Genomic DNA, 89,733 nt, shown 5'->3' on the forward strand with positions numbered 1-89,733 from the left:
CTTCCGGGTCGAGGTAACCGAGGTGCCAGCCGGGTTCGGTTTCCATGTAGGAAACGCCCTTGCCCTTGACGGTCTTGGCGATGATGCAGACGGGTTTGTCGCGGGTTTCATCGGCTTTTACGCGGCGCAGGGTTTCGGTGACTTCGGCGATGTCGTGTCCGTCGATCACGTGCACTTCCCAGCCGAATGCGCGCCATTTCTCGTCCAGCGGTTCGATACCAATCACGTCGTCGACCGAACCGTCGAGCTGGAAGCCGTTGCGGTCGACAATCGCGATCAGGTGCTTGGCCTTGTGGTGGGCGGCGCCCATGGCGGCTTCCCAGACCTGGCCTTCCTGCATTTCGCCGTCGCCGAGCATGACGAACACGTCATAGGTTTCGCCGGTGAAGCGTTGGGCCAGGCACATGCCCAGGCCACCGGAAAGGGCGTGGCCGATGGAGCCGGAAGAGAAGTCGATGCCGGGTACTTTGCGCATGTCAGGGTGATCGCCCAGAGGGCTGCCCAGGCGGGTGTATTCATCGAGCCACTCCTTGGGGAACACGCCCAGGTCGGCCAGGATCGGGAACTGGCCCACGGCGGCGTGGCCCTTGCCCATCAGGAAGCGGTCGCGGCCCGGCCACTTGGGCTCTGCCGGGCGAATGGTCATCACGTCGTAGTACAGCGCGGCGAACAATTCGGCGGCGGAGAACACCGAGGTGTAGTGGCCGGTCTTGGCGATTTCGATCAGGCGAATGGTTTCCAGGCGGACAAATTTCGCCCGGTCCTTGAGCTGTGCAATGGTCTCGGCGCTGGGGACAAAATCGCTGGCGCGCCACGCTTCGAGGGTTTTTCGGGGTGCAGACATCTCTACCTCCAATCACAGGCATGAATTTGTTGAAGTCGAATCTCGGTTGCGGGGCTAGAACTTCAACGGGGGGGTGGGTTCAGGGGTGGATGGTTCAGTGGGTCAATCCCTCGAGCGCGAGCATCGCCGCGATCAAGTCGTCACACGTCAGCGGGTCGCCCGAAACAGGGGCAAAGTTGCGGGCGTGGGGGGCTTTCAAGGTGGGCTCGGCGACCTGCATCAACACCGTGCGGTCGATGCTTGTCACGCCCAGTTCGGCCAGGTTGCGCGGCAGGCCGATGCGTTGGTAGAAGCCCAACATGTCGCCCAGCAACTCGGCGTCGCGGTCTTCCAGTACCAGTTGCACCAGCAAGCCATAGGCGACTTGCCAGCCATGCACCTGCTGCTGTGCGCCGGGGATTTTCGACAGGCCGCGCGTCATCGCATGGGCGATGGACAAGCCACCGCTTTCAAACCCCAGGCCGCTCATGAGCAGCACGGCCTCGATCAGATGATCGAAGGCCACCGTCACTTCACCGCTACCGGCCTGGGCCAGCGCCGGTTCGGCGTATTGACGGATCACGCGGTAGCACTCCTGCGCCAGCACCAGTCCGGACAGCGCCGGGCGGGCACCGAACATGTTGACGCCGCCCGAGTTGAAGCACTGCTCGGCTTCGAATTTCTTGGTCAGTGCATCGGCAATCCCCGCCAGCAAAAACGCGCGCGGTGCCTGGGCGATCAACCCGGTGTCCACCAGTACATAGCGCGGGCTGACCAGCAAGTGGCCGACTTCGCTGAGCTGGTGATGGGCGTCGTAGACCACGTAGTTTTTCGAGGTGGGCGCATCGTTGGAGGCCACGGTGGGCATGGTTACCAGGGCACGGCCCGAGCTGTGGGCGAGGGCTTTGCCGGCGTCGATGCACTTGCCGCCGCCGACCGCCAGGATCAGGTCGAACTCCACGCTTGCGGCTGCCGCACGCAAGCTAGCAATGCCGTCGGCGGTGATTTCGCCGTCGAAGGTGAGGTAGTGCAACGCCACGTTGGCCTGCGCGCAGGTAGCATCGAGCCGCTCGCTGATCAGGCCCAGCACGTAGCTGTCGATGACCACCACGGCTGTGCGCCCGCAGTGCGCCAGGTAGGTGCCCGCCTGGGCGAGTACTTCAGTGCCCTGGACGTAACGTCCGGGCGAGCCGAAAACCAGATTCATTCAGCACCTCTCACTGTATTGCTCATTGTTATTTGAGGCCCGACGACAAGTCGTCGCGGCCTCGATCTTATAGTGATGCATGATATATCATGTTTTTGGACGGTCAAGCACTCAAATCGCCAGGTCGAACTCAGGCGACGGAATACCCGCCATCGACCGGCAGGGTGGTCCCGGTCACATAGCGCGCGTTGTCGGATACCAGGAACGCAATCACATTGGCCACGTCTTCCGGCGCGCCCCAGCTCTTCATGGGGATGCGCGCCATGATCCCGGCCGAACGCGTCGGGTCTTCGAAGGCGCGGCGCGACAGGTTGGTCAGTATCCAGCCGGGTGCCACGGCATTCGCGCGCACACCGTCAGTCGCCCAGGCGACCGCCATGCAACGCGTCAGCTCGGAGATTGCCGCCTTGCTCGAGGCATAGGCCGGGGTTTTCGCCGAACCGAAAATCCCCCACATCGAGGCGAAATTCACCACGGCACCGCGCGCGGCTTTCAAGCCGGGCAGGGCGGCATTGGTGATGCGCAGGACGGCGTTGAGGTTGACGTCCATCACCCGGCCGAAGCCTTCCAGCTCCCACTCGCGGTTGTGGTCGATGATCCCGGCCGCATTGACGATCGCGTCAACGCGCTCGAACGGTGCGAAGAAGCGGTTCACCGCGTCGTCGTCGGTCACGTCCAGTTCCTGATAATGAATGCCGGGGATGCGTAGCTCGGGTTCGCCCAGGCCCACGGTGAATACCTCATAGCCGTCCGCATGCAGGCGCTGTGCGGTGGCCAGGCCGATACCGGAACCACCGCCGGTGACGATTGCTGTTTTTTTCATGGTTTTTCCTTGGGAGTGGGGCGGGCGTTCAAACGCCCGCTTGGGAAAACAGAAACTCGGCGAGCAGGTCCACCTGGCCGGTGATCATGTGCGCGCCTTTATGAATGATGCAGCCACGTTCGGCCGCCGCACTCAGCAACGGCGTGACGTCCGGGTTCATCACCACTTCGCCGACAATCGTGCCGGCGGCCAGGGTCTCGACGGGCACTGGCAGCGGGTCGCCGGCACTGAGGCCCAGGGCGGTGCCGTTGATCACCACATCAAAGCCGCTGGCGTCGGCAGCGCCGGCATTGATCTGCCGGCCGGGGAACATCAGCCGCAGTTCCAGGACCAGCGCTTCGGCTTTGGCCGGCGTGCGGTTGCTGATCACCAGTTCCTGGATCTCTTCGGCCAGCAATGCGTGGGCGATGCCGGTGGCCGCGCCGCCGGCGCCCAACAGCAACACGCGTTTGCGGCCCAGGTCATGGCCCTGTTTTTTCAGGCCGGCGACAAAGCCGTCGCCATCGAACATGCGCCCGGTGAAGCGTCCGTCCGCCAGGCGCTTGGCGACGTTGCACACCTTCAGCAGCAGGGCGGTGCCTTTGAGTTCATCGCACAAGGTTGCCACCTCCAGCTTGTGCGGCACGGTGACGATCACCCCCGCGAGGTTTTCAATGCCGCGCAAACCTTCCCACGCAGTGGCCAGGTTGGCCGGTGAGACTTCCCACGGCACCAGTACGCCGTCGTAACCGAGACGTTCCAGCAACGGGTTGAAGAATTCGGGCGTGCGCAGGTGTTTGGCGGGGTAGGTCAGGTGCACGACGACGCGTGTTTTACCGCTGATGGGCATGGCTGGATTCCTGTGTGCTAGAAGTGGGCTGCAGGCAATGCGCTGCGCCCCAGGATCAGGTCGGCGGCTTTTTCGCCGATCATGATGGACGGTGCGTTGGTATTGCCGGAGATCAGGTTGGGCATGATCGACGCATCCACCACCCGCAGGTTACGCAGGCCATGCACGCGCAATTCCGGGTCGACCACGGCCATGGCGTCAGAGCCCATCTTGCAGGTGCCGACCGGGTGGTAGACGGTCTTCGCCCGCTGGTTGATGTAACTCAACAGGGCTTCATCGCTGCGCACACTCAAGCCTGGGAACACCTCTTCGCCGGTGTACGCACGCATCGCCGGTTGCGCGAGGATTTCCCGCGACAGGTTCAGGCCCTTGATGGCGACACGGCGGTCTTCCGGGTGTGCGAAGTAGCGGGGATCGATCAGTGGCGGCGTGTCGGCTTGCTTGTCGGCGAGGCGGATTTCACCACGGCTCATCGGGCGCAGGACGCAGGTGTTGAGGGTGGCGCCGGGTTTCTTGATCACTTCCTGGTCGAGGTCGAAAAACACGATGGGCACAAAATGCATCTGTGCGTTTGGCCGTTCCTGCGGGTTGTCGGTGTTGACGAACGCGCAGGCTTCAGTGACGTTCGAACTCACCGGCCCGCTGCCGAACAGCAGGTACTGCAGACCGTTTTTAACGGTATTGAAGGCGTTGTCCTGGCCGTAGTAACCGTACTTGCCGTGGCAATAGGCGATGCTGCCGACTTCGGCGTGGTCCTGCAGGTTCTGCCCGACGCCAGGCAACGCGTGTTGCACGCCAATGCCATGGCGCTCGAGCTCGGCGGCCGGGCCGATACCGGACAGCATCAACAGCTTGGGCGACTGGATGGCACCGGCACTGAGCACCACTTCCTTACCGCAACGAGCCTGCACCACCTGGCCCTTGTGACGGTATTCAACCCCCACCGCCTGGTTGCCCTCGAGCAGCACACGTTGCACGGTGGCGTCGGTGATGACGGTCAGACGCTCGGACTTTTCGGCGGTACGCAGGTAGGCGACGGCCGCACTGCAGCGGCGATTGTTGCGCGCGGTGATCTGGTTGAACCCGACACCATTCTGGCGCTCACCGTTGAAGTCTGGTGTAAACGCAATGCCGGCCTGCTGCGCGGCACGCACGAAGCCACGGGACAGTTCACACACTTGCTTGAGGTCCGACACCCCCAACGGACCGCCCGTGGCATGGAAGCCGTTAGCGAAACGTTCATTGTCTTCGGCCCGCTTGAAGTACGGCAGTACCTCGCGAAACGACCAGCCGTTGCAGCCCGTGGCGGCCCAGTCATCGTAGTCCTCGTGCTGCCCGCGAATATAGATCAGTGCGTTCACCGAACTGCCGCCGCCCAGCACCCGGCCTTGGGGAAGAATGCGCTTGCGTCCGTCCATGGCGGTTTGCGCCTGGGTTTCATGGCGAGACAGCAGGGGGCTGGAGAGCAAACGGGTAAAACCGGCAGGAATATGAATCAGCGGATGGGTGTCCCGAGGGCCCGCTTCAATCAGCAGGACCGAGGCGCCGGCCTCGATCAAGCGACCCGTCAGCGCACAACCCGCAGACCCGCCGCCAATGACAATGTAATCGTGCATGTCGTCTCCGAATAACGTTGTTATTGTTTTCATGCATCATATATCTTCGATGCCCCCGAACGTCAATCCCTGTCTTTTTGCGCGTGCCTTCCTGCAAAAAAGCGGTTGGCAGTTAAAAATTAAATATGATATATCATCGATCCGTCAGAGCTGCTGCACCTCGACCACGTCCTCAAAGCAATAACAAAAAGCCTCCTTGACGGGGCCAGGATGAACACAGAGATGACCCAGATATTTGCCGCACCTGGTCGCTACATCCAGGGCTACAAAGAACTCGACCGTCTGGCCCGGCATGTGGCCTGGTTCGGTCGCCGACTGATGGTGATCACCACCCAGGGCCGCCTGGACAGCCTGAAGCAAACCCTGGGTACCAGCTTCGACGGCACTCACATCGAGTTGCACTACGGAATTTTTTCCGGAGAAGTGACCCGCCAGGAAATCCAGCGCCTGGCCGAAACCATGCAGGGCCTTGGTTGTGACGGTGTGATCGGCGTCGGCGGCGGCAAGGTGCTCGACGCGGCCAAGGCCGTGGCCAATCAGGCACGCGTACCGCTGTGCATCGTGCCCACCATTGTCTCCAACGATGCCCCCACCAGTTCGCTGTCGGTGCTCTACACCGAGGCCGGCGCATTTGACGACGTCATGTTTTTCCAGCGCAGCCCGGATGTGGTGGTGGTCGACACCTGGGTCATCGTCCAGGCGCCGGTGCGCTTGCTGGTGGCCGGCATGGGCGATGCCCTGTCGACGTATTTCGAAGCCCGCACCTGTGTCGAAGGCTACCGCGACAACTTCCTCGGCAACGCCGGCGGCGGCATGAAGGAGGGTGGCGGCGGTGCCAAGGCCACCCTGACCTCCATGGCGATTGCCGAGTTGTGCTACCGCGTCCTGCTCGAAGACGGCGTACAAGCCAGGCGCGCCGCCGACCAGCGTTGCGTGACCAAAGCCTTCAACCGCGTGGTGGAAGCCAACGCGCTGATGAGCGGTATCGGCTTCGAGAGCAATGGCGTCGCCACCGCCCACGCGGTGTATTGCGGCTTCAGTGAGTTGGGCCGGCGCGCCACGATGTACCACGGCGAATACGTGGCGTTCGGCACGCTGGTGATGCTGGTGCTGGAAGGCAAATCCAGCGCTGAGCTGGACACCGTGTTGCGTTTTTGCCTGAGCATCGGTCTGCCCGTGACCTTCGGCGACCTCGGCCTGGCCGACATCACCGCCGAGGAACTCGATGCAGTGGCGCACACCGCCGCCGACCCCAACCAGACCAGCAGCGTCGAGCCCTTCACTGTGACCGTCGATGAGATGAAAGCCGCGCTGATCGCCGCCAGCGACCTGGGTGAGTTGTACAAATCGGGCGGCTCGTTGCGCCAGGGCTGAGTCCGATCCACATTCCAATAAGAAAAGGTGAACTGATGAAAGCATTTCAGGCAAGTCTGCCCCTGACCCTGGATTTTGAAGTCGGCGCAGTCCGGCGCATGGGTGAAAAGGTCGCGCCATTCGGCTCCAAGGTGTTCCTGATGGTCGACCCGTTTCTGCAGGGCAGCGAGTTGGTGGCGCAGGTCACCGGCAGTTTCATCGAGCGCGGCATCGAGTTCATTGAGTTCTACGACATTGTGCCCAACCCCCGGCACACCACGATCGACCGCGCGGTCGAGCAGGTGCGCAGTGCCGGGTGCGAGGTGGTGGTCGCCATCGGCGGCGGCAGCGCCATCGACTCGGCCAAAGCCGTGGCATTCGTCGCCGTGCACGGCGGCCGTTGCTGGGACTACACCGAACGCCTCGGCGAAGTGGTGACTCGCCCGCAAAGCCGCGGCCTGCCGTTGCTGGTGGTGCCGACCACATCCGGTACCGGCACCGAGGCCACGCCGTTTGCGGTGATCAATAACCCCGAACTGGGCCTCAAGTGCGCCATCGTCAACCCATTCATCTACCCCGACGTGGCGTTGATCGACCCGCAGATCCTGGTGTCGAAACCGCCCAGGCTCACCGCGCTGACGGCGGTGGACACCTTCTGTCACGCGTTGGAAGCCTACATCAGCATTCACTGCACACCGTGGGTGGAAATGGTCGCCCTCCAAGCCATCCGCCTGTTTGCGGCGAATGCCCAGCGCTGTGTCGAACACGGCACCGACCTGGACGCGCGCGCGAACATGGCGTTTGCCTCGACCCTGGGCGGCATGGCCATCGCCGGGGCTGGCGTCACCGTGTCCCATGCCTTGGGCCAACCCCTGGGCGCAATGACCGATGCGCCCCATGGCGGCACGGTGGCGGCGAGCACCCCGCATGTCATCCGCTGGACCTTGCCGGTCGCCGCCGAAAAATTCGCCACCGTGGCCGGGATCCTGCGCCCGGAAACCCTGGGGCTGTCGATCAGCGAGCGCGCCGAGCGCCTGCCCGTGATCCTCGAACAGCTGTTCACCACCCTGGGCGTTACCGACACCTTCCACAGCTACGGTTTGCGCCCTGAGCAGGTTGATGAATTTGCCCACACCGTCTGGACCAGTTTCAACCAGGACCTGGCCTGCCATCCCAAGCAGATCAATAACCAGGAGGAGGTCGCCGCCATCGTGAGGATGTGCTTCTAACCGACGTTTCAGTCACACCGCGTTAACGCTGTTGCTTCACCGACCCGTCAGTTGGGTTGGCGGGATTCTGCATGCTCGAAAAACACTAAAACCAACAATAAAAACAGTTTCGGGAACACTGACAATGACCAATAAGACCATCGTTGCCGCAGGACTTCTGAGTGCGTGTGTTTGCCCTGGCGTGTTTGCCGCCAGTTATTCGCCGAACAACTTTCTGCTCGGCGACTGGAACGGCGAACGCACGCGCTTGCATGAACAGGGCGTGGACTTCCAGCTGACGTACGTCAACGAGCTGGCCTACAACACTCAGGGCGGCGACGCGCACAAAGGCACGTACAGCGATCAGTTGATGATCGACAGCAACTTCGACCTGCAAAAGCTGCTCGGCTGGCAGGGCGCGAGTTTTCGCATGACCTTCAGCAACCGCAACGGCGAAAACCTGACGGCCGAGGCGGGCACCAACACCTTGCTCGCCGCCCAGGAAATCTACGGCTACGGCAGCGTCACGCGGCTGGTGCAGTTCTATTACCAGCAGAAACTGCTCGACGACCGATTGGTGGTCAAGCTTGGCCGCTTGCCCATGAGCGGCGATGTGTTCCCGTTTTCCTGCAAGTTCCAGAACCTGACGTTCTGCGGCACGGTGCCGGGCTACATCACCCCCAACTGGTTCACCTGGCCCGTCAGCCAATGGGGCGCGGCGGTGGCGGGCAAGTTGACGGATGAGCTGACCGTCAACGCCTCGCTGTATCAGGTTAACCCGCGCTTTACCGAGAACAGCCAGGGCCTGAATTTCGGCAGCCCCTCGGGCACCACCGGCTACCTCGCCGTCGGCGAACTGGCCTGGACACCGACGTTCAACGGCCTGCCTGGCACCTACCGCGTGGGCCTCTGGCGCAACACCGGTGACTTCAACGACGTGTACCGCGACCTCGATGGCCAACCCATCGGCCTGACCGGCAATGCGCCCGACCAGCACGATTCGGCCAGTGGCTTCTACGCCCTGGTCGACCAGCGTGTGTACCAGGACCCGGACAACAGCGCCCGCGGCCTCAACCTGTTTGCCAACTTCATTCAGTCGGACCGCGACGTGTCCTACGTGGAGAACGTCTGGCACGCCGGCGCCTTTATCAGCGGCCCGTTTGCCGCACGTCCCCAGGACGAAATCGGCCTGGCGCTGGGCCGCCTGGAAGTGAATGAGAAATCCGCCAGGCGCATCCGCCAGTCCAGTGGCTACACCGTGGCCGCACCGTACACCGAATACCCGATGGAACTGTACTACGGCGTCAGCGTGACCCCGGCCCTGACACTGCGGCCCAACGTGCAATACGTGGTCAACCCCGGCGGGTTGAGCGGGGACAAGAGCGTGGTGGTGTTCGGCCTGAAAACTGAAGTCAGCTTCTAACCCCTTGAACCAAAACAGGAGACGCAACACATGAATACGCTCATCGATATCGCTGCGGTCCAGCAGCGTGTCGCTGCCCTGGACCTGCCAGGCCAGGCCTTTATCAATGGCCGCTTTGTCGACGCACTGAGCGGCGAAACCTTCGCTAATATCTCCCCGCGCAACGGCCAGGTGCTCAATCGCGTCGCATCCTGCCAGGCCGAGGATGTCGACCTTGCCGTCGAAGTGGCACGCCAGGCCTTCGACAGTGGCGTGTGGTCGCAGCGTGCGCCCAAGGAACGCAAGAAAGTCATGCTGCGCTTTGCCGCGCTGTTCGAGCAGCACATGACCGAACTGGCCTTGCTCGAAACCCTGGACATGGGCAAGCCGGTCTCGGAAAGCAGCGGCTTCGACGTGCACGCGGTGCTGGAATGCCTGCAGTGGTACGCCGAATGCTGTGACAAGGTCTACGACGAAATCGCGCCGTCCGGGCCCGGCGCGCTGGGCATGATCACCCGTGAAGCCATCGGCGTGGTCGCGGCGGTCACACCGTGGAATTTCCCGATGCTGATGGCCATGTGGAAGGTCGCCCCGGCGCTGGCGATGGGCAACTCGGTGATCCTCAAGCCCGCCGAGCAATCGCCACTCACGGCGCTGCGCATCGCCGCGCTGGCTGCCGAGGCGGGCATTCCGCCGGGCGTGTTCAACGTGCTGCCAGGCTTCGGCCCTACTGCCGGACGTGCCCTGGGCTTGCACATGGATGTCGACACCCTGGTGTTCACCGGTTCCGGCGAAGTCGGCAAATTGTTCCTGCAGTATTCCGGGCAATCGAACATGAAACGGGTCTGGCTGGAGTGCGGCGGCAAGACCCCGAACATCATTCTCAATGACTGCCACGACCTGGAAAAAGCCGCGACCACCGCAGCCAAATCGATGTTCTTCAACCAGGGCGAAGTCTGCGTGGCGCCGTCGCGGCTGATTGTCGAGGAAGGCATCCGCCACGAGTTCGTCGCCGAGGTGCTGAAGGTGGCGCGCGGCATCAGCGTGGGTGACCCCCTCGACCCGCGCACGCAGCTGGGCGCCATGGTCGACAAGGCGCAACTGGACCGCGTGCTCGGCTACATCCACAAAGGTACGCAGGAGGGCGCACGCATCATCCTCGGCGGTGAACGGGCCGGTGGTGCCCTGGCCGACGGGTTCTTCATCCCGCCGACGATCTTCGACAACGTCACCAACGACATGACCATCGCCCGCGAAGAGATCTTCGGGCCGGTGCTGTCGGTGATCAGCGCCAAGGACCACTTGCACGCGGTGCGCATTGCCAATGACTCGCCCTATGGCCTGGCCGCCAGCCTGTGGACCAGCAACCTCAGTCGCGCTCATTCGATGATCCGTGCCCTGCGGGCCGGCAGTGTGTGGGTCAACTGCTTCGACGGTGGCGACATCACCATGCCGTTTGGTGGCTACAAGCAGTCGGGCAACGGTCGCGACCGCTCGCTGCATGCGTTGGACAAGTACTCGGAACTCAAGTCGGCCTGGATCGATTTGCAGGCCTGAACCCCTACAACGGCGCTGTCGAGGACGGCGCCGGCATCACCGACTCAATCAGCGCACTGGAGAACAATAATGATGAAGAAGCGTTTGATCACCACCTTCGCCCTCACGGCCCTTATCGGCAGCCAGGCCTGGGCCGCCGGCAAGCATGAAATCTACAGCCTGATGCCCAATACCGCGCTGTCGGGCGTGATCGACCCCGACATGCCGGACCGCACCGCCATCAACAAGGCCTTGCCCCTGAAGAAAAAGGGCGAGCGCCTGCGCATCGGCTGGACCGAGATCACCTTGGGCAACCCTTGGTTCGTGTCGATGCTCGACGACGCGAAAACCATCGCCAAAAAGTACAACTACGACATCGAGCTGCAAGTGGCGGACAGTGACGTTGCCAAGCAAAGCGCCCAGGTCGACAACTTCATCACGCTGGGCGTCGACCTGATCGTGATCGACCCCACGGATGTGCTCGGCTCGGTGTCGGACGTGGAGCGCGCCGTGGCAGCCGGGATTCCGGTGATCACCGTGGGCACCGCGCCGGACGCACGCGCACCGGTGATCACCACCAGCACCGGCAACCCCTACGGCAGCGGTTTCGAGGCGGGGCGCTATGTGATCGCCAAGGCCGATCCGGCCAAGGTGATCAACGCCGCCATGGTCATCGGCGTGATGGGCAACTCCACATCCGAAAGCCGCCTCAACGGCATGATCTCCGGGATTGTCTATGCGCGTTCCGAGGAGCGGAAGCTGGGGCTGTCCAAGGAAGACGCGATGCTCAAGGGCTTCAAGCTGTTCCAGCAGATCAAGGCCAAAGGCAGCTTCAGCTGGCCCGAAGGTGGCTTCAACGTGTTGGCCTGGGGCCGTGGCGACTGGACCGAAGAAGGCGGGCTCGCGGCCACCGAGGACATCCTCGCGTCCCAGGGTGACAAGCTGAACCTGGTGCTGGCAGAGAACGACTTCATCGCCATCGGCGCGATCAATGCCCTGGAAAATGCCGGCAAGAAAGACAAGGTGATGGTCGCCTCCGGCGCGGGCAATTTCCGCGTGGCGCTGGACCTGATCAAGCAAGGCAAGTTGCTGGTGAGCGCGACCAACAGCGGCTCCGAAACCGGTGTGGCGGCCATCGAGCTGATCCACCAGATCCTCGACAAGGGCCTGGATGCCAACAACCTGCCGCTGGCGTCCTACTTCCCGGTCACGCTGATTACCCCGGACAACGTCGACACCTACATCAAGGCCGACAGCCTGCCGCCTTCCACCGACAACGTGCCGGCGTTCCGCTCCATCGAGCAGATCAAGGCGGCCCTTAAGTAACGGCACGTCGAAACGGCCTGCGACGCCTGTCGCAGGCCGGTCGGCGAGCGTCCACAGACGGTGAAGAAACATGAATGCGATGCACAAACCTGCCGTAGAGATGCTCGACATCTCGAAGAAGTTCGGCGGCATCAGCGCGCTGAGCCATGCCGGCTTTTCGGCGCGTGCCGGCGAGATCCATGCACTGATGGGCGAGAACGGCGCGGGCAAGTCGACCCTGATGAAAATCCTTGCCGGTGCCTACGTGCGCGATACCGGCACGGTCAGCCTCAATGGCGAACCGGTGGAGATTCGCAAGCCGGGTGACGCGCTCAAGCTGGGTATCTCGATCATCTACCAGGAGTTTGCCCTGGCCGCGCACCTGTCCGTGGCCGAAAACATTTGCATCGACGATCTGGGCAAGAGCCGCGGCTTCGTACAGTGGGCCGCCATGCGCAAAAAGGCCCGGGCGATCCTGGATGAGCTGGGCTTCAGCGACATCGACGTGCGCCAATCGGTCGGCAGCCTGCCGGTGGCGTATCAGCAAGCAGTGGAAATCTGCAAGGCGCTGTCGCGCAACTCCTCGGTGCTGGTGTTCGATGAACCCACCGCCGTACTGACCTCCCATGAAGCGGAAAAGCTGTTCAAGATCCTCGAAGAACTGCGCCGCAAGGGTGTGTGCATCGTGTATGTGTCGCATCGCATGGATGAGATTTTCCGCATCTGTGACCGCGCCACGGTGCTCAAGGACGGCAAGACCGTCGGCACCCTGGCGCTGGCGGATATCACCGAGCGCGGGCTGATCGAGATGATGATCGGCCGCGAACTCAGCGATCTGTTCCCGCCGCGCAACGCCCGGATCGGCGAGGTGCTGCTGGAGGTTGAACAGCTGTGTGCCGGGCGCCTGGTGCGCAATGTGAGTTTCAACCTGCGGGCGGGTGAAGTGCTGGGCTTCTGCGGCCTCGTCGGCGCCGGACGCACGGAGACCATGCGGGCGATTTTCGGCGCCGACCGCAAGACCTCCGGCACCGTGCGCCTCAAGGGTCGCGAACTGCACAACCGCACGCCCCGCGAGGCCATCGCCAATGGCATCGGCCTGCTGCCCGAGGACCGCAAGCAGCAAGGCGTGCTGCTGGAAATGTCGATTCGCGTCAACGGTGCGCTGCGTCCCGCCAGCCCCTACAGCGGGCGCATGGGCTGGATCGCCAGCCGCCGTGAAACCCAAGGCATCGAGGCATTGCGCAAGCAACTGTCGGTGAAGACGCGTTCGATCGAGCAATTGGTCGGCGACCTTTCTGGTGGCAATCAACAGAAAGTCGCGCTGATGAAGTGGGTCGATGCGGGCTGCCGCGTGCTGATTCTCGATGAGCCCACACGCGGTGTGGATGTGGGGGCGAAAACCGAAATCTACCGGGTGATCAACGACCTGGCCGAACAAGGGGTCGCGATCATCATGGTGTCTTCGGAAATGATGGAAGTGATCGGCATGTGTGACCGCGTCGTGGTCATGCGCGAGGGTGCGATCGCCGGCGAACTGGCGGGCGAGCGCATCAAAGAACAAGAGATGATTTGCCTGGCGATGGGAGTCGAGCACCATGAATAACCCTGATTACAAGCTGGCCGCGGCCAATCCGCTGCAACCCAACAGCCACGCCGATGAAGGGCGGGCGCACCGGCGTTCACTGCAACGCGTGTTCCTGGAACACAACGCGCTGGTGATGCTGGTGTTGCTGGCGATTGTCGCCAGCGTGCTGTCCCCCGACTTTTTCACCTATCAGAACCTGGGCAACCTGCTGCGCCAACTGACGCCGTTGTTACTGGTGAGCATCGGCATGCTGATCGTGATCCTCACGGCGGGCATCGATCTGTCCGTGGCCTCTGTCGCCGCCGTGGGCGGTATCGTGGTGGCCATGACCCTGAACGTGATGCCCGTCGAAGGCGGCTTTGGCTTGCTGCTGGCGGTGACGGTCGCCGTCGCGTCCGGGGTGTTGATGGGCTTGGTGACCGGCACCTTTATCGCCTACTTCCGCATGGCGCCGTTTATCGCGACGCTGGCGATGATGACGGTAGGGCGCGGCCTGGCTTTCATCCTGTCGAACGGCCAGCCGCAGCGTCTGGATGACAAGTTGACCAGCGCCCAATGGCTGCGCGATTTCGGTCGCCTGGCCGATGGCGTGCTGGGTATTCCGTGGCCGGTGTGGCTGGCGATCCTGGTCACGATCATCTTTGCGCTGATCCTGCGTTACAACACCTACGGGCGCCTGACCATTGCCAGCGGCAGCAACGAAACCGCCGTGCGCCTGGCCGGGATCCCGGTGGAGCGCTACAAGCTGGCGGCGTATGGCATCTGCGGCGGGTTGGCAGCGTTGGCCGGGGTGGTGATTGCCTCGCGCTCGGGTGTCGCGGCGCCCAGCGCCGGCATGGCGCTGGAGCTCGATGCGATCGCCGCGTGTGTCATCGGTGGAGCGTTGCTGACCGGCGGCAAAGGCACGATTTTCTACACAGTGGTCGGTGTGCTGGTACTGGGGCTGATCGGCAATATCATGAACCTGCTGAGTGTGCCGGCGTATCCACAGCAGATTATCAAGGGCGCGATTATCGTGATTGCCGTGCTGTTGCAGGGCGTTGGACGGCGCGACGCGCGGATTTGAAGGACGCGCCTGCCGGAGTGGCAGGCGCAAATTGATGATGTATGATGCGTGATCTGCGCTTTGCGCCGCAGGCGTCAACGCCGGCGGCGCAACGTCATCGACCATGGAGATCGAGTAACTGTGACCGTGCATAAGCCCATTGATAAAGGCAACTTGAGTGAGCGGGTGTATTCCATTATTCGCACGGCGTTGATGGACGGCCAATACCAGCCCGGTGATCGCCTGCGCATCAGCACCCTGGCCGAAGAGTTCGGGGTGTCGATCACGCCGGTGCGCGAAGCGATTTTCCGTCTGGTCAGCGACCATGCGCTGGACATGAAGGCCGCGACGTCGATCTACGTGCCGGAGCTGTCAGTCAGCCAACTGCGTGAAATCCAGTTGATCCGTCATTTGCTCGAAGGCGAAGCCGCCGGCACCGCCGCCCAGCGCATCACCGCGCCGGAACTGGCGAAGCTCGAAGGCATCCAGGATGCGTTTCAGAAGGCGGTCTCTGTCGACTATCGGCAAGCGGCGCTGCTCAACCGCGAGTTTCACTTCGGCTTGATCAGCGCGGCGCGCATGCCGGTGGTGTCCAAGACCCTGGAGAACATGTGGGTCATCATGGGCCCGCTGCTCAGCCGCTTCCACGCCGAAGTGCCGAAGCTGGAACTGGCCAGCGCCCAGCACAAGCATTTTGAAGTGCTCGAAGGCCTGCGCACCCGCGACTCTGGCAAAGCCAAGGCCGCGCTGCAGGCCGATATCGCCTGGGGCGAGCTGATGATCGAGTGGCTGGAGAAGAAGGAAAACCTGGCCGAAGTCTAGTCGGCCAGGCGTGCGACCCATTTTCCACTGCCGGTGCCTTGCTTGAGCGCGTGCAATGCCTGGGGCAATGCATCGAAGTCGAAGGCCTGGTGCCGGGAGGTCAACAGGCTGCCGTCCAATACGCTGTGGAGCAGCCGCTCGCCCTGTTGGCGCAACGCTTGGCGATCACTCAGGCCGGCGTGCGCGTGGAAACTGTTGAGCGCGACTTCGTGCAGTGAAATGGCGGTGCTGAAGGCCGGCAATGGCGCGCTTTCCTGGCGGTCCTGGATGCACACCAGATGCCCGTTGTAGCCCACCATCGGCGCGAGTGAGGCGGCATGGGTGCCACTGACGGTGTCGAACACGGCGTGCAGGCGTCGCTCGCCCAGGGCCGCTTGAAGCGCTGGCTGCCAGTGGGCATCACGGTAATCAAATACGCCGACGACGCCCAGGGCCTTCAGCTGTGCATGATGCGCTGCGCCTGCCGTGGCCCACACGCGCAGCCCGCGCTGTACCGCCAGTTGCGCCAGCAGCAGGCCGACCGCGCCGCCTGCGCCAACGACCAGCACATCGCGGGAAGTGCCCGGGACCTTTTCCAATGCCTGCCACGCCGTCAAGCCGGGGCAGGGGAGTGCCGCTGCCGCTGCATCATCCAGGCCTGACGGCACCTGCATCACCGTCGCCGCATCGAGCACACAGAACTCGGCAAAACTGCCCGCGCGGTCCAGTGCCTGGTGATACGCCACGCGTGTGCCGGGTTTGATCGTCACCCCGGTGCCGGCTGCGACCACCACACCCATGCCATCCACGCCCGGCACATGCCCGGTTTTCCACGCAGCATGGCCCCACTCAATGATCTTCCAGTCCACCGGGTTCAAGGCGATGGCGCGATTGGCGACCAACACTTCCCCCGGCCCGGGCTGTTGCAGCGGCTTGCGAACCAGCTGCAAACCGTCGATACCTGCGCCTGCGGTCCAGGACCAGGCGGCGAAATCAGTCTTCGTCATGAGCGTTTATCCGGAAGGCGACAATTAGGCAGTATCCCTGCCGGTGCAGAGCGGATAAATACGCCGAGTGGAAATACTGTTGTGAGGCGAAATCATCAATGTGCACGGGGAATGTACGTTGATGTACATTCCCTGTGCGCTGCACGTCTTGGGGTGTAGAGTGGCGTGCAATTCCCAGGCAAAGGTAACCCCCGGATGTCACACACCGCAAAACCGCGAGGCAAGGCCCAGGACACGGGCTGGCGAGGCTCGGTCGACGTGTGGCTGGACGCCGCTTATGCAGCCTTGAAAGCGTCCGGCATCGACGCCGTGCGCGTCATGCCGTTGGCCAAGCAACTGGGCTTGTCGCGTACCAGTTTCTATTGGTTCTATGAGGACCGCGAACAACTGCTCGCCGCCTTGCTGGCCCGTTGGCGCGACAAAAACACCGGCAATCTGGTGCGCCAGTGCGAGAGTTATGCCGAGAGTATTTCCGAGGCGATTCTGAACGTCTTCGAATGCTGGCTGAACCCGGAACTGTTCGACTCGCAGTTCGAATTCGCCGTACGCAGTTGGGCCATGCAATCGGCGGACGTCAGCGCCGAAATCGCCTTGGCCGACGACACCCGTATCAACGCCTTGGCCGGCATGTTCCGGCGCTTTGGCTACGATGACGAAGCCGCCGATGTGCGCGCGCGAACCATCTACCTCACACAGATCGGCTACATCTCGATGAAAACCACCGAAGACGTGGTGGTGCGGTTCCGGCGAATTCCCCAGTACGTCAGCGTATTCACTGGCAAGGCCTTGAAGCGGCGCGAACTGGACCGCTTCTATGGGGCGTTTGGCTACGCCGAAACCTCGTCGGGGGTGTTTGTGCCGTTGACTGGCACCTTTGACGAACCGACAGCAGGCGCCGAGTAAAAGAGTCGGGCGCAGTGTCAGCCGCGACAAGGATCTAAGTGTGGGAGCTGTCGAGCCCCGGCGAGGCTGCGTAGGCGGCGGTACTGCTGGCATTTTATCGACTGACCCACCGCTTTCGCAGCCTCGCTAAAGCTCGACAGCTCCCACAGGGGATCGGCTGTGTTGATGGAGTTTGTGCCACGACGAAGCTCCAGGGGGCTTGGTGTTCTTTATAGGTCTTTAACCAACCGCAACGCATCGTAGATCGCCGCATGAGTATTGCGCGCGGCCACTGCATCGCCGATCCGAAACAGTTGGAAGCGGCCCTTGGGGTTGGTCACGATGTTCTGCGGGTTCCCCGCAATCAAGTCGTGCTGCTCCACGGCTCCCCCATTGCTGGAATGCGCGCGCAAGTCGAAGTACAGGTCGTCCAGGGGGAGGGTGCCGTGGTTGACCACCACCTGATCGACCACCCGTTGCTTGTGCACCTTGCCGTAGTCGCTGCCAAAGCTGACGAGCAGCCGACCGTCGCGTTTCTCCACGGTCTCGACCCGATACGTCACGGTGAAGGTCACGTCCAGGTCCTGCAGGCTGCGCATGTAGGGCACCAGGTTCATGGCCATGACTTCCGGGGCGAACGCGCGGTCCGGGGTGACGATTTCGACGCTGGCGCCACTCTGTGCAATCACCTCGGCGGCTTGCAGGGCGGCATGGTCGCCGGCGTCGTCGAATATCAGCACGTGGCGGCCCGGTTTGACGTCGCCGGAAATGATGTCCCACGTCGAGACCACCAGCTCATTGCCCTGGGCCAGCACCTCGGTGTGCGGCATGCCGCCAGTGGCGACGATCACCACGTCCGGCTCATGGGCCAGCACCGTCTCGGCTTCGGCCCAGGTGTTGAAGTGGAAGCGGACCCCGAGGCGCTCGCACTGGCTCATGCGCCAGTCGATGATGCCGATCATCTCGCGACGCCGCTCACTCAGTGCCGTCAGGCGGATCTGCCCGCCGGGCCGGTCGGCGGCCTCCAGCACGGTGACGTCGTGACCACGCTCCCCGGCCACCCGCGCCGCTTCCAGCCCGGCCGGGCCGGCGCCGATAACCAGCACCTTGCGTTTCACCGCCGCCTTGGGAATGTCATGGGGCATGCTGGTTTCGCGGCCGGTCGCCGGGTTGTGGATGCAATACGCCGCGCCGCCCTGGTAGATGCGGTCCAGGCAGTAGTTGGCGCCGACGCAGGGGCGAATGTCTTCTTCACGCCGCTCGATGATCTTGCGCACGATATGCGGGTCGGTCATGTGGGCGCGGGTCATGCCGACCATATCCACCTTGCCCGAGGCGATGGCGTAGCGTGCGGTGGCGACGTCCGGGATTTTCGCCGCGTGGAAGGTGGGGAAGCCGGTGGCGGCGCGAATCTCGCCGGCAAAATCCAGGTGCGGTGAGTTGCGCATGCCCTGGATCGGAATCACATCGGTCAGGCCCGCGTCCGTATCGATATGCCCGCGCACCACGTTGAGGAAGTCCACCAGCCCGCTGTTCTTGAGCATGTGCGACACCTGCAGGCCCTCGTCGGCGCTGAACCCGCCCGGTAAGGCCTCGTCGCCGGTGTAGCGCACCCCCAGCAGGAAGTCTTCGCCGACGCGCTGGCGAATACCGCGCAGGATGTCGAAGGAAAACCGCATGCGGTTTTCCAGTGAACCGCCGTACGGGCCGTCGAGGTCGTTAGTGAGCGGCGACCAGAACTGGTCCATCAAATGCCCGTAGGCTTGCAGTTCCAGGCCATCCAGGCCGGCCGCCCGCATGCGCTCGGCGGCGTCGACGTAGTCCTTGATGATCCGCTCGATGTCCCAGTCTTCCATCTTCTTCGGGAACGAGCGGTGCGACGCTTCGCGGCGGTGCGACGGCGAGACCACCGGCAGCCAGTCCGCCTTGTCCCAGCGTGTGCGCCGGCCCAGGTGCGTCAACTGGATCATCACGGCCGCGCCGTGTTCATGGCATTCATCCGTCAGGTCCTTCAACCAGCCGACCACCTCGTCCTTGTACGCCAGCACGTTATTGAACACCGGCGGGCTGTCCCGTGACACCGCGGCAGAACCTGCAGTCATGGTCAAGGCCACGCCGGCCTTGGCACGTTCGACGTGGTACGCGCGGTACAACGCCTGCGGCATGCCGTCCACCGGGTAGGCCGGTTCGTGGGCCGTGGTCATGATCCGATTGCGCAGGGTCAGGTGCTTGATCTTGAAAGGCTGCAGCAGGGGATCGCTGGACATCGGGGTGTGCTCCGTCGTGGGCATCATCAGGCTTGGCGATTTGAAATTAGGGTAAATGTACATAGGTGTCAATAATCGATGACATTCATGTACATTTTTATTGCGGGGCCCGGAAGTCGTCGCTAAGATCGCCTTCACCCCCTAGGAGGACGCCTGATGAATACTCAAGTGCGCTATCGGAAAAAAGCCTGTGCCTACCTGCTCGGCCTCGCGTTGGGTGCCAGCGCGGCACTGACCCATGCAGAGGAAAAACCCCCGGTGCGTATCGGCTGGGTGAATTGGTCGGACACGGAAATCACCGTCAAGCTCGCTACTACCGCCTTGCAGGAACACCTCAAGCAACCGGTCAAACTGGTGATGGCCGACATCGGCATTCAGTTCCAGGCGCTGGCCAACGGCAATATCGACCTGATCCCGATGGTCTGGCTGCCCAGCACCCACAAGGCGTTCTACGACAAGTACAAGGACCGCCTCGAAGACCTCGGCGTGTTGTATGAGGGGCGCATCGGCATGGCCGTGCCCACGTCGGTGCCGGTCGCAGAAGTGGCCAGCGTGGAAGACCTGAACAAGCCCGGCATCCGCGAGAAGTTCGACGGCAAGATCTTTACCTCCGAAGTCGGCAACGGCCAGTACAAACTCACCGTCAAGGCTATCGAAGACTACAAGCTGGCCGGCTACAAACTGGTGGGGTCTTCGGAGAGCGGCATGCTCAACGAGCTGGACCGCAACCTCAAGCGCGACAAGTGGTCATTGGTCAACGCCTGGAGCCCGCACTGGATGTTCTCCAAATGGTCGCTGCGCTACCTCGACGACCCCAGGCAGATCTTCGGCGGCGCCGAGCAGATTCACGCCATGGCCCGCAAAGGCTTCAGCCAGGAACATCCCGAGGTGGCGTACTTCTTTGCACATTTCTCCATCCCCCAGGCCGACCTGGAGGCGCTGATGATGCAGGCACGGGAGAGCACGGCGGACAAGGCGGTGGCGGCGTATTACGCGGCGAACAAGGCGCGGTTTGAGGGGATGTTCAATCCGGGAGTGGTTTCCCGATAGGCACAGATGTGCAAATCCCGGGAGCCCGTGGAAACCTGTGGTGAGCAGGACTAGCCCGCTCACCACAGGTTTGTTTCGCTTCAGCGCATATGCAAAATAATCGGGCTGCTGCTCGCCGGGTCGGTGTGCCCGCGCAGCTTGCCCACTGCCTTCGCATCGACCGCGCCACCGTTATTGCCCCAGGTGCCGCGCACGTAGCTCAGTACCTCGGCAATTTCCTGGTCGGTCAGTTGCTCGCGAAACGCTGGCATGCGGTAGGCGTCCGGTACACCGGCGGCCACTACACGCTGCGAGCCGTTGAGGGTGATGTTGATCGCGGAGGCGTTTTCCTTGGCCAGTGCCGAGGTGGCGCCGGCCAGGGGCGGCATCCATTCGGGCTGGCCTTTGCCGTCGAGGCCGTGGCAGGAGGCGCAGCGGGTCGCGTAGGTATGGGCGCCGGGGGCGTCTTGAACCGCCGCCATCGCCTGATATTGCCAGGGTGTGCCGTCGCGCTGCGGGTCGCCGGGCAGTGACTTGAGGTAGCGGGCGATCGCGGCCAGGTCGTCGTCCTGCATGAACTGCGTGGAGTTGTTGAAGGCCTCGGTCATCGAGCCATAGACCACCGCATGGGCGTTGCGCCCGGTCTTGAGGAACTGCACGATCTGCGCCTCGTTCCAGCGTCCCAGCCCGGTATTCGGGTCCTGGCGCAGGCTCGGTGCGTACCAGCCGTCGAGGAGGGCGCCGGCGAGGAACGGCGCGCCGGATTCGTCCAGGGCTTTCTCGTTGAACGCCAGGCCGCGTGGCGTGTGGCAACTGCCGCAGTGGCCGGGGCCTTGGACGATATAGGCGCCGCGGTTCCACAGCGCGTCCTGATCCGGTTTGGCCGCGTAGGGGGCGGTGGGGGCGAACACGCCGTTCCACAGCGCAATGGGCCAGCGCAGGTTGAGCGGCCACGGAATATCGCTGGGGATATTCGCTTGGTTGGCCGGCTGCACGCCTTGCATGAAGAACGCATACAGCGCTTTCACATCGTCGTCGCTGAGTTTCACGTAGGACGGGTAGGGCATGGCCGGGTACAGCCGTCGGCCCCCCGGCGCTACGCCGTGGCGCACGGCGCGGTCGAAGTCGGCCAGGGTGTAGGCACCGATGCCGTGTTGCTTGTCCGGCGTGATGTTGGTGGCGTGGATCGCGCCCAGCGGCGTGGCCATTTCCAGGCCGCCGGCGAACGGCGCCTTGCCCGGCAAACTGTGGCAGGCCACGCAGTCGCTGAGGCGGGCGACATATTCGCCGCGGCTGACCAGGGCGGGCTCGAAGGCGGTGGCGGCCTGCGCCGGTTCCAACGGGGTAGCAGGCTCACGGGTGACGTACCAGGCCAGCAGGCCTGCGGCGACCAGGCAGGGCAGCGCCAGCCAGCCTGCGGTTCTTGCGAATCGACGGTTGTTCATGGGCGTTTCCTGAGGGTCAGCTGAAGGTGTGTCGGCTCATGGGCAGGCTGCGAATGCGCTGGCCGGTCAACTGCGCCACCGCATTGGCCACGGCCGGTGCCACGGCGGGCAGCGGAGGCTCACCGATACCCCCCATCTTTTCGCCACTCTCGACAATCCGCACATGCACCCGTGCCATGTGCGCGGGTGCCAGGATCGGATACAGGTCGTAGTTGCGCGCCCGTGGCTTGCCATCCACGTACACCGCTTCTTCCACCAGCGTCTGGGACAAACCCAAGGCCACGGCGCCATTGACCTGCGCCTCGACGATCGCCGGGTTGACGATGCTGCCTGGGTCGATGGCTTGCCAGATATCGTGCACCTTGACCTTCCCACCCTCGATGGACACCTCGGCGATCGCCGCAGTATGAGAACCGAACGGTGAGGCCATGGCCACGCCGCGCGCACGTCGGGTACCGTCTTCGGCCGTGAAGGGGCCACGCTTCCAGCCTCCGGACAGTTCACCCGCCGCCTGCAGCAGGGTGGTCAGCCGCGGGTTGTCGCGCAGCAGGTGCAGGCGCAACTCGTAGGGGTCATGACCGCCTTTGTCCGCCAGTTCGTCGAGAAACGACTCATAGAAAAAGTCGTTGAGCGAATTGCCCACCGAACGCCAGTAGCCGAGCATGGGCGCGCCTTTGACGTAGATCTGTGCGATGCGTTTGTTGGGAATGGCGTAAGACTTGCCCGATAGCCCTTCCAGGGCCGTGGGGTCGATTTTATCGCCCTGTTTGCCGGCAAGGGATTCGGTTGGGCCTTCGGTGGCGCTCACCGCTTCGATCGCCAGCGGCAGGCCTTTGTCATCCAGCGCGGCGCGGAACTTGACCACCGCCAGCGGGCGCAGGACATCGCGCAGGAACTCTTCCTCGCGGCTCCAGATCAGCTTGATCGGACGGCCCACCGCCTTGGCCAACGCAATCGCCTGTGGGTAGGGGTTGGCCGAGTCATACAGGAAATGCCGGCCAAAAAAGCCGCCCAGCAATGGCGAGTGCAGGGTGATGTTTGCTGTGTCCAAACCGGTGCGCTTGGCGATATCGGCGCGGAACATGTCCGGTGCCTGGTTGGGCAGCCAGATGTCCAGGGTGCCATCGGGATTGAAGCGCGCCAGGGCCGATGGCGGCTCCAGTTGGGCATGGTTGAGGTATTGGTTGTGATACGTTGCTTCGATGTTGGTCTTGGCGCCTGACAGCGCGGCGGCCACGTCACCTTCGTTCTCGTCGTCACGGGCCGGGCCTTGCTGGGCGGCCAGGAAGTCGCGGTACTTGTCGCTGGAAAAGTCTGCCGGCATGACGCGCAGTGTCGAGTTGGCGGCCGCTTCCTGCCAGTCGACCTGGATCGCCTCTACCGCGCGTTTTGCATGCCACCAGCGCTCAGCCACCACGGCCACCGCACCGGGCAGTACGTGCACCGAATGCACGCCTTTCATGGCTTCGACCTGCGACTGGTTGCGCAGGCTGCCAACGGTCATGCCCAGGCGTGGCGCATGCTGCACCGCGGCGTGGAGCATGCCGTCGACTTTCAGGTCGATGCTGTATTGTGCCTTGCCGGTGGATTTGTCGTAGGCGTCCAGGCGCTTGACCGGCTTGCCGATCCAGCGGAACTGGCTCGGGTCGCGCAGCGTGACGCTGGCCGGGTCGGGCACCGGCATGTCCAGGGCGCGACCGGCCAGCTCGCCGTAGCCCAACGAACGGCCGGAGGCCGCGTGCACCACGCGCCCTGGCTGCGTGGTCAGTTCGCTCACCGGCACGCCCAACTGCTCGGCGCCGGCCTGCAGCAGCATCGCGCGGGCGAGGGCGCCCAGGCGGCGCATGGTTGGGTAGCTCAAGCGCACCGACATGCTGCCGCCGGTGATGCGCAAGCCGTTCTCCATCACCACATAGGCTTCGCCGGGTGGGGCGGCCTCGACGATGAAGGTCGCGGGATCGGCATCCAGTTCTTCGCCGACAATCTGCGCCATGGCGGTGTGGGTGCCTTGCCCGCCCTCCATGAAGGGGCTGAGCAGGCGCACGCTGCCGTCCGGGCGAATCTCGAGAAACGCCGGCACCTGGGTGCCGCGTTCTGCGGCATTGGCCGTGGCGGCCTGCACCCTGGACGAACCGAGCGGCAGGCCGAAACCAATCACCAGCGCGCCCACCGCCGTACTCGCTAGAAAACGGCGACGCGACAGGTTGACCGGCTCATCCAATACAAGGTCGGGCAGTTCGGTGCGCGTGTTCATCAGGCGCGCTCCTGCTTGGCCAGGTCGTGCACGGCCGTGCGAATGGCGTTATAGGTGCCGCAACGGCACAGGTTGATCATCGCTGCTTCGATCTGCGCATCCGTTGGCGCGGGGGTGTGCTTGAGCAGCGCCGTGGCGGCCATCACCTGTCCGGACTGGCAGTACCCGCACTGTGCCACCTGATGCTCGACCCAGGTCGCGACCACACGCTTGCCCACCTCATCGGCTTCGATCGCCTCGATGGTGGTGATCTCACGCCCGACCACTCCCGCCACGGGCGTGACGCAGGAACGCACCACGTTGCCATCCACCAACACCGAACAGGCCCCGCACTGGGCCAGGCCGCAGCCGTACTTGGTGCCGGTCAGGCCGAGGTCGTCGCGGATCACCCACAGCAATGGCGTGTCCGCGTCGGCATCGACCTGATAGGCCTTTTGGTTGATTCGTAGTTCCATGGCTCACCTGCTGATCGACGGTAGGTGCGGCCTGTTTTAGTGATGAACGCAGTGGCCGCTTATTGTCGAACTCTAGACCAGCGCGCAAGGGCTATCGATCCATTAGTCGATAAGTCGGAGAATCAGGCAAGAATTCAACAGGATTGTGCGACTACGACTCAACCGTTGGCCGCACGAAGTCCTCCTCGAAGTGCTCGTGCTCACCCCGCGTCTCGCTTTGGCGCCGCAGCACCTCCATCTGCCGCAGTTCCACCCGACGGATCTTGCCGGAGATGGTCTTGGGCAGTTCGCTGACGAACTCGATACGCCGCACGCGCTTGTAGGGCGCCAGGTGTTCGCGGGCAAAGTCGAGGATATGCCGGGCCAGCTCCGCGCTGCCCGGGGCGTCATGGGCCAGGATCAGGAATGCCTTGGGCACGGCCAGGCGCAAAGGATCGGGGCTCGGCACCACAGCCACTTCCATGACCGCCGGGTGTTCGATCAAGGCGCTTTCCAGCTCGAACGGGCTGATGCGGTAGTCGGAGGCCTTGAACACATCGTCGGCGCGACCGACAAACGTGATGTAGCCCTCGGCGTCGATCTGCGCGGTGTCGCCGGTGCGGTAGTAGCCGTCACGCATGACCTCGGCGGTTTTCTCCGGGCTGTCTTCGTAGCCCAGCATCAGGCCGAGCGGGCGCACGTCCAGGGGCAGGGCGACTTCGCCTTCATTGCCGGGGTTGCCATCAGGATCGAGCAAGGCCACTCGGTAGCCCGGCAAGGGTCGACCCATGGATCCGGGCTTGAGCACCTGGCCGGGGGTGTTGCCCACCAGGGCAGTGGTTTCCGACTGGCCGAAACCATCACGCAACGGCAGGCCCCAGGCGTGCTGGATCTGTTCGATGATTTCCGGGTTCAACGGCTCACCGGCGCCGACCAGTTCACGCAGGCTCAGGCGCGATTTGTAGCTGGCCAAGTCTTCCTGGATAAGCATGCGCCACACGGTGGGCGGCGCGCACAGGCTGGTCACACCGTAGCGTTCCAAGGCACGCAGCAGGGCGGGAGCACTGAACCGCGCGACGTTATGAATAAAGATGCACGCCCCGGCGTTCCATGGTGCGAACAGGCAACTCCACGCATGCTTGGCCCAGCCCGGTGACGAAATATTCAGGTGCAGGTCGCCCGGCTGCAGGCCGATCCAGTACAGGGTCGACAAGTGGCCCACCGGGTAGCTCTGGTGGCTGTGCAGCACCATCTTCGGCTTGGACGTGGTGCCGGACGTGAAGTAGAGCAGCATCGGGTCGGTGGCCCGGGTGCTGCCTTGCGCCTCGAAGTGCTCGGGGTATTCAAAGGCGGCGCTGTGCGCGACCCAGCCGGAAGGCGCCGAACCCACGCAGATGCGGCTGCAACCGTCTGCCAAGCCGTCGAATTTGCTGACATGTGCCTCGCCGACCACCAAGTGGCGAACCTGTCCGCGCTCGATGCGGTCGCGCAAATCATCGGCGTTCAGCAGGGCGGTGGCGGGGATGACCACGGCGCCGAGCTTGAACGCCGCGAGCATGGTCTCCCACAGCGCCACATCATTGCCGAGCATCAGCAGCACGCGCTCACCACGACGTACCCCGAGGACGCGCAGGTGGTTGGCGACCTGGTTGGAGCGCGCGGCCAGTTGCTGGAAGCTGTAGCGCTGCTCGCTGCCATCTTCCTCGACGATCCACAGCGCATTCGCCGGATTGCCCTCGGCCATGGCATCGAAATAGTCCAGGGCCCAGTTGAACTCGTCCAGTTGCGGCCAACGGAAATCCCGTACGGCGGTGGCGTAGTCGGTGCGGTGAGCGAGCAGAAAATCCCGAGCGGCCAGGAAGGGCTGGGTCATGGTGGCTGTCCTTAATTATTGTTGTGGGACTTTCCCCCCGGCTGAACCGAGAGGCTGGACCGAGTATAGGCACGCATAAATCAGAGCAGAACGCTCAAAAACACCGGTGCGTTGTGCAAAAAAGTCATGGGTGTCGATCTCTGGGCGCTGTCGTCCATGACCGTTACCAGGGATCGTTATGCCACCGAGGTGTTTGAACCCAAGGGCTTCAATTTCAAAAAAATCTAATGAACTGTCAGGTTTGACAGGTTTCGGCACTTTTTCGGTTCGTTAACCTCAGTGGCGTCCGGGATGGCCCGCAAGGCATCAGCAGGGATGTCCTTTGGTTCTTGAATTAGAGAAAATACTGTGAGCTATTTAATCTGTCGGCTACCTGTCGTCCTTATGTTCGCACTCCTTGCACCGTTCAACCTTCCCATTGCGTACGCGTCCCCACCGGGCTCCAACGACTGGAGTTGCCAGCCAAGTACCAGTCATCCACGACCTGTCGTGTTGGTTCACGGAACGTTTGAAAATATGGATAACAATTGGACACTGCTGTCCGCAGAACTGAAAAGTAACGGTTATTGCGTATATGCGCTGAATTACGGCGGTACCCCACTCAGCCTGGGGGTTTTCTATGGATTGGCCGCGGTTAAAGATTCGGCTCAAGAACTGTCGCATTTCATTGAAAAGGTAAGAACAAACACGGGCGCGGACAAAGTCGATATTGTCGGCCACTCGCAAGGCGGGATGATGCCGCGCTACTACATAAAGTCCCTGAATGGCGCGGGTAAAGTTGGCACGTTGGTCGGTATAGCCTCAAGCAACCATGGCACCACCTGGAGCGGCCTTGCTTCGTTGGCTGATAACTTTCCTGACATACTGAACATCGCAAAATGGCTCGCCGCAAGTGTCTCGATAACGCTCCAGCAAGCCTTTGGGATCATTGCCCCGTCCACAACCGACCAAACCGTGGGATCTGCTTTTTTAGCTGATCTCAATGGAGGTGGAGATACGTTCCCCGGTGTCGTTTATAGGGTCATCGCCACTCGACTGGACGAAGTCGTCACCCCTTATCAGTCAGCGTTCCTGACGGGCCCAGCAGTAACGAACATCCTGCTGCAGGACCAGTGTGCAGCGGATATCAGTGGACATATTGCCGCTGCGACAGTAGATGGCATCACCAGGCGGAATGTTCTAAACGCCTTGGACCCAGCCCATGCTGTGCCACCGACGTGCGCGGACTTGTGACGTTGCTTATGGGTGAGTCGCCGGCTGTGAATCAAACCTGAATCCACCCGATAATTTCTCCTTCAGAAAGCCCACCAATGCCGTCACCGACTTCGGCACATGCGGCGAATACGGCCGGATCAGGTAGATCTCATCGGCGAACGCGCCCTTGAGCGTCCAGTCGGAGAGCACCTGCACCAGCTTGCCGCTGGCGAGGGCGGCATGGGCGCTGAAGTCCGGGAGCAGGGCGATGCCCAGGTGGTTGAGCGCCGAGTCGCGCAAGGCTTCGCTGTTGTTGGTGGCGAAGCTGCCGGCGATGGGCACAGTGAGGCGCTCGACGTTTTTAGTGCCGCGCTCGAAGGTCCAGGCGGGCTGGTCGGTGCCGCGCGGGTAGAACAGGCAGTTGTGCGCGGACAGATCGCTGGGTTCGCGGGGTTCGCCGTGGCGTTGCAGGTAATCGCGGCTGGCGACCAGTACCGAGCCGGTGTCGCAGAGCTTCCATGCCACATGGGTTTCCGGCACCTGGAAACCATGGCGTGCAGCCAGGTCGTAGCCTTCGGCGGCCAGTGAACTCAGGGCGTCCGATACGTCCAGCTGGATGCGCACCTGCGGGTACTGCTGCAGGAACTCGGACAAGTGCGGCACCAGTTGCTGCCGGGCGAACGCCACCGGCGCGGTAAGGCGCACCAGCCCGCGAATCTCCCCGGCCGAGTCGCGCACCGAGGAGAAACTGCGGGCGATTTGCTCATAGGCGCTGCGTACTTCACGGGTCAACGACAGCCCCGCATCGGTTAGCCTCACGCTGCGTGTGGTTCGGGTGACCAGCCGCGTGCCGGTGGCTTTTTCCAGGTCGCAAATGCGCTGGCTCACCGCCGACTTGCTCACGCCCAGGCGCGCAGCAGCGGCGGTGTAGGTGCCTTGTTCCTCCAGCACCGACAGCCAGTGGATGTGGGTCCACAGCCCTTCGATCTCGGATTTTTCCATGGGTATATTGTTCGCTATGGTGGACAATAAGTTCTGGATTCTGCTCTGGTTTGGAACAAAGCGAAAGCCTATCGTGTGTCGCAACGCTACCCACCTGGGATCTACTGCCATGACCACGACCATCGAGCACTACATCAACGACCAGCGCGTGTCCCGCGATGATCGCTATCAGGACGTCTACAACCCGGCCACCGGCGAAAAGACCGGCCGCGTCGCCCTGGCCAGCCGCCAGACCGTCGGCGAAGCCGTTGCCGCGGCCCAGGCCGCCTTCGCCGGCTGGGCCGACACCCCGCCAATCCGCCGCGCCCGCGTGCTGTTCGAGTACCTGCACCTGCTGCGTGAGCGCAAGGACGACCTGGCGCGCATCATCGTCGCCGAACACGGCAAGGTCTTCACCGACGCCCAGGGCGAAGTCGACCGTGGCATCGACATCCTCGAATTTGCCTGCGGCATCCCCAACCTGCTCAAGGGCGAGCATTCCGACCAGGTCTCCCGTGGCATGGACAACTGGACAATGCGTCAGCCCCTGGGCGTGGTGGCCGGCGTCACGCCGTTCAACTTCCCGGTGATGGTGCCGATGTGGATGTACCCGATCGCCATCGCGGCGGGCAATACCTTCATCCTCAAGCCAAGCCCGACCGACCCGAGCGCCTCGCTGTTCATGGCCGAACTGCTGCGTGAAGCCGGCCTGCCCAAGGGGGTGTTCAACGTGGTGCAGGGCGACAAGGAATCGGTGGACGCGCTGATCGAACACCCGGACGTCAAGGCCGTGAGCTTTGTCGGCTCCACGCCGATCGCGCAATACATCTACGAAACCGGCGCCCGCAACGGCAAGCGCGTACAAGGCCTGGGCGGCGCGAAGAACCACATGGTGGTGATGCCCGACGCGGATATCGAAAAAACCGTCGACGCCCTGATGGGCGCCGCCTACGGCAGTGCCGGCGAACGCTGCATGGCCATTTCGGTGGCGGTGCTGGTGGGCGATGTGGGTGACAAAGTCATCGCCGCCCTGACCGAACGTGCCAAGCACCTGCGCATCACCGACGGCCGCGACCTCAAGGCAGAAATGGGCCCGATCGTGTCCCGTGCGGCGCTGGAACGCATCAGCGGCTATATCGAACAAGGCGTGCAGGCTGGCGCACAATTGCTGTTGGATGGGCGTGACTATGTGCCCACTGAAGCGGGCCTGGAGAACGGCTTCTGGCTCGGCGCGACGCTGTTCGACCACGTGACCAAAGAAATGAGCATCTACCGCGAAGAAATCTTCGGCCCGGTGCTGGCCTGCGTGCGTGTGAATGACTTCGCCGAGGCGATTAAGCTGGTCAACGATCACGAGTTCGGCAACGGCGTGAGCTGCTTTACCCGCGACGGCAACATCGCCCGTGAATTTGCGCGGCGCATCGAAGTGGGCATGGTCGGCATCAACGTGCCGATCCCGGTGCCGATGGCGTGGCACGGGTTTGGTGGCTGGAAGAAGAGCCTGTTTGGCGACATGCATGCCTATGGCACCGAGGGCGTACGCTTCTACACCAAGCAGAAGTCGATCATGCAGCGCTGGTCGGAAAGCATCGAGCAGGGCGCCGAATTCGCCATGCCAGTCTCCAAATAACCAAACACCTTGCCGGCGATAGCGGCCTCAAGATATTCAGTGATATCAAGGGCCTCATCGCCGGCAAGCCGGCTTCTACAGGAGTTAAGCGGTGATTGGCTTCAGGCAGTCGATAGAGCGATCTACCGTGGTTTTGGCAATCTCCAGCAAATGCCACACTGTCAGCATTTTCGCCCGCTCGGGGCTCTCCAACTGCTCACCACAATCCAACGTCGACATGCTGGCCGTTTACAAACCGTGTCGAAAGGCCACTTAGCGCCGACCCGCTCGGGTGCTCACATCCACCCACACCGCCAGCACCAGAATGCTGCCCTTCACGATCATCTGCCAATAGCTGTCCACATCCAGCATCGACATGCCGTTGTCCAGACTGGTAATCACCAACGCCCCGAGCAACGCGCCATACACCGTGCCCGACCCGCCGCGCATCGAGGTGCCGCCGATAAAACACGCGGCGATGGCATCCAGCTCGCCCATGTTCCCCGCCGACGGTGAGCCGGCAGCCAGGCGCGCGGTGTTGACCAACCCTGCGAGCGCGCACATCACGCCCATGATGCCGAAGATCCACAACTTCACCGCCTGTACGTTGATGCCGGACAGGCGCGTGGCCTCCATATTGCTACCCACCGCGTACACCCGGCGGCCGAACACGGTCTGGCTGGTGACGTAGCTGAACACGCCGAGCAGCACCAGCAACAGCAGCACCGGCACGGGAATGCCGTCGTAGCTGTTGAGGGTGGTGACGAACCCGGCCAGTACCGCGCCGATCACCACTACCCGCAGCACATCGCGCACCAATGAATGCGCCGCCAGCCCATGCAGTGCGCGGTTGCGTCGCTGTTTCCAGGTCAGGAACAAGGTCAGGACAAACAGCAGGACTCCAAGGCCAATGCCCACCGAATGCGGCAGATACCCCTGGCCCACATACACCAGCGACGGCGACACCGGCGCAATGGTGGTGCCGCCGGTGATGCCCAGCAGAATTCCGCGAAACGCCAGCATCCCACCCAGACCGACGATGAACGACGGGATGCGTAGATAGGCTGTCATGTAACCGTTAGCCAGGCCGATCATCAAGCCGCACAACGCCACCAGGCTGAGGTTGGCCAGCAGCGGCACGTGATAGACCACATCCAGAATCGCCGCCAGCCCGCCGAGCAGGCCGAGCAATGAACCCACTGACAAATCGATCTCGCCGCTGATGATCACCAGCACCATGCCGCACGCCAGGATCCCGGTGATCGACATTTGCCGCAGCAGGTTGGACAGGTTGCGTGGCGTGAGGAACCCGCCCTCGGTCTGCCAGCTGAAAAACAGCCAGATCACCGCCACCGCGATCACCAGGGCGAGCATTTTGTAGCGGGTAAAAAGGTGTTTGACCTGATTCATCTACGCGGTCTTCCGATCGTTATTGTTATGGCTGAGCGCAGCGGCGAGCACCTGTTCCTGGGTGAGCCCTTCGTTGATGAAGTCGCCGCGCAGCTGGCCGTCGCCAATCACCAGCACGCGGTTGGAGACGCCGAGCACTTCGGCCAGCTCCGATGAGACCATGATGATCGCCACGCCTTCGGCCGCCAGCGCGCCCATCAACTTGTAGATCTCGTATTTGGCGCCCACGTCGACGCCGCGCGTGGGTTCGTCGAGGATCAGTACCTTGGGCTTGGCCATCAGCATTTTCGCCAGCACGGCCTTTTGCTGGTTGCCGCCGGACAGGCTGGTGATCGGCAGGAACGGGCTGGCGGTCTTGAGGTGCAGGCGCGCGATCTGCTGGTCGATGCTGCCCAACTCGGCTTCGGCGTCGATGCGGGTCAGGTGCGCATAGGTGTCGAGCACCGCCAGGGTAATGTTGTGGCCCACGCCCAGGTCGGGAATGATGCCCTGGCGCTTGCGGTCCTCGGGCACCATGCACAGGCCGGCGCGGATCGATTTGAGCGGCGTGCGCGTGTCGATCACCTTGCCGTCCAGCCACACCTCGCAGCTGTAGCGGCCGGGGTAGGCGCCAAACAGCGCCGACACCAGTTCCGTGCGCCCGGCGCCGACCAGCCCGGCGATGCCGAGGATTTCCCCGCGCTTGAGCACAAAGGACACATCGTCCACGCGTTTGCGCCTGGGGTTGTCGACGTCGTAGCAGGTGACGTTGCGCGCCTCGAAGATCACCTCGCCCACCGCATGCGGTTCGGTGGGGTAGAGGTTGCTCATCTCGCGGCCGACCATCTGGGTGATGATCCGGGCGATGTCCATGTCGGCCATGGCGGTGGTCGCGATGTGCTTGCCATCGCAGATCACCGCGATGGTGTCGCACACCGCTGCCACTTCATCGAGCTTGTGGGAGATGTACACGCAGGCCACGCCCTTGGCCTTGAGGCCGCGGATGATGTCCAGCAGCACCTCGATTTCCGCGCGGGTCAGGGCCGAGGAGGGCTCGTCGAGAATCAGCAGGCGAGCCTGCTTGTTCAGGGCCTTGGCGATTTCCACCAGTTGCTGGTAGCCACCGCCATACTGCGACACCGGCAGCGCCACGTTCATGTCCGGCACCTTGAGCTCGCGCATCAGGGCTTCGGCACGGTGGATCATTGCCGGGTAGTTCATGCGCCCACCCGGCAAGGTCAGTTCATGGCCCATGAAGATATTTTCGGCCACCGACAGGTCGGGCACCAGGGTCAGTTCCTGGTGGATGATGACGATACCGGCGGCCTCGGTTTCGCTGATTGACTGGGCCTTGAGCGGCTGCCCGTCCCAGAGGATTTCACCGTCCCAGGTGCCATACGGGTAGACCGCCGACAGCACCTTCATCAAGGTGGATTTACCGGCACCGTTCTCGCCGCACAGGCCGACGCATTCCCCCGGCCGTACCTTGATGTCGATGCCGTCCAGCGCGTTGACTCCGCCAAAGGTTTTGACGATGCCGTTCATTTGCAGCAGATAGTCGGCCATGGCGGTCACTGCCCGGCAATCTGCTCTTTGGTATAGAACCCGTCTTTCTCCAACAGGTCGATATTGGCTTTGGTCAGCGGCGTCGGGGTGAGCAGGATAGTGTCGACCTTTTTGCTGCCGTTGTCGTATTGCGAGCTGTAGGTGGGTTTTTCACTGCGTGCCAACTGCACCGAGAGCTTGGCCGCTTCCGAGGCGATCAGCTTGAGCGGCTTGTACACCGTCATGGTCTGGGTGCCGTCGATCACGCGCTTGATGGCCGCGAGGTCGGCGTCCTGGCCGGAGATCGGTACCTTGCCCGCCAGCTTCTGCGCCGCCAGGGCCTGGATCGCGCCGCCGGCGGTGGCGTCGTTGGAGGCGACAATGGCATCGATCTTGTTGTCGTTCCGGGTCAGGGCGTTTTCGACGATGCTCAGGGCTTCGGTCGGGTTCCATTCCTTCACCCACTGCTGGCCGACAATCTTGATATCGCCCTTGTCGATGGCCGGTTGCAGCACCTTCATCTGGCCTTCGCGCAGCACCTTGGCGTTGTTGTCGGTGGGCGCGCCGCCGAGCAGAAAGTAATTGCCCTTGGGCGCCGCCTGCAACACGCCGCTGGCCTGCATCTCCCCGACTTTTTCGTTATCGAAGGAGATGTAGGCGTCGATATCGGCGTTGAGGATCAGGCGGTCATAGGACACCACCTTGATCCCGGCCTTCTTGGCTTCGGCGACGGCGTTGGTGAGCACCGTGGCGTTGAACGGCACGATCACGATCACATCGACGCCACGGGAAATCAGGTTTTCGATCTGGGAGATCTGTTTTTGCTCGTTGGCGTCGGCCGATTGCACGAACACCTTGGCGTCGAGCTTTTCCGCCGCCGCCACGAAGTAATCACGGTCCCGCGACCAACGCTCCAGGCGCAGGTCGTCGATGGAAAAACCGATCTTCGGGTGGGCTGAGTCGGCCATGACAGGCAGGGCGAGCAGGGCCAGGGCAGTGGCGATGAGGGTGCGTTTCATGGTTATGCGTCCTTTTATTGTTGTTGGAAAGACTGTGGTGAAACGGGCTTCTTGTGGTAAGCCCGCTTGTTGTGGTGAGCGGGCTTCTTGTGGTGAGCGGGCTTGCCCCGCGCTGGGGCGCGAAGCGGCCCCAAAACCAGGCACCTCCGTATGTCAGGTAAAAACACATTCAGGTAAAAACACATCGCCTGTAATGGGGCCGCTTCGCGCCCCAGCGCGGGGCAAGCCCGCTCACTACAAAAAAGCCTGCTCACCACAGGTGCCCGTATTCGCCCCCCATCAGGTGTAGATAAAGCGGTTGACGATACCTTCCAGCATCTCCTGCCGACCACTCACCGCCTGCGGGTTCAACGCCTGCGCAAAGGCATGCTCGGCCAGCGATTCCAGGCTGAATTCCCCCGCCAGCACCGCCTGGCCCAGCGGCTGTTGCCAGCCGGCGTAACGCTGGTCCTTGAACTGCTGCAACCGGTCGTTTTCAACCATGGCCGCCGCCCGCTCCAGCGCCAGCGCCAACACATCCATCGCCGCCACATGCCCGTGGAACAGGTCTACATCGTCGAGACTCTGGCGGCGTACCTTGGAATCGAAATTGTAGCCGCCATTTTTGAACCCCCCGGCCTTGAGGATTTCATACGTGGCCAGGGTCATTTCCTCGACGCTGTTGGGGAACTGGTCCGTGTCCCAGCCGTTCTGTGGGTCGCCGCGGTTGGCGTCGATGCTGCCGAAGATGCCCAGGGACACCGCCGTGGCGATCTCATGATGAAAACTGTGCCCGGCCAGGGTCGCGTGGTTGGCCTCGATGTTCACCTTGATCTCATGCTCAAGCCCGTACTCATGCAGGAAGCCGAACACCGTGGCGCTGTCGTAATCGTATTGGTGCTTGGTCGGCTCCTGGGGCTTGGGCTCGATCAGCAGGTCGCCCTTGAAACCGATCTTGTGCTTGTGCTCCACCACCATGCGCATAAAGCGCCCGAGCTGCTCGCGCTCGCGCTTGAGGTCGGTATTGAGCAGGGTTTCATAGCCTTCACGGCCGCCCCACAGCACATAGTTGGAACCCTTGAGCCGCAGGGTCGCGTTCATGGCGCTGAACACCTGGGCGGCCGCGTAGGCGAACACTTCCGGGTCCGGGTTACTGGCGGCGCCGGCGGCAAAGCGCGGGTTGCTGAAGCAGTTGGCGGTGCCCCACAGCAGCTTGATCCCGGTCTGTTCCTGATGGCGTTCGAGGTGATCGACCATCTGTGCAAAATGGTAGCGGTACTCTTTGAGCGAGCTGCCTTCGGGGGCGACGTCCGTGTCGTGAAAGCTGTAGTAGTCGATGCCCAGCTTGGAGAAAAACTCGAACGCCGCGTCCGCCTTGCCGATCGCCAGCTCCAGTGGATCGCCGCTGCGCTGCCACGGCCGCTTGAAGGTGCCGACGCCAAACATATCCGCCCCCGGCCACACGAAGGTATGCCAATAGCAGGCCGCCATGCGCAGGTGTTCGCGCATGGGTTTGCCGAGGATGATCTTGTCAGCGTCGTAATGGCGAAAGGCGAGGGGAGAGTCGCTGCTGGGGCCTTCGAAGCGAACCTTCTCGACACCGGGGAAGTACGGCATGGCGTTTTCCTTATTGTTCTTGGCGGTGTCTCGATACTAGCAACGGCATTGGCCCTGCCGATTATGAAAATCACCAAGGGATGGTGCGATTTTGAGTGGCAGGGTCTAGTCTGTGGCGACCGGCCCCAGGATAAAAACAATGAAAACCCTACCGCCCGTGCACCGCATTGCCTTGCTCTTCAACGGCAGCAAAATCTACGACCGCGGCATCATCGCCGGCATCGGCAATTACCTGAGCAGTACCCGCGCGTCCTGGGACTTGTTCCTCGAAGAGGACTTCCTCTGCCGTCTCAAAGGCATCGAGCGCTGGCAGGGCGACGGCATCATTGCCGACTTCGACGACCCGCTGATCGGCGAAGCGCTGGCCGAGAGCAAGCTGCCGGTGGTGGCGGTGGGGGGATCCTATGCGGATGCGCGCGCCTACCCCAAGGGCATTCCCTATGTGGCCACCGATAACCATGCGCTGATGAAGTTGGCCTACGAGCATTTGATCGAAGCCGGCCTGACGCGCTTCGCCTGTTTCAGCCTGCCCGAAGCCCAGGCCAATCGCTGGGCCCAGGAGCGCGAAAAAGCCTTTCGCCGCCTGCTGCAGCGCGATGGCCTGCACGTCGAGGTGTATCGCGGCCTGGGCACCAGCGCGCCGCTGTGGGACAGCGCGGTGGAACAGCAGATTGCCTGGCTGCACAGCCTGCCCAAGCCCATCGGCATCATCGCGGTCACCGACGCCCGCGCGCGGCAGTTGCTGCAAGCCTGCCTCACCGCCGGCATCGCCGTGCCGGAGCAGGTGGCGCTGATCGGCATCGACAACGACCCGCTGACCCGCACCCTCACGCGGGTGCCCCTGAGTTCAGTGATCCAGGGCACCGAAACCATGGGCCGCACCGCCGCGGCGCTGCTGCACCAGATGCTGCACGGCAAACCCTGCGCCGGGACGCAGATCCTGGTGCCGCCGGACGCGATCAACGTGCAGGCCTCCAGTTTGCATCAACCCCTGGGCAATCCGTATGTGATGCAGGCTCTGCTGTTTATCCGCCAGTACGCCTGCCAGGGCATCAAGACCGCCCAGGTGGCGGCCTATGTCGGCGTGTCGCGTTCCTCCCTGGAAGCGCACTTTCGTAAAGTGCGCGGCTGCAGCGTGCATGACGAGATCCTGCGCTTCAAACTCGCGGCCGCCGCCAAGGGCCTGGCCGACCACAACCTGGCCATCGCCGACATCGCGTCGAGCTGCGGCTTCACCTCCGCGCAGTACTTGCATACGGTGTTTCGCCGTGAATTCGGCTGTACGCCCCGGGAGTATCAGCAGGGCGCGACAGCTGCAGTGCCTGCTCCATGCTTGCCAGCTTGATCTGCGTTTCCTCGTACTCGTTGGCGGGCAGCGAGCCCTCGACAATTCCGCAACCGGCGAACGCGTGACAGTGCGTCGGTGCAAGCAGTGCCGAGCGCAGCGCCACCAGGAAGTCACCGTTGCCGTTGGCATCCAGCCAGCCCACCGGCGCGGCATACCAGCCACGGTCAAAGCCCTCGTGCTCACGGATGAACGCCAGCGCGGGCGCCCTCGGCAAGCCACCGACCGCTGGCGTGGGATGCAGCGCCTGCACACCGTCCAGCAGGTGCTTGCCGGTGTTGAGCCGCGCGACGATGGGCGTGCTCAAGTGCTGCACCGTGGCCAGTTTCAGCAGGTCGGGGCGCGGCGCGGCCTGCAATTCACTGACCTTGCCGGCCAGGGCCTGGGTGATGGTCTGCACGACTAACTGGTGTTCGTGCTGCTCCTTGGGGTCGGCGAGCAAGCGTTTACCGATGGCGTAATCCTCGTCGGCGTTGATGCCGCGTCGAGCACTGCCCGCCAGGGCGTGTGTGGTCAGGCAGGCGTCATGGCAACCGAGCAGTCGCTCGGGGGTGGCGCCCATGAAGCAGTGCTCGCCGCGGTGCAGGGCGAACAGGTGGGCCGCGTTGCGACGGGCGTGCAACCGACGCATCACTGCGCCGCTGTCGAGAGGCGTGTCCAACTGGTAGTCGACATGCCGCGCCAGCACCACCTTGCTCAGCTCGCCACGGGCGATGGCCTGCAACGCCAGGTCCACCTTGGCTTGCCACTGCGGTGAAGGCAGCGCGGTGCATTCGAGTACTTCGGGTGAGGTGGCGGTCAAGGCGGGAGGGTTGAGCAGTTGTGCGTAGGCCGCGAGGCTGTCGCGGGTCAATGCCGCCGGGTCGCTGCCGGGCTCGACCACCCGCTGGCAGCGCAGCCAGCGGCCGTCGGCGTCTTCGCTGAACAGCCAATGGGCCAGATGAAAACTGGCGTCAGCGAAGGCGGCCCAATGTGGCGCGCCTGGCTGCTGTTCATCGAAGCGCATACCGCCCAGCAGCAAGGGCGCCTTGGGCCCATCGATCACCGCGTCGGCGCACAGTGCGAACCATTGGCGGTTTACGTCGAGCATGCGCTGGGCGCCGCTGGCCTCAATCTGCCAGGCGCAGCCCAGGCCGAACAACGTCAGGTCCGGCGAGTGTGCGCACCAGAAAAAACCCTGCCGGTGGGCTTCGTAAAGGGCCAGGGCCTCCAGCGTCGGTGCGGCGTGCGAAGAAACCGCGATGACTGGCCGTTGGTACGCCACCGCACGCTGGTGCGCGGTCTGGAACACCTTGAGCAACGCTGCCGCGTTCATACGACCTTGCTCTTTTTCTGCAGCCAGAAGGCGGTCTGCTCGGCGATGTACCAGTGGATGATCTGGTTGAACAGCCCTTCGATAAATTCACCGTCCAGCCCGGCCGCCTGCGCCCATTGCCGGCGCTGCGGCAGCATCGCCGCGACGCGCTCCGGGGCGGCAATACTGGCCTGGTCGGGCTTGAACGCGGAGGCGGCCTTGACGTACTGCATGCGCAGGCCGAGGGCGTCGATGATCTGCTGGTCGAGGTTGTCGATGGCATGACGAATGTCCGAAAGGCCAGTGCAGTGTTCCGGGGTTTTCATACCGAGTCTCCCTGATGGTAGGCGGTGCGTTGCAACAGGTGATGGATCACCGGTCGCGGCTGATGCTTGAGGTAAAAGTGGTCGCCGTCGAACAGGCGGATATCCGGGGTGTGGTCGCTGAGGTCGGCCCAGGCACGGGCCTGCTCAAGGCTGACTTGCGCGTCATCGCGGGCCAGCAGCACGTCGAGTGGCGCCGACAAGCGGGTAAGCTGCTGGGGGCGCCAGGTTTCGATGGCCTGGTAGTCGCTGCGCAGGGTTGGCAGGAACAACGCACGCAGTTGCGGGTTGGCCCACAGGCCGGCGGCGTCGGCGTCCTGGCGCAGGATGTCGGCGATCAGCGCGGCGTCGTCCTGGCGGTGCAGGTCACTGTCTGGTTGCCGGTGTGGTGGCGCGTGACCAGAGACGAACACATGGGCGGCTCCAGAACCTGCCGTTTGCAGACTCACCCCCACGGCATAGGCGAGCGCCGCGCCCATGCTGTGTCCGAACAGCAGCAAGGGCCGGACGGGCAGCGTTTGCAGCGCTTCGGCAATGTGACCGGCGAGGCTGTCCAGGCACGGGATATGCGCTTCGTTGAAACGCTCTTCACGCCCCGGATACTGCACGGCCAACAGGTCGATGTCCCCCGGCAGGTGTGCCAGCCACGGACGGAAAAAACTCGCGCTGCCCCCGGCGTGGGCCAGGCACACCAGGCGTGCCCGCGCCTGTTCGCTTTCTCGCAGCACGCGCAGCCAGGGCGATGCAACGCCGCTCATAGCCCCAGCACCTGTTCCGCCAGGGCCTTGCGGTTGACCTTGCCCAGGCGTGTCAGCGGGAACTCGCGCAGCACCTGCAAGCGATCCGGCAATTTGTAGGCGGCCAGCCCGCGTTCGCGCAACCAGGCATTGATCGAGGCCAGGTCGACCCGCTCGCCGTGGGCCAGCACGCAGGCGCAACTGCGCTCCCCGAGCAACTCGTCGGCCAGGGCCACCAGCGCCACATCGCGAATCAGCGGATGGCCGAGCAGCAGGTTCTCGATCTCTTCCACGGGGATTTTCTCGCCACCGCGATTGATCACATCCTTGCTGCGCCCCTCGACGATCAAATGCCCCTCGGGCAGGCGCCGCACCAGGTCGCCGCTGCGGTAAAAACCGTCGGCGGTAAAGGCGCGTTGGTTCTGTTCGACGGCGTTGTAATAGCCGCGAATGGTGTAGGGGCCGCGCACCAGCAATTCACCGACGGTGCCGGGTGGTACCGGCAGGTCGTCGGTGTCGACGATGCGGATCTCGTCGTCGGCGGTCAGCGGCAACCCCTGGGTGTCGAAGACCAGCGCCTGCGGATCATCCAGCGGCGTAAAGCACAGCAAACCCTCGGCCATGCCGTACACCTGTTGCAGGCCGCAGCCCAGGGCCGGGCGGATGCGTGCGGCGATCTCCGCCTTGAGCCGGGCGCCACCGACCTGCAGCCATTGCAGGCTGCTCAGGTCGTTATCGGACCACTGCGCGACTTCCAGCCACAGCAACACCAGCGGCGGGATTAGGGCGGTGTGGGTGATGCGTTCGCGTTCGATCAGTTCGAAGGCGGTGTCCGGGCTCGGTTCCGACGCCAGCACCAGCGTGGCTCCGACACTGAATACGCCCAGCGCACCCGGGGAGGCGAGGGGGAAGTTGTGCGCTACCGGCAGCGCGGCGAGGTAACGGGTATCGGCATCGAACCCACACGCCTGGGCCGCCAGGCGCGCATTGCACGCGTAGTCGTCATGGGTGCGCGGGATCAGTTTGGGCAGGCCGGTGGTGCCACCGGACAACAGCAGCACCGCCACCTCCCGCGAATCCGGCGCAGGCCATTCGCGCGGGCTGGCGATGCACTGCGCCAGCGCCGCGAATTCCTCGGCGGCACCGACCACCCACACCTGTTGCAGGCTCGGCACCTGTTCACGCAGCGTGCGTGCCAACGGGCGATAGTCGAAGCCCAGATGCTGGTCGACAATCACATAGGCCACCGCCTGGCTGAGGTGTGCCAGGTGCGCCAGCTCATGTTCGCGATGGGCCGGCAGCGCAAACACCGGGATGACGCCCAGGCGCAGCAGGGCGAAGGTCAGGCTGAAGAATTCGGCGATATTCGGCAACTGCACCAGCACGCGCTGGCCGGCAACCAGCCCGCGCTCGGCAAGGCCGGCGGCCAGGCGATCGGCCTGCTGGTCGAGTTCGGCGTAACTCCAGCGCCGGGCGCCGTCCACCAGGGCCTCCTTGTGCGGTGTGCACCGGGCCTGCTCGCGCAGCAGTTCGCCCAGGGGGGTGCCACGCCAGTAGCCTTGCTCGCGGTAGCGGTGGATAAAGTCGTCGGGCCAGTCGGTGCATCCATCAAGCATGGCAATCTCCTTGGGCAGTCGGGCAGTCCAGCAACTGGGCGCCGTGCAAATTCAGCGGGTGCGCAAGGCCGCTGATTTGCACCGCCTGTACGCCGGTGTGCGTGGCAGGTTGCAGGCGCAGCAGCGGGTCATCGCCGGCCAGCAGGTGGAGGGCGGCGTGATCGTCGGGGTGTACGCCCAGGTGAATCGCGGCCAGCCCGGTGGCGCCATTGGGGTGCACCCTTCGCGCCGGGTGCTGGGACGGCGAGTAGGGCGTGACCAGGAATGGCAGGCGGTCATGGCGCGGGTACACGAAGCGAAAGCGCGTCTGGCTGCCATCGGCGCAGGTGCGTCGCCAGTTCACCGTGCGCCCCATGTGCACGCCGCAGGCCGCCAGGCCTTTGAGGCGTGCTACCAGGGCCGGGTCTTCGCACAGCAGGGCCAGGTCGCAGAAGCCTTCGCCTTGGGCGGCCCAACGCAACATGCGCCGCCCGGCACCCCGGCCGGCGAGGCAGTCGATGGGCCACTTGAACAGCCATGCGTGACGCGGCGTGGTCAGCAGTTCGATGATTGGCCCCTGGCTGAACCAGATGTGCGCGTGTTGCGCGCTGGCTTCGGCGGTGGCGTAAGTGACCTCGAAGCCGGCGGCACGGAAATTCGCCACGGCCTGGTGCAAGTCGCGCACCCACAGCAGCACATGGCTGCAAGCGGAAGGGAATTGGGCAGTGTTCAAAGCGGCAGGGCTCCCAACAGTTGGGCGGTGTCGTCACCGCAAGGGGGTTGCACGGCGTCGGCACAGGCGTGGAGGTCGGCCAGTGGCAGCGCACGCGGCACCGCTGGCTCGATCAGTTCAGGCATGCCGATCAGGCTGTTCATTTCGCGCCAGGCCATGGACACCTCGGTGGCCCACACACCGCTGCGCAGGCGGCGCGCGGGGTCGTCGATGTCTCGACACAGTTCGCCGAGGGCGACAGTGACTGCATCCGGCCAGACCTGGTTGAACACCTGGTGGTAGCTCGCCGGGGTCTGCGGGTCGAGCACCACCATCGTCGGTCCGGCCAGGCGTTCGCTGGCGGGGCCGGCCATGATCAGGCGGTCGGTGTTGTCCCGTGGGGCGTGCAGGCGCGGGTTCCACAGCACCGGGCCATGAGTGTCGCCCAGGCTCAGCACGCCGGCTTCGCAGCCCACTTCGAGGCGATGCAGCAGGAAGGAATGGTTGTCCGGGTCCTGGGGGTGCACCTGGTTCTGGACGCGCAGGCTGATCGGCACACCGTTGAAACTGGCGTTGAGCCGTGTGAAGGGGTGTGCCCCGGCCCCGGCGGCCGGCGCTGCGAACACCCAAGGCCGAAGGCCACCGGTCAGGCGCCCGAGAATGTCCAGCAGCGGGTACGCCACTTGGCTGTTGCAGGCCGCGTCGATATACGCCAGCCCCTGCTGTTCGCGCAGGTACTCGGCCACGGCGAGAAAACGCCGGATCGCGAGGATATTCGGGTACAGCGTATTCACTGCATAGGCCGCCTGGCCCTGGCGTGCGGCCTGCATGCACGCGGCGATTTCGCGGTGGTGCACCGGGTGTTCCTGCAGCACGTGGATGCCCCGCCGCAGCAGTGGCTGGGCCAGCTCGCTGCCGGCGCCACCGGTGGCGCCGGAACGCACCACCACGCAGGCGATGTCGACGTCATCCGGCACCTGCTCGACAGTCTCATACAGCGGCACGCCATAGTGAGCGGCGCAGGCGCGTGAGTAGGCATTGCCGCGTGACAGGATGCCCGCCAGTTCATAGTCGGCATGGGCGCGTGCCAGGGCTTGCAGGTAGATACGGCCAAACGCGGTGCCGGCGACGATCACGCGCTTGCGCGCAGGGACGCGGCTCATGACCAGGTCACCGGCAGGCAGTGGGCGCCGCGAAAGAACGTCGCGGTTTTCCATTGCACTTCGCCGCAGCGTTGCAGGCCGGGCAGGCGCACCACCAGGGCGTGCATCGCCTCCTGCAATTCCACCCGTGCCAGGGCCGAGCCGATGCAGTGGTGCAGGCCGTGACCGAAGCCGAAGTGGCCGCTGGCATCCCGTTGCAGGTCCAGCGCCTGCGGGTTTTCAAAGCGTGCCGGGTCATGGTTGGCGGCGCCGATCGAGGCGAACACGGCCTCGCCCTGGCGCACCAGGGTTTCACCGACCTGAATGTCTTCCAGCGCGTAGTGCACAAACATCGCCGCCGAGGCCAGCGGGATGTAGCGCAGCAGCTCTTCGACCGCCTGTGGTATCTGCTCTGGATCGGCCTTGAGCTGTTGCCACTGTGCGGGGTTGTCCAGCAGCACCTGGATGAAATTGGGGATCTGCGAGGCACTGCCTTCGTAACCGGCGACCAGGATCGCAATGCACAACAGCAGTAGTTGCTCCTCGTTGAGGGACTCACCTTTTTCGTCGGCCTGGGTCAGGGCGGTCATGAAGTCATCGCGCGGTTCGCGTCGACGTTCGGCCACCAGGCCTTTGATGTACGCGGCCAGTTCGCCCAGGTGACGCTGGGTCTGGGCTGCGTCCTCGGCGCGGGTCGACAGCAGTGAATCGTTCCACACCTTGAAGCGATCACGGTCCTGCACGGGCACACCGAGCAGCTCGCAGATCAGCGCCAGGGGCAGCGGCAGGGCGTAGTCGTTGACCAGGTCGGCAGGCGGGCCGGCGGCGAGCATGCGGTCGATCAACTGGTGGGCGTAGTCGCGGGCGTGCGGGCGCAGGGCTTCGACGCGGCGGCGGGTGAAGGCCTGGGCAGCGCGCGAACGGATCCGCGTGAGTTGTGGCGGGTCCATCATCACGATGCCACCGGCGATGCGCGGAAAGGCACGCGGGCTATCGTCCCGGCGAAACGCCTCGCTGCGGCTGAAGCGCCGGTCGCCCAGGACCAGGCGCACGTCGTCATAGCGGGTGGCGAGCCAGGCGGGGGCGCCGATGGGCATCTGGATGCGCAACAGTCCCGGTGCCTGCTGGGCATGGCGATAAGGCTCGGCCAGCTTCAGGTCGGTGAAGCGGTTGAAAGGGTAGGCCAGCGGGGTCATGGCAAGTCCTTGGCGGTGCTGAGGTCGGGCAAATGGTCTAGCAGCTCAAGCTGCAACTCGGGGTTGTCTAGATGGGTCGCCAATGCGGCGCGGCTCAGGCGTTGGGCCGGTACCTGGGCCACGAATACGCGATGGCCAAGGTTTGCCAGTGGGTGTGTGGTGGCGGGCAGGCTGCGGTTGCCGTGGAACCCGGCCCGCGCCAATGCGCTTTGCCACTGCGCCAGGTCGAGGAAGGTGGCGCTGCTGAGTTGGCGTTCGTCGCTGGCCTGGTTGAGCATGAAGGCCTGAGAGGCCATGACCCAGAATTCCTCCTGGGTCGGTTCGCTGAACACCAGCCAGCCGCCGGGCTTGAGCAGGGCGAGCAGGGTGGCCAGGGAGCGCTCGGTGTCGCGAGCGGCATTCAGCACGCCACCGGCGACGATCAGGTCCCAGGTCTGGCTTGGATAACCCTGGGACACGGCCGGCCGGTCGATATCGAACACGCTGTGGCGCACCCACGGCCAGTCCTTGAGCCGCTCGGCGGCGTGTTCGCTGAAGTAGCGCGACAGGTCGGTGCACAGGTAGTCCACGGGGGCATTCGCCAACGCGGGTAACACCGCCTGGGTGGTGGAACCGGTGCCAGCTCCGACTTCCAGCACGCGCAGCGGCACACCGGCCGGCTGGCGTGCGGCCCAGGCGCCGATCCAGTGGGCGACGGCGCGGTGCTGGTATTGCGCCGCCAGGCTCTCGCGGTACAGCGCCGCCGCACGTTCGGTGCGGCCTTCGGGAAACAGCAGGTGCACTGCCGCGCACTCTCCGCGCATCAGCGACGGCAATTGGCGCGCATTGTCCCGTGCGTAGTCGAGGGTGCCGCTGCCGCCGGTGTTGCGCGCCCAGTCCCCGCTCAACTGCGCCCAGATACCTTCCAGGGCGGCATCGCTCCAGGCACTCGCGTCGAGGGTGGGTTGCAACCGGTCGGCGGTTCGCTGCAACAGGCCTTGGGATTGCAGCACGTCGAGCCAGCGTGCAATCAAAGGCCGGTGGCCGGGTGCAATGCCGGCCAGCGCCAGGCTTTGGGCCACGTCATTGAGCGGCGCGGGCAGCAGCCCGCAATGCTCCAGCCCGTTGAGCATCGACAGCAGCGCGGCGTGGCCGAGTCGATCATTGAGGCGCACCGCCTCGGTCAGTTGTGCCGCGTCAAACTGCTGGTCGAGGGCAGCCTCGGTCGCGGCCAGATGATCGTCTACCGGCGTGATCGCACAGGCGTGCGGCACCGCGAACAGTGTCTGGCCATGCAGCGCGACCGCACTCACCTGGGGGTGGTCCAGGGCGCGCTCGCGCCAGCGCTGATGGGCACGCTTGACGTTGGCCAGGTCGCGCCATTCGTCCTGGACCTGGGTGAACCCCTGCACGCGGCAATTGAGTTGGGCGGCCGCCCGTTCTGCCAGCGGCCAGTCGCCCGGTCGAGTGCTGATAAACACCACTTGCTCCAGGTGGCTGAGGTCGCTCAAGGGCAGGGCGGGGAAGTCCAGCAGCCGCTCCAGTTGTTCGGCGCCCATCACCACCACGCCGGGGCGCTGGCGTTCGAGTACGGCCAACAGGCGTGGCGGGGCCAGGTGATGACTGCCCAGATCGGTCAACGCCGGCAAGTGCCACGGGTGGGGACCGAAGGGCAGGTCGATCAGCAGGGTGTCGACGTTCATCATGAAACTCCTGTGGCATGAAACAGACGTTGCCCGGCGGCAGCCAGCGGGTCTGACGCGGCGGGCCATAGGTCGAGCAATTCGAAGCCCGCGACGTGCAAGGCCTGGCGCCAGGCGTCGGGCCCCATGAACACCTCATCGGTGACCCTTGGCGGGGCCCCGGCGGGCGGCGACAGCAACAGGTGCATGAAGGTCAGCATCGCTGGGTTGTCGGCGATGGATTCGCTGAACAGCAGGTTGCCGCCGTCGCGCAGGCAGGCGCGGATTCGCGCCAGGCTGCGCGGCAGGTCGCAGGCGTTGTGCAGCACGTTTCCGGCGATCACCAGGTCCTGGCTGCGGGGCTCGATGCCCTGTTCGCTGAAGTCGCGGTCGAGGTCCAGCAGGCTGCATTGCAAACCGGGCTCCAGGCGGAACTGGCGACGAGCCGCGCCGGTAAACAGGGCGCTGAGGTCGGTGAAGCGATAGGCCTTTTCGCGGTCTTCCAGGGCCGCCAGCACCGCGCGGGTGGTGCAACCGGCGCCGGCGCCGAGTTCCAGCACGTGCAGCACCTCGCCGGCCGAGCCGGCTTCCCGCGCGCGGGCCGCCAGCGCCTGGTTGATCGCGGCGGTGAAGTGGTTGTGCTGGTACGCACCGAGTACCGCCACCGGGTCCCCTGCAAGCACCAGCAAAGGGGCCAGGGCGATGTGGTCGCGCAGCAACTCGGGCAGGCGCTCGATGACCTGGGCATGCAGTTGCGCCATGCTCGGCGGGAAGCCCAGTTCGGCATACAACCCTGGCAAATCACCGACTGCTGCTTGTGGCGGCGTGCCGTGCCAGGCAAAACGGTCGCCGTCTTCACGCACGGCGCCGGCACGCGACAACGCTGCCAGCCAGCGCCGCACAATCCAGGCATGACGCGGTGCCGTGCCGAGGGCCTGGTTTAGGTGTTCGGCTGTTCGCCACACTTGCACCGGCAAGGCCTGGGTGTGCAGGAGCACGTCGGCCATGACGCCCAGGCTCAGTTGTTCCAGAGCGTTGAGGGCGGTGTTCATAGGCAACCTTCTTCGGCGTGTTGCAGGTGTTCGAGCGGGTGGTCCAGCAGGTTCAGCGCATGGATCGCCGAGGTGCGTTGCAGGCGCTCAAGGCTGGCGACGGGCGGCAAGGCGTGGGCGGCGTAATGGCAGCCGGGGCGGATTTCGCCTTCGAGCACACTCACGATTGCGGTCGCCGCCATGGCGCCGGTCAGTGCCGCATTGCCCGCGCCGCTGACTACCAGGCTGCGGGTGCACGCCTGGCCGTCGCGCAGGCCATCGAGCTGCAGCAACAACGTGACGAAAGGTGCCTGACCACTAAGGTCCAACTGGCTGGCCGTGCATAAGCGTTGCACCGCGTCGGCACGCGGCAGGCTGTGCGCCTGGTCGAGGGCCTTGAGCACGTGTCCGTCGGTCATCACGTTGAACCACTGGCCTGTCTCCAGGTGCAGGTCCCTGGCCAGGCGTTCGCCTTCCCGGTTCAAGTAGGGCAGCACGTGCACCGGGCCGGGGAAACACGGCAGCAGCACATCGCGACGGCGCCTCAGTGCGCGGCTGCAACGGCCGTTGTGCCAGGCCGCCAGGGGCTCGCTGGAGCCATCCACCGCCCCTTGCAGGAAGTCATCGGCGGCCACCGCCGTGAACTGGTCGCGCAGGCCGAAATAGCTGGTCAGGCCCTGCACCCGAGTGAACCCCTGCGCAGCCAGCCAGCGTGGCAGCAGGCCGGTGAGCCCCGGTTGCAGGCCCGCGCCAAGCACCGCGCTGCGCCCACGCCATAGGGTCGGGTCGAGGTGTATATCGCCGGCTGCATCGACGTAATGCGCATCGGCTTGCAAGGCGGCCTGCGCGGCGCGGTCCGCGACGCGCCAGGACGGGCCGGCGCAGTTGAGCAGCACGTCGCAGCCACGGGCGAACCTGGCCAGGGCTGGCGTGTCGTTGAAGTCCACAGCCGTCCATTGCAGCCGTGCATCGGGCCATTGCAGTTGGAGTCGCGCCAGGCAGCGCGCGCCGTTGTGCGGGTCACGCCCGCCCAGGCGCAGGTCGTGCAGGCCCAGGCTCAACAAGGCCCGCGCGCTGGCCAGGCCGACGTCGCCACTGGCGCCCAGCACCCCGATCAGCATGGCTGAGCCTGCGCATTCAGGCGCCAGCCGCCGGCGCGTTGACGGTCATGCCAGAACCCGGCGTAGCGGCCGTTGAGACCGAGCAGGTGCGCGTGGGTGCCGGACTCCACCAGGCGACCTGCGTCCAGCACCAGGATCTGGTCGGCGGCCATGATGGTCGGCAGTCGATGGGCGATCACCAGCACGGTCGAGCTTTGCATCAGGCTGCGAATTGCCGCTTGTACGAAGGCTTCGTTGTGCGGGTCGAGCGCAGCGGTGGCTTCGTCCAGCAGCACGATCGGCGCGCGCTTGAGCAACGCCCTCGCGAGGGACACGCGCTGGCGCTCCCCCCCGGACAACGACGCGCCGCCTTCGCCCACCGGCGTGTTCCAGCCCTGGGGCAGGCGCGCGACGATTTCATCGACGCCCGCCAGCCGTGCCGCTTCGGCGACTGCGCGGGCACTGGCGTCCGGGCTGCCCACGCGGATATTCGCTTCGAGGCTGTCGTCGAACAGGTACACGTCCTGCATCACCAGCGACAGCTGCGCCATCAGTGCCTCGCTGGACAGCTCGCGCACGTCCACGCCGCCGACCTTGACGCTGCCCTCGGAGGTATCGAAAAAGCGCATCAGCAAACGGGTGACGGTGGTCTTGCCCGAGCCCGAGGCGCCGACAATCGCGGTCATCGAATGGGCCGGGGCGTTGAAGGTCAGGTCGCGCAGCACCGTCGGGCCACTGGGGTAGGCGAAGCTCACCTGTTCGAAGGCCAGGCTGCCCGGTGCCGACAAGGGCTGGCTGACGGCGGGTTCGGGCAGCGGTGGCTCACGCAGGATGCCCACCCACTGATCCAGGTCGTTGCCGGCCATGCGCAACAGGCCGCTGCGTGCCGCGGCTTCGGCCAGTGGCCCCACGAACCGCGCTGCCAGGGCGAGCAGGGCCACCAGTTGGATCGCATCGATTTCACCGTGGGCCGCCAGGGCAATGCCCACGCCCACCAGCAGCGCGAAGGCCAGTTGCACGGTCAGACCGCCGGCGAGCAGCTTGGGAAAGGTCTGCGACAGCATCGACCCGCCTGCCAGCTTTTGCGCCTGGTTGGCCGCCTGCAATGGCGCATAGCCGTCCTGCGTGCGGCCAAATGCGCGCAGCACTTGCTGATAGCGGGCGAACTCCACCACCCGGTTGCCCGCCAGGGTGGCGGCGGCTTCCACCCGCGCATCGTTGCTGCCGATGGCGGCGGCTGACCAGTGATGGGTGAAATAGATCAGCGGTGCACACAGCACGGCTGTCAGGCCCAGGCGCCAGTCGAACACGAACAGGGTCAGCGCCACCGTGGCCGGTACCACCACCCCGGACACCACCGGCCCCAGGTAATGGGCAAACAAACCGGTAACCATCAACGTGCCACTGGTGGCGCTGCGCGACAGGCGCCCGACCTTTTCCGAGTTGAACCAGCCCAACGGCAGGCTGACCAGGTGCTGGCCGAGGCGATCATGCAAGGTCGTCAGCACCAGCAGGGCCAGGGCAAAGCCCTTCATGGCCTGCTGGTAGTGGGCGATGCAGGTCAGCACCACCATTGCCGCCAGGCCCGCCAGCCAGGCCATGGCGGTGGGCAGGTCGCCGGCGAACAATGCGTGCAGGATCGGCACCAGCAGGGCCACGGCCAGGCCTTGCAGCACGGCACTGGTCACCAGCCACGCAAGGTAGCGGTAGAGGCGTGGGGCATGGGCCGGGCCCAGTAAGGTCACAAGGCTACGGATCACAAGGACATCTCCAGCGCAGGGGTTTCGGTACCCGCTCGCCACAGTCGGGCATAGGCGCCGTTGGCTTTCAGCAGGTGTTCATGGCGGCCGCTTTCCAGCACGCGGCCCTGGTCGAGGACGACGATCTGGTCGACCCCGCTGATGCTCGCCAGGCGATGGGCAATCACCAGCACCGTGCGGCCACGCGCCAGGGCCGACAGGGCGTCCTGGATCAGTGCTTCGGATTCGGGGTCGGCGTGGGAGGTGGCTTCATCGAGGATCAGCACCGGCGTGTCGGCCAGCAGGGTGCGGGCGATGGACACGCGCTGCGCCTCGCCACCGGAGAAGATCGCGTCTTCGCCGATCACCGATTGATAACCCCGGGGCAGGGCCTGGATACGCGCATGGATCTGCGCCGATCGCGCCGCCGCCTCGACCTCTGCATCGCTGGCGTCGGGACGGCCCAGGCGCAGGTTGTCGGCGACGGTGCCGTGCACCAGTTGCGCGTCCTGCAACACGAAGCCCACCTGTTGGTACAACTGGCGCGGGTCGATCTCGCGCACATCGGCGCCACCCACGCAGATGCGGCCGGCGTTGACGTCATGAAAGCGCGGCACCAGCTTGGCCAGGGTCGACTTGCCGGCACCGGAGGCGCCGACCAATGCGGTCACGCTGCCGGCCGGGCAGTGCAGGTCGACGCCCTTGAGGATCAGGTGCTCGGCGTCGTAGCCGAACTGCACCTGTTCAAAGCGGATGTCGCTGCCCTGGGGCTGGACGCAGGCCTTGGGCGTGGGCAGCTCCTCGATGTCCAGCAGCGCTTCGATGCGATCGGCTGCCGCCAGGGCGGTGCGCTGGGCCGTAAGGCTTTGGTTGATCACCAGCAGCGATTGAGGGATGACCACCGCCACCAGGGTTTCGGCGAACAGTTCCAGCGGGGTGATCCAGCCGTGTGCCAGCAACAGGCTGCCGACCCCCAGGCTCACCAGCAGGATCACCGGCACACTCAAGGCCATTGAAGAGAAGGCTTCCAGGCGCAGCAGCGGCTTGACCCAGCCGGCGTACTGCTCGCTGAACTGGTCGACCGCCTGCTGATAGCTGCGATGCGCCTGGCCGACCTGGCCGAACGCCTTGACCACGGCAATGCCGTGCACGAACTCGACAATCGCCGCGCTGACGCGGGTCATGCTCTTGTCCAGCAACTGCATCTTGGCGCCGAAGCCGCGCATCATCAGGGTGTAGGCCACCGCGTAGATGGGCAGTGTCAGTACCGCCAGCAGCGCCAGCCGCCAGTTCAGCGTGGCCAGCCACAACAAGCCCGCCAGCGGTGTGACGATAGCCGCGGTGAGTTCCACCGCATGGTGGGCGATCAGGTGATGCAGGTCTTCGAGGTCGTCCTGCACCACCTTGCGCACGGCGCCGGAGGTGGTGTCGGTGTACCAGCCCAACGGCACGCGCCCGAGTTTGCGCACCATGGCTTCGCGCAAGCTCGATTGCAGGCGATGGTCGGCCACATGGGTCAGCCACAGCGCCGCGCCGCTGGCCATCCACCCCAGGCTCAGGGCGATCACCACCAGCGCGGCCCACAGCCAGAGGGTGTGACGGTCGGCGTTACCGGCCAACAGCAAGCGGCCCAGTTCGGTGAGGCCGATAAAGGGCACGAGGTTGACCAATGCGCCGAGGGCGGCGAACGCCACACCGAGGCGGATCAGGCGGTTGACCGGGTGTTTCAAGGTATCCAGGGCAGTGGTCATGAGTTTTTCCGAAGGGCCTCGAGCAGGTGCGCAGTGACGGTGTGGACGTGGGGCGGTTCGATCACGCTGAAGTGGTTGCCGGGCACGTCGATCAGCTCGAAGCGGCCCAGGCACGCGTCTTCCCAGAACGGCGCCGCCAGATGACCGACGCCGCCGGTGATGCCGAACGATTGCTGCTCCAGGCAGCGCAGGTAGGTCATGTTGCCGAGGAATGGCGGCGGGTCGAACCGCGCCGCACGCATGCTGTGGCGGCACACGCGAAACAGGGTCGGCACCAGTTCGGGGCCGATCGGCACGCCGGCCTGGCCCGAGGCCAGGCGTGCGTATTCGGCCAGCCGTTCCTCCTGGCTACGCGCCGATTGCTGCTGTACCGCCAGCGCCAGAGCGTCCAGCCCCGGATCGCCGCGCAACGCGGCCATGGCGCCGGCGGGCACGCGGCGGTTGTCGCGGGCCATCAGCAGGTCGATGGCGCGGTACACGTCATAGTCTTCAATGTGTGCGCCGAACACGGTTTTCACCGGGTCCAGGTTCAGGTTGGGCACGAAGATCGCCTCATAGGCCAGCTCTTCGTCGGTGTCGATGAACATGGGAATGCTGTCGATCAGGCTCAGGTCGACCACTTCCATGCCGCGTTCGAGCAAGCGCCGGGCAACCTCGGTGGCCAGCAGCCCGCCGAGGCAGTAACCGATCAACTGGAAGCGTTGATGGCCGTCGGCGATCAAGCGCTCGGCGTAGTCCTGGGCCACGCTCTCGATCAGGCGCTTGGGCTCCAGGGCCAGGTACTGCGCCGTGTCGGCCACGGCAAAGCCGATCACCGGACCGGCCTGCTGGTCGGCGAGGGCGCGGCCCAGGTGCTGGAAATAGTCCAGGGTGCCGAGGGCGGCATGGAACATCACCCGCACCGGGCCGACCTCCCCCCCGCCAAACGGCACCACCAGCGCGTTGCTGCTGGAGGAGCGCCGCACCTCACCGCTGGCAGCAATCGCGCCTGGCGTGATTTCGCCCTGGTTGAGCAGGCGTGCGAGGGCGGTGACATTCGGCTCGTTGAGCATCTGCCGCAGCAGGGTGTCGTAGCTCAGGCTTTGGGCCTGGGGCAGTTGCTCGCGCAGTTGGCCGGCGACGCGGGCGAGGATCAGCGAGTCGGCGCCTTTTTCGTAGAAACTGTCATCGACGCCGATCTGCGCCAGCCCCAGGGCGTCGGCCCATACGCGGCACAACTCGGCGGTAAGCGGATCGCTCGGTGCTTCCAGGCTGCTCGACGTCTGGGCATCGGCGGCGGGGCGCCAGCCGCCCAGCGTGTTGCGGTCGACTTTGCCGTTGGCGGTCAGCGGCAAGCGGTCGAGCACTTGCAGGTGCGCCGGCAACATGTAGTCCGGCAGGCGCTGGGCCAGGGCGCGGCGCAGGCTGTCGACGCTCAGGCGCTGCACGCCGGCCTTGAAGCGGGCGGCGAATACCTGCATGCCGAGGGTGGCCAGCGGGTGGTCGGCCTGGAGCAGGGCGGGCAGGCACTCGCCACCGAAGGCCTTGACCCGTGCCTGCCAGATCTCGCCGCCGCGCAGGCCGCTGCGGCCCTGGTCGTGATCGCCATTGACCGGCGTCATCATGAAACCCTGGGTCAGCAGGATCGCCGGCCATTCGCCGGTGGGCTCGCTGAACACCAGCCAACCGCCGGGGCTGAGCAACTCGGTGATCTGGCCGAGGGCGTTGTCGATGTCCTTGACGCTATTGAGCATGCCCGCGCAGAGCACGATATCCACGCTGTTGCTGGCCAGGCCTTGGGGCCGGATAGCCTGGTCGATGTCCAGCACGCCGTAGCGCACCCAGGCGTATTCGGCAAAGCGCTGCTTGGCCGCCGGCAGGAAAAACGCGGTCATGTCGGTAAACAGGTAATCGACTTCCAGGCCGTCGAGCAGGCCGATGACCGGCGCGCTGGTGGCACCGGTGCCGGCGCCGATTTCGAGGATGCGCAGCGGGCCGTCACCTTCATGGTGGGTAGCCAGGCGGTTGATCAGCGCAGCGATGCTGTGGTTGTTGTAGCGCGACACCGCGTCCCCGCCGTACAACTGCAAGGCCAGGTCCAACTGGCCTTGGGGGAACAGCAGGTCGAACGGGTTGACCTCGTCCTTGAGCAGTTGCGGCAATTGCCACACATGGTTGAGCTGGTAGTCGAGCAACGCCTGGCTGCACAGCCCCGAGGCGACGGCCTGTTCCACTCGGCCCCAGGCCAGCGCCGGGTTGGGCGCGGCCTGCGCCAGGCGATAGCGTGCGTGTGCGTGGTGCAGCAGGCCGGCCTCGCACAGCGCACCCAACCAGCGGCGCACCAGCCAGTGGTGGCGCGGCTCGGCCTGCAAGGCATGCAGTATTGTCGCGGCGTCCGGTTCGGCAAGGTCGCCGCTGAACAGTCCGGTCTTGAGCAGCACCTCCAGCATCGAACTCAACGCGGCGGCACTCAGGTCAGCCTGGTACTCGCGTACTTGCTGTGCATCGAAGCTGCCCACCTGGCTGTCGGCATAACGTTTGACCGCCGTGAGCAACGGCGCGCCTGGCAGCGGCTCGGGTTCGGCGCGTGCGGCAGTAACGAACGCCAGCAGGTCGCCACTGACCAGGCTGACCGCGCTGTCCACGCCGGGGATGGCGAGCAGAGCAGCCTCGACCTCACCGAGTTCTACCCGATGCCCACGAATCTTTACCTGGCCGTCTTCACGGCCAAGGAATTCCAGTTCACCCCCCGGCAGGTAGCGGCCACGGTCACCGCTGCGGTACAGACGCTGCCCGTCGAGCGGGTGGGGGAAGAAGCGTGCATCGCTCAAGTCCGGATCGCCCAGGTAGCCCTGGGCCAGGCCGACACCGGTGATATACAGGTCGCCCGGCACCCAGGTCGGTGCATCGCGCCAGTGGCTGTCGAGTACCCGAAAGCCCTGGTTGGCCAACGGCAGGCCGTAGGGAATGCTGCGCCACGCCGGGTCGATGGCGCCGATAGGGTGCAGGTTCGACCAGATCGAGGCTTCGGTAGCGCCGCCCAGACCCACCAGTGTCAGCTTGGGCAACAGCGCCTGGAGTTGGGTTGGCAGGTTCAGCGGGATCCAGTCACCGGACAGCAAGGCCAGGCGCAGGCTGTCCAGCGGGCGGGGTTCGGCGTGCAGGTAGTCGGCGAGCATGTGCAGCTGTGCCGGTACCGAGTTCCACAGCGTGACTTGATGACGCTGGACCAGCTCGGCCCAGTGCGATGGATCGGCGCCGCGTGCCGGGTCGGGCAGCACCAGGGTTCCGCCCACGGCGAGGGGGCCGAACAGGTCATACACCGACAGGTCGAAACTCAACTGCGCCAGGCCAAGTACGCGGTCATCGGCGTTGACCTCGAAGCGTCGGTTGATGTCCTGCACGGTATTGAGCGCGGCGCGATGGCTGATCATCACGCCCTTGGGCTCGCCCGTGGAGCCGGAGGTGTAGATCACGTAGGCAAGGTCATCGGGGCTGCCTTCGATCAGCTCGAAATCCGCGCCTGCCGAGGGCAGCCGGTCCACCGCATGCCATTGCAATGTCTCGGGCAACGGCGTCTGTGACTGCGCCAGGGAGTGGCCCAGCACATGCCGCACCTTGGCGCTGCGCAGCACGCGGTCGCGGCGCGCGGCCGGGGCGTTATTGTCCAGGGGCAGGTAGGCGGCACCGGCGAGCAGCACGCCGTAGGCCGCGACCACCTGGTCGAGGCCCTTGGGCATCAGGATCGCCACCGGTTCCTGTGCGTCACATCCCGCTTTACGCAGGGCTGCCGCCACCGCCAGCGCGCGTTCGGCAAGGGCGGCGTAGGTCAGGCTGCCACTGGCGTCGATCACCGCCAGGGCGTGGGGATGCTCCCAGGCCATGGCCAGCAGGCCGTCGTGCAGACGACCGGTGGGCAACGGGGCGGCGGTGGCATTCGCCGCCAGGCGTTCACGTTGTTGCCAGGCTGGCAGCGGCACTTGCACCGGATGTTCCCAGGCTGCCGGGTCCAGGGCCAGCAACTGCAGCTCGGCGACGAAGGCCTGCTGCATGTCCTCCACCAGGCCGTCGGGGAACACGCCCTGGCGCACGTCCCAGTGGATGTGCAAGCCGTTGGCGTCATCCATCACCTGGCAATCGAGGGTGACTTGCGGCGTCTGGGTGATGCCGTGGCCAACCCGGCGTTGACTGGCCGGCGGTGCCTCAATCCCCAGGCCGATAGCGCTGGTGAAGACCACCGGCATGGCCGCAGCTTCACGCCCGCGTCGACGACCGATTTCGCGCATGACCTGGATGCCGGAGAACAACCGGTGTTCCAGGTCGGCAAACAACTGGCTGCCCAACTGGCGTGCCTGGGCGGTGAAGTCCTGGCCCTCTGGATCGTTGACCTGCAACAGGCTGACCGAGGTGAAGTCGCCCACCAGGCGATCCACCTGCGGGTGCAGTGGCAGGCGGTTGAGCAACGTCAGGTTGAGGCTGAAAGCGGGCTGCTGGCTCCAGCGCTGCAAGGTCGCGACATAGGCCGCCAGCACCACGATAGAGGGGGTGAGGCCGCGTTCGCTGGCGGCGGTTTTCAGCGCGGCCCATGGCTGCGGGTCGAGCTGCGCCGAGTGCCGCTGGAAACGTGGCACGCGGGTGTCTTCGCCGCTCAGGGGCGCCGGCAGCTGTGGGGCGGCGGGCAACGCGTCGATGCGTGCCAGCCAGTAGTCACGGTCGCGCTGGTGGCGGCTGCCTTCGAGCAGACTGCGTTCGGCCAGCAGGTAGTCGCGGAAGGTGATGTCGAGGGCCGGCAAGGTTGCCTGGGGATCCTGCAGCAACAGCTCCAACTCATTGAACAGCAACTGCGCGCTGGCCCAGTCGGCGATCAGGGAGTCCATGGAAAAATGCAGCGTGTCGCCGTTGTCGCTGCGGCTCAGGCGCAGCTCGAACAGCGGCCAGACCTCGGTGGGGTAGAGCTTCTGCTCCATGACCTGGCGAATCTGTTGCACCGCCTGCTGGTGCTGCTCGCGGGTGGCGCCACGCAGGTCGGCGATGGCCAGCGGGTAGTGGGCGACGTCGGCCAGCACCCGTTGCGAGCCTTCGCTGGCGATCACTGCGCGCAGCATGTCGTGGCGGGCGATCAGACGGTTCCAGGCCTGTTCCACCTGCTGCGGGTCGAGAGTCGGCCAGCTCAGTTCCAGGTAGCCATGGCACGCGACATTGCCGTAGCCGAAGGACGATTGGCGGCCCAGCAGGTAGGCGTTCTGCACATCGGTGAGGGGGAAGGGCGCGTGGTGCTGTGCCGGGTCGGCGTACACGGGCGGGCGCTCCTGTGCCTCAAGCAGGTGCAGGATCTGTTGCTTGTGTTCGCGCAGTTGCGCCATGCGTTCGGTGTCGAGCAGGCCCTGGGGCGCACGGAATTTCAGTTGTCCATCCTGGGGCCAGAGTTCGACGCCCAGGGACTTGAGTTCACTTAGCAGTTTGGCGGCTGGCATGGGTACAGCTCCTGGAAAAAAGGGAGGTTGCGCGGGCATCAGATAACGCCTTCTTCAACGGTGTGCGGGGAGGGCAGGCGTTCGAGGGTCTGCGCCACTTCCAGCAGGCTGGCGGCACCGAACAACTGGCCCATGGGCAGTTCCACGCCAAGGCGGCTGCGCAGCATTTCGAGAAAGCGCGTGGCCAGCAGGCTGTCGCCGCCCAGGCGGAAAAAGTTGTCGTGGCGCGATACGCTCGACACCTTGAGCAAGTGCTGCCAGAGCTCGGCGATCACTTGTTCGCCGGCGCTCAGCGGTTGCTCATCCACCGTCGCCCGTGGCTGGGCAGCGGCGGTCAAGGGGGCGAGCAACGCACGGCGGTCGACCTTGCCGTTGCTGCTCAATGGCAGGCGCTCCAGCACCAGGATCTGTTCCGGGCGCATGTACGCCGGCAGGCACTGCTCCAGGTGTTGCGCCAGCACCTCGGCGCAGGTGCTGGCAGTGACGGCGGCCATCAGACGCTTGTCGACGACCAGTGCCACGGCGCTGTTCACGCAGGGGTGGCGAGCCAGGGCGGCTTCGATTTCGCCCAGCTCGATGCGATGGCCACGGACCTTCACCTGGCTGTCGGCGCGCCCGAGAAACTCCAGCAGGCCATCGGGGTGGTAGCGGCCGAGGTCACCGGTGCGATACCAACCGTCGACAAAACGTTCGGCATTCAACTGAGGCGCGTGGCGATAGCCGCGCGCGACGCCGGCGCCGCCGATCCACAATTCCCCTGTGACCCAATCCGGGCAGTCACGGCCCAGGGCGTCGACCACCCGGTAGGCCTGGTTGGCCAACGGCACGCCGTAGGGGATCGAACGCCAGCCCGGCAGTGGCTGTTGCACCTCGAAGTGATTCGACCAGATCGCCGCTTCAGTCGCGCCGCCGAGGGCGATAAAGCGGCAACCAGGGGCCTGGTCTTGCAGGCGTTGCGGCAGGTCGAGGCCGATCCAGTCACCGGACAGCAGCGCGACTTTCAAGGCTAGGGGTTGACGGTCTTGGGCATTGGCTTCCAGCAGCATGTCGAGCAGCGCCGGCACGCTGTTCCACAGGGTCACGCGGTGCTGTTGCAATGCCTTGAGCCAGGCGCGGGCATCGCGGCGCTGGTCTTCGTCGATCAGCACAACGGCGCCGCCCACCGAGAGCAGGCCGAACAGGTCGTACACCGACAGGTCGAAGTCCAGCGCCGACAGAGCCAGGCCCCGGTCGGTGGCGTGGATGTCATAACAACGGTTGATCTCGGCCACGGTATTCATCGCTGCGCGGTGGGTGATTTCGACGCCCTTGGGCTGGCCAGTCGAGCCGGAGGTGTAGATCACATAGGCCAGTTCACCCGCCGCGAGGGGGCGTGGTGCCGCCAGCGGTTCGGCCTTCAGCGCGGTGGACGGCTTGAGGTGTTTGACGCCGGGCAGTTGCGGGTCGTGCTCGGCGAGCATCAGGGTCACGCCGGCCTGTTGCAGGATGCGCTGGCAGCGCTGCAACGGCTGGTCGACACCCACCGGCAGGTACGCGGCACCGGCCGCCAGAATGCCCAACACACTGGCGACCTGCTGTGGCCCCTTGGCCAGGGACACGGCCACCAGGTCACCGGGTGCGACGCCTGCGTCCATCAGGCTGTGGGCGATACGCAGTGCACGGTCGGCCAGTTCGCCGTATTTCAGCGTGCCGTGTTCACCCCATAGCAGTGCCGTGCGTTGCGGAGCATGGCGTGCCTGGTCGAAGAAGCCCTGGTGCAGCGTCGGGTCTCCCGGCACTCGGTCGACCGGAGCGTTGAGCTGGGCACGCCGTTGCGCCTGGGCCTGGGGCAGCAGGTCGGGTGGAGCGCTGTCCCAGGCGTGCTCGGCCAACCAGTTGAGGCTATGCAGGTAAGCGTCGAACATCGCTTCGACCAGGCCTTCGGGAAACAGGCCGACCACACGGTCCCAGTTCAGGGCGATGCCATCGTTGGCTTCGACGACCTGGTGGTCGAGCCACACTTGCGGGGTTTGTGTCAGGCCGAACACCTGGTGGGCAAACGGGCCATCCACCGGCGCCGCCGTACCCTCCGGCACGCCCAGGGCACTGGTGAACACTACTGGCATGTTCACCTGTTGTTCGCCGTTGCCCCGGGCCAGCTGGCGCAGCAGGCTGACCGACCCCAGGCAACGGTGCTCCAGCGCCTCGCCCAGGGATTGCTGGGTGCGTCGTGCGCGGTCGACCCAACGTTCACCCGCCACCGGCACATAACCGAGCAGGGTCAGCGACGTGAAGTCGCCCATGACCTGGTCGATCTGTGGGTGCAGGGGGCGGCGATCGAACAACGTGAGGTTGAGGCTCAGGTCCGGGCGTGCGCTCCAGCGGCCGAGGGTTTCGGCAAAGGCGCAGAGCAGCACCGCCGAGGCGGTGAGCCCATGTAGCTGGGCCTTGGCCAGGATCGCTTGCCAGGCGCTGGCGTCGATCTGCCCCTGCAGCCGTTCAAAGCGCGGCCGGCCCAGGCTGGCCGGGTCGGCGGCCAGCGGCAATTGCGGGTGGGGTGGCAATTCGGGTAGGCGTTCCTGCCAGAAGCGCTGCGCGGCTTGCAGCTCGGCAGGTGCTGCGGCGCACTGCAATTGGTAATCGCGGAACGACAGATCCAACGGTGCCAGCGCTACGTCGGGTTCGCGGTACAGGGTATCGAGCTCGGCGTAGAAACGCAGGATGCTCAGGGCATCGAGGATCAGGTTGTCCAGGCTGATCGCCAGGCGTGTGTGCCGGCCGTGGGTCACCGCTTGCACGTCGAACAGCGGCCATTGGTGTGGGGCGAACACGCGATGGGCACAGTGCTCGCGCAGGTCGTCGAGGCTGGCGTGGCCCTGGCCGATCACGAAGTCGGGGACTTGTTGCAGGATGCGCGCCTGGCCGGTGTGATCGAACACGGCACGCAGCATTTCGTGGCGCTCGATCAAGCGCCGCAAGGCGCGTTGCAGGCGCGGCAGGTCGAGGTCCTCGATGTCGTATTCACGGTAGAAGTGGCAACTTACGCCCCCCAGCACCAGGCTGGGATCGCGGCCCAGCCAGTAGGCCTGTTGCACCTCGGTCATGGGGAAGGGCGCGTGGCGTTGCGCCGGGTCTGCAACAACGGTACGCGCGGGTTCGGCCCGGGCCTGTTGATGCAGGTCGGCACAAAACTGCGCCAGCACGGGCTTGGCAAACACCTGGGCGATACGTGCACCGCCCAACCCGTTTTCGGCGAGCAGCCGCACCAGGCGGGTAGCGCTCAGGGAGTCGCCGCCCAGGGCGAAGAAATTGTGCTCGCGGCACACCTCGCCACAGCCGAGCAACTGCTGCCAGGCGCGGGCCACCTGCTGTTCGATGAGGCCGCAGGGCGGTGTCAGGTTGGCCTGCTGCGCCGGGCTGTGCTGGGCGAGCCAGGCGTGCAACGCCTTGCGGTCGACCTTGCCATTGCTGGTCAAGGGCAACTGCGCGCAGCCGAGAATGAATGACGGAATCATATACGCCGGCAAGCGCTCGGCCAGGCCCGGCAGGTTGACTGGCGCGGGCTGCGCGGGGCCGTGCGCCAGGCGTACCACAGCCGCCAATTGCTGGCCGGCCAGCAGCGCTGTGGCGTGCTCCACGCCTGGGCAGGCCAGCAGTGCCTGTTCGACTTCGCCGGCTTCGATGCGGTAGCCGTGCAGCTTGAGCTGGAAGTCGGTACGCCCGAGGAATTCAACATTGCCGTCGGGGTGGTAGCGCGCACGGTCGCCGGTGCGGTACCAGCGCAGGCCTTGATAGTCGACAAAGCGCTCGGCGCTGCGCACGTGGTCGCCGCGATAGCCCTGCGCAACCCCGGCGCCGCCGATCCACAGCTCACCGGCCGCCCAGTCCGGGCAGTCATGGCCCTGGCAGTCGACGATGCGCAGGCTGACGTTGTCCAGCGGTTTGCCGTAGGGCAGGCAGTGCCAATGCCGCAGTTGGCCGGGGAGGGCTTCGAACAGCGTCGAGTGGATCGCCGCTTCGGTGGCGCCGCCCAAGGCCATGAAGCGACAGCCCGGCGCCTGGGCCCACAATCTTGGTGCCAGGTCCGGGGCGACTTTGTCACCGCCCAGCAACACCGCACGCAGCGGCAGGCGGGCGTCGACCGGTGCGCAACCAAGCAACATGTCCAGCAGCGCCGGCACGCAGTTGAGCACGCTGGCGCGGTGCAGCAAGGCCAGTTCACGCCAGCGCAGGGCATCCCGCTGCGCTTCGGGCTCGATGCCAATCACCGCCGCACCGGTGGACAGCGCGGCAAAGAGATCAAACACCGACAGGTCGAACTCCAGCGCCGAGAGCGCGAGGATGCGGTCATCGGGGTTCAGTTGGAGGCGCCGCTGCAGGTCGTCCACGGTGTTGGCGGCGGCCAGGTGGCTGATTTCCACGCCCTTGGGTTCGCCAGTGGAACCGGAGGTATAGAGGATGTAGGCCAGGTCGCTGACCGCACCGGGCCGGGGCGCGTCCAGCGCGGGGCCCGCAGGTGGCAGGGTCTTGAGCAGCAACCGCGCACCTGAGCTTTTGCAGATTTTCTGGCAACGCGCGTCGGGCTGGTCGATGCCGATGGGCAGGTACGTGGCGCTGCAGGCGAGGATGCCCAGCACCGCGATGACTTGTTCGGGGCCCTTGGGCAGTTGCAGCGCCACCACATCGCCGCGCTGGATGCCTTGGTCTTCCAGGTACGCCGCCAGTTGCAGGGCACGCAAGGCCAGCTCGCCATAGCCGATGACTTGATGGTTGCCATGCAGCAGCGCGGGCAAGGTGGGTGTCAGGCATGCCTGGGCAAAAAACGCTTCATGCAGGCGCTTGACGGGCAGGGCCACACGCCGGCCTTGCACGGCTTGGCGCACTGCCAGTTGTTCGGCAGGGATCAGTGCAGGCGGTGCCTGATGCCAGGCGGCAGGGTCAAAACACAGGTGTTGCAGCAGGTCGGTATAGGCGTTGAACATGCCATCCAGCACACCGTCGGCGAACAGCCCTTCACGCGCATCGAGGTTGACCAGGATGCCGCCGTCCAGCTCGGTGACCTGCGCATCGAGCCACACCTGGGGGCCTTGGGAAATGATCCATGCCGGCTGGCCGAAGCTGGCCTGTACACCCTCGGCGAACAGCTCGCCCAGGCCCAGCGCGCTGGTGTACACCACGGGTGCCAGCACCTGCTCACCGCGTTGGCGGGACAGTTCGCGCAACACCTCCAGGCCGGAAAACACACTGTGCGCGGCATCGTTGTGGAAGCGGCGTTGCAGGGCGCTGGCCCGTGCGGCAAACGTGCCGGCGACCCGGCCATCCCAGGCCAGCAGGATCGACGAAGTGAAATCCCCGACCAGGCGATCGACGTCGGCATGCAGCGGTGTGCGGTTGAACAGCGGCAGGTTGAGCAACAATTCGGGTGTGTCGCACCAGGCGCCGAGCGCTTCACTGAACACCGCCGCCAACGCCATGGCCGGCGTGAGCCCGTGTTCCCGCGCCTGGCGTTCGAATGCCTGGCGTTCTGACGGCGGCAGCCAATGGTGACGACGGCGGACATGGCGGTCATCGCCCTGGGGCTTGATCGGTAGGCTCGGCGCACCTGGCAATTGGTCGAGACGCTGTAACCAGTAGTCGCGCGCCAGTTGGTGGCGATCACGCTGCTCGGCGCCGGCCTGTTCCTGGCGCAGGTCGGCGAGGTAGCGCGCAAAGTTATAGTCCAGCGCGGGCAGGGGGTGCTGGCGGTACAACTGCACCAGGTCGCCGAGCAGGATGCGCAGGCTCAGGGCATCGGCGGCGAGCATGTCGAGGTTCAGGTGCAGGCGGGTGCCGCCGGGCAACAGCGACAGCTGGATGTCCAGCACGTGACCTTGTTCCACGGCCAACTGACGGTGGGACAGATCGGCGCGCAAGGCCGCCAACCGTTGCTGCACCTGTTCGGCGCTGGCCTGGCGCAGGTCATGTACCGTCAGCCCCGGCCACGGGCTGTGCGCGAGGATCTGCTGGCGGCCGTCATCGAGAAACTGCGCACGCAACATCGGGTGCCGCGCGAGCAGGGCACGCACGGCCGCTTCCAACCGCATCGGGTCAACGTCGTGGCCATCGAACTCGTTGTAGAAATGCGCGGCGACGCCACCCAACTGCTGGCCAGGGGCGCGACCGATCCAGTAGGCGTGCTGCATCGGCGCCAGTTCGAATGGCAAGCCGTCATCGGTAAAGGTGCTGACGAGCGCCGGGGCTGCGGGTGCCGTATCAAGCAGGGTCAGCCAGGCACACAGGCGCGGGTCCGCCACCAGGTCGGCGAAACGCGCGGCCAGGCCCTGGCGTCGCCATTGGCCGGCGAGGCGGATCAGGGTGACGGAATCCAGCCCCCATTCGATCAGGTTGGCCTCCAGGGGCACCTGGTCGGCGGGCAGTCCAAGGGCGTCGGACAGGGATTGGCGCAGCAGTGTTGCGGTTGAGGTGCTGGGAGTGGCCATGGCTCAACGTCTTCTCATCGCTAGGGCCCGGACCGGGGTTGGCCCAGGCGCTGGGGGCAGGCAAATGCATGGGAGAAGATGCTAGTCATTCTCATTTTGGCGACTACCCGGATCGAATCGTTTTTGCCCCGTATCCGTTTGCCCAGTGCGGATTGCACGGGCGCAGCCGCGGGGGATGACGCCGTTAGGCCACGCGATGCGGTTGGAAAATGACTTGAATCGGGTAGAGCCTGGTCCACGGCCTTGACTACCGTCGCTCGCCGCCCTCTTGCAGGGCCTCTTCGTGGAGTTGCGGATGTCAGTCGATTCGGGTTTACAAGTGCGCGGCCTGCGCAAGCGCTACACCAATGGCGTCGAAGCGCTGCGCGGCGTGGACCTGAGTGTCGGCCCCGGCATGTATGGCTTGCTCGGCCCCAATGGCGCCGGCAAGAGCAGCCTGATGCGCACCCTGGCGACCTTGCAGCAGCCGGACGCCGGCAGCATTCACCTGGACGGCGTGGATGTACTGCGCGGCCCCGACCATCTGCGCCGTCGCCTGGGTTACCTGCCGCAGCAACTGGGCGCGTACCCGGGCGTGAGTGCCCGGGATTTGCTTGACCGTTTCGCCTGGCTCAAGGGCCGTACCGATAACCGCCAGCGCCGCGAGGAAATCGAGGCCCTGCTGGAAAAGGTCAACCTGCAGCCGGCCGCCCACCGTGCGCTGGCGACCTATTCGGGCGGCATGTTGCGCCGGTTCGGTATCGCCATGGCGCTGGTGGGTTCGCCGCGCTTGCTGATCGTCGACGAACCCACGGCGGGTCTCGACCCGGCTGAACGCAACCGTTTTCATCGGGTGCTGGCGGATGTCGCCGCCGAGTCCATCGTGCTGCTCTCGACCCATATTGTCGAAGACGTCGAGAACCTGTGCAGCCGCCTGGCGGTGCTGGCCGGCGGGCAGATTATTGTCGAAGGTCGCCCGGCCGACTTGCTCGCTGCCGAGCAGGGGCGCTTGTGGGAAGCACCGTTCAGCCGTGGCAAGACGTTGCCCGCGGCTTTGCATGTGGCGGCCAGCCCCGAAGGCAGTCGCGTGATCGTGCACGGTGAGCGGCCGGCAGACCCGCGCTTCATCGCCCATGTACCGCGCCTGGAAGACATCTATTACCTGGCGCTGGCCCAGGCCGGCGAGGCGGTGGACGCATGAATACGTTCGCGTTGCTGCTGCGTGAAGCCTGGGTGGAAGTCCGCGCCGGGCTGCGCAGTGGCATTCCCTTGCTGGTGTTTCTTGGCCTCACCGGCTACCTGCTGATGTCCCTGACGAATGCCGACTATGTCCAGAAAATGGGCGCCAGTGACATTGCCCGCAATGCGCCGAGCCTGATTTACCTGATGTCGTGCGGCTGCATGTTTTTCCTGTTTTTTGCCTGGGCCTGGGTGTTTGCGCAGCCGGCCCTGCGCGACCGCAAGGCGCAGTTGGAAGAGGTGTTGCTGGCCTTGCCGCTGTCGTTGCCGGCCCTGCTGTGGGGGCGATTTATCGGCGCGGCGCTGGTCGCCGGGTTGCTCGCCAGTTCGTTGATTGTCGGCTTCCTGGTCAGCCCGGTATTGGGCTGGCTCGGCTGGGTGCCGGCGGCGAGTATCGGTGCGCCGGTGTGGTCGGCGCTGGGGTTTGCCTGGATTGCCTTGCTGTTGCCGGTGAGCACCGGGATCGGCGCGTTGTATTACCTGCTGGCGCTGCGCAGCCGAGGCCTGGCGGCGCCATTTGGCCTGGCGACGGTATTGATGCTGCTGTGGATGTTTGCGGTGGTGGTGCTCAAGGGCGGGCATATCAGCCCGCTGTTGGCGGCCAGCCTGGACCCGTCGTTGTTTACCTTCGCCCAGGCCCAGGTCGAAACCTGGAGCGCCGCGCAGAAGTCCCAGTCGCTGCTGGCGCTGACACCGGGGTTCTGGCTCAACCGTGCGGTGTGGTGTGTGTTGCCCTTGCTGGTGCTGGCCGTTGTGTTGGCGCGCACCACTCGCCAGGACCTGATGGGCCGGCGCAGCGGCGCGGTGCTGGCGGAACCGCCGATGCTGCGTAGCGGCGACGTGCAATTGCCGGGTCCGTTGGCGGCCAGTCGTTGGGCGCACGCCTTGTGGCACGAAGCGCGCTGGCAGGTGTGCCAGTTGTTTGCGCGGCGGATCTGGTGGGTGGCGCTCGGTTTGCTGCTGGTGATGGGCGTGCTCAGCGGCTTTGTCCACGGCGTGTGGCATGCGCGCGGGCCCATGGTGCCAAGGGCAGACCTGACCCTGCCGCTGTTGTCGAGCGCGTTGTTCCTGGTGATCGCGTTTATCGTCGCGGCGCTGGTGGGCCTGGTGTGCCGTCGCGATGATGTCGAAGGCCTGGGCGCCATGTTGCAGGCCACCCCCGCGCCGACCTGGCTGCGGTTGTTCGGCCGCACGGCCTGTGTGCTGTTGGCCACCTTGACCCTGGCGCTGGTGCCGGGCATTGCCAGCCTGCTGATCAGCGCCATCGCCGCGCCCGACAGCCTGGCGCCAGGCTTTGTGCTGATTTACCAGGCGCTGGTGTTCGCGCCGCCGCTGCTGGAGCTGGCCACGCTGACGGTGCTGGTGCATGCGTTGATACGTCGCTCGGGGCTGGCCTACGCCACGTCGATGCTGCTGACGTTTTTCCTGGTGCTCAACCATGAGCTGGGGCTGGTCAGCTACCCCGCCTATGCGATGGCGATACCGGCCCATGTGGCGTTGTCGCAGCTCGCCGGCTGGGCGCCCTGGTTGCCCTATCTCGGCACCCTGGCGGGCTGGAAGCTCGCGGGTTGCGTGGTCATGGTCGGCGTGGCGGCACTGGTGTTGCCACGCGGTCCCGAGCGACGCCGTTTCGCTGACGTGCGCCAGCCGTTGCCGATTGCCCTGTTGGCCCTGGGCGTCTTGGGTTGGCTGGGCAGTGGCATGGTTTTGCATCGTTACCTGGTGGAACAGGGCGATTATCAATCGGTGGCCGAGGAACGAGCCGAACGCGCCGCCTGGGAACAGCGCTGGCTGGCCGGCGCAACTGCCTGGCAGGTGGCGGGCGGGCGCGTGCAGTTGCGCGTCGATTCAACCGCGCGTCGGGTCGAGGGCCAGTGGACGCTGGACGCGGTGGCTGCCAGCCAACTGGATGCCGAGTTGCCACCAGGCTTGCAGGTGACGGCAGTCAGCGTGATGGGGCAACCGGTCACGTTCGAACAGGCCAACGAGCACCTGCGCGTGCCCCTGGGCCCGTGCGCAGCGAATGCTTGCAGTGTGGCATTGAATTGGATTGTCAGTGCCAACGGCTGGCCGTCGGAAGGCGAAGCGTTCTGGCTGGGGCCGCACGGTGTGTGGCTGCAAGCGCGCCGTGTAATGCCGCGCCTGGGTCTGGACAGCGAGCGACTGTTGCGTGCGCCGGTGCAGCGCAGCGACGCCGGTCTGGCGCCCGAAATGCCCACCTTGCCGACAGGTTCCGCCGTCGCCGTGGACGCTGTCGCGCCGGCGGGAAACTGGCAATGGCACATCGAGATCGATGGACAGGCCTTCAACGGTCACAGCTCGGCGCCGTTGGATTTTGCCTACGGCCTGCCGGCACAGGCGGATGCCAGTCGCCAGCAAACGGCCGTTGAAGTGCGCGAAGACCTGGACCTGATGAGTGCTTGTGTAGCACGCCGCCTGGGCAGTCGCCCGGTGGTGGATGACGTGAGCCAGTGGCCCACCGGCATGGGCGCCAGTCGCTTGAGCCATGGTCACCTGTTGCTCGGCCAATCGCCGGATTGGGACGTGGCCGCGACCGGTGTCGGGCGTTCGGCACGCCGTGCGCATATCGCCGAACTGCTTGCCCGGCGGCTGTTGATTGACGCCAGCGACCTGCGCCAGGCCCCAGGTTACCTGTGGCTGAGCCAGGGCGTGGCGGGGGCGATCGGTTTGCTGTGTGTCGCGGATGTGGACGGCCCTGAGGCTCGCGCGGCGCTGGTGAAACTTATGGTCGATGACCTGACCCGCGCGCTGGGCAATGACGGCGAACCTGTCGGCACCCTGGCCGATGCCCGTGAACACGGCTGGGCCGCCATTTATGCAGCGCTGGCGAGCCTGGCGTGGACCGCCGACCAAACCCCCGGACAACTGACGGTAATGACTGCCGCCATCCGAAACGGCCAGGGATGGCCGGCCGCGATCCAGCCTCTGCTGGGCGCGCCTGATCTGCAAGCGATCGCCGCCGCGCTCACGCGCTGGGGCCCTGCGCCATGAATTCGAACCTTCCCTGCCTGTTGGAGTTTTTCCATGTCATCTGCTCTGTTTATCCAGCCGCTGCGCCGTCCCCTCGGCTGGCGGGCCAACGTCTTGACCCAGGCCATGGCGCTGGGTTTGTCCAGCCAGATGTGCACGGCCTATGCCGCTGACTATCAGCCAGAGGCCCCCGCGGAGGCCATCGAACTGGCACCGTTGACGGTCAGCGCGCGGTTGAGCCAGGAGAGTGCCAAGGACATTCCCTTTGGCCTCTCGGTGATCGATGGCAAAACCCTCGAGACCCGGCGCCTGCGCACCCCGGAGGACGCGCTGCGCACTACGCCGGGCGTGGATGTGAACTCCTGGGGCGGCGCCAATGACGCCAATGTGCGCATTCGTGGCGTCGGGTCGCTGAACCAGATGAGCATGGATGACGGCTCGGTGGTGTTGAATGTGGACGGCGTGCCGATGTCAGTGCGCAATGCGGCGCTGGCCACCCTCGACGTGCAGCAGGTAGAGGTGCTCAAAGGCCCCCAGGGCACGTTGCTGGGGCGCAACAGCGAGGCGGGCGCGATCAACGTGACCACCCGCAAGCCGACGCGCGAGTTGGAGGGTTATGTGCGTGGCGAAGTGGGTAACCAGGGCCAGTTCATGACCGAAGGCGCCGTGGGCGGGCCGTTGACCGACTCGCTGGCGGGTCGCATCGCCGTGCGTCGCAGCGGCTTTGATAACTGGGTCGATGACCAACAGGACGGCGACCCGTTGACCAAACCCCGGGACCTGGCCCTGCGCGGCAGCCTGCTGTGGGACAACGACCAGGGCACCACCGGCTTGCTGACCGCCGAGCGCCAGCGCGCCGAGCACTACGCCGGCCTGGAGCTGTTGCGCCCGTTTGGCAATCGCCCGAGCCTGGACTACACGCCAGGTACCTTCGATGGCAACCAGAAGACCAACGAACGTTACTCCTTCGAACTCAACCATGACCTGGCGCAGTCGCGCATCACCTCGATCAGTGCCTACACCAGCACCGACTTCAATGCGGTCAAGGGCTACGATCGCAACATCACGCGGGCGTTGTACGGCTCTGCGTTCGAATACCTGATCGAAGACTCGGCCCATGAGCGGGTGTGGAGCCAGGACCTGCGCCTGGGATCGCTGGCGGATGCCGATGTGTTTTGGGTGACGGGGCTTAACCTGTCGCGCTCCGAACGCAGTTTCGATTCCAACAACTTCACCAACGGCGCGCAGCAGTTGCGCGACTTCAGCACCAACAGTTACGCGGCCTATGGCGAGGTGACGTACCCGATCGCCGAAGACTGGAAACTCACCACCGGCCTGCGCCACACCTGGGACCGCAAGACCTACGGTGCCGATTATTCCAGTGGTGGCGCGCTGGTCAGCGACAGTCGGCGTTTGCAGGACAACTACAGCACCGGGCGCGTGGCGCTGAGCTATGCACTGACGCCGCAGACCAATGTGTATGCGGTGCTGTCGCGGGGCTACAAGTCGGCGGGGTTCAACGATTACGCCACGTCGATCAAGGACAGCGAACCCTACAAGGCGGCCAAGGTGAATTCCGCCGAGTTGGGCTTCAAGCATGAAAGTGCCGGGGGCGACCTGAGCCTGGAAGGGGCGTTGTTCATCACCCGCGTACAGGACGACCACCTGCTGGGCTACGACTTCAACACCCTGGCGGTCAGCGCGGTGAATGCCGACACCCGCAGCAAGGGCGCCGAGTTGTCGACTACCTGGCATGTCAGCGATGAACTGACCTTGGGCAGTGCCGTGAGCTACACCAATGCGGTGGTCACGTCGGATGCACCGGGCGTGTCCGGCGGTGACGTGGCAGCGGGCAGTCGCGTGCCGGATGTGCCGCTGTGGAGCGGCAATTTCAGCGTTGCCTGGCAGAAGAACCTGGGGGCCTTGCTCGGGTTGCCGGCACCACGCCTGAACACCTTGCTCAATTACCGCGTTCAGAAAAACCGCCCGGCCGACCCGCAGAACCACTACGACCTCAAGGGCTACGCCAAGCTGGACTTGCACCTGGGCCTGGAGAGTGGCGGTTCGGAGGTCTACCTGTGGGGCGACAACCTGCTGGATGCGCGCTACGACCTGTACGGCTCGTACTCCACCGACCAGGTACTGACCGGCATGCCGGGCCGCGGGCGTTCGGCAGGCGTGGGGTATAGCTACCAGTTCTGACCCACATCAACCCACTGCAGGAGCGAGCTTGCTCGCTCCTGCAATTAGGGGTGGGGTCAGAACTGGTAGGTGTAGCCGACGCCCAAGGTACGGCGACGTGCCGGTGCACCGTAGGCCACCGGGTCACTGTAGAAACCGTAGGTGTCGTAGGTCTGGTTCAGCAGGTTGTCGGCGAAGGCATACACTTCGCCGAATTTGCTTTCCAGGCCCGCGCGCAGGTCGAGTTTCTCGTAGTTGTCCAGGTTGAAGTGGTTCTGCGGGTCGGCCGCGCGCTCGCCCACCAGGTGGTAGTTGAGGCTGGTGTTGAGGGTGGTTTCGCCGAGGCTGGCGAAGGTGCCCAGTGGGTGTTTCCAACTGGCATTGAAGTTGCCGCTCCAGCGCGGGACGTCTGGAGTGCGGTTGCCGGCGTCGACGTTGCCGGCCTGGATGCCTTGCACGCCGCTGGTGATCCTGGCGTCGAGGTAGGTGGCGCTGGCGGCCAGGGTCAGGCCGTAGTCGAAGCGCCAGCTGCCTTCCAGTTCGGCGCCACGGGTGCGGGTGTCGGCGTTGAAGGCATTGGTGGCGAAGGTCGCCGCGTCATAGCCCAGCAGGTGATCGTCGTGCACGCGGGTGTAGAACAACGCACCGTTCAAGCTGCCGCGACGGTCTTCGGTTTCACTCTTGAAACCCAGTTCCGCGGCTTTGCTGACAGCGGCCTTGTAGGGTTCGCTATCGGTGACCTGCGAGGCATAGTCATTGAAACCACCGGATTTATAGCCACGCGCCAGTTGCACGTAGACGTTGGTTTGCGGCGTGAGGGCGTAGCTCAGGGCGACGCGGCCGGTACCGTAATCGTCGGTCAGCTTGCGTGAGTCTTGCACCGCACTGCTGCCGGAGAAGTATTGGCCGTCGTAGGTCTTGCGGTCCCAGGAGTGGCGGTAGCCGGTGGTGAGTTTCAGGCGCTCGGTGAGAGGGAAGGTGACTTCGCCGTAGCCGGCGTAAGTGGTGGTGGTGAAATCGCGGTACTTGGCGCCGGAGGTGCCGTAGGTATTGCGCGGTGTGTCGTAGCTGCGCTCGTTGCGGCTGGCGGCGAGGCCCGTAACCCAGAACACCTCGGAGTCGGGCAGCGAACTCAGGTGCAGGTCCTGGCTCCAGCTGCGCTCGAAGGATTTGTCCACCACCCAGAACTCGCTGGGGGTGCCGTACAGGGCGCCCATCAGTTTGCTGTCGTAGGCGATCAGGCCTTCGAAGTCGGCGGTGGAGGTGGCGGTGGTGGACGTCAGGCGGCTGTTGGCGAAGTCGTGATCGACCTTGAGCGTATAGCGCTCGGTGGTCTTGTCGTTGTCGTCGAACAGGCCGGGGGTCAGGTCCAGGCTGGGGTCGCTGCCGTAGGGGCGCAACACCAGCGAGTTGGTGGCGCGCTCGGTTTTCTGGCGTTCGGCGCTGACCAACACATGGGTGTCATCGTTAAGGTCCCAGAGCAGGCTGCCTCGGTAGGCTTCGTTACGCGGCTTGGTGATGGGGTGATTAGTCTGGTCGTTGTCGATCCAGCTGTCGTAGCCGGCACGACGCACCGCCAGGCGACCGCTGAGGCTGTCGCTGATGGGCCCGCCGATGGCGCCTTCGGTGAGGAACTGGCCTTCCTGGCCGACTTCGCCGCGCACATAACCTTCGAGTTCGCGGGTGGGTTGGCGCGTGGTGATATTCACCGCGCCCGCCTGGCCGATCGCACCGGACAGCGTGCCCTGAGGCCCCTTGAGCACTTCGATGCGATCGACGTCGAGGGTGCCGAAACCGAGGCTGCGCGACGACACCGGCACGCCGTCGATATTGAACGCCACCGAGCTGTCATCCATCGACATCTGGTACAGCGAGCCGACGCCGCGGATCAGCACGTTGAAGTCATTCGGCCCCCCGGAGGAGTTGACGCTCACCCCGGAAGTGTTGCGCAGGGCGCTCTCCAGGATGTCGAGGCGCTGGGTGCGCAGTTGCTCGCCGCTGATCACGCTGAGGCTGATGGGCACTTCCTTCGGGTCTTCCTGCTCCATGCGCGCAGTCACCGTCGAGGCCGGCAGTTGCACGGGCTCGCTGGTGGCGGCGGCGAGCGCCGAATTGGCCAGTGTCAAACTCATAGCTATTGTTATAGTATTACGTTTGTAGCAAGATTGGCGGGTAGCCGTCGTGTTGCATCGTGCAGACATGATGGGACCTTGACTGAGGATTCTGATCGGCGCGCGTTGCGGGGTGGCAGCGGCGATTTGGCGGAGCCTTTGAAGCGCGCCAGATGCTAATAATTATCAATTGCACACTTCCACCCCGATGTGATCTGATTCGAGCCGTATCCGGTCAGCCAGGAGATTTACGATGTCAGCCGTTCAAGGAGGCGCAGGGGAGCCGATGCCGGTCTCGCGAATCATTACGGGAGGCTATGGAAGCGACCTCGGGCCGGGGGCGCACTGTCGCGTCACCCGCGTGACACTGCAGGACGGGCTGGACATCGTGCGCTGGCAAAGCACGTTCGAGCAGCCGGTCGAATTGCCCTTGCAGGACGACAGCGAGTGCATCCATTTCAGTTTCACCAACCTGCTCAAGGGCAAGGCCGCGTGCAGCTTTCAGGAAGGGCGTCGGCAACGGCGCTATGCGATTGACGAGGGTGCCGGCAGCATCAGCTTCGGGCGATGCCGCCATGGCCTTTATCACCAGCATGGCGAGATCGATAACATCACCGTGATGATCCGCCCCGCAGTCCTCGCGCAGTGGGAACTCAAACTCGACCCGCTGCTGAACAAGGCGCTGGCCTGTGACCATTGTTTTCTCGATGGTCATCGCAGCGGCGAAATGAGCGCTACCGCGCATATGCTCGGCACCGCGATGGACCAGGGCGCCAGCCTGCCGTCGGCCCAGCCGCGCAGCAGCCTGTGGCTGTACGGGCAAAGCGTCACCCTGGTGAGCCTGTTCCTGGAGGCGCGCCAGGATGCTGAATGCACCTGCCGTGTCAGTCACACCGACCGCCAGCGCCTGGTGCGTGCCCGTGATCGCCTGCTCGAGGACCTTGGCAAGGCGCCGAGCCTGTCGGAGTTGGCGCGTGAGTCCGGGTTGAGCCAGCCCAAGCTGACACGCGGGTTCCGCCAATTGTTCTTCAACAGCGTCTATGGCGTATTCCAGCAGGCGCGGATGATCCAGGCGCGCAGCCGCTTGATGAGCGGTGATGAGTCGGTGATGCGCATCGCCTCGGACCTCGGCTACGCCAATGCCAGTCATTTCGCCACGGCGTTTCGCAAGCAGTTCGGGATCAACCCGTCGACGTTGAAAAATGGCGGAAGAGGCCGGTCACTGGGGACCGGCTGAGTTCATTCGAACATGGCGTTCACCTGTAAACCATGTCTGCGGTTTGTACCGGGGCGAGCCTGCTCGACGCAGTAATGCACTTCCTGCCCTATCAGAACTTGAACCGCCCCACCAACCCCTTGAGCTGACCCGAAATATCCGTCAGCCGGCCTGATCCGGTCTGCGCCGAGTGGGCGAAGCCTTCCACCAGTTGCGCATCGGCATGGATCTGCGCGATGTGCCGGTTGATCTCTTCGGCCACCTGATGCTGTTCTTCGGCGGCGGTGGCGATCTGCGTGTTCTGGTCGCGGATCGAGTCCACCGAGCCGCGGATCTTGTCGAAGCTGTCACGGGCCTGTTGGATGCGTTCCACACTGGTGTGAGACACCAGCAGGCTGCCTTGCATCTGCTGGGTCACTTCCTGGGTGCGGCGGGCAAGGTTGCCGAGCAGGCTGTCGATCTCTCCGGTGGAGTCCGCAGTGCGACGGGCGAGGGCGCGGACTTCGTCGGCGACCACGGCGAAACCGCGGCCCTGGTCCCCGGCGCGTGCGGCTTCGATCGCCGCGTTGAGCGCCAGCAGGTTGGTCTGCTCGGCAATCGAGCGGATGGTGTCGAGGATGGTGTTGATGTTTTTGCTGTCCTGCTCCAGTTGCTGCATGGTCTGGGTGGAGCGTTGCAGGTCTTCGCTGAGCTTGAGCACGCTGCCGGTGGCTTCACCGATGTGCTGCTGGCCGTCGTGCACGTCGCGGTAGCCTTCGTCGGCACTGGTGGCGGCGGCGCTGCAGGAACGGGCGACTTCGTTGGCGGTGGCCACCATTTCGTTGAATGCAGTGCTTACCAGCTCCACGGCTTCGCGTTGGCGGCCGGCGGCCTGGTTCATGTTATGGGCGACTTCGCTGGTGTCGGCGGCGGCGGTCTGCAGGTCGGACGACGCGTTGCCGATGCGCTGCACCAACTGCGCGATCATGCCCAGGAACTGGTTGAACCAGCCCGCCAGGCTGGCGGTTTCATCCTTGCCTTGCACCTTGAGCTGGCGGGTCAGGTCGCCTTCACCTTCGGCGATCTCTTGCAGGCCGTCGGCCACGCCGCGAATCGGGCGCACGATGACGCTGGCAAAGCTGGCGCCGACAACCGCGAACACCAATGCCAGCACCGCAGCAATCGCCGCGATCAGCCAGGTCAGGCGGGTGGCGTCGGCCATTACTTCGTCGCGCTTGATCAGGCCGATAAAGCGCCAGCCCAGGTCCTTGGAGCTGACCACGTTGGCCATGTAGGGCACGCCCTCGATGTCGATCTGGGTCACGCCGTCGCCGCGCTTGGCCAGTTCGGCGTAGTGGGGGCCCAGGTCGGCCAGGGGCTTGAAGTTGTGCTTGGCATCGCTGGGGTCGACCAGCACATTGCCGTTGGCTTCCACCAGCATCAGGTAGCCGCTGTCGCCCAGCTTGATGTTGCGCACCAGTTCGGTGAGTTGCTTGAGCGACACGTCCAGGCCGACCACGCCGAGGATATTGCCGGTGGCGTCGGCGACGGTGTGCACGGTGCCGATCAGCGTCACATCGTCGGGTGCCCAATAGTAGGCACCGGTGCGCACGGTTTTACCCGGCGCGGCGATGGCCGCCTGGTACCAGGGGCGTACGCGTGGGTCGTAGTTGTTCAGTTTGGTGTCGTCGGGCCAACTGGCGTAGCCGCCGTCCTTCAAGCCCAGGGACAGGTAGGCGGTGCTCGGATGGCTCTTGGCGAACTGGTCGAAAATCTCCAGCAGCGCTTTATTGGTCGGGGTGAGGGGGATTTGCGCGGCGTCGGCGCCGGCGTAACTCTTGAGGTCCTTGGCCGCGACAACGCGCGGGTCCTTGGCCACATAGTCGACGTTCTGGCTGATGCCGTCGAAGAACTGCTTCATGCCATTGTCGATCTGACGGATCTCACGGCCGCTGCTGTCGAGGAAGTTGGCCAGGGCCCCCTCGCGCAGATTCAACACGACCAGCACCGCCACCAGGATAACCGGCACACACGCGATGGCCGCAAATGCCCAGGTCAGCTTTTGCTTGATATTCATGACTTCACCTGCGGGTATTTATAATTTTGGCAAGGAGAAAACAGTAGCGTCGAGCGTCGCATGTGTTGTTATGAAGGGGGTGCGGCCCATGCGTACCCCCTGTATATCGACTGCCGGGGCACGCACTTGAGGCCAAAGGGAGGGTTTAACCGATGCGCTCGCCACCCAGGGCATCACGCTGCATTGACTGCAGGTTTTTCTCGATGGTTTCGCAGATGGTTTCCATCTGGATCTGGTGCTCGCTGGAGTTGAACGGGCTTTGCAGGTCGGTGCCGATGCGTTCGATCGCCAGCAGCATGAAGCCCACCACCGTCGAGGCCAGCGGGGTGAACCAACCCAGGGATTCCACCAGGCCTACGGGCACGATCAGGCAGAACAGCGAGATGAACAGGCGCGGGAAATACACGTAGGGGTAGGGCAGCGGGGTGTTGGCGATCCGCTCCATGCCGCCCTGGGCGTTGGACAAGTCCACCAGGGTCGACTCCAGTCGTGCCAGGCGGATGCTGTCCAGGTGACCGGCCTTGTATTCCCTGGCCAACAGCGCCGCCGAGCCGGTGAGGATGTCGTTGGCAAAATTGTTGGTGGCACCGTTGCGCGCGAACTCTTCGGTGGGAATAAACGCACGCACTTCTTCGGGGCACGGCTCGCCCTTGAGGTGGGCGGCCAGGCAGTTCACGTAAGCCACATGGCGGCGCAGCAGCGTGGCCTTTACCGGGTTCACTTCGCCGTCGGGATCGTCCAGCAGGGTCAGTACCTGGCGGGCAAGGCTGCGCGAGTTGTTGACCATCGCGCCCCACAGCGTGCGGGCTTCCCACCAACGGTTATAGGCGCTGCTGTTACGGAAACTGATCAGCACCACCAGCGCCGAACCCAGCAGCGTGAGCGGCATCAGCGGCAAATTGATCTTCGCAGTGAGGAACAGCATGAAGTCCACGGTGACGGCGACGTCCCACAGCAACAGCCAGAACAAGGCCCAGCCCACGTAGCCCATGGTCTTGATGATCAGGCGGTACTTTTTGATGATGGCGGCTTTCAAACGAGAACCTCGCGGCGAGCGGTAAGCAACAGTGCCCTAGCTCGGACGCCGGTTTGAGGGGAAAGGTTCGGTGGCTGCCTGAAACGTTTAAGTTGCGCGCGCTTTGGTTGCGGTGGACGGAGGGCGTCGTGCTAGGCTCTTTGGTCACAACCCTGCAGCCCGGGAAAACGAATGAAGGTTGGCGTTATTTCCGACACCCATGGCCTGCTGCGCCCTGAAGCGGTCGCGGCTTTGCAGGGGTGTGAGCAGATCATCCATGCCGGCGATATCGGCAGCCCTGAGATTATCGAGCAACTGGCACGCATCGCGCCCCTGCAGGTGGTGCGCGGCAATAATGACCAGGACGCGGCATGGGCGGCACAGCTGCCTGATCATCTGAACATCGACGTGAATGGCTGGCAGGCGTTGCTGGTGCATGACATCGCCGACGTCCCCGCATTGCGCGATGCAAACACGCGGCTGGTGATCACTGGCCATTCGCACAAGCCGCTGATCGAGTGGCGTGGCGCAACGCTGTACGTAAACCCCGGCAGTGCGGGGCGACGGCGCTTCAAGTTGCCGGTGACGTTGGCGGTGCTGGAGGTGTTGGAGGCGTCCATCGAACCACGCCTGATCGCGTTGCTGGACTGATCCGGGTGTTACCGCTGCGCCAGAATGCAGTGCAGCAACCCTGGGAACCGTTGCTCAAGCACATCGGCGCGCAACGAATTCAGATGGGTGGTCCCTACGCTGCGGGTGTGCACCAGCCCGGCATCGCGCAGCACGCGAAAGTGATGGGACATACTCGACTTGGGCCGCCCGCCATCCAGTTCGCCACAGGTGGCCTCGGGCACGTCGGCCAGGCAGCGCACGATTTCCAGGCGCACCGGATCACTCAGCGCGTACAGCAGGCGCTCGAGGGTCAGGTCTTCAAGAGGGGGATGTTTAAAGGCTCGCATGAAACGAATCATAACAGGGGGCTATCGTTGAATACCATAGTTCGATTACCATCGAACTATCGAATCACTCACTCGCTCCCGGAGTTCTCAATGTCCGCTTTGTTCGAACCGTTCAAACTTAAAGACGTCACCCTGCGCAATCGCATCGCCATCCCGCCGATGTGCCAGTACATGGCCGATGACGGCATCGTCAACGACTGGCACCACGTGCACCTGGCCAGCATGGCCCGTGGCGGTGCCGGTCTGGTGGTGGTCGAGGCCACTGCCGTCGCGCCGGAAGGCCGTATCACCCCAGGTTGCGCCGGTCTCTGGAGCGATGCCCACGCCGAAGCGTTCGCGCCGATGGTCAAGGCCATCAAGGCCGCTGGTTCGGTGCCGGGCATCCAGATCGGCCACGCCGGTCGCAAGGCCAGCGCCAACCGTCCGTGGGAAGGTGACGACCATATCGCCGCGTCCGATGCCCGCAGCTGGGAAACCATCGCGCCTTCGGCCATCGCCTTCGGTGCCAACTTGCCGCAGGTGCCGCGCGCCATGACCCTGGACGACATTGCTCGCGTGCGCCAGGACTTCGTCGACGCCGCCCGCCGTGCCCGCGACATCGGTTTCGAGTGGATCGAACTGCACTTCGCCCACGGTTACCTGGGCCAGAGCTTCTTCTCCGAGCACGCTAACCAACGCACTGACGCCTACGGCGGCAGCTTCGACAACCGCAGCCGTTTCCTGCTGGAAACCCTGGCCGCCGTACGTGAAGTCTGGCCGGAAAACCTGCCACTCACCGCACGTTTCGGCGTGATCGAATACGACGGTCGCGACGAGCAGACCCTCACCGAATCCATCGAGCTGGCCCGTCGTTTCAAGGCCGGTGGCCTGGACCTGCTGAGCGTCAGCGTCGGCTTCACCATCCCTGACACCAATATCCCGTGGGGCCCGGCATTCATGGGGCCGATCGCCGAACGCGTGCGTCGCGAAGCGGGCATTCCGGTGACTTCGGCGTGGGGCTTCGGTACGCCGCAACTGGCAGAAGGCGCGTTGCAGGCCGGGCACCTGGACCTGGTTTCGGTGGGCCGTGCACACCTGGCAGATCCGCATTGGGCGTACTTTGCGGCCAAGGAACTGGGCGTCGACAAATCGTCCTGGACCTTGCCGGCACCTTACGCGCATTGGCTGGAACGCTATCGCTGAGGCAGACGTTCGACGGGCTCAATCACCTTGGGCCCATCGTCAGGATCCCAGTGCCTACTCAATCGGGTAACGTTTGAACGCCGGGTGCTGTTCCAGGCGTTCGGCGTGACGCTTCAGGTTGGGAAACGCATCCGCCTTGACCACCGCGCCTACGGTGAACTGGCTGAACGACCAGGCCACCGCCGCGGTAATCGACGCCTGGGTCAGTGCCTCGCTGTCCGTCAGTTGCGTATCCAGCAGTGAATAGGCGGCCAGCAATTGGCCGCTGACGCGGTCGAGCCAGGGCGCATGCAGTTTTTCGGCGGGGCGCAGGTTGTGTTCATAGACGATCTGCACGCTTTTCTCACAGGCCGCCAGGGCCAGGCCAAGTACATGCAGGTCCTGGGCGCGGGCGGCGGCTTGCTGCGGGAGCAGCTTCTTGTGGTCCGGGGCCAGGGTTTCCAGGTAGTCGAGGATCAGGCTGGAGTCCATCAGCACGGTGCCATCGTCCAGCACCAGGGTCGGGGCCTTGACCACCGGGTTGATCTCGGCGAATTCGTTGAAGGTGCGAAACACCGACAGCGGTTCATGCACAAAATCCACTCCGTACAGGTCCAGGGAAATCGCCACGCGGCGTACGTAGGGCGAGTCCAGCATGCCGATCAGTTTCATGAAGCCTCCATTGCTCTCAAGGTGATGGCTCAAGAGAGTAAGGGCGCAGGATCCGCCTGCGCAATGGCCTGACGTTGGTTCATGCCGGGCTTCGGTTGCCATGCCGGCTGGCGCCCGGTGGCTGGCCGGTGATGCGCTTGAATGCACGGCTGAACGCCGCTTGGGAGGTGTAGCCCAGGCGCAGCGCCACGTCTTCGATGGGCAAGCGCTCCAGGGTCAGCCATTGGCTGGCCAGGCGCATGCGCAGTTCCGTCACGTAGCGCAGGGGCGGGATACCCAGGGTGGCCTGGAAGCGCTCGGCGAACACCGAACGGGAGGTATGACACTGCGCGGCCAGTTCGGCCACGCTCCAATCGCGGCCTGGCTGCTGGTGCAGGGCCAGCAGGGCGCCTGCCAGTCTCGCATCGCGTAACGCCGCCACCAGTCCCGAGGCATTGCCGCAGGCGCATTCCACCCAACCACGCACGATCATGGCCGCCACCACATCGGCCAGGCGCGCGAGGATACCGGAGTAGCCGACGCGAGCCGTGGAGACTTCGCGCTCCATCACCGCCAGGATCGGCATCAGGCCGGGGTAACGCTGGCCCTGGGCATCGATCAGCATCAAGGCCGGCATCAGGCTGCCGAGCCCCTGGATACTGCCAAGTTCGAACTCCATGCAGGCGCTGAACAGCAAGGTACTGGGCAGCGTGTCGGGCGATGCATCCACGGCGCAGACGGTATCGCCCAGCGGGGTCGCATCAAAGCCGTTGATGTCCTGCACGCGCCGGTCCGCAGTGGATGACAGCGCATGGGCACCGCCATGGGAGATGAATACAGCATTGCCCGCCGACAATTCGAACAGGCTGTCGTCATCGGTACGCAGGGTGGCCGTGCCTGCTGCAAGGAAGTGGAAGTAGGCGTGCCCCGGTTTCGCCTCAAAGCCCATGCCGAAGCTCGGCCCGGCCTGGATGCGCCGGTACTGCACCCCGCGCAGGCGCATGCTGCGCAGCAGTTCGTCGATAAGGTCGGAGGACAGAGTGAACGGGGCCGCTGCAGTCATGTTCGGGGTTTTGGTCAAAAACTCAAGGGTTTGTATCATAGATCATCCGAATAGACGAACCTAGACTGGCCGTCGCGCTAATTTCCCGAGGATGTCGTGTGATGAATGATTGTGTAGCTCAAGCCTCTTTCCGCTCGGAGGCGGAGCCCGCTACTGCGGCCTGGATGGCGGTGTTTTCCCTGGCCATGGGCGTGTTCGGGTTGTTGACGGCGGAATACCTGCCGGCCAGCCTGCTGACGCCGATGGCGATGGACCTTGGGGTGTCCGAGGCCTTGGCCGGCCAGGCCGTGACCGTGACGGCGGTGGTGGCGCTGTTTGCCGGGTTGCTGGTGCCGGGCCTGACACGTGGGATCGACCGGCGTGTGGTGCTGCTGGGGTTTTCCCTGCTGATGATTGCGTCCAACCTGTTGGTGGCGTTCTCTACCAGCCTGGCGGTGCTGTTGTTGATGCGCATCCTGCTGGGCGCCGCCCTGGGTGGTTTCTGGAGCATGGCGGCGGCGGTAGCGATGCGTTTGGTGCCGGCGGCGCTGCTGCCCCGGGCGCTGTCGATCATCTTCAGTGGCATTGCGGTGGGCACGGTGGTTGCCGTACCGCTGGGCAGCTACCTCGGCGGCCTGTATGGCTGGCGCAGTGCATTTGTTGCCGCGGCTGCAGTCGGCGTGGTGACGCTGGTGTTCCAGTTGTTCACACTGCCGCGCCTGGCCCCCACGGGCACCGCACGCCTGCGCACGGTACTGGATGTGCTGCTGCGTCCGGGCATCGCCATCGGCATGTTTGGCTGCGTGCTGGTGCACACCGGGCACTTCGCGCTGTTCACCTACATCCGGCCATTCCTGGAAAGCACCACGGGGGTGGGGCCCGAAGGCTTGGCCCTGATGCTGCTGGGCTTCGGCGCGGCCAACTTCGTCGGCACGCTGCTGGCCGGCTGGATGCTGGTGCGTTATCCACTCGGCACGTTGGTGCTGATGCCGGTATGCGTAGGCCTCGCGGCGCTTGCCCTGGTGCTGCTGCCGGCCTCCCTGCCAGGCCAGGCGTTGCTGCTGGCGCTGTGGGGCATGGCCTTTGGCGGAGTGCCCGTGGCGTGGTCGAACTGGGTGGCCAGGGCCGTGCCGGATCAAGCTGAAAGTGCGGGCGGCATGGTCGTGGCCTCGGTGCAGTCGGCCATCGCGGCAGGGGCCGCCGGTGGGGGCGCGATGTTCAGTCTCAGTGGCATCGGCGGGGTGTTTCTCGGCGCCGGTGTACTGATGTTGTTGGCCGCCTTGTTGATTGCGCTGCGGGTAAGCGTGCCGCGCAGTGGTGCCGTGGGCGTGCCGTTGCATCTTTGAAGCGGCCGTGCAGAGTGGCGGGCATTCACTGTGTGACGCGCCATCGATCTTTGGTTTAGTCTGGAGCGCTTCGCTGATCGCAAGCACGTCTGGAGCAGTAAGCATGACCGATTACGTACCCCCGAAAGTGTGGACCTGGGACACCGAGAGTGGCGGCACCTTCGCCAGCATCAACCGACCGATTGCCGGCGCTACCCATGACAAGGAACTGCCGGTAGGCAAGCACCCCCTGCAGCTGTATTCCCTGGCCACGCCTAACGGTCAGAAGGTCACGATCCTGTTGGAGGAACTGCTGGCGCTGGGTCACAGCGGTGCGGAATACGACGCCTGGCTGATCAAGATCGGTGACGGCGACCAGTTCGGCAGCGGCTTTGTCGGGGTGAACCCTAACTCCAAGATCCCGGCGCTGCTGGACCGCAGCGGCACCACGCCGATTCGGGTGTTCGAGTCGGGAGCGATCCTGCAATACCTGGCCGAGAAATTTGGCGCGTTCTTCCCGACCGAACCTGCGGCCCGCGCGGAGTGCCTGTCGTGGTTGTTCTGGCAGATGGGCAGCGCGCCGTACCTGGGCGGTGGCTTCGGGCATTTCTACGCGTACGCACCGAGCAAGATGGAATACGCGATCAACCGCTTTGCCATGGAGACCAAGCGCCAACTCGACGTGCTCGACCAGCGCCTGGCGGTGAGCGAATACATTGCGGGTGATGAATACACCATCGCCGATATCGCCATCTGGCCCTGGTATGGTGGCTTGGTCAAAGGCCGCTTGTATGGCGCGGCGGAGTTCCTGTCGGTGCATGAATACAAGCACGTATTGCGCTGGGCGGATGCGATTGAAGCACGGCCGGCGGTGCAGCGGGGGCGGCGGGTGAACCGGGTGTTCGGAGAGCTGCATGAGCAGTTGGCCGAGCGCCATAGCGCCAGCGACCTGGATTAAACCCTGTAGCCGGCAAGCCAGCTCCCACAGGGAGCTTCATGCGCTCGATGGAGCGGTCCACGGCTGTCTTGGCAATGCGCAGGCCTAAGGCTTCAACTGCTTCCAATCAATGGCAAAGCGCGCCAGGTATTTGCGCAGGCGGTCCGCGTCATTGGGTTGCGCCTTGGCTTGGCGCGAAACACCGAACAGCCGGCGGCCAGCGTCGGAAAGGCTGTCGGATTGCACGCACACCTCGATCACCGCCTTGAGCTGCAGCTGGTCGAACAGATCCAGGTCGGCCGGCAGCAGTGCATGGGTTTCGGTCAGCCCCCAGGCGTAGCGCAGGCGCTGGATTTCTTCTTCGACCTGGGCTTCATCGATACGCCCGCTGTCTGCCAGGGTGGCCATGCGCGTGATGGACGCCGACAGCTCGCGAAAGTTGCCCAGCCACGCCGCTTCGCTGGAACAGGCGAACGCCAGGTAGCGTCGGCGCGCCTCCAGATTGAAACGCACGCGACGACCTTGCTCGCGGGCGTGGCGCTCCAGTTCGAAGTCGATATTGGGTTCGATGTCTTCACGCCTTCCCGCCAGGCCTGGCAGGTCAAAGGTCCACAGGTTGACGCGCGCATACAGGTCTTCGCGAAACAGCCCTTCGGCCACGCGCCCGCGCAGGTCGCGGTGGGTGCCGGCGATGATCAGGAAGTCGCTGGTCACTTCACGGTCGGCACCCATGGGGTAGAAGCGTTTTTCTTCGATGGCCTTGAGCAGCATCGCTTGTTCATCCAGGCCCAGTTCGCCGATCTCATCGAGAAACAACATGCCGCCATCCGCCGCGCGCAGCAGGCCGTCGCGGGCGTTTTGCGCGCCGGTGAAGGCGCCTTTGGTGTGCCCGAACAAAGCCGACATTGCGCCATCGCCACGCAGGGTGGCGCAGTTGACTTCCACGAAGCGACCCTGCACCTGGTGGCGGCTGCGCTTGAGTTCGTAAATGCGCCGGGCGAGGAAGGATTTGCCCGCGCCGGTGGGGCCGATCAGCAGCATGGGCGCGGTGGAGCGCACTGCCACCCGTTCAATCTGTTCGATGGAGGCATTGAACGCACTGTTGCGGGTGGCAATGCCGGATTTGAGAAAGGCCAGGCCCTCCAGGCGTTGGTGGGCGAAGCGCGAAGCGATGCGGTCGTAGCGTGACAGGTCGAGATCGATCAGGGTGTGGGTGCCGGTGGCGGGGGCGCTGTCCTCACGACGGCGGGTGGGTGCGGTCTGGATCAGTCGTGCTGGCAGGTTGCGTGCCTCGGTGAGCAGGAACCAGCAAATCTGTGCCACATGGGTGCCGGTGGTGATGTGGACCAGGTAGTCCTCACGGTCGGTGTCGAAGGTGTAGGCGGCGGTGAAGTCGTGCAGCGCGCCGTAGACCTCTTCGAAATCCCAGGGATCGTTCAGTGGCATGGGGTGCAGGCGCACCTCGGTCGTGGGCGAGATCTGCTGGATGTCGGCGCATACCCGCTCGGCCAGGCTGACGTCACGGGCGTCAATGTCGTGGATCAGCTCCAGGCGATCGACCTGCAGGTCATCTTGCTGGCACAGGCCGACACTGGGGCGCCAGTGATTCCAGCGGTTGGCGCCCTTGCCAACGCGGTCCAGCTTGGACCCGATAAACCCGATGGCGACCGTGCGCTTGTGTTTCATGACTAGACCAAAATATAAGTAACGATATGAAAGGATATGAATGCTGTGGCGCCCTTGTCATCGATTTTTAACGTCATGCAGCATAGTTATTAAAAATAACGATATAAAACAAGTAATTAGTAGTTTTTGTCGTGGCATGGAAAAAACCTGGCACGCCCGCTGCTATCTCCCAGCCAACGCCGTACTGCCGGCTTTCAAGAAAAGAATCGAGATCATGCAAGAGAACACTTACCAACTGCTGGAAGTCGCCAACGGCAAGCCGATCAAACTCTGGACCCAGGGCGTGCCTGTGGAGCCTGAGGCACGCAAGCAACTGATGAACACCGCCCAGATGCCGTTCATTTTCAAGCACCTTGCGGTGATGCCGGATGTGCATTTGGGCAAGGGCTCGACGATCGGCAGCGTGATCCCCACCGTGGGCGCGATCATCCCGGCGGCAGTGGGCGTGGATATCGGCTGCGGCATGATCGCTGCGCGTACGACGTTGATGGCCAGCGACTTGCCCGACAACCTCCACGGCCTGCGCTGCGCCATCGAGGCAGCGGTACCCCATGGCCGTACCCACAGCCGCAAGGGTCGCGACAAAGGCGCGTGGGAACATGTACCGGCCCAGGCCGATCAGGTGTGGTCGGCGCTGCACCCACGCTTCAAGGCGATCACCGACAAGTACCCGCAACTGGAGCGCAGCAACAACCGCCAACACCTCGGCACCCTGGGCAGTGGCAATCACTTCGTCGAGGTGTGCCTGGATGAAGCCAACAGTGTCTGGTTCATGTTGCACAGCGGATCCCGTGGCGTGGGGAATGCCATTGGCAACCTGTTTATCCAACTGGCCCAGGCCGACATGCGCCAACACCTGGCCAACCTGCCGGACCGTGACCTGGCGTACTTCGATGAGGGCAGCCAGCACTTCGATGACTATGTGGCCGCGGTGGGCTGGGCCCAGGATTTTGCCAGGCAGAATCGTGAATTGATGATGCGTGCGGTGGTCAAGGCAACGCGCCAGGTGATCAGTAAACCGTTTGAAGTGGCGCTGGAAGCCGTGAACTGCCATCACAACTACGTGCAGAAAGAGCGGCACTTTGGCGAAGAAATCCTGGTCACGCGTAAAGGCGCAGTGTCGGCCAAGAAAGGGGAGCTGGGGATCATCCCGGGCTCCATGGGTGCCAAAAGCTTCATCGTGCGCGGGCTGGGCAACGAAGAGTCGTTCTGCTCCTGCAGCCACGGCGCTGGCCGCACCATGAGCCGCACCAAGGCGAAGAACACTTTCACGCTGGCTGACCAGATCCGCGCCACCGTCCATGTGGAGTGCCGCAAGGACGCCGATGTGATCGACGAAATTCCGATGGCCTACAAGGACATCGACCAGGTTATGCATGCCCAGCGCGAGCTGGTGGAAGTGCTGCACACCTTGCGCCAAGTGGTGTGCGTCAAAGGATAAGAGGGGAATCAGGATGCAAAGGGATGAACGCCACCCATTGAGCGACGCCATGCGTGCGCGGGTGCTACTGGAACTGGAGCGCATAGAGCGCGCACGCAATGTCACCGTGCTGTATGCCTGTGAGTCCGGCAGCCGGGCCTGGGGGTTTGCTTCCACCGACAGCGACTACGACGTGCGTTTCGTCTACGTGGAAAAACCCGACTGGTTCATGCAGGTGGATGCGCCGCGCGATGTCATCGAGCGTCCGCTGGATGATGAATTGGACGTGAGTGGCTGGGAGTTGCGCAAGACGCTGGGTCTGTTGCGCAAATCCAACCCCACGTTGCTGGAATGGCTGGACTCGCCGCTGGTATATCGCCAGCAGGTCGACGCCACAGTGCAACTGAGCGCCCTGGCCGAGACGTTCTACAGTCCGCCAGCGGCGCGCAGTCATTACCTGTCGATGGCCAGGAAAAATTTCCGCGGCTACCTGCAAGGCGACACGGTGCGGTTCAAAAAGTACTTCTACGTGCTGCGACCTTTGCTTGCAGTGCGCTGGATCGACCTGGGGCTGGGCCGGCCGCCGATGACGTTTGCTGACTTGTTAAGCACGGTTGATGACGCGCAATTACTCGACGAGGTCGCGAACTTGCTGGCGCTGAAACGCAATGCCGGGGAAGCGGCGTACGGGCCTCGACGTCCGGCGCTGCACGCGTACATACAACGTGAATTGGAACGCGGCACACCGGTATTACCACGCACACATGCAGACTCCCGACAACTGGACCACTACTTGCGGGATACGGTCAAACGCTTTGCCTAAGGAAAACTATGAAACAGGACGTGATTGAACTCGATGGCGCCATTGGCGGCGGCCAGGTGCTGCGCAGTGGCCTGAGCCTGTCGATGGTGACCGGGCTGACCCTGCGGATCAAAAACATTCGCGCCAAGCGCAGCCGGCCAGGCTTGATGCGTCAACACCTGACGGCTGTGCTGGCGGCGGCGCAAGTCTGTGGTGCCCAGGTGCACGGTGCACAATTGGGCTCGCAGTCCCTGGTGTTCGAGCCCGGTCCGATCCAAGGGGGCGAATACCGCTTTTCCATCGGCACGGCCGGCAGTTGCACCCTGGTGTTGCAGACCTTGCTGCCGGCATTGCTGCGCGCGCCCACGGCCAGTCGCGTGACGATCTGTGGCGGCACCCATAACCCACTGGCACCGCCGGTGGACTTTTTGCGGCGTGCCTGGCTCCCGCTGTTGCGGCGCATGGGCGCGCGTATCGAATTGAGCTTGAACCGGTATGGGTTTGTGCCCGCAGGCGGCGGCGAGCTGGAGGTATTTATCCAACCCTGCGAACTGGCGCCATTGCAGTTGATGCAGCGTGGCAAGTTGCTCGAAGCCCGCGCGATAACGCTGAACGCCGGGTTGCCTGCCCAGGTGAGCGAACGCGAGTTCAAGCGCGTGCGCCAGCGCTTGTCGTTCGACGACGCCCAGTGGCTCCCGATTGAGGTCGACCCAGCGCAAGGGCCGGGAAACGTGCTGATGCTGGAGTATGTTCACGAGCACGTCACCGAAGTGTTCAGCGCGTTCGGCCTGGCCAACGTGCGTGCCGAGACCGTGGCCGACCTGGCGATCGACCAGGCCATGGAGTGGCGGGGTACCGACGCGGCGGTGGGTGAGCACCTGGCCGACCAGTTGCTGCTGCCGATGGCATTGGCTGGCTGTGGTCGTTTCACCACGCCACATATGAGCGACCATCTGCACAGCAACATGCAGGTGATCCAACGCTTCCTGCCTGTGGTGATCGAGAGTCACGTGCTGGAGGAGGGCGGTTTGAAAATCGAGTGTCGCGCCCGCTAGAGGTTCTCCGACGTCACAATGTGCGGCGGTATATACACCCGCTGCGGCACCGGATCGAACCCCTCAGCGCCCTGCAATTGCACCATCAGCTGCACCAGCGCGGTCGCCGTGTGCCGTGGCTGTGAATCCATCACCACATCAATCACCCCCTCGCGCAACGCCTGGCGTGACAGCTCGGTGGACTCCTGCAGGATGCAACACAGTGCCGGTCGCTTGGGCAATTGCGTCAGGGCGCTGATGATGCCGTCACCGCCGCCGCCCACTACGCACAGGCCGCGTAGCTCGCTGTGGCGGCTGATCAGGTCGAGGGTGGCTTCTTCGGTGATGTCGCAGTTGTCGAGGTTGATCAGCGGCTCCAACGGCTTGAGCCCCGGCGCGTGCTCGGCCAGGTAGCCGTGCAGGCCTTCGACCCGCGCCTGGTGGCCGAGAAAACGATGGCCTCCGAGCAGAATCCCCACGCTGCCTTTGCGCGCGCCGCAGGTGCGCGCGAGCAGCCAGCCCATGGTGCGGCCAACCACGTGATTGTCCTGGCCTACATAGGGTTCTTCGGCGTGTTCGTGGATGTCCGAGAGCAGGGCAACCACCGGCACGCCGGCTTCGCGGATCTGCTTGAGGCAGGCGTTGATCAGCGGATGGGCATAGCTGACCACCGCGAGGCCATCGCACTGCACGGCCAGCTGTTCGATTTGCGCGACGATGGCGCTGGGTGTGCGATCCACGATGTAGTCGAACTGGCACGTTAGGTTGGCGCCCGCATGCTGCTCGGCGGCGGCGCTGATCGCCTGCGCCAGGCTGGCATAGAACGCCTGGGCGGTAGCCAGCAACAGAATGCCGAAGCGATAGGTTGGCCGGCGTTCGCGGATACGCTGGCCGATCAACCGCGCCGCGAAATACCCCACGGCTTCGGCCGCCTGGAACACCTGCTCGGCGGTCTCGGGATTGACCGGCGCCCGTGCATTCAACACGCGGTCGACGGTGGCTACGCTGAGCCCCGCCTGGGCGGCAACGGTGGCGATGGTTGGGCGTTTATTGTTGTTCATGACAGGCCCCTTGAGCGTCTTGATAGAAAACTATCAAGCCCCGCTGGGCCTGGATGATAGCTTGATAGGGAATGGATTCAAGGCCTTGAGGGTGAACTACCCGTTCTCTATGGTGGGTTTCACACAGCACCAGACCCCCCCCCCGCTTGCGGAGAACAATAACAATGCCTGAACACACCGCTCCTATCACGCGTCGCGACTACAGCCTCACTGGCCCCGAAGCCGCCCGCGCCTTTGATAAAGGCCTGGTCTCGGCCAGTTGGTACCAATCCCCCATCTCACGTAAGCGCATGAAAGAACTTATGCAGCGCCGCGACGGCCCGGCCCTGCTCGACACCGCTATCTGGGTGAGCGCGCTGTTCGCCACCGGGTTTGGTGGCTACTGGTTCTGGGGCACCTGGGCCTGTGTGCCGTTCTTCCTCGCCTATGGCGTGCTCTACGGCACCGGGTCCAACCCGCGCTGGCATGAAACCGGTCACGGCACCGCGTTCAAGACCCGCTGGATGAACGACGTGCTCTATCAGGTCGCCAGCTTCATGTGCATCTTCGAACCCCACGTATGGCGCTGGAGCCATGCCCGCCATCACACAGACACCATCGTGGTCGGCCGCGACCCGGAGATCGTCGAACCGCGCCCGCCGAGCTTCTTGATGATGTTCTTGAGCCTGTTCAACCTGCCCCTGGCCTGGAAGACGTTCAGCGGCGTGGTGCGCCATGCCATTGGCAAGATGAGTGCCCAGGAGGCGGACTTCATTCCTGAATCCGAATGGCCGAAGGTGTTTCGCGCGGCACGCATCTGGGTCGGCATCTACGCCGTGGTGATTGGCACCGCCTTGTACCTGCATAGCTGGCTGCCGCTGATGCTGGTTGGCCTGCCGAGCCTCTACGGCGCCTGGCTGGGTTACCTGTTTGGCCTCACCCAGCATGTCGGCTTGGCCGAAGACGTGCTGGACCACCGCAGCAACTGCCGCACCATCTACATGAACCGCGTGCTGCGCTTTATCTACATGGATATGAACTACCACCTCGAACACCACATGTACCCGATGGTGCCGTACCACGCGCTCGCACAATTGCACGAAGAAATCCGCAGCGACTGCCCGCCGCCGTACGCCAACCTGTTCGAGGCGTACAAGGAAATCTTGCCGACGATCTGGAAGCAGCGCAGCGACCCGAGCTACTTCATCCAGCGCCCAACCCATGGTAGTGAGCGAGCTTGCTCGCGCTGGGCTGCGCAGCAGCCCCAGTAAACCCACCGCGTTCTTTCAGACAA

62 protein-coding genes and 2 pseudogenes (1 of these 64 only partly in view) are annotated in these 89,733 nt (G+C 64.5%); 25 read left to right on the forward strand and 39 right to left on the reverse strand.

Translation table 11 applies throughout. The annotated features are described in order from the left end of the window. The 5 genes from BM70_RS0102615 to BM70_RS0102635 form a co-directional block, all read right to left on the reverse strand. Positions 1-844, reverse strand: partial view of a transketolase gene (locus BM70_RS0102615; protein ID WP_025854554.1) — the 5' portion only. Its footprint begins 44 nt before the window's first position; the window shows 844 of its 888 coding nt (coding positions 1-844); it begins with the start codon at positions 842-844; its stop codon lies beyond the left edge, outside the window. A gap of 94 nt (positions 845-938) precedes the next feature. Then, positions 939-2,030, reverse strand: coding sequence for a glycerol dehydrogenase (locus tag BM70_RS0102620; protein WP_025854555.1), 1,092 nt, complete (start codon positions 2,028-2,030; stop codon positions 939-941). Positions 2,031-2,160: 130 nt separating this feature from the next. Next, on the reverse strand, positions 2,161-2,853 hold the full coding sequence (locus BM70_RS0102625; protein ID WP_025854556.1) for an SDR family NAD(P)-dependent oxidoreductase: 693 nt from the start codon (positions 2,851-2,853) through the stop codon (positions 2,161-2,163). Between the two features lie 28 nt (positions 2,854-2,881). Continuing rightward, positions 2,882-3,682 carry a shikimate dehydrogenase gene (locus BM70_RS0102630; protein ID WP_025854557.1) on the reverse strand — a complete coding sequence of 267 codons (801 nt, stop codon included), beginning with the start codon at positions 3,680-3,682 and terminating at the stop codon, positions 2,882-2,884. A gap of 17 nt (positions 3,683-3,699) precedes the next feature. Further along, the gene (locus BM70_RS0102635; RefSeq protein WP_025854558.1) at positions 3,700-5,298 is read right to left on the reverse strand and encodes a GMC family oxidoreductase; all 1,599 of its coding nucleotides are present in this window, start codon (positions 5,296-5,298) and stop codon (positions 3,700-3,702) included. A gap of 222 nt (positions 5,299-5,520) precedes the next feature. Between BM70_RS0102635 and BM70_RS0102640 the strand changes: the two genes are divergently transcribed. From BM70_RS0102640 to BM70_RS0102675, 8 genes are all read left to right on the forward strand, one after another. Continuing rightward, complete coding sequence (locus BM70_RS0102640; protein WP_025854559.1) at positions 5,521-6,672, forward strand: glycerol dehydrogenase; 1,152 nt, start codon at positions 5,521-5,523, stop codon at positions 6,670-6,672. A 35-nt stretch (positions 6,673-6,707) separates the two neighbouring features. After that, the gene (locus tag BM70_RS0102645; protein ID WP_025854560.1) at positions 6,708-7,880 is read left to right on the forward strand and encodes an iron-containing alcohol dehydrogenase; all 1,173 of its coding nucleotides are present in this window, start codon (positions 6,708-6,710) and stop codon (positions 7,878-7,880) included. A 124-nt stretch (positions 7,881-8,004) separates the two neighbouring features. After that, positions 8,005-9,282, forward strand: coding sequence for a carbohydrate porin (locus BM70_RS0102650; protein ID WP_025854561.1), 1,278 nt, complete (start codon positions 8,005-8,007; stop codon positions 9,280-9,282). 30 nt (positions 9,283-9,312) lie between these two features. Next, complete coding sequence (locus tag BM70_RS0102655) at positions 9,313-10,818, forward strand: aldehyde dehydrogenase (protein WP_025854562.1); 1,506 nt, start codon at positions 9,313-9,315, stop codon at positions 10,816-10,818. Positions 10,819-10,887: 69 nt separating this feature from the next. Then, positions 10,888-12,123, forward strand: a complete 1,236-nt coding sequence (locus BM70_RS0102660; RefSeq protein WP_155952104.1) for a sugar ABC transporter substrate-binding protein — start codon at positions 10,888-10,890, stop codon at positions 12,121-12,123. A gap of 70 nt (positions 12,124-12,193) precedes the next feature. Then, on the forward strand, positions 12,194-13,705 hold the full coding sequence (locus tag BM70_RS0102665) for a sugar ABC transporter ATP-binding protein (RefSeq protein WP_051556732.1): 1,512 nt from the start codon (positions 12,194-12,196) through the stop codon (positions 13,703-13,705). Beyond that, positions 13,698-14,753 (forward strand): ABC transporter permease, encoded by a 1,056-nt coding sequence (locus BM70_RS0102670; RefSeq protein WP_025854565.1) that lies wholly within the window; start codon positions 13,698-13,700, stop codon positions 14,751-14,753. The genes BM70_RS0102665 and BM70_RS0102670 overlap by 8 nt, the downstream gene beginning before the upstream one ends. A 126-nt stretch (positions 14,754-14,879) precedes the next feature. Further along, positions 14,880-15,554: a GntR family transcriptional regulator gene (locus BM70_RS0102675; RefSeq protein WP_256220870.1), complete on the forward strand. Its 675-nt coding sequence runs from the start codon at positions 14,880-14,882 to the stop codon at positions 15,552-15,554. Here the strand turns inward: BM70_RS0102675 and BM70_RS0102680 are convergent. After that, on the reverse strand, positions 15,551-16,540 hold the full coding sequence (locus tag BM70_RS0102680) for a zinc-binding dehydrogenase (protein WP_025854567.1): 990 nt from the start codon (positions 16,538-16,540) through the stop codon (positions 15,551-15,553). The genes BM70_RS0102675 and BM70_RS0102680 overlap by 4 nt on opposite strands. Before the next feature lie 195 nt (positions 16,541-16,735). On the opposite strand from BM70_RS0102680, the gene BM70_RS0102685 reads away from it, so the two are divergent. Beyond that, positions 16,736-17,443, forward strand: a complete 708-nt coding sequence (locus tag BM70_RS0102685) for a TetR/AcrR family transcriptional regulator (protein ID WP_025854568.1) — start codon at positions 16,736-16,738, stop codon at positions 17,441-17,443. 209 nt (positions 17,444-17,652) lie between these two features. Here the strand turns inward: BM70_RS0102685 and BM70_RS0102690 are convergent, their stop codons facing one another. Further along, a complete protein-coding gene (locus BM70_RS0102690; protein WP_025854569.1) occupies positions 17,653-19,689 on the reverse strand; it encodes an NADH:flavin oxidoreductase in 2,037 nt (678 codons plus the stop codon). 156 nt (positions 19,690-19,845) lie between these two features. Here BM70_RS0102690 and BM70_RS0102695 point away from each other — a divergent pair, with 156 nt between their 5' ends. Then, positions 19,846-20,739: a glycine betaine ABC transporter substrate-binding protein gene (locus BM70_RS0102695; RefSeq protein ID WP_025854570.1), complete on the forward strand. Its 894-nt coding sequence runs from the start codon at positions 19,846-19,848 to the stop codon at positions 20,737-20,739. Positions 20,740-20,819: 80 nt separating this feature from the next. Here the strand turns inward: BM70_RS0102695 and BM70_RS0102700 are convergent, their stop codons facing one another. The 4 genes from BM70_RS0102700 to BM70_RS0102715 form a co-directional block, all read right to left on the reverse strand. Beyond that, entirely contained in the window at positions 20,820-22,163 is a 1,344-nt protein-coding gene (locus BM70_RS0102700) for a cytochrome c (RefSeq protein ID WP_025854571.1), read from the reverse strand. Positions 22,164-22,179: 16 nt separating this feature from the next. Beyond that, entirely contained in the window at positions 22,180-24,417 is a 2,238-nt protein-coding gene (locus BM70_RS0102705) for a molybdopterin cofactor-binding domain-containing protein (protein WP_025854572.1), read from the reverse strand. Then, positions 24,417-24,872 carry a (2Fe-2S)-binding protein gene (locus BM70_RS0102710; RefSeq protein WP_025854573.1) on the reverse strand — a complete coding sequence of 152 codons (456 nt, stop codon included), beginning with the start codon at positions 24,870-24,872 and terminating at the stop codon, positions 24,417-24,419. Before BM70_RS0102710 ends, BM70_RS0102705 begins: the two co-directional genes overlap by 1 nt. Before the next feature lie 151 nt (positions 24,873-25,023). Further along, on the reverse strand, positions 25,024-26,724 hold the full coding sequence (locus BM70_RS0102715) for an AMP-binding protein (protein ID WP_025854574.1): 1,701 nt from the start codon (positions 26,722-26,724) through the stop codon (positions 25,024-25,026). A gap of 384 nt (positions 26,725-27,108) precedes the next feature. Between BM70_RS0102715 and BM70_RS0102725 the strand changes: the two genes are divergently transcribed. Continuing rightward, on the forward strand, positions 27,109-27,957 hold the full coding sequence (locus BM70_RS0102725) for a triacylglycerol lipase (RefSeq protein ID WP_025854575.1): 849 nt from the start codon (positions 27,109-27,111) through the stop codon (positions 27,955-27,957). A 6-nt stretch (positions 27,958-27,963) separates the two neighbouring features. Here BM70_RS0102725 and BM70_RS0102730 read toward each other — a convergent pair whose 3' ends face one another. Beyond that, positions 27,964-28,920 (reverse strand): LysR family transcriptional regulator, encoded by a 957-nt coding sequence (locus BM70_RS0102730; protein WP_025854576.1) that lies wholly within the window; start codon positions 28,918-28,920, stop codon positions 27,964-27,966. Positions 28,921-29,029: 109 nt separating this feature from the next. Here BM70_RS0102730 and BM70_RS0102735 point away from each other — a divergent pair, with 109 nt between their 5' ends. Further along, a complete protein-coding gene (locus BM70_RS0102735) occupies positions 29,030-30,529 on the forward strand; it encodes a CoA-acylating methylmalonate-semialdehyde dehydrogenase (RefSeq protein ID WP_025854577.1) in 1,500 nt (499 codons plus the stop codon). 252 nt (positions 30,530-30,781) lie between these two features. On the opposite strand, the gene BM70_RS0102740 is transcribed toward BM70_RS0102735, so the two are convergent. The 4 genes from BM70_RS0102740 to xylA all read right to left on the reverse strand — a co-directional run bounded on the left by BM70_RS0102740 (position 30,782) and on the right by xylA (position 36,057). Continuing rightward, positions 30,782-31,918, reverse strand: coding sequence for a sugar ABC transporter permease (locus tag BM70_RS0102740; protein WP_025854578.1), 1,137 nt, complete (start codon positions 31,916-31,918; stop codon positions 30,782-30,784). Next, complete coding sequence (gene xylG, locus BM70_RS0102745; RefSeq protein WP_177326524.1) at positions 31,919-33,463, reverse strand: D-xylose ABC transporter ATP-binding protein; 1,545 nt, start codon at positions 33,461-33,463, stop codon at positions 31,919-31,921. It lies immediately after the preceding gene. A gap of 5 nt (positions 33,464-33,468) precedes the next feature. Further along, the gene (gene xylF, locus BM70_RS0102750) at positions 33,469-34,461 is read right to left on the reverse strand and encodes a D-xylose ABC transporter substrate-binding protein (protein ID WP_025854580.1); all 993 of its coding nucleotides are present in this window, start codon (positions 34,459-34,461) and stop codon (positions 33,469-33,471) included. A gap of 279 nt (positions 34,462-34,740) precedes the next feature. Next, positions 34,741-36,057 (reverse strand): xylose isomerase, encoded by a 1,317-nt coding sequence (xylA, locus tag BM70_RS0102755; protein ID WP_025854581.1) that lies wholly within the window; start codon positions 36,055-36,057, stop codon positions 34,741-34,743. Between the two features lie 139 nt (positions 36,058-36,196). Between xylA and BM70_RS0102760 the strand changes: the two genes are divergently transcribed. Then, the gene (locus BM70_RS0102760) at positions 36,197-37,402 is read left to right on the forward strand and encodes a DNA-binding transcriptional regulator (protein ID WP_025854582.1); all 1,206 of its coding nucleotides are present in this window, start codon (positions 36,197-36,199) and stop codon (positions 37,400-37,402) included. Here the strand turns inward: BM70_RS0102760 and BM70_RS32100 are convergent. Genes BM70_RS32100 through BM70_RS0102835 form a run of 14 tightly spaced genes read right to left on the reverse strand, consistent with a single transcriptional unit; the run spans position 37,290 to position 63,594 of the window. Beyond that, the gene (locus BM70_RS32100) at positions 37,290-38,717 is read right to left on the reverse strand and encodes an isochorismate synthase (protein WP_081782022.1); all 1,428 of its coding nucleotides are present in this window, start codon (positions 38,715-38,717) and stop codon (positions 37,290-37,292) included. The genes BM70_RS0102760 and BM70_RS32100 overlap by 113 nt on opposite strands. Then, positions 38,714-39,022, reverse strand: coding sequence for an isochorismate lyase (locus tag BM70_RS0102775; RefSeq protein ID WP_025854584.1), 309 nt, complete (start codon positions 39,020-39,022; stop codon positions 38,714-38,716). The genes BM70_RS32100 and BM70_RS0102775 overlap by 4 nt, the downstream gene beginning before the upstream one ends. After that, positions 39,019-39,777 (reverse strand): thioesterase II family protein, encoded by a 759-nt coding sequence (locus BM70_RS0102780; RefSeq protein WP_025854585.1) that lies wholly within the window; start codon positions 39,775-39,777, stop codon positions 39,019-39,021. Before BM70_RS0102780 ends, BM70_RS0102775 begins: the two co-directional genes overlap by 4 nt. Continuing rightward, on the reverse strand, positions 39,774-41,372 hold the full coding sequence (locus BM70_RS0102785) for a (2,3-dihydroxybenzoyl)adenylate synthase (RefSeq protein WP_025854586.1): 1,599 nt from the start codon (positions 41,370-41,372) through the stop codon (positions 39,774-39,776). The genes BM70_RS0102780 and BM70_RS0102785 overlap by 4 nt, the downstream gene beginning before the upstream one ends. Then, complete coding sequence (locus tag BM70_RS0102790; RefSeq protein WP_025854587.1) at positions 41,365-42,084, reverse strand: VOC family protein; 720 nt, start codon at positions 42,082-42,084, stop codon at positions 41,365-41,367. The genes BM70_RS0102785 and BM70_RS0102790 overlap by 8 nt, the downstream gene beginning before the upstream one ends. Next, positions 42,081-43,226 carry a Gfo/Idh/MocA family oxidoreductase gene (locus BM70_RS0102795; protein WP_025854588.1) on the reverse strand — a complete coding sequence of 382 codons (1,146 nt, stop codon included), beginning with the start codon at positions 43,224-43,226 and terminating at the stop codon, positions 42,081-42,083. Before BM70_RS0102795 ends, BM70_RS0102790 begins: the two co-directional genes overlap by 4 nt. Continuing rightward, entirely contained in the window at positions 43,223-44,401 is a 1,179-nt protein-coding gene (locus BM70_RS0102800; protein ID WP_025854589.1) for a cytochrome P450, read from the reverse strand. Before BM70_RS0102800 ends, BM70_RS0102795 begins: the two co-directional genes overlap by 4 nt. After that, positions 44,398-46,083 (reverse strand): class I SAM-dependent methyltransferase, encoded by a 1,686-nt coding sequence (locus tag BM70_RS0102805; RefSeq protein WP_025854590.1) that lies wholly within the window; start codon positions 46,081-46,083, stop codon positions 44,398-44,400. Before BM70_RS0102805 ends, BM70_RS0102800 begins: the two co-directional genes overlap by 4 nt. Then, a complete protein-coding gene (locus BM70_RS0102810; RefSeq protein ID WP_025854591.1) occupies positions 46,083-47,114 on the reverse strand; it encodes a class I SAM-dependent methyltransferase in 1,032 nt (343 codons plus the stop codon). The genes BM70_RS0102805 and BM70_RS0102810 overlap by 1 nt, the downstream gene beginning before the upstream one ends. After that, positions 47,111-48,214: a saccharopine dehydrogenase NADP-binding domain-containing protein gene (locus BM70_RS0102815; protein WP_025854592.1), complete on the reverse strand. Its 1,104-nt coding sequence runs from the start codon at positions 48,212-48,214 to the stop codon at positions 47,111-47,113. The genes BM70_RS0102810 and BM70_RS0102815 overlap by 4 nt, the downstream gene beginning before the upstream one ends. Next, complete coding sequence (locus tag BM70_RS0102820) at positions 48,208-49,953, reverse strand: ABC transporter ATP-binding protein (protein ID WP_025854593.1); 1,746 nt, start codon at positions 49,951-49,953, stop codon at positions 48,208-48,210. Before BM70_RS0102820 ends, BM70_RS0102815 begins: the two co-directional genes overlap by 7 nt. Continuing rightward, positions 49,950-51,683, reverse strand: coding sequence for an ABC transporter ATP-binding protein (locus BM70_RS0102825; protein WP_025854594.1), 1,734 nt, complete (start codon positions 51,681-51,683; stop codon positions 49,950-49,952). The genes BM70_RS0102820 and BM70_RS0102825 overlap by 4 nt, the downstream gene beginning before the upstream one ends. Beyond that, positions 51,680-57,136, reverse strand: coding sequence for a non-ribosomal peptide synthetase (locus BM70_RS0102830; RefSeq protein WP_025854595.1), 5,457 nt, complete (start codon positions 57,134-57,136; stop codon positions 51,680-51,682). The genes BM70_RS0102825 and BM70_RS0102830 overlap by 4 nt, the downstream gene beginning before the upstream one ends. A gap of 38 nt (positions 57,137-57,174) precedes the next feature. Further along, complete coding sequence (locus BM70_RS0102835) at positions 57,175-63,594, reverse strand: non-ribosomal peptide synthetase (RefSeq protein WP_025854596.1); 6,420 nt, start codon at positions 63,592-63,594, stop codon at positions 57,175-57,177. A gap of 295 nt (positions 63,595-63,889) precedes the next feature. Between BM70_RS0102835 and BM70_RS0102840 the strand changes: the two genes are divergently transcribed. Genes BM70_RS0102840 through BM70_RS0102850 form a run of 3 tightly spaced genes read left to right on the forward strand, consistent with a single transcriptional unit; the run spans position 63,890 to position 70,005 of the window. Then, the gene (locus tag BM70_RS0102840) at positions 63,890-64,774 is read left to right on the forward strand and encodes an ABC transporter ATP-binding protein (protein ID WP_025854597.1); all 885 of its coding nucleotides are present in this window, start codon (positions 63,890-63,892) and stop codon (positions 64,772-64,774) included. After that, on the forward strand, positions 64,771-67,824 hold the full coding sequence (locus BM70_RS0102845) for a membrane protein (protein ID WP_025854598.1): 3,054 nt from the start codon (positions 64,771-64,773) through the stop codon (positions 67,822-67,824). The genes BM70_RS0102840 and BM70_RS0102845 overlap by 4 nt, the downstream gene beginning before the upstream one ends. Before the next feature lie 33 nt (positions 67,825-67,857). After that, positions 67,858-70,005, forward strand: coding sequence for a TonB-dependent receptor (locus BM70_RS0102850; protein ID WP_025854599.1), 2,148 nt, complete (start codon positions 67,858-67,860; stop codon positions 70,003-70,005). A 56-nt stretch (positions 70,006-70,061) separates the two neighbouring features. On the opposite strand, the gene BM70_RS0102855 is transcribed toward BM70_RS0102850, so the two are convergent. Continuing rightward, on the reverse strand, positions 70,062-72,116 hold the full coding sequence (locus BM70_RS0102855; RefSeq protein ID WP_081782023.1) for a TonB-dependent receptor: 2,055 nt from the start codon (positions 72,114-72,116) through the stop codon (positions 70,062-70,064). A gap of 232 nt (positions 72,117-72,348) precedes the next feature. Between BM70_RS0102855 and BM70_RS0102860 the strand changes: the two genes are divergently transcribed. Then, positions 72,349-73,332, forward strand: coding sequence for an AraC family transcriptional regulator (locus BM70_RS0102860; protein ID WP_025854601.1), 984 nt, complete (start codon positions 72,349-72,351; stop codon positions 73,330-73,332). Between the two features lie 91 nt (positions 73,333-73,423). On the opposite strand, the pseudogene BM70_RS33860 reads toward BM70_RS0102860, so the two are convergent. From BM70_RS33860 to BM70_RS0102870, 3 genes and pseudogenes are all read right to left on the reverse strand, one after another. Then, positions 73,424-73,966 (reverse strand): annotated as a pseudogene (locus BM70_RS33860) (methyl-accepting chemotaxis protein); the annotation flags it as partial. A 318-nt stretch (positions 73,967-74,284) separates the two neighbouring features. Next, positions 74,285-75,367 (reverse strand): annotated as a pseudogene (locus tag BM70_RS33865) (cache domain-containing protein); the annotation flags it as partial. 145 nt (positions 75,368-75,512) lie between these two features. Then, entirely contained in the window at positions 75,513-76,403 is an 891-nt protein-coding gene (locus BM70_RS0102870; protein ID WP_025854603.1) for a bestrophin family protein, read from the reverse strand. A gap of 171 nt (positions 76,404-76,574) precedes the next feature. On the opposite strand from BM70_RS0102870, the gene BM70_RS0102875 reads away from it, so the two are divergent. Next, a complete protein-coding gene (locus BM70_RS0102875) occupies positions 76,575-77,033 on the forward strand; it encodes a metallophosphoesterase family protein (protein WP_025854604.1) in 459 nt (152 codons plus the stop codon). Positions 77,034-77,041: 8 nt separating this feature from the next. Here BM70_RS0102875 and BM70_RS0102880 read toward each other — a convergent pair whose 3' ends face one another. Next, complete coding sequence (locus BM70_RS0102880; protein WP_025854605.1) at positions 77,042-77,341, reverse strand: helix-turn-helix transcriptional regulator; 300 nt, start codon at positions 77,339-77,341, stop codon at positions 77,042-77,044. 90 nt (positions 77,342-77,431) lie between these two features. Between BM70_RS0102880 and BM70_RS0102885 the strand changes: the two genes are divergently transcribed. Continuing rightward, complete coding sequence (locus tag BM70_RS0102885; RefSeq protein ID WP_025854606.1) at positions 77,432-78,523, forward strand: NADH:flavin oxidoreductase/NADH oxidase; 1,092 nt, start codon at positions 77,432-77,434, stop codon at positions 78,521-78,523. A 54-nt stretch (positions 78,524-78,577) separates the two neighbouring features. Here BM70_RS0102885 and BM70_RS0102890 read toward each other — a convergent pair whose 3' ends face one another. Both BM70_RS0102890 and BM70_RS0102895 read right to left on the reverse strand, forming a co-directional pair. Next, positions 78,578-79,174 (reverse strand): glutathione S-transferase family protein, encoded by a 597-nt coding sequence (locus tag BM70_RS0102890; RefSeq protein WP_025854607.1) that lies wholly within the window; start codon positions 79,172-79,174, stop codon positions 78,578-78,580. 79 nt (positions 79,175-79,253) lie between these two features. Beyond that, a complete protein-coding gene (locus tag BM70_RS0102895; protein WP_025854608.1) occupies positions 79,254-80,216 on the reverse strand; it encodes an AraC family transcriptional regulator in 963 nt (320 codons plus the stop codon). A gap of 101 nt (positions 80,217-80,317) precedes the next feature. Here BM70_RS0102895 and BM70_RS0102900 point away from each other — a divergent pair, with 101 nt between their 5' ends. Then, positions 80,318-81,541, forward strand: coding sequence for an MFS transporter (locus tag BM70_RS0102900; RefSeq protein WP_025854609.1), 1,224 nt, complete (start codon positions 80,318-80,320; stop codon positions 81,539-81,541). A 103-nt stretch (positions 81,542-81,644) separates the two neighbouring features. Beyond that, complete coding sequence (yghU, locus tag BM70_RS0102905) at positions 81,645-82,478, forward strand: glutathione-dependent disulfide-bond oxidoreductase (protein ID WP_025854610.1); 834 nt, start codon at positions 81,645-81,647, stop codon at positions 82,476-82,478. Positions 82,479-82,562: 84 nt separating this feature from the next. On the opposite strand, the gene rtcR is transcribed toward yghU, so the two are convergent. Beyond that, a complete protein-coding gene (gene rtcR / locus BM70_RS0102910) occupies positions 82,563-84,143 on the reverse strand; it encodes an RNA repair transcriptional activator RtcR (RefSeq protein WP_025854611.1) in 1,581 nt (526 codons plus the stop codon). A 214-nt stretch (positions 84,144-84,357) separates the two neighbouring features. Here rtcR and BM70_RS0102915 point away from each other — a divergent pair, with 214 nt between their 5' ends. The 3 genes from BM70_RS0102915 to rtcA are packed head-to-tail and all read left to right on the forward strand — an operon-like array spanning position 84,358 to position 87,420. Then, positions 84,358-85,584, forward strand: a complete 1,227-nt coding sequence (locus BM70_RS0102915; RefSeq protein WP_025854612.1) for an RtcB family protein — start codon at positions 84,358-84,360, stop codon at positions 85,582-85,584. 13 nt (positions 85,585-85,597) lie between these two features. Further along, positions 85,598-86,386, forward strand: coding sequence for a nucleotidyltransferase domain-containing protein (locus BM70_RS0102920; protein ID WP_025854613.1), 789 nt, complete (start codon positions 85,598-85,600; stop codon positions 86,384-86,386). A gap of 8 nt (positions 86,387-86,394) precedes the next feature. Next, positions 86,395-87,420: an RNA 3'-terminal phosphate cyclase gene (rtcA, locus tag BM70_RS0102925; protein ID WP_025854614.1), complete on the forward strand. Its 1,026-nt coding sequence runs from the start codon at positions 86,395-86,397 to the stop codon at positions 87,418-87,420. Here rtcA and BM70_RS0102930 read toward each other — a convergent pair. Further along, on the reverse strand, positions 87,417-88,460 hold the full coding sequence (locus BM70_RS0102930; protein ID WP_025854615.1) for a LacI family DNA-binding transcriptional regulator: 1,044 nt from the start codon (positions 88,458-88,460) through the stop codon (positions 87,417-87,419). The genes rtcA and BM70_RS0102930 overlap by 4 nt on opposite strands. Positions 88,461-88,624: 164 nt before the next feature. On the opposite strand from BM70_RS0102930, the gene BM70_RS0102940 reads away from it, so the two are divergent. After that, positions 88,625-89,710: a fatty acid desaturase family protein gene (locus tag BM70_RS0102940; RefSeq protein WP_025854616.1), complete on the forward strand. Its 1,086-nt coding sequence runs from the start codon at positions 88,625-88,627 to the stop codon at positions 89,708-89,710. The last annotated feature ends 23 nt before the right edge of the window (positions 89,711-89,733 follow it).

This window comes from Pseudomonas sp. CHM02 (genome assembly GCF_000612585.1).
In the GTDB taxonomy this organism is placed as follows: Bacteria; Pseudomonadota; Gammaproteobacteria; order Pseudomonadales; family Pseudomonadaceae; genus Aquipseudomonas.

Coding starts and splice junctions, on each gene's coding strand:
- BM70_RS0102620 (WP_025854555.1), bottom strand. CDS start 2,030: ATGAATCTGGTTTTCGGCTCGCCCGGACGTTACGTCCAGGGCACTGAA.
- BM70_RS0102625 (WP_025854556.1), bottom strand. CDS start 2,853: ATGAAAAAAACAGCAATCGTCACCGGCGGTGGTTCCGGTATCGGCCTG.
- BM70_RS0102630 (WP_025854557.1), bottom strand. CDS start 3,682: ATGCCCATCAGCGGTAAAACACGCGTCGTCGTGCACCTGACCTACCCC.
- BM70_RS0102635 (WP_025854558.1), bottom strand. CDS start 5,298: ATGCACGATTACATTGTCATTGGCGGCGGGTCTGCGGGTTGTGCGCTG.
- BM70_RS0102640 (WP_025854559.1), top strand. CDS start 5,521: ATGACCCAGATATTTGCCGCACCTGGTCGCTACATCCAGGGCTACAAA.
- BM70_RS0102645 (WP_025854560.1), top strand. CDS start 6,708: ATGAAAGCATTTCAGGCAAGTCTGCCCCTGACCCTGGATTTTGAAGTC.
- BM70_RS0102650 (WP_025854561.1), top strand. CDS start 8,005: ATGACCAATAAGACCATCGTTGCCGCAGGACTTCTGAGTGCGTGTGTT.
- BM70_RS0102655 (WP_025854562.1), top strand. CDS start 9,313: ATGAATACGCTCATCGATATCGCTGCGGTCCAGCAGCGTGTCGCTGCC.
- BM70_RS0102660 (WP_155952104.1), top strand. CDS start 10,888: ATGATGAAGAAGCGTTTGATCACCACCTTCGCCCTCACGGCCCTTATC.
- BM70_RS0102665 (WP_051556732.1), top strand. CDS start 12,194: ATGAATGCGATGCACAAACCTGCCGTAGAGATGCTCGACATCTCGAAG.
- BM70_RS0102670 (WP_025854565.1), top strand. CDS start 13,698: ATGAATAACCCTGATTACAAGCTGGCCGCGGCCAATCCGCTGCAACCC.
- BM70_RS0102680 (WP_025854567.1), bottom strand. CDS start 16,540: ATGACGAAGACTGATTTCGCCGCCTGGTCCTGGACCGCAGGCGCAGGT.
- BM70_RS0102685 (WP_025854568.1), top strand. CDS start 16,736: ATGTCACACACCGCAAAACCGCGAGGCAAGGCCCAGGACACGGGCTGG.
- BM70_RS0102690 (WP_025854569.1), bottom strand. CDS start 19,689: ATGTCCAGCGATCCCCTGCTGCAGCCTTTCAAGATCAAGCACCTGACC.
- BM70_RS0102695 (WP_025854570.1), top strand. CDS start 19,846: ATGAATACTCAAGTGCGCTATCGGAAAAAAGCCTGTGCCTACCTGCTC.
- BM70_RS0102700 (WP_025854571.1), bottom strand. CDS start 22,163: ATGAACAACCGTCGATTCGCAAGAACCGCAGGCTGGCTGGCGCTGCCC.
- BM70_RS0102705 (WP_025854572.1), bottom strand. CDS start 24,417: ATGAACACGCGCACCGAACTGCCCGACCTTGTATTGGATGAGCCGGTC.
- BM70_RS0102710 (WP_025854573.1), bottom strand. CDS start 24,872: ATGGAACTACGAATCAACCAAAAGGCCTATCAGGTCGATGCCGACGCG.
- BM70_RS0102715 (WP_025854574.1), bottom strand. CDS start 26,724: ATGACCCAGCCCTTCCTGGCCGCTCGGGATTTTCTGCTCGCTCACCGC.
- BM70_RS0102725 (WP_025854575.1), top strand. CDS start 27,109: ATGTTCGCACTCCTTGCACCGTTCAACCTTCCCATTGCGTACGCGTCC.
- BM70_RS0102730 (WP_025854576.1), bottom strand. CDS start 28,920: ATGGAAAAATCCGAGATCGAAGGGCTGTGGACCCACATCCACTGGCTG.
- BM70_RS0102735 (WP_025854577.1), top strand. CDS start 29,030: ATGACCACGACCATCGAGCACTACATCAACGACCAGCGCGTGTCCCGC.
- BM70_RS0102740 (WP_025854578.1), bottom strand. CDS start 31,918: ATGAATCAGGTCAAACACCTTTTTACCCGCTACAAAATGCTCGCCCTG.
- xylG (WP_177326524.1), bottom strand. CDS start 33,463: ATGGCCGACTATCTGCTGCAAATGAACGGCATCGTCAAAACCTTTGGC.
- xylF (WP_025854580.1), bottom strand. CDS start 34,461: ATGAAACGCACCCTCATCGCCACTGCCCTGGCCCTGCTCGCCCTGCCT.
- xylA (WP_025854581.1), bottom strand. CDS start 36,057: ATGCCGTACTTCCCCGGTGTCGAGAAGGTTCGCTTCGAAGGCCCCAGC.
- BM70_RS0102760 (WP_025854582.1), top strand. CDS start 36,197: ATGAAAACCCTACCGCCCGTGCACCGCATTGCCTTGCTCTTCAACGGC.
- BM70_RS32100 (WP_081782022.1), bottom strand. CDS start 38,717: ATGAACGCGGCAGCGTTGCTCAAGGTGTTCCAGACCGCGCACCAGCGT.
- BM70_RS0102775 (WP_025854584.1), bottom strand. CDS start 39,022: ATGAAAACCCCGGAACACTGCACTGGCCTTTCGGACATTCGTCATGCC.
- BM70_RS0102780 (WP_025854585.1), bottom strand. CDS start 39,777: ATGAGCGGCGTTGCATCGCCCTGGCTGCGCGTGCTGCGAGAAAGCGAA.
- BM70_RS0102785 (WP_025854586.1), bottom strand. CDS start 41,372: ATGCTTGATGGATGCACCGACTGGCCCGACGACTTTATCCACCGCTAC.
- BM70_RS0102795 (WP_025854588.1), bottom strand. CDS start 43,226: ATGAGCCGCGTCCCTGCGCGCAAGCGCGTGATCGTCGCCGGCACCGCG.
- BM70_RS0102800 (WP_025854589.1), bottom strand. CDS start 44,401: ATGACCCCGCTGGCCTACCCTTTCAACCGCTTCACCGACCTGAAGCTG.
- BM70_RS0102805 (WP_025854590.1), bottom strand. CDS start 46,083: ATGAACGTCGACACCCTGCTGATCGACCTGCCCTTCGGTCCCCACCCG.
- BM70_RS0102810 (WP_025854591.1), bottom strand. CDS start 47,114: ATGAACACCGCCCTCAACGCTCTGGAACAACTGAGCCTGGGCGTCATG.
- BM70_RS0102815 (WP_025854592.1), bottom strand. CDS start 48,214: ATGCTGATCGGGGTGCTGGGCGCCAGTGGCGACGTCGGCCTGGCCAGC.
- BM70_RS0102825 (WP_025854594.1), bottom strand. CDS start 51,683: ATGACCACTGCCCTGGATACCTTGAAACACCCGGTCAACCGCCTGATC.
- BM70_RS0102830 (WP_025854595.1), bottom strand. CDS start 57,136: ATGCCAGCCGCCAAACTGCTAAGTGAACTCAAGTCCCTGGGCGTCGAA.
- BM70_RS0102835 (WP_025854596.1), bottom strand. CDS start 63,594: ATGGCCACTCCCAGCACCTCAACCGCAACACTGCTGCGCCAATCCCTG.
- BM70_RS0102840 (WP_025854597.1), top strand. CDS start 63,890: ATGTCAGTCGATTCGGGTTTACAAGTGCGCGGCCTGCGCAAGCGCTAC.
- BM70_RS0102845 (WP_025854598.1), top strand. CDS start 64,771: ATGAATACGTTCGCGTTGCTGCTGCGTGAAGCCTGGGTGGAAGTCCGC.
- BM70_RS0102850 (WP_025854599.1), top strand. CDS start 67,858: ATGTCATCTGCTCTGTTTATCCAGCCGCTGCGCCGTCCCCTCGGCTGG.
- BM70_RS0102855 (WP_081782023.1), bottom strand. CDS start 72,116: ATGAGTTTGACACTGGCCAATTCGGCGCTCGCCGCCGCCACCAGCGAG.
- BM70_RS0102860 (WP_025854601.1), top strand. CDS start 72,349: ATGTCAGCCGTTCAAGGAGGCGCAGGGGAGCCGATGCCGGTCTCGCGA.
- BM70_RS0102875 (WP_025854604.1), top strand. CDS start 76,575: ATGAAGGTTGGCGTTATTTCCGACACCCATGGCCTGCTGCGCCCTGAA.
- BM70_RS0102880 (WP_025854605.1), bottom strand. CDS start 77,341: ATGCGAGCCTTTAAACATCCCCCTCTTGAAGACCTGACCCTCGAGCGC.
- BM70_RS0102885 (WP_025854606.1), top strand. CDS start 77,432: ATGTCCGCTTTGTTCGAACCGTTCAAACTTAAAGACGTCACCCTGCGC.
- BM70_RS0102890 (WP_025854607.1), bottom strand. CDS start 79,174: ATGAAACTGATCGGCATGCTGGACTCGCCCTACGTACGCCGCGTGGCG.
- BM70_RS0102895 (WP_025854608.1), bottom strand. CDS start 80,216: ATGACTGCAGCGGCCCCGTTCACTCTGTCCTCCGACCTTATCGACGAA.
- BM70_RS0102900 (WP_025854609.1), top strand. CDS start 80,318: ATGAATGATTGTGTAGCTCAAGCCTCTTTCCGCTCGGAGGCGGAGCCC.
- yghU (WP_025854610.1), top strand. CDS start 81,645: ATGACCGATTACGTACCCCCGAAAGTGTGGACCTGGGACACCGAGAGT.
- rtcR (WP_025854611.1), bottom strand. CDS start 84,143: ATGAAACACAAGCGCACGGTCGCCATCGGGTTTATCGGGTCCAAGCTG.
- BM70_RS0102915 (WP_025854612.1), top strand. CDS start 84,358: ATGCAAGAGAACACTTACCAACTGCTGGAAGTCGCCAACGGCAAGCCG.
- BM70_RS0102920 (WP_025854613.1), top strand. CDS start 85,598: ATGCAAAGGGATGAACGCCACCCATTGAGCGACGCCATGCGTGCGCGG.
- rtcA (WP_025854614.1), top strand. CDS start 86,395: ATGAAACAGGACGTGATTGAACTCGATGGCGCCATTGGCGGCGGCCAG.
- BM70_RS0102930 (WP_025854615.1), bottom strand. CDS start 88,460: ATGAACAACAATAAACGCCCAACCATCGCCACCGTTGCCGCCCAGGCG.
- BM70_RS0102940 (WP_025854616.1), top strand. CDS start 88,625: ATGCCTGAACACACCGCTCCTATCACGCGTCGCGACTACAGCCTCACT.